This is a genomic window from Maricaulis maris MCS10, assembly GCF_000014745.1.
Classification (GTDB): domain Bacteria; phylum Pseudomonadota; class Alphaproteobacteria; order Caulobacterales; family Maricaulaceae; genus Maricaulis; species Maricaulis maris_A.
Genome location: NC_008347.1, coordinates 168,662 through 284,004, shown reverse-complemented (window position 1 = coordinate 284,004; position 115,343 = coordinate 168,662). Strand labels below are relative to the sequence as shown.

91 protein-coding genes and 2 pseudogenes (1 of these 93 cut by a window edge) are annotated in these 115,343 nt (G+C 58.7%); 30 read left to right on the top strand and 63 right to left on the bottom strand.

What is annotated here, in order from left to right; genetic code table 11:
* Window positions 1-397 precede the first annotated feature (397 nt).
* The 10 genes from MMAR10_RS01295 to MMAR10_RS01250 all read right to left on the bottom strand — a co-directional run bounded on the left by MMAR10_RS01295 (window position 398) and on the right by MMAR10_RS01250 (window position 28,001).
* Window positions 398-13,504 (bottom strand): outer membrane autotransporter, encoded by a 13,107-nt coding sequence (locus tag MMAR10_RS01295; RefSeq protein WP_011642190.1) that lies wholly within the window; start codon window positions 13,502-13,504, stop codon window positions 398-400.
* A 379-nt stretch (window positions 13,505-13,883) separates the two neighbouring features.
* Window positions 13,884-16,136 carry a glycoside hydrolase family 3 N-terminal domain-containing protein gene (locus MMAR10_RS01290; RefSeq protein WP_011642189.1) on the bottom strand — a complete coding sequence of 751 codons (2,253 nt, stop codon included), beginning with the start codon at window positions 16,134-16,136 and terminating at the stop codon, window positions 13,884-13,886.
* 35 nt (window positions 16,137-16,171) lie between these two features.
* Entirely contained in the window at window positions 16,172-17,632 is a 1,461-nt protein-coding gene (locus MMAR10_RS01285) for an MFS transporter (RefSeq protein WP_011642188.1), read from the bottom strand.
* A gap of 42 nt (window positions 17,633-17,674) precedes the next feature.
* The gene (locus MMAR10_RS01280) at window positions 17,675-18,661 is read right to left on the bottom strand and encodes a glycoside hydrolase family 16 protein (protein WP_011642187.1); all 987 of its coding nucleotides are present in this window, start codon (window positions 18,659-18,661) and stop codon (window positions 17,675-17,677) included.
* A 22-nt stretch (window positions 18,662-18,683) separates the two neighbouring features.
* The gene (locus tag MMAR10_RS01275) at window positions 18,684-21,530 is read right to left on the bottom strand and encodes a TonB-dependent receptor (RefSeq protein WP_011642186.1); all 2,847 of its coding nucleotides are present in this window, start codon (window positions 21,528-21,530) and stop codon (window positions 18,684-18,686) included.
* Between the two features lie 141 nt (window positions 21,531-21,671).
* The gene (locus MMAR10_RS01270; RefSeq protein ID WP_011642185.1) at window positions 21,672-22,691 is read right to left on the bottom strand and encodes a LacI family DNA-binding transcriptional regulator; all 1,020 of its coding nucleotides are present in this window, start codon (window positions 22,689-22,691) and stop codon (window positions 21,672-21,674) included.
* A gap of 504 nt (window positions 22,692-23,195) precedes the next feature.
* On the bottom strand, window positions 23,196-23,402 hold the full coding sequence (locus MMAR10_RS01265; protein ID WP_011642184.1) for a YgaP family membrane protein: 207 nt from the start codon (window positions 23,400-23,402) through the stop codon (window positions 23,196-23,198).
* Window positions 23,399-26,671 (bottom strand): efflux RND transporter permease subunit, encoded by a 3,273-nt coding sequence (locus MMAR10_RS01260; RefSeq protein ID WP_011642183.1) that lies wholly within the window; start codon window positions 26,669-26,671, stop codon window positions 23,399-23,401. Before MMAR10_RS01260 ends, MMAR10_RS01265 begins: the two co-directional genes overlap by 4 nt.
* Complete coding sequence (locus tag MMAR10_RS01255; RefSeq protein WP_011642182.1) at window positions 26,668-27,636, bottom strand: efflux RND transporter periplasmic adaptor subunit; 969 nt, start codon at window positions 27,634-27,636, stop codon at window positions 26,668-26,670. The genes MMAR10_RS01260 and MMAR10_RS01255 overlap by 4 nt, the downstream gene beginning before the upstream one ends.
* A gap of 8 nt (window positions 27,637-27,644) precedes the next feature.
* Window positions 27,645-28,001, bottom strand: coding sequence for a rhodanese-like domain-containing protein (locus MMAR10_RS01250; RefSeq protein ID WP_011642181.1), 357 nt, complete (start codon window positions 27,999-28,001; stop codon window positions 27,645-27,647).
* A gap of 85 nt (window positions 28,002-28,086) precedes the next feature.
* On the opposite strand from MMAR10_RS01250, the gene MMAR10_RS01245 reads away from it, so the two are divergent.
* Window positions 28,087-28,419 (top strand): ArsR/SmtB family transcription factor, encoded by a 333-nt coding sequence (locus MMAR10_RS01245; RefSeq protein WP_011642180.1) that lies wholly within the window; start codon window positions 28,087-28,089, stop codon window positions 28,417-28,419.
* A gap of 42 nt (window positions 28,420-28,461) precedes the next feature.
* A complete protein-coding gene (locus MMAR10_RS01240; RefSeq protein WP_011642179.1) occupies window positions 28,462-29,742 on the top strand; it encodes an NAD(P)/FAD-dependent oxidoreductase in 1,281 nt (426 codons plus the stop codon).
* Between the two features lie 166 nt (window positions 29,743-29,908).
* Here the strand turns inward: MMAR10_RS01240 and MMAR10_RS17285 are convergent.
* Together MMAR10_RS17285 and MMAR10_RS01235 are read right to left on the bottom strand one after the other, a co-directional pair.
* Window positions 29,909-30,052: pseudogene (locus tag MMAR10_RS17285) on the bottom strand (IS6 family transposase); the annotation flags it as partial.
* A 261-nt stretch (window positions 30,053-30,313) separates the two neighbouring features.
* Window positions 30,314-31,138, bottom strand: coding sequence for a 2-keto-4-pentenoate hydratase (locus MMAR10_RS01235; protein ID WP_041636680.1), 825 nt, complete (start codon window positions 31,136-31,138; stop codon window positions 30,314-30,316).
* A gap of 211 nt (window positions 31,139-31,349) precedes the next feature.
* Here MMAR10_RS01235 and MMAR10_RS01230 point away from each other — a divergent pair, with 211 nt between their 5' ends.
* Genes MMAR10_RS01230 through MMAR10_RS01215 form a run of 4 tightly spaced genes read left to right on the top strand, consistent with a single transcriptional unit; the run spans window position 31,350 to window position 35,638 of the window.
* Complete coding sequence (locus MMAR10_RS01230) at window positions 31,350-32,846, top strand: hypothetical protein (protein ID WP_011642177.1); 1,497 nt, start codon at window positions 31,350-31,352, stop codon at window positions 32,844-32,846.
* Window positions 32,847-32,876: 30 nt separating this feature from the next.
* Window positions 32,877-33,860, top strand: a complete 984-nt coding sequence (locus MMAR10_RS01225) for a TRAP transporter substrate-binding protein (protein WP_011642176.1) — start codon at window positions 32,877-32,879, stop codon at window positions 33,858-33,860.
* Window positions 33,860-34,354 carry a TRAP transporter small permease gene (locus tag MMAR10_RS01220; protein WP_011642175.1) on the top strand — a complete coding sequence of 165 codons (495 nt, stop codon included), beginning with the start codon at window positions 33,860-33,862 and terminating at the stop codon, window positions 34,352-34,354. Before MMAR10_RS01225 ends, MMAR10_RS01220 begins: the two co-directional genes overlap by 1 nt.
* Before the next feature lie 3 nt (window positions 34,355-34,357).
* Entirely contained in the window at window positions 34,358-35,638 is a 1,281-nt protein-coding gene (locus tag MMAR10_RS01215) for a TRAP transporter large permease (RefSeq protein WP_011642174.1), read from the top strand.
* Window positions 35,639-36,218: 580 nt separating this feature from the next.
* Here MMAR10_RS01215 and kduD read toward each other — a convergent pair.
* The 4 genes from kduD to MMAR10_RS01195 all read right to left on the bottom strand — a co-directional run bounded on the left by kduD (window position 36,219) and on the right by MMAR10_RS01195 (window position 40,290).
* The gene (gene kduD, locus MMAR10_RS01210) at window positions 36,219-36,974 is read right to left on the bottom strand and encodes a 2-dehydro-3-deoxy-D-gluconate 5-dehydrogenase KduD (protein ID WP_011642173.1); all 756 of its coding nucleotides are present in this window, start codon (window positions 36,972-36,974) and stop codon (window positions 36,219-36,221) included.
* A gap of 38 nt (window positions 36,975-37,012) precedes the next feature.
* Window positions 37,013-37,654, bottom strand: a complete 642-nt coding sequence (locus MMAR10_RS01205; RefSeq protein ID WP_011642172.1) for an RpiB/LacA/LacB family sugar-phosphate isomerase — start codon at window positions 37,652-37,654, stop codon at window positions 37,013-37,015.
* Between the two features lie 14 nt (window positions 37,655-37,668).
* Window positions 37,669-39,093 carry a glucuronate isomerase gene (gene uxaC, locus MMAR10_RS01200; protein WP_041637142.1) on the bottom strand — a complete coding sequence of 475 codons (1,425 nt, stop codon included), beginning with the start codon at window positions 39,091-39,093 and terminating at the stop codon, window positions 37,669-37,671.
* Window positions 39,094-39,213: 120 nt separating this feature from the next.
* Window positions 39,214-40,290: a LacI family DNA-binding transcriptional regulator gene (locus MMAR10_RS01195; RefSeq protein ID WP_011642170.1), complete on the bottom strand. Its 1,077-nt coding sequence runs from the start codon at window positions 40,288-40,290 to the stop codon at window positions 39,214-39,216.
* A 161-nt stretch (window positions 40,291-40,451) separates the two neighbouring features.
* On the opposite strand from MMAR10_RS01195, the gene MMAR10_RS01190 reads away from it, so the two are divergent.
* Genes MMAR10_RS01190 through MMAR10_RS01180 form a run of 3 tightly spaced genes read left to right on the top strand, consistent with a single transcriptional unit; the run spans window position 40,452 to window position 44,591 of the window.
* Window positions 40,452-41,963, top strand: a complete 1,512-nt coding sequence (locus MMAR10_RS01190; RefSeq protein ID WP_011642169.1) for a UxaA family hydrolase — start codon at window positions 40,452-40,454, stop codon at window positions 41,961-41,963.
* A 10-nt stretch (window positions 41,964-41,973) separates the two neighbouring features.
* On the top strand, window positions 41,974-43,035 hold the full coding sequence (locus tag MMAR10_RS01185; RefSeq protein WP_011642168.1) for a sugar kinase: 1,062 nt from the start codon (window positions 41,974-41,976) through the stop codon (window positions 43,033-43,035).
* Window positions 43,032-44,591 carry a carboxylesterase/lipase family protein gene (locus MMAR10_RS01180; RefSeq protein WP_011642167.1) on the top strand — a complete coding sequence of 520 codons (1,560 nt, stop codon included), beginning with the start codon at window positions 43,032-43,034 and terminating at the stop codon, window positions 44,589-44,591. Before MMAR10_RS01185 ends, MMAR10_RS01180 begins: the two co-directional genes overlap by 4 nt.
* A 3-nt stretch (window positions 44,592-44,594) precedes the next feature.
* Here MMAR10_RS01180 and MMAR10_RS01175 read toward each other — a convergent pair whose 3' ends face one another.
* Together MMAR10_RS01175 and MMAR10_RS01170 are read right to left on the bottom strand one after the other, a co-directional pair.
* Window positions 44,595-45,569, bottom strand: a complete 975-nt coding sequence (locus MMAR10_RS01175) for an alpha/beta hydrolase (RefSeq protein ID WP_011642166.1) — start codon at window positions 45,567-45,569, stop codon at window positions 44,595-44,597.
* An 80-nt stretch (window positions 45,570-45,649) separates the two neighbouring features.
* The gene (locus tag MMAR10_RS01170) at window positions 45,650-48,406 is read right to left on the bottom strand and encodes a TonB-dependent receptor (protein WP_011642165.1); all 2,757 of its coding nucleotides are present in this window, start codon (window positions 48,404-48,406) and stop codon (window positions 45,650-45,652) included.
* A 163-nt stretch (window positions 48,407-48,569) separates the two neighbouring features.
* Between MMAR10_RS01170 and MMAR10_RS01165 the strand changes: the two genes are divergently transcribed.
* Together MMAR10_RS01165 and MMAR10_RS01160 are read left to right on the top strand one after the other, a co-directional pair.
* Window positions 48,570-48,755 (top strand): hypothetical protein, encoded by a 186-nt coding sequence (locus MMAR10_RS01165; RefSeq protein WP_041636679.1) that lies wholly within the window; start codon window positions 48,570-48,572, stop codon window positions 48,753-48,755.
* Complete coding sequence (locus tag MMAR10_RS01160; RefSeq protein WP_011642164.1) at window positions 48,752-50,164, top strand: mannitol dehydrogenase family protein; 1,413 nt, start codon at window positions 48,752-48,754, stop codon at window positions 50,162-50,164. The genes MMAR10_RS01165 and MMAR10_RS01160 overlap by 4 nt, the downstream gene beginning before the upstream one ends.
* A 104-nt stretch (window positions 50,165-50,268) precedes the next feature.
* Here MMAR10_RS01160 and MMAR10_RS17280 read toward each other — a convergent pair.
* A pseudogene (locus MMAR10_RS17280) lies at window positions 50,269-50,831 on the bottom strand (IS6 family transposase); the annotation flags it as partial.
* 231 nt (window positions 50,832-51,062) lie between these two features.
* On the opposite strand from MMAR10_RS17280, the gene MMAR10_RS01145 reads away from it, so the two are divergent.
* A complete protein-coding gene (locus tag MMAR10_RS01145) occupies window positions 51,063-51,389 on the top strand; it encodes a copper-binding protein (protein ID WP_011642163.1) in 327 nt (108 codons plus the stop codon).
* A gap of 11 nt (window positions 51,390-51,400) precedes the next feature.
* On the opposite strand, the gene MMAR10_RS01140 is transcribed toward MMAR10_RS01145, so the two are convergent.
* Both MMAR10_RS01140 and MMAR10_RS01135 read right to left on the bottom strand, forming a co-directional pair.
* Window positions 51,401-52,057, bottom strand: coding sequence for an acyltransferase family protein (locus MMAR10_RS01140; RefSeq protein WP_324602947.1), 657 nt, complete (start codon window positions 52,055-52,057; stop codon window positions 51,401-51,403).
* A gap of 73 nt (window positions 52,058-52,130) precedes the next feature.
* A complete protein-coding gene (locus MMAR10_RS01135; protein ID WP_011642161.1) occupies window positions 52,131-52,826 on the bottom strand; it encodes an IS6 family transposase in 696 nt (231 codons plus the stop codon).
* Between the two features lie 149 nt (window positions 52,827-52,975).
* On the opposite strand from MMAR10_RS01135, the gene MMAR10_RS01130 reads away from it, so the two are divergent.
* Window positions 52,976-53,191: a hypothetical protein gene (locus tag MMAR10_RS01130; RefSeq protein WP_041636677.1), complete on the top strand. Its 216-nt coding sequence runs from the start codon at window positions 52,976-52,978 to the stop codon at window positions 53,189-53,191.
* A 94-nt stretch (window positions 53,192-53,285) separates the two neighbouring features.
* Here MMAR10_RS01130 and MMAR10_RS01125 read toward each other — a convergent pair whose 3' ends face one another.
* The 3 genes from MMAR10_RS01125 to MMAR10_RS01110 form a co-directional block, all read right to left on the bottom strand.
* Complete coding sequence (locus tag MMAR10_RS01125; RefSeq protein ID WP_190273943.1) at window positions 53,286-54,119, bottom strand: DUF4198 domain-containing protein; 834 nt, start codon at window positions 54,117-54,119, stop codon at window positions 53,286-53,288.
* 568 nt (window positions 54,120-54,687) lie between these two features.
* Window positions 54,688-55,152 (bottom strand): DUF411 domain-containing protein, encoded by a 465-nt coding sequence (locus MMAR10_RS01115; RefSeq protein WP_011642158.1) that lies wholly within the window; start codon window positions 55,150-55,152, stop codon window positions 54,688-54,690.
* A 107-nt stretch (window positions 55,153-55,259) separates the two neighbouring features.
* Window positions 55,260-56,351 carry an acyltransferase family protein gene (locus MMAR10_RS01110; RefSeq protein WP_190273942.1) on the bottom strand — a complete coding sequence of 364 codons (1,092 nt, stop codon included), beginning with the start codon at window positions 56,349-56,351 and terminating at the stop codon, window positions 55,260-55,262.
* Between the two features lie 129 nt (window positions 56,352-56,480).
* Between MMAR10_RS01110 and MMAR10_RS17275 the strand changes: the two genes are divergently transcribed.
* Entirely contained in the window at window positions 56,481-57,152 is a 672-nt protein-coding gene (locus MMAR10_RS17275; protein ID WP_011642156.1) for a helix-turn-helix transcriptional regulator, read from the top strand.
* Window positions 57,153-57,426: 274 nt separating this feature from the next.
* The gene (locus tag MMAR10_RS01105) at window positions 57,427-58,284 is read left to right on the top strand and encodes a sterol desaturase family protein (protein ID WP_041636675.1); all 858 of its coding nucleotides are present in this window, start codon (window positions 57,427-57,429) and stop codon (window positions 58,282-58,284) included.
* A gap of 348 nt (window positions 58,285-58,632) precedes the next feature.
* Here MMAR10_RS01105 and MMAR10_RS01100 read toward each other — a convergent pair whose 3' ends face one another.
* The 4 genes from MMAR10_RS01100 to MMAR10_RS01085 are packed head-to-tail and all read right to left on the bottom strand — an operon-like array spanning window position 58,633 to window position 63,739.
* Window positions 58,633-60,060: a hypothetical protein gene (locus tag MMAR10_RS01100; protein ID WP_011642154.1), complete on the bottom strand. Its 1,428-nt coding sequence runs from the start codon at window positions 60,058-60,060 to the stop codon at window positions 58,633-58,635.
* Complete coding sequence (locus MMAR10_RS01095; protein ID WP_011642153.1) at window positions 60,060-60,866, bottom strand: outer membrane lipoprotein-sorting protein; 807 nt, start codon at window positions 60,864-60,866, stop codon at window positions 60,060-60,062. Before MMAR10_RS01095 ends, MMAR10_RS01100 begins: the two co-directional genes overlap by 1 nt.
* Complete coding sequence (locus MMAR10_RS01090) at window positions 60,863-63,508, bottom strand: efflux RND transporter permease subunit (RefSeq protein ID WP_011642152.1); 2,646 nt, start codon at window positions 63,506-63,508, stop codon at window positions 60,863-60,865. Before MMAR10_RS01090 ends, MMAR10_RS01095 begins: the two co-directional genes overlap by 4 nt.
* Before the next feature lie 27 nt (window positions 63,509-63,535).
* Window positions 63,536-63,739 carry a YgaP family membrane protein gene (locus MMAR10_RS01085; RefSeq protein ID WP_041636674.1) on the bottom strand — a complete coding sequence of 68 codons (204 nt, stop codon included), beginning with the start codon at window positions 63,737-63,739 and terminating at the stop codon, window positions 63,536-63,538.
* A gap of 289 nt (window positions 63,740-64,028) precedes the next feature.
* Here MMAR10_RS01085 and MMAR10_RS01080 point away from each other — a divergent pair, with 289 nt between their 5' ends.
* On the top strand, window positions 64,029-64,298 hold the full coding sequence (locus tag MMAR10_RS01080) for a DUF5676 family membrane protein (protein ID WP_233353850.1): 270 nt from the start codon (window positions 64,029-64,031) through the stop codon (window positions 64,296-64,298).
* Between the two features lie 512 nt (window positions 64,299-64,810).
* Window positions 64,811-65,386, top strand: a complete 576-nt coding sequence (locus MMAR10_RS16600; RefSeq protein WP_011642149.1) for a helix-turn-helix domain-containing protein — start codon at window positions 64,811-64,813, stop codon at window positions 65,384-65,386.
* A gap of 91 nt (window positions 65,387-65,477) precedes the next feature.
* On the opposite strand, the gene MMAR10_RS01075 is transcribed toward MMAR10_RS16600, so the two are convergent.
* From MMAR10_RS01075 to MMAR10_RS17270, 14 genes are all read right to left on the bottom strand, one after another.
* Window positions 65,478-65,792: an ArsR/SmtB family transcription factor gene (locus MMAR10_RS01075; protein WP_011642148.1), complete on the bottom strand. Its 315-nt coding sequence runs from the start codon at window positions 65,790-65,792 to the stop codon at window positions 65,478-65,480.
* A gap of 239 nt (window positions 65,793-66,031) precedes the next feature.
* Window positions 66,032-66,787: a PepSY domain-containing protein gene (locus tag MMAR10_RS01070; protein ID WP_011642147.1), complete on the bottom strand. Its 756-nt coding sequence runs from the start codon at window positions 66,785-66,787 to the stop codon at window positions 66,032-66,034.
* Window positions 66,788-67,088: 301 nt separating this feature from the next.
* On the bottom strand, window positions 67,089-67,436 hold the full coding sequence (locus MMAR10_RS01065; protein WP_011642146.1) for a hypothetical protein: 348 nt from the start codon (window positions 67,434-67,436) through the stop codon (window positions 67,089-67,091).
* A gap of 40 nt (window positions 67,437-67,476) precedes the next feature.
* Window positions 67,477-68,259, bottom strand: a complete 783-nt coding sequence (locus MMAR10_RS01060; protein ID WP_011642145.1) for a copper resistance protein B — start codon at window positions 68,257-68,259, stop codon at window positions 67,477-67,479.
* On the bottom strand, window positions 68,259-70,166 hold the full coding sequence (locus tag MMAR10_RS01055) for a copper resistance system multicopper oxidase (protein WP_150099676.1): 1,908 nt from the start codon (window positions 70,164-70,166) through the stop codon (window positions 68,259-68,261). Before MMAR10_RS01055 ends, MMAR10_RS01060 begins: the two co-directional genes overlap by 1 nt.
* Before the next feature lie 148 nt (window positions 70,167-70,314).
* Window positions 70,315-70,881, bottom strand: a complete 567-nt coding sequence (locus tag MMAR10_RS01050; RefSeq protein ID WP_011642143.1) for an RNA polymerase sigma factor — start codon at window positions 70,879-70,881, stop codon at window positions 70,315-70,317.
* Window positions 70,865-71,299 (bottom strand): periplasmic heavy metal sensor, encoded by a 435-nt coding sequence (locus MMAR10_RS01045; RefSeq protein ID WP_011642142.1) that lies wholly within the window; start codon window positions 71,297-71,299, stop codon window positions 70,865-70,867. Before MMAR10_RS01045 ends, MMAR10_RS01050 begins: the two co-directional genes overlap by 17 nt.
* A complete protein-coding gene (locus tag MMAR10_RS01040) occupies window positions 71,299-71,622 on the bottom strand; it encodes a hypothetical protein (protein WP_041636673.1) in 324 nt (107 codons plus the stop codon). The genes MMAR10_RS01045 and MMAR10_RS01040 overlap by 1 nt, the downstream gene beginning before the upstream one ends.
* Window positions 71,623-71,638: 16 nt before the next feature.
* On the bottom strand, window positions 71,639-72,088 hold the full coding sequence (locus MMAR10_RS01035; RefSeq protein WP_011642141.1) for a nuclear transport factor 2 family protein: 450 nt from the start codon (window positions 72,086-72,088) through the stop codon (window positions 71,639-71,641).
* Window positions 72,085-73,200 carry an acyltransferase family protein gene (locus MMAR10_RS01030; protein WP_011642140.1) on the bottom strand — a complete coding sequence of 372 codons (1,116 nt, stop codon included), beginning with the start codon at window positions 73,198-73,200 and terminating at the stop codon, window positions 72,085-72,087. The genes MMAR10_RS01035 and MMAR10_RS01030 overlap by 4 nt, the downstream gene beginning before the upstream one ends.
* 3 nt (window positions 73,201-73,203) lie before the next feature.
* Window positions 73,204-74,052: a DUF2231 domain-containing protein gene (locus MMAR10_RS16820; protein WP_150099674.1), complete on the bottom strand. Its 849-nt coding sequence runs from the start codon at window positions 74,050-74,052 to the stop codon at window positions 73,204-73,206.
* A 58-nt stretch (window positions 74,053-74,110) separates the two neighbouring features.
* Window positions 74,111-74,803 (bottom strand): formyltransferase family protein, encoded by a 693-nt coding sequence (locus MMAR10_RS16595; protein WP_011642138.1) that lies wholly within the window; start codon window positions 74,801-74,803, stop codon window positions 74,111-74,113.
* Window positions 74,800-75,480, bottom strand: a complete 681-nt coding sequence (locus tag MMAR10_RS01010) for a methyltransferase family protein (protein WP_233353849.1) — start codon at window positions 75,478-75,480, stop codon at window positions 74,800-74,802. The genes MMAR10_RS16595 and MMAR10_RS01010 overlap by 4 nt, the downstream gene beginning before the upstream one ends.
* Window positions 75,461-75,649 carry a DUF2933 domain-containing protein gene (locus tag MMAR10_RS17270; protein ID WP_083759481.1) on the bottom strand — a complete coding sequence of 63 codons (189 nt, stop codon included), beginning with the start codon at window positions 75,647-75,649 and terminating at the stop codon, window positions 75,461-75,463. Before MMAR10_RS17270 ends, MMAR10_RS01010 begins: the two co-directional genes overlap by 20 nt.
* A 166-nt stretch (window positions 75,650-75,815) precedes the next feature.
* Here MMAR10_RS17270 and ftsH point away from each other — a divergent pair, with 166 nt between their 5' ends.
* Genes ftsH through MMAR10_RS00985 form a run of 5 tightly spaced genes read left to right on the top strand, consistent with a single transcriptional unit; the run spans window position 75,816 to window position 82,639 of the window.
* On the top strand, window positions 75,816-77,639 hold the full coding sequence (ftsH, locus tag MMAR10_RS01005; protein WP_011642136.1) for an ATP-dependent zinc metalloprotease FtsH: 1,824 nt from the start codon (window positions 75,816-75,818) through the stop codon (window positions 77,637-77,639).
* A complete protein-coding gene (locus MMAR10_RS01000) occupies window positions 77,624-78,991 on the top strand; it encodes an MBL fold metallo-hydrolase RNA specificity domain-containing protein (protein ID WP_011642135.1) in 1,368 nt (455 codons plus the stop codon). The genes ftsH and MMAR10_RS01000 overlap by 16 nt, the downstream gene beginning before the upstream one ends.
* Window positions 78,988-80,547, top strand: a complete 1,560-nt coding sequence (locus MMAR10_RS00995; protein ID WP_011642134.1) for a thymidine phosphorylase family protein — start codon at window positions 78,988-78,990, stop codon at window positions 80,545-80,547. The genes MMAR10_RS01000 and MMAR10_RS00995 overlap by 4 nt, the downstream gene beginning before the upstream one ends.
* The gene (locus MMAR10_RS00990) at window positions 80,535-81,452 is read left to right on the top strand and encodes a ribose-phosphate pyrophosphokinase (RefSeq protein WP_011642133.1); all 918 of its coding nucleotides are present in this window, start codon (window positions 80,535-80,537) and stop codon (window positions 81,450-81,452) included. The genes MMAR10_RS00995 and MMAR10_RS00990 overlap by 13 nt, the downstream gene beginning before the upstream one ends.
* Window positions 81,452-82,639, top strand: a complete 1,188-nt coding sequence (locus MMAR10_RS00985) for an acetate/propionate family kinase (RefSeq protein WP_011642132.1) — start codon at window positions 81,452-81,454, stop codon at window positions 82,637-82,639. The genes MMAR10_RS00990 and MMAR10_RS00985 overlap by 1 nt, the downstream gene beginning before the upstream one ends.
* A 94-nt stretch (window positions 82,640-82,733) precedes the next feature.
* Here MMAR10_RS00985 and MMAR10_RS00980 read toward each other — a convergent pair whose 3' ends face one another.
* The 15 genes from MMAR10_RS00980 to MMAR10_RS00920 form a co-directional block, all read right to left on the bottom strand.
* Window positions 82,734-83,042, bottom strand: coding sequence for a P-II family nitrogen regulator (locus MMAR10_RS00980; RefSeq protein ID WP_011642131.1), 309 nt, complete (start codon window positions 83,040-83,042; stop codon window positions 82,734-82,736).
* A gap of 62 nt (window positions 83,043-83,104) precedes the next feature.
* Window positions 83,105-85,543 (bottom strand): hypothetical protein, encoded by a 2,439-nt coding sequence (locus MMAR10_RS00975; RefSeq protein ID WP_011642130.1) that lies wholly within the window; start codon window positions 85,541-85,543, stop codon window positions 83,105-83,107.
* On the bottom strand, window positions 85,518-85,850 hold the full coding sequence (locus tag MMAR10_RS17265) for a hypothetical protein (protein WP_418904049.1): 333 nt from the start codon (window positions 85,848-85,850) through the stop codon (window positions 85,518-85,520). The genes MMAR10_RS00975 and MMAR10_RS17265 overlap by 26 nt, the downstream gene beginning before the upstream one ends.
* 13 nt (window positions 85,851-85,863) lie before the next feature.
* Window positions 85,864-86,391, bottom strand: a complete 528-nt coding sequence (gene petA, locus MMAR10_RS16580; RefSeq protein ID WP_011642128.1) for a ubiquinol-cytochrome c reductase iron-sulfur subunit — start codon at window positions 86,389-86,391, stop codon at window positions 85,864-85,866.
* A 106-nt stretch (window positions 86,392-86,497) separates the two neighbouring features.
* Window positions 86,498-87,118 carry a c-type cytochrome gene (locus MMAR10_RS17120; protein WP_233353847.1) on the bottom strand — a complete coding sequence of 207 codons (621 nt, stop codon included), beginning with the start codon at window positions 87,116-87,118 and terminating at the stop codon, window positions 86,498-86,500.
* A gap of 60 nt (window positions 87,119-87,178) precedes the next feature.
* Window positions 87,179-88,474, bottom strand: coding sequence for a phosphate-selective porin O and P (locus tag MMAR10_RS15900; protein WP_011642126.1), 1,296 nt, complete (start codon window positions 88,472-88,474; stop codon window positions 87,179-87,181).
* A gap of 59 nt (window positions 88,475-88,533) precedes the next feature.
* Complete coding sequence (locus tag MMAR10_RS00955) at window positions 88,534-88,989, bottom strand: pseudoazurin (RefSeq protein WP_011642125.1); 456 nt, start codon at window positions 88,987-88,989, stop codon at window positions 88,534-88,536.
* Window positions 88,990-89,128: 139 nt separating this feature from the next.
* Window positions 89,129-90,460, bottom strand: a complete 1,332-nt coding sequence (locus tag MMAR10_RS00950; RefSeq protein WP_011642124.1) for an APC family permease — start codon at window positions 90,458-90,460, stop codon at window positions 89,129-89,131.
* A gap of 25 nt (window positions 90,461-90,485) precedes the next feature.
* Window positions 90,486-92,891: a heavy metal translocating P-type ATPase gene (locus MMAR10_RS00945; RefSeq protein ID WP_011642123.1), complete on the bottom strand. Its 2,406-nt coding sequence runs from the start codon at window positions 92,889-92,891 to the stop codon at window positions 90,486-90,488.
* A 70-nt stretch (window positions 92,892-92,961) separates the two neighbouring features.
* The gene (gene cueR / locus MMAR10_RS00940; RefSeq protein WP_011642122.1) at window positions 92,962-93,372 is read right to left on the bottom strand and encodes a Cu(I)-responsive transcriptional regulator; all 411 of its coding nucleotides are present in this window, start codon (window positions 93,370-93,372) and stop codon (window positions 92,962-92,964) included.
* Window positions 93,369-96,539 carry an efflux RND transporter permease subunit gene (locus tag MMAR10_RS00935; protein ID WP_011642121.1) on the bottom strand — a complete coding sequence of 1,057 codons (3,171 nt, stop codon included), beginning with the start codon at window positions 96,537-96,539 and terminating at the stop codon, window positions 93,369-93,371. The genes cueR and MMAR10_RS00935 overlap by 4 nt, the downstream gene beginning before the upstream one ends.
* Before the next feature lie 2 nt (window positions 96,540-96,541).
* Entirely contained in the window at window positions 96,542-98,071 is a 1,530-nt protein-coding gene (locus tag MMAR10_RS00930; protein ID WP_011642120.1) for an efflux RND transporter periplasmic adaptor subunit, read from the bottom strand.
* Window positions 98,068-99,312 carry a TolC family protein gene (locus tag MMAR10_RS00925; protein ID WP_011642119.1) on the bottom strand — a complete coding sequence of 415 codons (1,245 nt, stop codon included), beginning with the start codon at window positions 99,310-99,312 and terminating at the stop codon, window positions 98,068-98,070. The genes MMAR10_RS00930 and MMAR10_RS00925 overlap by 4 nt, the downstream gene beginning before the upstream one ends.
* A gap of 58 nt (window positions 99,313-99,370) precedes the next feature.
* Entirely contained in the window at window positions 99,371-99,739 is a 369-nt protein-coding gene (locus MMAR10_RS16815) for a hypothetical protein (RefSeq protein WP_150099671.1), read from the bottom strand.
* Between the two features lie 137 nt (window positions 99,740-99,876).
* The gene (locus MMAR10_RS00920; protein WP_150099816.1) at window positions 99,877-100,572 is read right to left on the bottom strand and encodes an IS6 family transposase; all 696 of its coding nucleotides are present in this window, start codon (window positions 100,570-100,572) and stop codon (window positions 99,877-99,879) included.
* Window positions 100,573-100,663: 91 nt separating this feature from the next.
* On the opposite strand from MMAR10_RS00920, the gene MMAR10_RS16575 reads away from it, so the two are divergent.
* The 8 genes from MMAR10_RS16575 to MMAR10_RS00885 all read left to right on the top strand — a co-directional run bounded on the left by MMAR10_RS16575 (window position 100,664) and on the right by MMAR10_RS00885 (window position 109,295).
* Window positions 100,664-100,945: a DUF3489 domain-containing protein gene (locus MMAR10_RS16575; RefSeq protein ID WP_011642117.1), complete on the top strand. Its 282-nt coding sequence runs from the start codon at window positions 100,664-100,666 to the stop codon at window positions 100,943-100,945.
* Window positions 100,946-100,948: 3 nt separating this feature from the next.
* Window positions 100,949-101,365: a DUF2924 domain-containing protein gene (locus MMAR10_RS16570; RefSeq protein WP_011642116.1), complete on the top strand. Its 417-nt coding sequence runs from the start codon at window positions 100,949-100,951 to the stop codon at window positions 101,363-101,365.
* On the top strand, window positions 101,362-102,999 hold the full coding sequence (locus MMAR10_RS00910) for a recombinase family protein (RefSeq protein WP_011642115.1): 1,638 nt from the start codon (window positions 101,362-101,364) through the stop codon (window positions 102,997-102,999). The genes MMAR10_RS16570 and MMAR10_RS00910 overlap by 4 nt, the downstream gene beginning before the upstream one ends.
* Window positions 103,000-103,575: 576 nt before the next feature.
* Complete coding sequence (locus tag MMAR10_RS00905; protein WP_011642114.1) at window positions 103,576-104,985, top strand: 3' terminal RNA ribose 2'-O-methyltransferase Hen1; 1,410 nt, start codon at window positions 103,576-103,578, stop codon at window positions 104,983-104,985.
* Complete coding sequence (locus MMAR10_RS00900; protein WP_011642113.1) at window positions 104,982-105,335, top strand: hypothetical protein; 354 nt, start codon at window positions 104,982-104,984, stop codon at window positions 105,333-105,335. Before MMAR10_RS00905 ends, MMAR10_RS00900 begins: the two co-directional genes overlap by 4 nt.
* Window positions 105,332-106,144 carry a nucleotidyltransferase domain-containing protein gene (locus MMAR10_RS00895; RefSeq protein ID WP_011642112.1) on the top strand — a complete coding sequence of 271 codons (813 nt, stop codon included), beginning with the start codon at window positions 105,332-105,334 and terminating at the stop codon, window positions 106,142-106,144. Before MMAR10_RS00900 ends, MMAR10_RS00895 begins: the two co-directional genes overlap by 4 nt.
* The gene (locus MMAR10_RS00890) at window positions 106,141-106,740 is read left to right on the top strand and encodes an SMI1/KNR4 family protein (protein WP_011642111.1); all 600 of its coding nucleotides are present in this window, start codon (window positions 106,141-106,143) and stop codon (window positions 106,738-106,740) included. The genes MMAR10_RS00895 and MMAR10_RS00890 overlap by 4 nt, the downstream gene beginning before the upstream one ends.
* Window positions 106,737-109,295, top strand: coding sequence for a polynucleotide kinase-phosphatase (locus MMAR10_RS00885; protein ID WP_011642110.1), 2,559 nt, complete (start codon window positions 106,737-106,739; stop codon window positions 109,293-109,295). The genes MMAR10_RS00890 and MMAR10_RS00885 overlap by 4 nt, the downstream gene beginning before the upstream one ends.
* A 254-nt stretch (window positions 109,296-109,549) precedes the next feature.
* Here the strand turns inward: MMAR10_RS00885 and MMAR10_RS00880 are convergent, their stop codons facing one another.
* The 6 genes in view from MMAR10_RS00880 to MMAR10_RS00855 are tightly spaced (at most 35 nt apart) and all read right to left on the bottom strand, a layout consistent with a single transcriptional unit that may run on beyond the window.
* The gene (locus tag MMAR10_RS00880; protein ID WP_041636667.1) at window positions 109,550-110,473 is read right to left on the bottom strand and encodes a hypothetical protein; all 924 of its coding nucleotides are present in this window, start codon (window positions 110,471-110,473) and stop codon (window positions 109,550-109,552) included.
* Window positions 110,473-112,260: an AAA family ATPase gene (locus MMAR10_RS00875; RefSeq protein WP_011642108.1), complete on the bottom strand. Its 1,788-nt coding sequence runs from the start codon at window positions 112,258-112,260 to the stop codon at window positions 110,473-110,475. Before MMAR10_RS00875 ends, MMAR10_RS00880 begins: the two co-directional genes overlap by 1 nt.
* A gap of 9 nt (window positions 112,261-112,269) precedes the next feature.
* On the bottom strand, window positions 112,270-113,187 hold the full coding sequence (locus tag MMAR10_RS00870; protein ID WP_011642107.1) for a DUF5655 domain-containing protein: 918 nt from the start codon (window positions 113,185-113,187) through the stop codon (window positions 112,270-112,272).
* 3 nt (window positions 113,188-113,190) lie between these two features.
* Entirely contained in the window at window positions 113,191-113,673 is a 483-nt protein-coding gene (locus MMAR10_RS00865; protein WP_049755632.1) for a hypothetical protein, read from the bottom strand.
* Window positions 113,674-113,708: 35 nt separating this feature from the next.
* On the bottom strand, window positions 113,709-114,860 hold the full coding sequence (locus MMAR10_RS00860) for a restriction endonuclease subunit S (RefSeq protein WP_011642105.1): 1,152 nt from the start codon (window positions 114,858-114,860) through the stop codon (window positions 113,709-113,711).
* On the bottom strand, window positions 114,857-115,343 hold the final stretch of the coding sequence (locus MMAR10_RS00855; RefSeq protein WP_011642104.1) for a type I restriction-modification system subunit M. 1,040 nt of this gene lie beyond the right edge of the window; the window shows 487 of its 1,527 coding nt (coding positions 1,041-1,527); its start codon lies off the right edge, out of view; its stop codon occupies window positions 114,857-114,859. The genes MMAR10_RS00860 and MMAR10_RS00855 overlap by 4 nt, the downstream gene beginning before the upstream one ends.

Genomic DNA, 115,343 nt, shown 5'->3' with positions numbered 1-115,343 from the left:
AAGCACCGCTTTACCGCCAACCAGGCTGAGTTGCCTCCGCGCCTGTCCCTAGGCTCGTGGAATTCTCAACGCTTTGTTAACCACGCTTCTAACGGCTGGAGAGTTGATTGCAACGCCAAAAGGGCACAATGCGAAGTTATTTGGCGTGGACGCCGCCAAACCAAAGGGGGAGGACGGAATTTGGTGCGAGCTGGTCTCTGGAAGGCAAAGATCGCGCTGCCCGTCATGAAGGTTCGCTTCGATCTCCAAGAGGTGGTGTCAGACTGAAGCGGAGCGGTCTGGAAAAACCTCCGCTGGCGCCCTTGTCCGCAGCGAGCTTGCCCGCCGCCCCCAAAAGCAAGCGGCCGCCCGGATTGTCTCCGGACGGCCGCCTTTCGTACAGGCTAGAGGTCAAGTCCTAGAAGCGAACGCGGAAGTCGATACCGGCGCGCCGGTGCTCGGTCTGCTCACCGAACTCGACATCGTAGCCAATCGACAGGCTGCCCCGTTCGTCACCGACGATCTCAATCCGGGCACCGATCTGGTAGACAACGTCATCGAGCACGGTTCCGATGAGCGCCGGCTCGGCGAGCGGGTTGGCGCCCAGGAAACGCATGGGCAGTTCCAGACTATCCTGCGACATCAACCGTGCGCCGGCTGCCAGCGAAACAACGCCCATCATGTCCTCGGTCTCCCGGAAGATATGGCCCACTGTCAGTTGCGGATTGATGGCCGCAACCAACTCTGTCTCGGAGAGAACCTCTACGCCCAGACCGTCCAGACCGTCCTCAATCAGACCGTCATGATGGAGCGCGGTCAGCGAGGCCGAGACCTGCGGACGGGCAAAGAAACTGCCGTTCCGGAAGCTGTCGCCGATATGTCCACCGATCCGCGCATACCCGGATTCAGGTGTCGAAGTACCGACGCCGGCCTCGAACACGGTTACCACCCGCTCGGTCTCATGCCAGGACCAGCCGCCCGACACCGAGCCCCCGTAATAGGGACCCGTCGCCTGGTTGCGCTCGAAACCAAGACCGACAGAGAAACCCTGACTTTCGGTCATGGCGCGTTGGCCGTCGACGCGGATTGGTGAGGTGTCCTCAAAACTGACACCGGCCGCGACCGACCAGTCATTGCCAAGGCGTCGTTCGAACCCGCCGGTAAAGCGCATCGCCTGCGTTTCGGTGGGCAGGCTCTCAACCGTGGCGTCACTGCTACTCGCGGTCATCTCCAGACGTGACCAGACACAATCGTCCCCGCCGTTTGCGACCGGAGAGCCGCAGTTGAATAGATCATCGGCAAAGCTGTTCGCCGCAGTCAGTTGTCCCCGCATGACCGCCGTGTGGGGCTCGGGATTGAGCTCCGCAAAGACCGCCTCATACGTATCCAGCTGATCATTTTGCAGATTCCCCAAGAACCCAAGCAAGCGACCAAGGCCGGCTGAGCCGCCGGCCTGAAGAGCCGAGTCCATATGACCACCGAGAGCCCGGCCATTGCCATTGAGGCTGGCCAGACCGAAATCGGTATCGATCAGCAGGTGGACGCCCGCCGCATCGGCCGCCACCGAGTAATCGATCGCCAGCGTGTCGCGGAAGGACAAGCCATTATCGACACCGCCCTCACCAGCCGCAAACAGCGTTACCCGATCGGTGTTCTCGAGCCAGATCAGGGTGATGTCACCGGTACCGTCGACCGTCGTCAGTCCGGTCACATTGACCCGGTCCGAAGCATAAGGACCGAAGGCCACGTCAAAGACCATATGGCCATCGGCTGTCTGCTCGAAATGACCATCCAGTTCGACCGTGTTGATGACACGTACGCCGTAAAACAGGTTCGTCGCCGGATCATCCCGATCGTCCAGGTTACCGAACAGCTCACCATTCAGCAGATCGATCGGAGCGTCCGAAGCCGACAATCCCATCAGGAACGTGCCCGAATTGCGGAAGGTTGCGGCATTCATCGGATCTGCTGATGCCAACAAGGCCGACTGCTCCCGCTCACTCGGTGCCGGAATGTCGTCCAAATCGAGAACCGCCATCACCTGGACACCGCCTGGCTTGCCTGCCAGTTCCGTGCCGGGGGCCGGCTCAAATTCCGGACCGGTGGGCGGCAGGGACAGGCCTCTCTCCTGAACCGGACGCTTGCTTCCGCCCGACACGTCAACAGACGCCAACGAGACCATTGCCGGCTGCGAGACCTCCGACAGGTCCGCCTGGACCGGGCGTTTGGTATCCCCTGGATGCTCGGCTACTGACGGGGCTGCCGTCCCAGTCTGCGGCGACGCCGTCAGAGCGGCCTGCAGCGTATGCCTTTCACCCGATACATCTGCGGCAGAGAGCGTGGCCGACTCGGGCCGGGACGCCGCCGCACGGGCCACACCAAGCGAGTTCGGCCCCGCCGGTAGCGCAGCCGGACCAGCACCGCCAAGAACCTGGTCAATGGAGACCAGCGCCGGTGCCGGTGCATCGGAAAGATCGCTTACAACCGGACGCGAAGGCTCGGATGCCAGCGGTCCATCAATCGGGTCAGCTGCATTCGTCCGGTCCTCCGCCCCATTGACCGACACCGGTTCCGCGGCCGTGTCCGCTGGCGGTATGACCGGAAGCTCAGCCGCGGCATCAAAGATCTGGTCCGAGGTTGAAAGCTGAGTTTCGCCCGGGGCATCGCGTAGATCGATTGTGTCGATGGCGATGAAAGTCGAACCGGCCAGGTTGTCGAAGGAGTTGACCCCCGTGCCAAGATCCAGGTTACCGACCACAAGGCCGGTATTGGCCACCGCGTCATTACCCGTGGTCGACCGGACAGCCCAAGTCGACACCGCGGACAAAGACGTCGTCGTCAGCAAGGTATTGTTCGCGCCCCCGTCGATAAAGGCGCCTTGTCCGAGGCCGCTGCCACCGCGCGCGAACTCAAGCAGAGCGATGCTGATGTTACCAGCACCGTCAACGCCGTCACTCTGCGCAAATACGGCAGTCGAACCGAGGCCCGTCGCAAGCAGGGCTCCGTCAACGGTCAATGTGATCTCGCCACCGCTGCCGGCGCCACCGGCCGTGCCGGCAAATACACCATCGACCCAGCCGCCACCGCCGCCAAGGCTCTGCGCAATGATTCCGAATGAACCTTCGCCAACGGTGATGATGTTGCCAGTCTGAGTGAAGCGAATGTTTCCGCCCGCGCCAGAGTTATCCGACATCAGCTGGTACTCAATTTCGCTGGCATTTGTGGTGACGGCACCACCGCCTCCACCGATCGACTGCAGCATCACACCGTGGGAGCGATTGCCCATTGTCTGAACCAGACCGACATGGCTCAACGTGACCGCGCCACCGTCGCCATGCGCGTCGAGCTGACCGCCCAGGGTCACCCCAACCCGGTCAACTCCGGCTATGCGGACATCGCCGCCCCCAGCACCGATTGATTGCAGCACCAGGCCGCTGGCAGCGTCACCGGTGGTGTAGACATCGCCTGCAAGCCCGCTGACAATATCGCCAGATCCAAGGTCAGTGCCGCCAAGACTTCCCAGATTTGGCCGCGCCCGCAGATTGGACTGGTCCACTGCGTCGATCTGGACGTTTGCGACACCGCCGCCGCCGCCAATGCTCTGGATCAGGCTGGCTGCGGAAAAGGCTCCGGTCGTGCTGATTGAACCCGTTTGGGTGCGCGTGACGTCGCCCCCGGTTTCGCCTTGGCCATTGACGGAGCCCAGTGCGAGATCGATCGGGTTGAGCGAGGCTCCGGACGGTGCTGTGACATCAATCGTGCCGCGTCCGCCGCCGCCACCGATCGACTGCAGCAGAAGCGCGGGCGACATGACGCCATTGGTCAGCAAGGCACCGACATGGGCGGATTCAATCGAGCCGCCATGGTTGTTGGTACCGTTCAGCGAGCCGAGAACCAGGCCGAGATCAATGCCCGGGAGAGGTCCCGCAGCCAACTTGCCCTCTTGCTCCTGGGCCGCTACCGGGGCCGCTGAGACCGCTTCAGTTCCGAGGACACCCGCCAAAGTAAGCGTGCCGCCGCCGCCGCCAATAGACTGGGCCATTTCAGCGACGCTATGATCACCAGCCGCGCCGAAAGTGCCATTTCCGGTCTGGGTCACCGAGCCGGGATTCATATCGCCTGAATCCATGGAGCCGAGCCGCACCATGATCAGCGGGTCCGCAGCAGTTCCACCCGGCGAACCGCCGAAAGCATCGGAACCGAACACGCTATCGACAACAGCCGGTCGGCCTGGAAGCGTTGTAATACCCGTCAGGTCAAAGCCCAGCGAGCCACCGCCTCCATTGATGCTCTCCGCCTTGATACCGACGGAGCCTTCGCCAAGCGTCGTGATATCACCGGTATGGTTGACGATGACATCACCGCCCAGTCCGCCATCGCCACCGCCGGTCGCACCCGCTATCGCGGCGATACTGTTGGACATGGCAACCGATGCGACATTGTTGGAGAGGCCGAAGCCCATCTGCGCGCTACCGCCGCCGCCACCAATACTCTGGGCCAAGATACCGTGGGCACCTGCACCGCGCGTCACGATGTGACCGGTGTTGATAACAGAAACCGTATTGGCATCGCCGCCATCACCGCCGGAACCACCGACAGAGATGAAGGGTGAATAGGCATTCGCGATCGACCGTGCGTTCAAGACAGCATTGCCGGAGAAGACGAGGCCGCCATTGCCGCCACCGCCGCCAATCGATTGGGCGAGAATGCCGTGAGCGCCAAACCCGCTGGTGTCGATCCGGCCACCATTATTGACCGTGACCGTACCGGCACTGCTGGCGTCGGCACCGCTGCCGCCCACATTCAGGCCGAGCTGGGCGCTGTCATTGTCACCGCCGAGCGCCGTCAGCGAAATGATGGACGATCCATTGCCGCCGCCGCCGGCGATGCTTTGCGCAAGGATACCGTAGGCCTCACGGCCTCTCGTAACGATGAGTCCGCTATCTGCGGCCGCGGTCGGTGTATTGTTGACCACAACATTCCCGGACACCCCGCCCATGCCGCCAGAGCCGCCGATATTGACGGTGAAACGCCCGCTCATATTGTTGCTGCCGGTCGACCCGACATCGCCGTTCAACAGCAAGCCGCCATCGCCACCGCCACCACCGATGCTGTTGGCACTGATGCCTGCAGACTGGTCGCCTCCGGTATAGATCGCGCCTTCATTCGTAACGGTGACGTCCTGTCCGATCCCGCCTCCGGCACCCTCGCCGCCGACGTTGAACGTGGCATCCATATTGTCGCCACTGCCCTGGATGCGACCGTTAAAGACCATGCCGCCATCGCCGCCACCGCCGCCGATCGACTGCGCGCGAATGCCGTATGAACGTCGCTCCAATGTGCTGATGAGGCCTTGGTTGAGGACCGTTACGATGCCTCCATCAGAGGCATTGCCACCTCTTCCGCCGACATTGACGCCCAAGGTCGATGAACCGTTCTTGGCCGCACCGAGGAATTGCAGGCCTATGGTTGCCGCATAACCACCTGTGCCGCCACCGCCTCCGATGCTTTGTGCCAGGATCCCGTCCGCGGCGACGCCGCCGGTCTGCAGATTTCCGGTCGATATGACATCAACTCTCCCGGCGAAGTTACCGGACCCGCCAGAGCCACCGACGCCAAGGTTCAGCGCGCCCGAACGGCCAATCAGCGTATTGACCGCGACTCCGCCAACGCCGCCACCGCCGCCGAGACTTTGGGCATGGATCGCATGCGACCCGGCGCCGGCCGTCAAGATCGTGCTTGAGGATGTTACCTCGACGTCGCTGGCTTCTGCACCAGAGCCGCCTTCAAGGCCAACAATAAGCTTGCCTCCGTAGGACCTCTGGCTGGTTCCCGCGCCTGACACGCTTGCGGCACCGACTGCGATTGAGCCACTGATGCCACCGCCGCCTCCGATGCTTTGCGCGATGATTCCCCGCGAACGGTCACCCTGAGTGAGAATGGTACCCGCGGAAGTAACCGTGACCGAGCCGCCGAGGCCGCCCGTTCCGCCAGAACGGCCGATGGCAATGTCCAGTTGACGGCTGGAACCCAAACCCATGGCAGTATTCATGGCTGTATTGCCGCCACCACCGCCAATGCTCTGAGCCGTCAATCCATCGGAGTCATCGCCCTCTGTGGCGATCACGCCAGAGTGAGACACCGTCACCGCCCCTGCCCCACCGGCAGCGCCCGTGGCCCCGCCGACAGACAGGTTCAGCGCGCTCGCGCCCTTCACATAACCGAGGCCCAGATTAATATTGGCATTACCGCCGCCGCCGCCAATCGACTGGGCTACCAAGCCGCGACTTTGCGTGCCTGTGGTCAGGATGTTTCCGGCATGGTGAACGTCAACCGTGGACCCAGCGCCCGCGCCAGCACCACTCCCACCAATCACGAATTGTGCCGTGACGGGGTTGTTGTCACCGGGCTTTGCGCCCGAAACGGTCACATTGATTCCGGCATTGCCACCGCCGCCACCGACGCTCTGGGCAATCAACCCGGTCGCATCATCGCCGGCGGTCCAGATCGAACCGGGCGTGGCACCACTGGGAGCAATTTCATCGGTTGTACTTGTCGCTGCTGCGCCAGGGTCGCTGTACCCGCGCACGACCCGGACAGCTCCCGCATCACCGCCAGAACCACCGGAGCCACCAACGCCGACGGCAATCGGTTGCCCCGCGCGAGACAGCGCGGCGGTAACATTCACACCACCGGCTCCGCCGCCGCCGCCCACGCTCTGGACCAGCACGCCGACCGCATTATGGCTGGTCCGCCTCGGATCAAACTCGGGCGTATCATCGTCAATCGGCTCAGACGTCGCCACCGACACATTGCCAGTGCTGTTGAACGTCACATCTCCAGCATTGGCTCCATCGCCACCGGTACCACCAATACCAATCGATGCGGCAAAGCCCTCGCCGTCACCCAGCGCCAGATTGCCCAGAACATTAATGCCGCCATCGCCGCCACCACCGGCAACGCTTTGGACCAGCATGCCGATCGAATCTTCGCCGGTAACTGCGACATTTCCGCTGTAATTTACAGCCACATTGCCACTTCGATTCCCGTCGCCACCGAACCCGCCAAGACCGAAGACGAGGGAGGGATCATCGCTGACGCTCGCAGAACCGGTCGCGTTTATGCCGCCGGATACATTGATGGCACCGAACCCGCCGCCGCCGCCGACACTCTGGGCAAGCAAGCCGCGCGCACGTCGACCGTCGGCGCGAAGGTTAGCGTTGATATCCGCTGTGACCGCGCCACCTAGGCCGCCATCCCCACCAAATCCGCCGATGCCGGCAATCAGATTGCCGGTTGTGGTAATGCCAGCGGATACATTGATCCCCCCGACACCTCCGCCTCCGCCGACAGATTGGACGATTACGGCTGCGCGATCATCGCCAACCCCTTGGGCAAACACGGTATTGTCGGCATTGCCGAAGGTCAGGTGGGCACTGCCAGCGTCACCGCCATCGCCACCGAAGCCACCGATACCGATCGAAACACCGCGCCCGTTATCACCGCCGATGGCCAGTTGCCCGGTGACGTTGACGCCACCGATGCCACCACCGCCGCCTTGGCTTTGAACGACAATACCATGCGATCCGCCGAGGCGACGCCTGCCACCTTCGCCAAGCAGCCCGTAGGAGTCGCCGAAATCTGTGATCAGGACGGGTTCATCATCCGTCGTGATATCGCTGAGCACGCCAGTCGAGATGACACTGCCCTGGATATTGGCGGTTACGTTGCCGGCACTGCCGCCGTCGCCACCGAAACCACCCAGGCCGAAGCCGAGGCTGGCGCCATCGTCAAGGGTAACGGAAATGCCGGCCGACGCGTTGACGCCCCCGGCGCCGCCTCCGCCGCCCAGGCTCTGCGCCAGCACGCCAATCGAGTCGGCACCGCGGGTGATTGTATCGCCGTTCCGCACGAGATTGACATTGCCAGCACTCGACGCTGCATCCCCACCGAAACCACCGACGCCGATAGTGCCGGCAGCTCCATCGGCCAAGCCAAACTGAATTGCTCCGGAGACATTGACACCGCCATTGCCGCCGCCGCCGCCGACACTTTGCGCAATCACGCCTGACGAGCGCAGACCGTGCGTCAAATAGGTGCCGTTTACCGTCGCCACGACATCACCGGACGGTGAGCCATCTCCTCCGAACCCACCGACGCCGATACTCAGAGCGCCCGAATTACTGCTGCCGCCCAGGCTCGCCGCCAGTGTTCCGGTCACATTGACCGCACCGACGCCACCGCCCCCGCCAAGGCTTTGAATCATGGCGCCGAAAGCATCATTGCCAAAGGTGGTGACATTGCCGCTCAGATGGCCCGTCACGCGGTCAGACCGACCGCCATCGCCCCCGAAGCCACCGAGGCCGAAACCGATTGAACCCGTGGTTCCTGCGCTGAGTGCGACCGCTCCCGTCACATTGACGCCACCCGCGCCGCCGCCGCCGCCGACACTTTGCAGCAACGCGCCGTAGGCATCGTCACCCCGCGTGAGAATGCTGCCCGTGAACGTTCCGTCCACCGTGGAAGCCGACCCGCCGCCGCCTGCGAAACCGCCAATACCGACACCCAAGGTTCCGGTGCCGCCGCTCCCGAGACCGACAGAGATGCCTCCGGTGACATTGACGCCCCCGATCCCACCACTGCCGCCAAGGCTCTGGATCGTCAGACCCGATGCGCCGTCTCCCGAGATCGTTGTCGTGGTGCCCGGCGCGAATTGTCCCGTTTGAATATCTGAATTGATGGTGCCAATTACAGCGCCACCATCGCCACCGTCACTACCGAAGCCGCCAACGCCGACAAGGATGTTGCCCGAAAGGCCGGACGTCGTGCCTGAAATGCCGCCAGCGACGTTGACGGCACCATTTCCGCCACCGCCACCGACGCTCTGGATTACGATCGCGCGCGATTCATTGCCCAGGGTGACGACATCTCCGTTGATGCCGGCATCGGCCATGTAGGTGACCGGGACGCCGGGGACAATCGCCAGGTTCGAGTGACCGCCATCGCCACCGGTTCCGCCAATTCCAACTCCGAGATTGCCAGCGAAGCTCGTTCCGAACGCCAGAGAGCCGGCCACATTGAGGCCGCCATTGCCGCCGCCACCACCAAGGCTCTGGACGACAATCGCGCCGGACCGGTCGCCTGCAGTCGTCGCTGCGATCAGCGTATTGTCGTCATCTGCCACACCGGCATTCAGTGCCAGCGTTGCGGTCCAGCCGTTACCGCCGTCACCGCCGGAACCACCGAGGCCGAAACCGAGCGTCCCTGCGCCTGTACTCGCGGCGACAATTCCGCCAGTCACATTGATGCCGCCATTACCGCCGCCGCCGCCGAGGCTTTGGACAAAAATAGCTGTGCTTTCATCACCATGACGGACATCGAACTCGTCGACATACCCCGTATGGGCTGATCCGACGACTGTCAGCGTGACACTTTCACTCGAACCGCCGCCTTCCCCGGAACCGCCGAGGCCGACACCGATCGCGCCGGCAACGGCGCCGCTGAATGCCAGATTGCCTGAGACATTGATGCCGCCATTGCCACCGCCGCCGCCGAGGCTTTGGGCAAAGATGGCCGTGGACTGGTCACCCCGGGTGGCTGCTACGCCGGTGAGGGTCGCATTGACAACGTCGCCGCTGCCGGCGGCTTCGCCCGAACCGCCAAGGCCGACCGCAATTCCGCCGCCGACTGTCCCGCCAATTGCGATATTGCCCGAGACGTTGAAGTTACCGTTGCCGCCGCCGCCACCGACGCTCTGGGCTACAAATCCGTTCGAGAAATCGCCCGAGGTTGCAATACTGCTCGCCGCGGCGATCACTTCACCGCCCGCGCCGCCAAGGCCGCCCGACCCGCCCAGTCCAACCGTAATGCCGCCCGCGGCGACACCGGCAAGCGTGATCGATCCGCTGATATTGAAGCCGCCATTACCACCGCCGCCGCCGACGGACTGGATCAGGGCGCCAGACGCAAAATCGCCGCTGGTGGTTACCAGGCCGCCGATGGTCCCCGTCACAAGGCCGCCACTTCCGCCGTTGCCGCCAGAGCCGCCGAGGCCGACACCGATACCGCCGGCCACCGTGCTGGACAGGCCGATCGGCACCGAAAGATTGAATCCGGCATTGCCGCCGCCGCCACCCACGGACTGAATAACAGCGCCCAGTGAATGATCACCCCGGGTCGAGATCGTCCCGTCGAAAGTTGCATCGACTGAACGGCCAGCGCCACCAGCGCCGCCGTCTCCGCCCAGACCAACCGTGATCGACCCCGACGCGACTCCAGCTGCCGCAACACCAGCCGCGACACTGAAACCACCCGCGCCGCCACCGCCGCCAACCGACTGGGCAATCATGCCGGTTGAGAAGTCACCCAGCGTGGCAATGCTGCCACCAAGATCGACAAACACGCGCTCGGCCGATCCACCTCCGGCGCCATCACCGCCAAGTCCGATGGAAATCGCTCCGGCGGCCGTCTCGCCTGCGGCGCCTGCGAAGGAGATGGCGAATCCACCCGCGCCACCCCCGCCGCCAACAGATTGCGCCAGAAGACCTTCCGAAAACTCGCCGCTGGTGCGGATATTGACGTCACTGCACAGCACCGAACTCGCAGTGCCGGGTTCACAGATCAGCACTTCGCCGCCGTCGCCGCCGCCTGCGCCGTCGCCGCCCAGAGAGATGCTCAAGGCCCCGATATATCCTAGCGCAACCTGGACAGAGAAACCGCCGGCTCCGCCGCCACCGCCGACTGACTGGGCAAACACGCCCCGCGACCGGTCGCCGCTCGTCTCGATAAGCGGGTCAACTTCGACCGGTGCACCGGCCAGAGTAATGGTTCGGCTCTGGAAATTGACCCTTACATCGCCGCCATCGCCGCCAACATCGCCATCGCCGCCCAGCGCAACACCGATGAATGCGCTGACCGAAACAGTGGATCCGCCACTGCCGCCGCCACCGCCGACCGACTCGGCGAAAATGCCATGGGAATCATTCCCGCTCGTCCTCAGATTATTGGCATGATCAACACGTACGTCCCCACCATCACCGCCTGCGGCACCATCTCCACCGATGGTAAAGAAGACGCCCCCGGTCGTGCCGCCATCACCGCCGCCACCGCCGACCGAAGCCGCGTGGATAGCGCTGGATACGTTACCTTCAGTCTCGATAGCACCCGAATTGCGAACATAGACAAGGGCACCATCACTTATAACGGCGTTACCTCCAGGCGCAGCATCGCCGCCAATGGCAATCAGGCCACCCGTATCGCCGCCGCTGCCGCCACCGCCACCGATACTTTGGGCAAAGATACCGCGCGCGCGATCCCCACGAGTATGCAGATTTCCGTGATTTTGGACGTCGACCTCGCCAGCATCCCCGCCGCTACCGCCATCGCCCCCGATGGCGACCAATCCACCTGTCGGAGAACCAGCTCCACCGCCCCCGCCAATGGACTGGGCAAAGACCGCATCCGCGCCAATGCCGTGTGTCGAGATGAGGCTGTAGTTTTCAACATCAACATTGGCCCCGGCATTGCCGGCCCCGCCGCCGCTGCCACCGACAGCGATAAGCCCGCCGGCTGCGTGTGCGGCTCCACCGCCACCACCAATGCTCTGGGCAAAGAGTCCGCGAGCCTCACGGCCGACTGTCGTGATTTCGGCATTGTTGACCACAAGGACATTACCGGCACTTCCGCCGCCGGCACCGTCACCACCCAGCCCGATCAGGCCGGCACCAACAGCACCTGCACCACCGCCGCCACCGATACTCTGGGCAAAAATGCCATAAGCGAACTCGCCCCGCGTGCGGATCTGTGCTCCGGCTTCTGTTTGGACTTCGACATCGCGGCCATCGCCCGCTGCACTGCCATCACCCCCAAGACCGACAAGACCGCCGCCTATGCCTCCATTCCCTCCGCCGCCGCCGATGCTCTGCGCGAAGATCGCGTGGCTGCCACGACCATAAGTGTCGATCCGCCCAGCGCCTTGATGAACAAAAACAAGGGAGCCAAGCGTGACTTCACCGCCTGTTGATCCATCACCACCCAATGCCACCAAGCCGGCAGCGGTTGACCCATCACCGCCGCCGCCGCCAACGCTTTGGGCGCCGACCCCAATTGCGTAGTCACCATGAGTGGTGATGTTGTCAGCGTGGTTGATTGCTGTCGCCGCACCGGAGTCCCCGCCAGCTCCGCCACTATCTCCAAGCGTGACCAGGCCGACACCCAGACCGCCGACGCCGCCGGATCCGCCGACACTCTGGACATACATTCCATGGGCACCAACGCCATGCGTCAGTATATTCCCATAATTCGTGCCGATAGCGTTGTCGGCATTGCCTGCCCAGCTCCCGCCTCCTGGCAATGAAACGAGGCCATAGCTGCCGCCGCCCTCGCCACCCGACCCGCCAACGCTCTGAACCAGAAAACCGATCGCGCCTTCACCCCAGGTTGTCACCTGGCCGTAATTCGTTCCGCTCGCTGTTCCAGCGGTCGTATCATTGCTTCCCCCGGCACCACCGAAGCCAAGAATGATGCCGGCTCCACCCTCACCCGCAGTACCGGATCGGCTAAAGACATGAACACCGTGAGAGTAGGCACCTGTCGGATCACAGGCATTAACAGTTGCCCGTGGTGCACAGGCGGGCTGAGCCAGCGATTCCGGATCTCGCCCCGTGACGACATCCACAAAATTGGTCCCGGTTACATTTCCGCTGCTACCGGCCGCACCGCCTCGACCGGCCACGGTGCCAATGCCGATAGTATAGCCGCCGTCACCACCGGATCCCCCCTGGCTGCCAATAACAACTCCGGCAACGCCGTCGGAGATCACCTCGACCGGGCCATGTGACAAGGCCGCAACCGCTGTGTGAGGGACCAGGACACTGCCGCCAGGCTCGCCATCCCCTGCGGGATAGCTCAGGAAACCGATGCCGCCGCCATTATTGCCATCGGCCCCAGTGCGGCCGCGCGAGACACTATAAAACAGGTTGCTATCCCCAACAGCCGCATTGGGGGCGGTCAGCGTCGTGCCTGCTGGCGAACCTGCACTGACGGGCTCATAGTCCGCACTCGCGTCACGGTAGGTCGTGACGGTCCGATTGGCCCCTCCCACAACCGGGCGCACGACCATGGATGTCGCCAGACCGGTTGTCGGGTTGACGACGACAGAGATCACTTCGACAGCTTCGCCCTGATTGGTCGGGTCCGCGATGGTTGTGCCAATACTGGCGGCCGTCAGTGCGGTCAATGTGGTATAGATGATCAGATAGTTGCTGGTGAGAACCTGACCGCCCTCAGTCGCCTGGATGGTCAAATTCGCATTGGTGTCAGGGTGAACAATGACTCCCCCGGCCTGCCCGAGCGCGTCGCCACTTCCGGCGGCCATCATTGCTCCGGACAGCACTGCGGCAACGCCGAGTTGGCCAAGGCGTGACAGGATGGTTCCCGTGAGGAGGGACCGCTTGTTCAGCGCATCCGCTTTATTCTGCAGATGACGCGCATCGCAGATCGAGTAAGACTGAATTGTCTTGGTCATAGTTTCCCCCACGGGTACAGAATTCGCACATTATTATTCCGCACCCGGTAAACAGCGCCTTAGGAAAACGAAAAACTTTTAAGGACTTAGACGCATTCTATACCTCGACAACTCAGGGTTTCCCGCGATCACTTCGCTGATTGCTTGTTGCGTGCAGGCGAGGCCCTCCAACCAGGGGGTTGGCGCTGTCAGACAGGAGCGGGACGGTCTTGAAAGACTGGACCGCCCTCAACTCAGATCGCGACATGGCGCCATGCAGCCATAGCGACCGAGCCCGGCGCCTTGCCGTCCAGTCAGGTGGGGGTGCGGCGCTCAAGAACGAATTGCTCCGGCGCTACCATCGACAGGGTCGATTGGGGCTCCCGACAGCACCAGACGTTCAGGCCATCGCCGGACTGTCCTGGGTCAGCGTGAATTCGGCTTTGCGGCCAGCGGCGGAGTCACCGCCAATCCAGACGTCAAATTTTCCTGCTTCCGCACCCCGGGTCTGGTCGCGCTTGTAGAACTTCAGATCTTCGACTGTGAGGGAAAAACGGACTTCACGGGTTTCACCGGGTGCGAGGGTCACACGCTGGAATGCCTTCAGTTCGCGCACAGGCCTGGTGACGCTGCCGAAGCGGTCTCGAAGGTAGAGCTGCACGATCTCGTCGCCCTCGACTTCACCCGAGTTTGTGACGTTCACAGCGACGGTCAGCGTTTCGCTCGGCGTGATACGAACCGCACTCAGAGAAAGCTCAGAATAGGCAAATTCGGTGTAGCTGAGGCCGAAACCGAACCGGTAGAGTGGCTCATAGCCGGCATCGAGGTGAAAGGCCGTCATCCCCAGTGAGGTCTGTGCCGCGCCCGAGGCGATGTCGTCAATGAGCACAATCGAGTCCGGCGTTGGCGGTCGACCGGTATTCTTGTGTCCGTAATAGACCGGGATCTGGCCGACCATTTTTGGAAAGCTCACCGGCAATTTTCCTGACGGGCACGCTCGCCCGAACAACAGGTCGGCTATAGCCGCCCCGCCGAGGCTTCCCGGATGCCAAGCGAAGAGAATGGCGTCGAGATCGTCGATGACACTCGTCAAGGTCAGCGGCCTTCCGGCCTGAATCACAGCAATTACAGGCTTGCCGACAGCTTTCAGACGCTTGACCAGGGAGACCTGGGCGCCTGGCAGATCGATATCGGCCCGGCAGTGCGCCTCCCCTGAGAGGATCGCCTCTTCGCCCAGGAACACCACGACCACATCAGCGTTCCGGGCAATCGCCTCCGCCTCGGCGAAGGCTGTCTCATCCAAGCTCCGCGTCGTCGGCATCGCACGGGCATGTGAAACCGACATTCCAGCGTCGGCAGCGAGGCTCTCGATGGCAGCAAGCGGCGTGACACTGCGCTCAGGATCACCGTCAAACACCCAGGTTCCCAATTGTTCGGCCGGTTCATTGGCGAGGGGCCCGATCACTGCGAGATGATCCAGGCACGCCGGGTCCAGAGGGAGGGCCCGGCCCTCGTTTTTCAGAAGAACACAGCTTTGAAGGGCCGCCTCCTTGGCGAGCGAGCGCGAGGTCATACGGGCAGGTTCGTCGGCCAGAACAGGGCGAGAATCGAACAAACCCAGCCGGAACTTCAATCGCAGGACATTGGCGACCATGCGGTCCACGGTTTCCAGCTCGATACGACCGCTCGCAACCAGACCTGCGAGGTGTTGCAGGTAGGCCCCGGCGACCATATCCATATCGACCCCGGCGGATGCCGCCTGGAAAGCCGCCTCGTCACGGGTCTCGGTCAGCCCGTGAACGCATAATTGCTGGATGGCATCCCAGTCACTGACCACCAATCCATCATAGCGCCACTCCTCGCGCAGGACGTCACGCAGGAGAAAGCTGTTAGCTGTTGCCGGCACGCCATCGATATCGCTGAAAGACGTCATCAATGAAGCCACCCCTGCCTCAACCGCGGCCCTGAAGGGCGGGAAGTGAACGTTGCGCAGTTCGTTTTCCGGCAAGTTAGTGGTGTTGTAGTCGCGGCCACTCTCGGACGCGCCATATCCGGCAAAGTGTTTCGCACAAGCTGCCAGACTTGATGGGTCATCAAGCGACGCGCCCTGGAAACCTCGCACCATGGCGGCGCCCAGCACACTGGTCAAAACAGGGTCTTCGCCCAAACACTCTGCAATCCGCCCCCATCTTGGATCACGGCAAACATCGATCATCGGGGCGAACGTCCAGTTGACGCCAACCGTTGAAGCCTCCTCACTGGCCAGGCGCGCGCAGGCTTCAACAAGTTGCGGGTTCCAGCTCGCCGCCTGCCCAATCGGAAGTGGAACAACCGTCTTGAAACCGTGGATCACATCACGGCCGACAAGCAACGGAATACCAAGTCGGCTTTCCTCTCGCGCAATGCGCTGGAGCTCGAGGACAGTATCTCGATCCACCTGATTAATGATCGACCCAACCTGGCCAGCCCGAATGTCATCGCCTAGCAAGTCCAGGACGTTGTCGGCTGACGCTTCCACCTGGTTGAGCTGCCCGATCTTTTCTTCCAGCGACATGCGATCGAGGAGGTCGCGAACCCGGACCTCCACGCGATCCTTGCTGGTCGAAGCGTTGATTTCTTGCACTTTGGCCATCACGGCTTTCTCGTTGTTCATGGCGGAGCGATCCGCCCACTACCCTTTGATCGGATTCACTGAGCGGGCGTCTGGCCCGCGGCGGCGCGGCGAACCTCCAGCTCACGCCGAACGGCCTCTGACTTTTCTCGGGAGACATTGATTGTCGCGACGAGCGCGATCGCCAATACGTACAACAGGATCGGCAGGCCAATATCGTAGACTCGCAACAAGAGAAGCGTCATTTCCGTTTGATCGCCGCCAAGATCGGCATCGAGTCCGGTGCTGGCGAGGAGCCAGGCTCCGCCCATCGAGGCAGCGGTCTGACCGAGCTTGACCACCCACCAGTAAATCGATGCAAACATGCCTTCCCGACGCTGCCCGGTCCGCAGCTCGTCCTGATCGACGATATCCGCCATCATTGAGGGCATGAGCGTAAACAGCGACCCCAGGCCGAAAGCCATGAGTGGGGCGGGCAGCAAAATGAGCCACGGGTGCTCCGGACTGTAGGCAAAAGTCTTGAGGGCATAGCCCAGGATCGCCAGGCCAATTGCTATAATAAAAGTCCGTCTCTGACCAATCTTGGTCGCGAGAAAGGTCACAAAGGCAACGATGAAGAAGTTCGCGAAGGTCGCGACCGTTGCCACCAGCGCGCCCATGCCGGCCGCTGCCTCGGTGTCTCCATTGAACACATAATAGCTCAGCACGAAGTAACCGTACGAAGCGATCAGGATGAACCCGTTGAAGACCAGGAAGGTGACCAGGCAAATTTTCAGGAAGGGAACGAAGCTGAGCGCCTGACCCATGCTGACAAAGAAGCTTCGGATCTCGGTCAGGAAGCCACCCGTGGTCGCGTGACTGGCCTTGCTCTCCTTGATCGCCACCTCAGAAAGGCGTTCCCGCAAGAAGATCGCCGGAATGACGCCCGCGATGATCACTATGATCGCGACCCCGGTTGCGACCCAGCGGGCCCCGGTAATCGGATCGGGGAACCACTCCGATTGCTTGGCAATAAACAACATGTAGGGCGGCAGAAAGAAGGCCAGCTGACCGATGAAGTTCTGCGTACCCATGAGGAGGGTGCGCTGGTCGTAGTCAGGCGTCAGCTCGTATCCCAGGGCCACCCAGGGTGTGGCAAAGATCGTATAGGCCAGGAAGAAGACCAGGGACCCGATCAGATAGTACCAGAAATAGAAGGTCGGGCTCTGTCCATCTGGAAACTGCCACAGAAAGAAAAAGCTGATTCCGACCAGGATCGCACCGACAAAGATGAAGGGGCGCCGTCTTCCCCAACGCGATTTGAAATTGTCGGAAATATACCCGACGATCGGGTCGGTGAGGGCGTCAAAGAAGCGTGGCGCCCCGGTGATGATGCCGAGCATGATCAAGCTGACGCCAAGCTCTTCATAGAGCAGAACGATCATGCCAACGATCGCGCCCGCGAGAAGGTTATTGGCGAACGCGCCAGACCCGTAAGCCAATCTGTGTGCGAAGGATACACGATCCTCCGGTCGAGTCTGGGACTGGATGGCGCTCATGATTGGCTTCCTGTTTCGCTCGTCCGGCTCAGCGCATCAGCGTCAATTGACGCAGGCTTGCGCTGTTTCCAGGTCCTGCGGGCAATCGTAGACCCGCACCCAATCGACGATGAATTGCTGGGGAAAGGCCTCGACCCGCACGCCGCCAACATTGCGCCCCTCGGCCAGATGCCCACCCACTGCGAGATTGAGGATCAAATGGAATCGTTGATCGAAGGGAGCAAAAGGTCGCCCTCGGGCCGCCTCCGACGATGACCGCCAGCGGCGTTGTGTCAGATATCCGTAGGACTCTCCGTCAAGAAACCACTCGATCCGGCCTTCGGACCACTCGACGGCGAAGACATGGAAGTCCTGTTCGCCATTTTCGCTGGGAGGAAGCGTGGTTTCACGGTTCTGGTAGGTATTCTCCGGCCACTCACCCCCGTAGTGAAGCGTCCCGAACACCCGGTTTTCAACGTCGCCCCGACATTCCCTGCATGGCTCACCGAGATTTACAGCCTCAAGGATGTCGATCTCGCCTGACGCCGCCCAGCCGCCATAGACCTCATCGGTCGGCAACATCCAGATCGCTGGCCAGCTTCCCTGCCCCTCGGGCAATTGCGCGCGGACTTCGATCCGTCCGTAGCGCCAATCGCCCTTGTCGCGTGTATTCAATCGCGCCGAGGTGAATGGTTGTGCTGTTGTCGCCTGCCGCTCCTCCGCGGAGGCACCGGCACGAAGATGTGCCGGCAAAGCCGGGCCCCTCGCTTCGCCCAGACGGGCCTCGATGACAAGCTTGCCATCCTCAATCCGGGCGTTCTCTTCAAAGGCGGTATAGCATTGACGTTCGGCATTGCCGCCGCCCCAGCAATCCTGCTCCAGATTCCAGCGCTCGGGATCGATTGAATCGCCATCGAACTCGTCCGCCCAGACCAAGCGCCAGGGACTGTCCGCCGGGCCCGGTGCCTCCTGAGCTGAAACGACCGGTGAAGAAAGGGCGAGGAGGCCCAGGGCGACCAAGCCCCGGGCCAGACCATTGGTCATCGTCATGGCTGTACCTCCTGGCTATCGCCTACCGGCGCCAGCGGAAACGCAGACCATAAGTGCGCGGGCGCGAGAAGAAACGAGTGTTGTCAAACTGGGTGATGACAATCGCCTGCTCCCTTTGCTCGTCCGTGGCATTCTGGACATAGGCTTCGATCCGGAGGTTTTCATTGCCGCCCGGATTGTAGCCGGCACCGGCGTCGACGGTCAGATATCCATCCACGAGATCATTGAGGCGAAGTGGGTCGTCATTCGCAAAATCAAACTCGGGATAAACCTCGCCGTTGAACAGATCCTGATGCTGCTCGGTGCGATAGCCCAATGAGATGATCCAGTCCGCGTCCCCGTGATCGAAGCTCAGGGCCTGACTGATCGAGGTCTGAATACTCCATTCCGGCGTCCGGCGCAGGCGGAAGCCGTCGATCGACTGCGGAATGGCCTGCAAGGGCGCCACATCGGCCTGGAATCGGGAGTCCGCAATCAGCTCCGAGTTCTGGATTCGGGCCACCGGCATCCAGAGCAATGTACCCTTCCATTGCAGGTTATAGGGCAGGTCATAGCCTGCCTCGAACTGGGCACCGTAGATTTCGGCGTCGGAAGCGTTGAAATTGAAATTGACCACGAGGCCCAATGCCGAGCCGGGGGCCGCCGTCGTGTCCAGCGGCACATCAGACGTGTCCAGGATCTGGCCGACAGAAAGCAGGACATTCTGGATCAGGTCAGAGTAGTCATAGTAGAACGCGGAGGCGTTGAAATAGCCGCGCCCATCCGGTGTGTCGAACTCGTTTTTCGAGCCGACCTCATAAACGACGACACTCTCCTCATTGAAGGTCGGAGCGAGTTCAGACGTATCAAACGGCGCCGTTCCGCCGCCGGCCGGATTGATCGTGACGCCGGTTACAGATGGCAGGTTGTCATTGAAGCCGCCGCCATTGTGGCCGGTGCTGACCGAGGCATACAACAGGTTGGTCTCGGTCAGGTCCCACTCACCACGCAGACGCCAATCGACAAAGTCGAACGACGCAAATCCGTTCTGCGGTGCGATCTGGCCAAGGAAAGGAAGCGCGAACGTAAAGATACCGGTTGCGGCGTCATCCCATGGGATGCCGTCCGTCGGCGACGGACAGGTAAAGAAGTCACCGGCGATCGTATCGACACAGACAGGATAGGACGCGATCTGAGTCGGGTTGGCGAGGTCGACGCCGACAAGCGGGCCATTGGCGAAGATGTCATCGACATTGTCGCGGGCACCGAATGTGCGAATGCCGTCCATGTAGAAAGCCAGCGTTTCCGCCTCGGTGACGGTGCCGTCACCATCAATGTCCGGATTCATGATTGTCCGGTCGAAGACGTTGAATTCAAAGCCTTCGGTGCCCACCCGGACACCACCGCAACAGCTATAGCCGGCGCCACCTATGGCGAACCCGTACCGCGCATTGACCCCGGTTCTCGTCTTCTCTTCTTCAGAGTAGCGGACCCCCGCGGTCACCCGGAACGTATCGGTGATCGGGTAGGTTCCGTCCGCATAGACGGCAAACGCTTCGGTTTCGGTCCGCTGGTTGAATTCCAGACCCGAGAAGAAAAGCCCCCGATCGCCAGTTGTTCCCAGGAAGGTCCGCTGGTCTTCCGAGAACGCGAAAACGCCGGCATTCCAGACCGCGCCATTGTCCAGTTCATCGAAGAACCGGATTTCGTGGACCTGGGACACGGAGTCCGTAACCGACTGGAACAACGAGAAATTATCGAAGGCTTCGTCGAGATTGCCGTCGGCCGGGTTGCGGAGGTTGTCGATGACGCCTGGGTAGAAGGGCGAGAGGGGTGTCGCAGCCTTGTAGTCATAAACAAGGTCCCGATGACCGCCGATATATTCGACATTGAACCAGTCTGTTTCGTACTCAAGGTGGGCCCTCAGGCCCCAGTGAACCGTGTCGAGCTCCGGCGACATTGCGCGACCGATAACCGAACGCGGGTCGCTGATTTCGGACGGGGTGAGCCCATTGCCCAACGGGTTGGCGTAATTTGTTCCGGTGTATCCCGTTCCGCCTTCGGACAGATAGTCAGCAGTAAATGTCATGGTCAAACGCGAGGTCGGCTCGACCAGGAAGCTGGCGCGGGCGCCCCAATTGTCAGCGGCTTCCGCTACTTCAACGCCCTCTGAAGACGCGGTCGGGACACTGACGCCCAGGTCGGAACTCGTCGGAGAGGCATTTTCGTAATAGGAGTCATGCGACATCGCGTAACCGGCAAGGCGGAACGCGGCGTTCTGGCTCACCGGTACGTTGATCACCCCCTCGAAGGAGCGCTCGCCATAATTGCCGATGCTCGCCTCGGCAGCCAGGTCAAACACACCCAGGCCCGGCCCCCATGGAATGACGTTGACCGAACCGGCTGTCGCGTTTCGCCCGCGAAGGGTTCCTTGCGGACCGACATTGACCTCGACACGCTGGATGTCAAAGAAGGCCGAACCAAACCCGCTTGGACGCGGAATGTAGATGCCGTCCATATGGGTTGCGGCAGCGGGTTCACCCAGCTCGGTGTTGTTGGTCGAGCCGACACCGCGGATGAAGACTTCGATATTGCCCTGGTTGTTACCGATCTGAAGGCCGGGATAACGTCCGTTGAGGTCAGCAATACTCTGCACCCCCAGCAATTTCATCTCGTCGCCATCGAACGCGGTTGCTGTGCCGGCAAGGTCCTGAAGGCTCTGCTCTCGGCGCTCCACCGTAATAACGATGACGTCCTCAGCTTCGTCTCCGTCGTCACTGACCTGAGCGAAGCTTGACGCCCCCATGGCGCCGGAAAGGCTGACCAAGCTGGCAATCGCGACGCGCGATGTCGAGCCAAGAAACGCCTTCTTGAATCCAAGATTGAACATGAATATCTCCCCTAAAAGCGCCCCGTTATCGGTTTTATGGCGACGAATTGAGGTCAGACTTCGCTAAATGTCCAACCTTGTCAATCAAAATGTCCAACCTTGTCATTTCGCGGCATAACCGGCTCCGATTGCTTTTCAGTGCTAGTCCGCCAGTGCGGCTGTCGACTGCCTGACTTTCAGGGCGTGATCGATCGTGACCTTTTCGGCAGCCTGGCCGGCATCTCCGGGCGGCCCGACCTCGGTCAGCAAGCGCACCGATTCACGGGCCATTTGTGCATAGGGCTGCGCGACTGTTGTCAGGGGAGGCCACATGGTGGTCGCGATCGCAACATCGTCAAAGCCCACAACGGAGAGATCATCCGGAACCCGCAAGCCCAGGCTGTTTGCCGCAAAACAAACCGCCGCGGCCATCTCGTCATTCGCCGCGAAAATGGCGGTAGGCCGGTCCGGCCCCGTCAGGATTTGGCGCGCGCACTCGAGAGCGGGCTTGAAGCGGAACAGACCTGGCCGGATCCAATCCGGACGCAACGCCCCGTCTCCAACCGCCCGCATCGCGTCCTCAAACCCCTCGCGCCGCAATCGCGTGGCAGCATGGTCAGACGGTCCGGTTATGTGAGCTATGCGGCGGTGACCTAATCCCAGCAAATGCTCGGTGATCTCGCGCGCGGCGCGGCGATCGTCCATGCAAACAGCGTGTGCGACAGCAACCGCCCGGGATGGTGACACCAGCACGAACGAGGCACCCTGCTCGATCAACCGGTCATGGAGGGCCGTTGATCCGCAAAGGGGCGGCACAAGAATCATTTTTTCGATCGAGGTGCGGTTCAAAAACTGGGTCAGTTGCTCATCCCAGTTGTCCTCCTCCTCCCGAAAGAGGCCCGCAGTCAGAAAGTATCCTGCGTCATTGCACGCCTGAAGGGCGGCATGATGAAGCCGGGACTGGAAACCGCTGCTCGGATCCCCGAACAGCATGCCAATCGCATTGGACTTGCCTTTGCGCAGTTCACGAGCAGCCGAGCTCGGTCGGTAGTCCAGCTCGCTCATCGCGGCCCGGACCTTTTCGATTGTGGTCGCCCGAACAGAGGTACTGCCATTGAGGACGCGGGATACGGTCTTGATCGAGACCCCGGCCAGATCAGCCACATCGAAGATTGTTGCCATATCAAAGCTTCACTGATTGCGCGGACGCTCATCCGCCTCAAGATGAGTTTCTCGGTCCAACAATCGTTCAGTGCTGCCCAAGGCGCAATGAGAACGTGCTGTCCGACCGGATGCGCCGGCTCGTCACGTGCCAGGGAAAGGGGTTTCGCCATTCAGTCCTGACGGACGCCTCGCCCAGGAGCCATTGCTGGGCAATCCCGTACCCGCCTCCCAAGCTCGCCTCAGTCTCCGCAAAGGTTACATCACGCCCAAATCGCCAAGACGCCCGGTCTCGATGCAGGAAAACTCCGTGAAGGCGCGTAATCACCACGGGAATTGCGCGACGCCGGTTTATGTAACCATTTCAGGAAGACATTTGGCGGTGGACCAAATTTGGTGCGATCGGGTCTCGGGTGCACTCTTGGAGCATTGTCGCTGGGCGGCGGTTTGAGCCACACCGTCCAAGCGCCGGGATCAGATGCACTTGCTACTGCCGGGAGTTTTCCGCTGGCGCGGGCAATTGTGTCAACGATACTCGCCTGTGCCCTCCTTCAAACCCAGCGCCCGCAACACCATCGCCGCCGGGCAGAACCCGGTGAAGCTGGTCTGGATCAGATTGAGACCGACAAACCCGGTGAGCAGGAGCCACCAGGGGCTTACCTGCCAGGCAAGAATGGCGGACAGGATCACCATGGATCCGGCGAACAGCATGACGGCGCGTCCGAGTGTCATGACGCATCTCCTTCTAGGCTAACGGACTCGGTTTCAGGAAGATGGGCGGCATCGCCGTCCTTGAAGATCACGTAGATCGCCGGAATGACGAGCACGGTGAGCAAGGTGGAGGAGGCCAGCCCGAACAGGAGCGAAATGGCCAGCCCCTGGAAGATCGGATCACCGAGGATGACCGAGGCCCCGATCATGGCGGCGATAGCGGTGAGCAGGATCGGCTTGAAACGGATCGCGCCGGCCCGCAGCAGGGTTTCGCGCAAGGGCTCGCCAACCTCCGCACCATGGCGGATGAAGTCCACCAGCAGGATGGAGTTGCGCACAATGATCCCCGCCAAGGCGATAAATCCGATCATCGAGGTCGCGGTGAAGGCGGCGTCGAACAGCCAATGGCCGAGGATGATGCCGATGAAGGTGAGCGGGATCGGCGTGAGGATGATCAGGGGCACCCGGAAGGAGCCGAACTGCGCCACGACGAGAACATAGATGGCGAGAATGGCGACACCAAAGGCAGCCCCCATATCGCGGAAGGTCACATAGGTGATCTCCCACTCGCCGTCCCAAAGGAGGGTCGCCGTGTCATCACTGTCCGGCTGGCCATACATCCGGATTTCCGGCTGCGGCACCGCCTCGCTCCAATTGCGTTCAGCAAGCGCGTCCTCGACTGCGAACATGCCATAGATCGGCGCCTCGAAATCGCCGGCCAGCTCGGCCATCACCATTTCGGCATAGCGGCCGTCACGACGGAAGATCGGGTGTGAGCCCATCTCCTCGCTGACCGAGACGACATCGCCCAGTTCGACCACACCGCGATCGCCCGGCAGGACATTGGCCGGCACCGGTGTCGAGGCCAGGCGTTCTGACCAGCTCAGCGCCTCGCGCGGCAGACCAACGCGAATCTCGATCGGGTCGCGACCCTCGCCGCGATGCGAATAGCCGACCGGCACGCCCTCGGTCAGGGCCAGGATGGTGTCATAGACATCGCTCTGGAGGACCCGGAAATACTCGAGGCTGTCCTGATCGATCTGCAGCCGCAGACGGGGCCGGGGTTGACCGAAGCTGTCGTCAATATCGGTGACATAGGGCACGGACTGGAAGGCCGCCCGAACCTCTTGCGCGACAGCGCGGCGGGTCTCGGCGTCCGGGCCGTAAATCTCTGCCAGCAAGGTGGCGATGACCGGCGGACCCGGCGGGATCTCGGCGATCCGGATGGTGGCACCATCCGGCAGCTCCAGCCCGGCCAGCAATTCCCGCGCTTCCAGCGCGATCTCGTGCGAAGACCGGTCGCGATGATGCTTGGCTTCCAGATTGACCTGGAGATCGCCCAGCTCGGGTCGCTCACGCAGATAGTAGTGGCGCACCAGCCCGTTGAAATTGAACGGGGCCGACGTACCGGAATAGAGCTGGATCGAATGCGCCTCCGGCAGCGCGGCGAGGCGCTGGGCGGCGGCCATCAGGACACGTTCCGTGCGCTCCAGAGTGGCGCCTTCAGGCAGGTCCACAATGACCTGGAATTCCGACTTGTTGTCGAACGGCAGCAATTTCACCGTGACCGTGCGGGTCGCGAACAGGGTCATGGACGCCACAGTCAGGACACCGACCACCAGAAGCAGGACCCAGGCCGAGCGGCGGCTGGCAACAATCGGCGTCGCGACACGGCGGTAGAGCCGGCCGAGCAAGCCCTCGCTCTCGCCATGATGCCCGCCCTCCGCCGGCTTGGCGTCTCCGCCGGACTTGGCCCGACCGGCGACCAGCATCATCAGCCAGGGCGTCAGGATCATCGCCACGAAGAAGGAGAATATCATCGCCGCCGAGGCATTGACCGGGATCGGCGCCATATAGGGGCCCATCAGCCCTGACACGAACAGCATGGGCAGAAGGGCGGCGACCACGGTCAGGGTGGCGACGATGGTCGGATTGCCCACCTCAGCCACTGCCTCGACCGCCGCACGCAGGCGCGGTCGCCCGTCGCGCATGGCCCAGTGTCGGGCAATATTCTCGATCACCACAATGGCGTCATCGACCAGGATACCGATCGAGAAGATCAGCGCGAACAGCGAGACCCTGTTGATTGTGTAGCCCATCAGATTGGAGGCAAACAGGGTCAGAAGGATGGTCGTCGGAATAACGATGAAGACCACAATACCCTCGCGCCAGCCGATCACGAAGGTGACGAGAAGCACGATGGAAACCGTCGCCAGACCGAGATGGAAGAGCAGCTCATTGGCCTTCTCGTTCGCGGTCTCGCCGTAATTGCGTGTCACCTCGACCTGGATGTCGTCCGGCAGCAGCGTGCCGCGCAGCAAGTCCAGTCGTTCGAGAATGCGCTCGGAGACCACGACCGCATTGGCCCCCTCGCGCTTGGCGATGGCCAGGGTGACGGCCGGCAGGGCGGTCCAGTCACTGTCATGATCGGTCCGGGTCAGCGTGAAGGCGCGGGCATTGGCCGGCTCAGCGCCGGTGATGACATCCGCGACATCGCGCACGTAGACCGGCCGGCCATCGCGCGAGGTCAGCAGGAGAAGCCCTATATCGCGCTGGCCCTGCAGGGTCTGGCCGGCAGCCACAGACACCGTGCGGTCGAGCGCGGTCATCTGTCCGGCCGGGAAGGACTGGTTCGCCTCGGCAACCCGCCCGGCCAATTGTTGCAGCGTCACGCCATATTGCGACAGGCGCTCGGGATCGGGCTCGATCCGGATCTGGTCGGCACGGCCGCCAACCAGATAGGTCAGGCCGACCTCCTCGACACTTGTCAGGGCGGCGCGCAATTCCTCACCCAGCGTGTGCAAAGCGCGGTCATCCCAGCGCTCGGCCCGATCGGGTCGCGGCGACAGGGTCAGCGCGACAATGGCGACATCATTGATGCCGCGCGCCACGATGAGCGGCTCGGGAATACCGTGCGGGATGCGGTCCATATTGGCGCGGATGCGCTCATGGACACGCAGGATGGCGGCGTCGCGGTCTGTTCCGACATCAAAGCGGGCGGTGACCAGAACGCTGTCATCTTCGGTCTGGGAATAGACATGCTCGACCGCATCGATGGAGCGGATGACGGCTTCCAGCGGCTCGGTCACCAGCTCGACCGCATCAGCAGCGCGCAAGCCGTCGGCGCGCACCATGATATCGACCATGGGCACGGAAATCTGCGGCTCCTCCTCACGCGGGATCACCATCAGCGCGATCAAGCCGACAGCCAGCGAAGCCAGCAGGAGCAAGGGGGTCAGGGGCGACCGGATGAAGGCCTGGGTGAGATGGCCCGAAATACCGAGTTTCATGGCTGCACCAAGAGGTCGCCGACCGACAGGCCGCTGAGGATTTCAATGCCGCCCGGATGCGTTTCACCGCGCAGGACCGCGACATCGCGTTCGCCCTCCGGGGTATCGAGACGGACATAGTCGGTGCCGTAACGGGTAACGATCAGACCAGCCGGGACCAGCAGCGCGTCGCGCTCATCGACCGACACATAGACCCGGACCCGCTCACCGACGAAGAAGCTTCCGAGCCCCTCCACCACTGCGTCGGCGACGACCCGTCCCTCGGCAATCCGCGGGTAGACCTGGCGGATCTGGCCGCTTTGCGCCACGGCATCCCCGAGGGCGGCCGCATCGACTTCGACCGTATCACCAACCTCGATGGACCGGGCATGACGCTCCGGCAGTCGCAGGCGCAGGAGATAGAGCTCCGAGGCGATCACGGCGAGCGGCTCGCCGGGAAGCACCACACTGCCAGCGGTGACGTCAACCGACAGGACCCGGCCACTCGATGGCGCCAGCACATCACCTTCGCGGGCCTGCTGGACCAGCACATCGCGCCCGCGGCGAGCGGCATCAAGCTGGTTGGCCAACACATTGACCTGGGTTTCGGCCTCGTCCAGCCGCGCTTGCGGGAAAATGCCCCGGGCGAACAGGTCTTCAGCCCGCTCCAGATCGATCCGTGCTTGCGCGAGCTGGGAATTGAGCGCCGCCGCGGCGGCATTGGCAGAGCCGATCTGCGGCGCCAGTTGATCATTGATGACGACGGCGAGCACGTCGCCAGCCTCAACCGCATCGCCCTCATCGACCCGCAATTCGCCGATCGTGCCGCCAATCCGGGCCCGCGCCCGCACCGTGTCGACACTTTCGACCGTTGCGAATACCGCCTTGCGGTCCGCCACTCGGCTCAGGGTCACTTCATGAGGGACAGTGTCCTGGGCCGACGCCGGGGCGGCCAGAAGGAGAGACAGGATCAGGGCGCGCAACATGGGAGACCTCAAACAGCCTGGGGATCGATGACCTGGCCGGTAGCCGGGTCGATGCGAACGGTGGGCAGGCCAGCCGATTTCCAGGCCATCAGACCACCGCGGACATGGGCGGTGATATTCACACCGGCCGCCTGGCACCGCTTCAGCGCATCCATCGACCGCTTGCCGGAGCCGCAGTGCAGCACCACGTCGCGACTGACGTCAACGGGAAGCCGTTGCGGATCGAAGGTGGACAATGGGTGCAGGCTGGCCCCGTGCAAACGCTCGGTGGCGAACTCGCCCGGCTCGCGCACATCAATGACAACAGCCTTGTCGTCCGCAATGGCGGCGGACACGTCCTGCGGTTCCAGTTCTCGTAGTGTCATCACTCTCTCCCGTCGGGTTGTGAAGCATGATTGACATCTAATTTAGTTATATCTACTTTAGTGTCAACTAATGAAATGAGTGACCATGCCCGATACGAATTCTTCCCCGCTGCACGAGCTGCAGCAGCAGGCTGGCGAAGCCGCATCCCTCCTGAAATTGCTGGCGAATGAGCGGCGACTGCTCATCCTCTGTCATCTCGTTGGCGGCGAAGCGACTGTGAGCGAGCTTCGGGAGGTCGCCGGGTTATCGCAATCAGCCGCGTCCCAGCACCTCGCCAAGATGCGCGCGGACGGTCTGGTGGAAGGCCGCAAGACCGGTCTTCAGGTCCACTACTCCATCGCCGATCCGCGCCTTGTCGGCATTCTGTCCCATCTCAAGGCCCAATTCTGCACCGCGGCCGAGGCTTTCGACCGCTAACTCACTCCGCATCCCGAAACAGGCGGAGATCAGGGAGGTATCATGGCTCATATCGTTGTACTCGGCGCCGGCCTGGGCGGCGTGCCCATGGCTCTGGAAGCCCGCCGCGAACTCGGTCGCGATCACAAGATCACCGTTGTGTCGGACAAGGACACATTCCACTTCACACCGTCCAACCCCTGGGTCGCGGTCAACTGGCGCAAGGCCGAGCAGATCAAGGTCGATCTGGCCCCCATGTTCGCCAAAAAGGGCATCGAATTCGTCCACGCCGCCGCGACCGAGGTCCGGCCGGAGGCCAATCAGATCGCGCTCGAGAATGGTGAAACGCTCACCTATGACTATCTGGTGATCGCCACCGGCCCCGAGCTCGCCTTTGACGAAATCGAGGGTTTGGGACCGCATGGCGGCTTCACCCAGTCCGTCTGCCATGTCGACCATGCCGATGACGCCAGCGGCGTCTGGGACAACTTCGTCGAGAACCCGGCCCCGATCGTGGTCGGCGCTGTCCAGGGCGCCTCATGTTTTGGCCCGGCCTATGAATTCGCGATGATCCTGGAAACCGACCTTCGCAAGCGCAAGATCCGCGACCAGGTGCCGATGACCTTCGTTACCTCGGAACCCTATATCGGCCATCTCGGCCTTGACGGGGTTGGCGACACCAAGGGGTTGCTGGAAAGCGAGCTCCGCAACCGGCACATCAAATGGATCACATCGGCCCGCGTCACCAAGGTCGAGGACGGGGTGATGCATGTCGAGGAAGTCAATGAAGACGGCACGGTCAAGAAGACCCATGAATTGCCCTTCGGCTATTCCATGATGCTGCCGGCCTTCCGCGGCATTCCGGCTGTCCGGGGCGTTGAAGGCCTGGTCAATCCGCGCGGCTTCGTGCTGATCGACGAACACCAGCGCAATCCCGCCCATGCCAATATCTTTTCGGTCGGTGTCTGCGTCGCCATTCCGCCGATGGACACGTATGCGGTCCCTGTCGGCGTGCCCAAGACCGGCTTCATGATCGAGTCGATGGTGATGGCCGCCGCGCGCAATATCCGCGACGAGCTGGACGGCAAGGAAGCGCGCCATGTGGCGACCTGGAATGCGGTCTGCCTGGCCGATTTCGGCGATGGGGGGGTCGCCTTTGTCGCCATGCCGCAAATTCCGCCGCGCAATGTCAATTGGTCTGCGGAGGGCGGTTGGGTCCATCTCGGCAAGATCGCCTTCGAGAAGTACTTCCTCGGCAAGATCCGCTCGGGCCAGGCCGAACCCTTCTATGAGCGTGCCCTGTTTGAGATGATGGGCGTGCACAAGCTCAAACCCGACACCTGACCTGCCGCGACTGACGCGGACAGCCGACACAGCAACGGCGAGCCGGTTACCAGGCTCGCCGTTTTTTTGTTAGGTCTGTGCCAAGCGGACCTGTTCGGCACAGTCAATCTCGTCGCAATTTACCGCGTCGGCCGTGAATTCCAGCCACAGCGCGTCAGGAGGCCAAAACCGTCTCGTGAGTGGTGTCGATACCCCGCTCATGGAGCAGATCTTCAACATTTCGCAATGAAGGCGGGCACCGGACATACATCATCACCGCAAGGCGGATGATCTCGGGCGACGTTCTGAAATATCGGAACGGATTACGCATCGGAGAACGCTACGAAATCACGATGACGCGCTCAGGCCGCGTTTTATCTGACACTGCCAGTGGGCTATATCGCGCCCGGATCGCCCAATCCTCCCGGTCTCCATGCAGGGAAAATTCCGCGAAGGCACGGAACCACCGCGGGAATTGCGCGGTGCCATTTCATTTAAATATTTCAAGAAGATATGTGGCGGCTCCAAAAGACAGATGCGGAGCGGACTCGTTTGTCCGACGGCCAGGCCAGTGGTGTGCGCACCATCCGGTTCAACCCGCGCTAAGCCTGGCTCGGCCCCAGCCGGGTTCGAGTGCGGTCAGTGTCAGGTCGATCTCGCCCCAAGGGCCAAAATCGACGCGGCTGTTGTCGGCGGCATGGGCTTCGTGAACCCCGGTGACCGCCCCGGTTGAAATATGACTACCCGCTTCCAGAGCTATGCCGCGCGTCTGCATCAATCGTAGTGTGAATTCCAGCGCTCCAATCGGGCCACCCGGCAGAGATGCGGCCGTAGTCGCTCCGACCCGGGTCCCGTTGATGGTTACTGACGCGGGCATGTCCGACCAGGAGCGTGACTGCCAGTCAGTGACCTCCGGCCCAACGATCAGACCGAAATTATTGCCGAAATCGGTCACAACGCAGATTGGACCGAGTTCATTGATACCCGGAAAGGGGCTCGACGCGATCTCAACACCCACGTGCAGCTTTCCGGCAACACGGCGTGCCAGTTCGGGCGTAATTTCCGTACCCACAGGCACCGCCTCAGCGAGTACGAAAATGAACTCGGCCTCGATCGCGGCAAAGCCATCGGCGAAAACCGGCATCGTATGGACCTCACCATCAACATGCCCGCGGATCAGATCTGAAAAGATCGGACCTACCAGTCGTTCGGCTCCGACCGAGCCGCGAAACGCCGGCGGGACCAGGCCGATTTTCCAGCCTCCAACAACATCCGGCCAACGGGCGATCGACACGTCCTGGACGGCATAGCCTTCCGCGAGCGTCGCCGGAAGTTTGCCTGGATAGGCACTCAATCCGAGCGCGGCTTGGCGCGCGTCGACAAAGGCCGCGGAAATGTTTTTCTGGTTTGGCGTCAAGTCGATTTTCCCTGATTTTTCTCGCCTTGTCGGCCGGCGAGTTACTCTGACGAAGGGGCTTGCGCCACTCTCGATATTGGTTACGGTTCCCAACAAGGAAACCGGTGTCATTTTTCACGGTATTCCCTCAAGATCAAGCCGCAAGCAACAATCTGCGGCACGAAATGACGGCGCTCTCGGATAAATCCGGACTGCCGGGGAGGAGACAGACATGATCAGAAGCGCTTTGCTCGTTGGCGTTTGCGCCATGGCCACTGGTTGCGGTCACATTGGCGACCTGACGTCAAATTTTTCTGCTTCGGCGGCGCCTGAAACGGCCGTTTCCGACCAGATCGCCTTTCCCGGTGCGGACGGGTTTGGCCGTTTCAGCCGCGGCGGTCGTGGCGGCGATGTCTACACGGTGACCCATCTGGGCGACGCCGGTCCGGGCTCGTTGCGCGAAGGCGTCGAGGCCGACGGCCCACGAACGATTGTCTTCGCCGTCTCCGGGACGATCCAGCTGGAAAGCCCGCTGCGGATCCTGAACGACCACATCACCATTGCCGGCCAATCGGCTCCCGGTGCCGGCATCGCCCTGCGCGACTATCCGCTCCAGGTCCACGCCAACCACGTCATCATCCGCTACATCCGCTCCCGCATTGGCGGCGAGAGCCATGTCGAAGATGATGCCATCTCGATTGTTGGCGGGTCGGACATCATTCTCGACCATGTCTCGACCAGCTGGGCGATTGACGAGACCCTGTCCTCATCGCAGAGCTATCGCGGAACGCCGGGCCAGAAACACCTGACCAATCTGACCGTGCAGTGGTCAATCATGGCCGAAGGCCTCTACCAGGCCGGCCACGAGAAGGGCGACCGCGCCTATGGCAGCCTGATCCGCGGAAACAATGGCGCCCGCTATTCCTGGCATCACAATCTTTGGGCCAACCATAATTCGCGCATGCCGCGCATCGGCAATTATGCGACGCCATTCGCGGATCCGGACGGCCTCTTCCTCGATTTCCGCAACAATGTTTTCTACAATTGGGGCCATGGTGCCGAGACCGATTTCTGGGACTGGGTGCCGGCGAGTGCCGATTTTGACCCGTCGACCCAGATGGGCCTCAACCAGGATCCGCTCTATGGCCGCGAGAACACGGATTACCACCATGCTGCCGGAACCGATCTCGATCCGGCCTCAGTCGCCCGCTACAACTTCATCAACAATGCCTATGTCCAGGGACCGCAGACGCTGGGACCGGTCATTTTCTACATGCGCAACACCACAGGGCGCGCCCATTTCTCGGGCAATACGATGGACCACGAACTGCGTGACCAGCGTCCGATGTTGCGCTCTGCGGCCCATGATCTGAGCTGGGTTGACGAGCCTTATGAGGCTGACTTTATCCGCACTGACAGCGCCGACGAGGCCTATGCAGCCGTGCTGGAGGACGTTGGGGCGTCGCTCTGGCGGGATTCCGCCGACCAACGCATCATCGATGACGTGATCAACGGGACCGGGCAGATCATTTCATCCGAAGCAGAGGTCGGCGGCTGGCCCGACCTGCCCTCCGAGGCACCGCGCACCGATAGCGATGGGGATGGCATGCCGGACGCGTGGGAAAACGCGCGGGGCCTCGACCCTCACGATCGGGAAGACGGCTCGCGCGACAATGATGGCAACGGCTATACTGAACTTGAGGACTGGCTGAACGGACTCGTCGAGTAGCCGCAACGGACCTGACCCTGGGGAGGGATCATGATCAATCGCAGACACCTCATCGCGACGGGGGCCGCTGCCGCTGTGGCCGGTTGTGGGCAAGCCGACCGGCCCCTCTATTCCGCCGACGCCCATGTCGCCGACTATCCGACGGTCCAGGGCGTTGAAGCCATGGCCCGCATGGTCGAGGAACGGACCGGCGGACGCCAGCGCGTGAAGATTTTCGCCGGCGCCCAGCTGGGGTCCGAACGCGATACGCTGGAACTGACCGTGTTCGGCGCGCTCGACCTCAACCGGGTCAACCTGGCACCGCTCAATTCGATCGCCAATGAGACGATCGTGCCCAGCCTGCCCTTCCTGTTCAGTTCGATCGACCACATGCGCGCCTCGCTGGATGGCGCGCCTGGCCAGACAATCCTCGATGCGCTGCGTCCACACGGCCTGGTCGGCCTGTGCTTCTACGACAGTGGCGCCCGCAGCTTTTACAACACCCGTCACCCCATCAACGAGCCGGATGATATTCGCGGCATGAAGATCCGGGTGCAGAACTCCGATCTTTATGTCGGCATGGTCGAGGCGCTGGGCGCCAATCCGACGCCCATGGCTCTGGGCGAAGTCTATCAGGGCCTGGTCCAGGGCGTGATCGATGGCGCTGAAAACAACTGGCCGTCCTATGAATCGGCCAGACATTTCGAGGCGGCGCAGTACTACAGCCTCACCCGGCATGTCATGGCGCCGGAAATCCTGGTGATGTCGAAACACCGCTGGGATCGCCTGTCCGGTGAAGACCAGGCGATTTTCCAGCAAGCCGCGCGGGACAGCGTACCGGTCATGCGTGAGCTCTGGGATGCCCGTGTTGCCGATTCCCGTGAACGGGTGCTGGCATCCGGTGTCGAGGCCAATGAGATCGGCGACATCGCAGCCTTCTCCAACCTTATGGAAGGCGTCTGGGACCGTTTCGTGGTCACCGATGTCCAACGCCGCCTGGTCGAGGACATCCGAAATCTGGGGGGAGCGGCCTGATGCGTGTTTTTGCCAATCTTCTCAGCTTCGCCAGCCGCTCATTGCTGATGCTCGGTGGTATCGGCTTGGCCGTTATGACGCTGATCATCGGCTGGCAGGTGTTCGCCCGCTATGTACTCAATGCCAGCCCGTCCTGGTCGGAACAGGCCTCACTTGTCCTGATGATCTGGTTTGTCAGCTTCGCCGCCGCGGCCGGGGTCAAGGAAGGCTTCCACATCCGGATTTCCGCCTTCGCCGACAGCCTGCCCGGCCGATGGCCGAACCGGCTGCAGCTTGTGTCCCACCTCATCGTCGCCCTGGTTGGCGCGGCCATGGCTTTCTGGGGCGGTGAACTCATCATGAGGACCTGGGAGCACACCATTCCGACGCTCGGGATCTCACGCGGCTTTGCCTATCTGCCACTGCCGATCAGCGGCGTATTGATCGCCCTGTTCGCGCTGGAGAACTTTCTTGAACAACTCAATCCGGCTATCGCCGGCGACGCGGAGTCCTGAACCATGGAATTATCAGTTCTCCTCGGCGTCCTCGTTTTCCTGTTGATCATTGGCGTTCCGGTTGCCTTTTCACTGCTTGGCGCGACCCTGGTCACCTTCTTCATGATGGACATGCCGGCCATCGCCGTCTTCCAGCGCATGGCGGGCGGGATGAGCATTTTCTCGCTGATGGCCATCCCCTTCTTCGTCTTCGCCGGCGAGCTCATGCACCGGTCCGGCATAGCCGAGCGCCTTGTGCGTGTCGCCGAAGCGGCTTTCGGACGTTCCCGCGGCGGCCTGGGGCAGGTGGATGTCGGCGCCTCGATGCTGTTCGGGGCGGTCTCGGGTTCGGCTATCGCCAGCGTGTCGGCCATGGGTTCAACCTTGATGCCAATGATGCGCGAGCGTGGCTATGACGCCGATTATGCCGTCAATGTGACCTCGACCTCGGCCGTGTGTGGCCTGTTGATCCCGCCCTCGCACAACATGATCATCTATGCGGCCGCAGCCGGTGTCGGCGTGTCGATCGGCGAGCTTTTCGTCGGCGGGATTGTGCCCGGGATCCTGACCGGCGCGACCTTGATGGTCGCGGCCTGGCTGGTTGCCGTGAAGCGGGGTTATCCCAAGGGCGAGTTCCCGGGCTGGATGGCCTTCCTGCGCGCCTTCATCATGGCTCTGCCCGGCCTGTTTACCGCCATCATCATCGTCGGCGGTGTCCTGGGCGGCCTGTTCACGGCGACCGAATCCTCAGCCGTCGCCGTCCTTTACACGGTCGCCGTCGCTGCCCTGCTCTACCGCTCGATGGGCCCGCGGGCCTTCCTTGATGCCGCCATCCAGGCCGTGAAGACAACAGCCATGGTCCTGTTGATCATTGGCTCCGCCTCTGGCTTCGGCTGGATGCTGGCCCTGCTGGAAGCCCCTACGCAACTGGCCAACCTGATCACCACGGTGACCGACAATCCGATCCTGATCCTGCTGATCATCAATCTGATACTGCTCGTGCTGGGCACCTTCATGGACATGTCACCGCTGATCGTGATCACCACGCCCATTTTCCTGCCCATCGTGGTCGGACTGGGCATGGATCCCGTCCAGTTCGGTGTCATCATGATGCTGAATCTTGGTATTGGACTGGTCACCCCGCCAGTCGGATCAGTCCTCTTCGTTGGCGCCGCCATCGGCAAGGTGAAGGTCGAGGAAACCGTCAAGACGATCTGGCCCTTCTATGGCGCCCTCTTCGTCGCCCTGATGGTGGTGACCTATGTGCCATCGGTGACCATGGGCTTGGTCAATCTGATGCGGTAGGACACACCTTCTCGACTTCGCACGCAAAATGCGCCGAAGGATGGGAGGGAGCGGGATGTCAGCCGGAGCCGATAAAGCGCTGTTTTAATTACGGTAGGCTTCGACAAGCATCCCGCTCGCGGAGTTTTCCCGGACGCTCTCGCCCCCGATTCCAATGCGCCAGGTACTGAGGGTCGGTCGTTTAGTGCCCCTGGACCTGATCGCACGCCCTGCCGGAGCTTTGGGGTGTCACATCCAAAGCGCGGACAGGCTCCGCTCGTTCCCGGGCACAAGTGACTGAGCTCGCGCCTCCCGTCCCGAAAACCAAGGGCAGTGTCCCATGGCGGATAAGGGGGGAGGATAAGTTTCCTGGATTTTATGCTGGCGCGCACTTTCCCTCTCCCTTGGGAGAGGGTCAGGGTGAGGGGTAAATCCCGGTGAGTGCAGGTGTTCCCCCCCTCATCCGGCCTCCGGCCACCTTCTCCCAAGGGAGAAGGAAAGCGGTGCGCAGCGGGGATAAGGTCTGAGTTCAGGCGGGCTTTCCGCAAAAAAAAGCCGACCCCGAAGGGCCGGCCGGAGGGAAGGTTCGGGAGTTGTTGGACTAGCGGGCGAGCCAGCCACCATCGACGGCCAGTACCGTGCCGTGGACGTAGTCAGCCGCCGCGGATGACAGGAAGACGGCGGCGCCGCCAATATCCGACGGGTCGCCCCAGCGCCCGGCCGGGATACGGCCGAGAATCTGTTCGTTACGGTCAGGATCAGCCTGCAGGGCAGCCGTGTTGTTGGTGGCGAAATAGCCGGGTGCGATGGCATTCACATTGATGCCTTTTGCGGCCCACTCATTGGCCAGAAGCTTGGTCAGGCCGGCAATCGCACTCTTGGAGGAGGTATAGGACGCCACCCGGATACCGCCCTGGAAGGACAGCATGGAGGCAATATTGATGATCTTGCCACTGCCTTGAGCCACCATACGCTTCGCCGCCGCCTGGCACAGGAAGAAGGCCGACTTGATATTGACATCCATGACGCTGTCCCAGTCATCCTGGGTGAAATCGAGCGCGTCATTGCGTTTGATGATGCCGGCATTGTTGACCAGGATATCGATCCGGCCGGCCTGCTCGACCGTCGTGGCCACCACACCCTCAACACAGGACGGATCAGAAAAGTCGGCCTTGATTTCGTAGAATTTCCGGCCGGCGGATTCGACCGCTTCGCCGGTTTCGGCCGCACTGGAGCGACCGGCCACGACAATGTCGGCTCCTGCCTGGGCCAGGGCGATGGCCATTGCCTGACCCAGCCCGGTATTGCCGCCGGTCACCAGCGCAACCTTGCCGTCGAGGTTGAATGAAAGGCTCATGGATCTCTCCGTTTCGGACTCGTTGGCCAGGCCAGCGCCTAGGACGCCAGCACGGTGCGGATATAAGCGGCGATCGCCTCGTCCTGACAATTGGCGAAGAAATACTCCTGGAAGCGCTCACCAGCGATCGCGGCCTTCAACAGGTCCTGGTCGACGGATTTGAGCACGGTCAGCATGTCGTGGCATGAGGCAGCTTTGAGCTCCGCCACAATGCCGCGATTCTTGGCCATGACGGCGGCGCGCTCCTTGGGATAGCCGGCGCCGCGCTCGTTTTCGAACAGCTTGCGGAAGCAATCCTGCAGATTGAGCTCGGCAGCCCAGCCAAAGCCCTTGGCAAAGGGCATAGAGATCGCATTGCCGTCATTGATCTGGCCGAACAGGAAGGCGTCAGTCGGATCGACGACGAGGCCACAGAATACACCCGGCATGGCGTTACAGGCGAGGTTGGATCCGACGCCGGTGCCGCAACCGGTGACCACAAAGTCAGCCGCCTTCGAATTGAGAAGGAGGCCGGCCAGCAGGCCATTCATCGGATAGGTGAGCGAGGCTTTGTCCTCGGGCGTGTACATGCCGTAGTGGTGCACCTGATGGCCCAGCGGCTCTGCCACGGAGGTCAGGGCGTCCTGGACGATTCCGCTCTTGGCGGCCTGGCTGTTTTCGATGATGAGCGCGATTTTCATGGCGTTGTCCTGTTTCAGTTTTGTGCGTCGAGCTTGTAGGCGCGTTTCGCCAGATTGTAGGCGAGGTCGCGGGCGGTTTCGTGGGCCTCGTCAAGACCGAGCCGGTGCTCGGCGACCAGACGGGCGAGAAAGGCGCAGTCCACCCGACGCGCCACATCGTGACGGGCCGGGATGGACAGGAAGGCACGGGTGTCATCGTTGAAGCCGACCGTGTTGTAGAAGCCGGCGGTCTCGGTGGTCTGCTCGCGAAAGCGCATCATGCCTTCCGGACTGTCGTGGAACCACCAGGCCGGGCCCAGCTTGAGGGCGGGATAATGACCGGCCAGCGGCGCCAGTTCGCGCGCATAGCTCGTCTCGTCGAGCGTGAAGACGATGCAGCCGAAGTCGGGCTCATTGCCAAAACGGTTGAGCAGCGGGCGCAAGGCCTCGACATAGTCGGTCCGGGTCGGGATATCGGCCCCCTTGTCGCGACCATGCGAAGCGAAAAGCGGGCTGTTGTGATTGCGGAACGAGCCGGGATGTATCTGCATGACCAGACCGTCCTCCAGGCTCATCGCTGCCATTTCGGTCAGCATCTGGGCGCGGAAGAGCTCGGCGTCGCCGTCCCTTTGCTTTTGGCTGACGATGCGATCAAACAGGGCCTCTGCCTCACCGCGATCGAGATCAGCGGTGCGGGCTGTCGGATGGCCATGGTCGGTCGAGGTTGCTCCGGCGGCCATAAAATCGACCCGGCGCTGGCGATGAGCCGCGAGATAGCCGTCCCAACGAGAAACATCCTCGCCGGTGATGTCCCCAAAGGCTTCCAACGAGGCATGGAAATCCTCATGGTCGGCATCGATCACACAATCGGGCCGATAGGCTGTGATGACCCTGCCGGACCAGTCCGAAGCGGCAATGCTGTGGTGATGATCAAGCGTGTCGACCGGCGATTCCGTGGTGGCGATCAGTTCGATATTGAACCGGTCGTACAGGGCGCGGGGCCGAAAGTCCGGCCTCTTGAGGGCGGCATCAATAGTGTCATAGGCCGCATCAGCCGTATTCCCGTCCAGACGGTCCTCGACACCGAAGACCTTGACCAGGACATGGCTCAGCCAGATCGAGGATGGTGTGCCACGGAAGAGGTGGAAGTTTTCGGCAAACAGGCGCCAGGCCGCCCGCGGATCCGTGGCCGGCACGCCGTTCCGGTCCGGGATTGCCAGATCGGCCAGCCGGATGCCCTGGCTGTAGAGCATGCGGAACACATAATGATCCGGGGCCAGCAACAAAGCTGTCGGGTTCTCGAAGGCTTCATTCGAGGCAAACCAGCGCGGGTCAGTGTGTCCGTGCGGAGAAATGATGGGCAGGTCACGCACCGAGGCATGCAGTTCCCGGGCAATACCGCGAACGGCCGCCTCGGCGGGAAACAATCGATCCTCATGGAAAAAAGACGGCGTTGGCATCGACTGGAGCGACCTGTCATTGGCGGATTGGTCGGCAAAGGTAACCGGTGTCATTGAGAACTGCAACCAGAGTTGAGCCGGCGAAATCAGTCGGTTTTATCGCTTGGTATCCAGTCGACGTCAGATTGGGGGCGCGGTGGTGTCCCGGATCACAAGACTGGGCAGGGCGCGCGGGTCCTCACGCTCGACCTCGACCGCCGGCACGGGATTGATCAGCTTGGTCGAGGCCCGCCGGCCGATCTCGCGCGTCGGCGTGTGCACCGTTGTCAGGCGCGGCCACAAGCGCTCGGCGAGCTGGAAATTGTCATAGCCCACGACCGAAAGCGCATCGGGAACCCGGATATCAAGAGTCCTGGCAGCCTGCAGGACACCGGCGGCCATTTCATCATTGGCCGCAAAGATGGCTGTCGGACTCTTTGGTCGCTGCAGCAGGTCCAGGGCGCACTCAAAGCCCGACTCGAAGGTGTAGGCCCCGGAAGCAACCAGATCCTCGTCCAGGGTCAGACCTCGTTCCACCAAAGCCTCCTCCAGTCCGCGACGCCGCTCGTGCGAAGAACGGAAGCTGTCGCGACCGGAAATGAATCCGATCCGCGTGTGCCCCAGGCCGGCCAGGTGCCGCCCGGCGGCCGCGCCGCCGAGATGGTCATGCGAGACGATCATGTGCTCCGGCTCATCGAGCGAGACCGAGGCGATACGAATGAACTCGCAACCGATCTGGCGCAGGATAGGCGGCACGCGTTCATCCTCGGATACGGACGGGGTCAGGATCACGCCGTACAGCTTCTGGCGCTCGACGAAGTTTCGGACGTCGACGAGGAAGGTTTCACTGGCCCGGTCGCACGGGTGCACAACCAGCTCAAATCCGGTTCCGCGCATGCCGTCGAGCAGGCCCTGCTGCATGTTGACGACATATTGCGGGTTCGGGTTGTCGTAGATCATGCCGATCAGGAAAGAGCGCCGGAAGGCCAATCCACGCGCCTGCGGATCCGGCGCGTAGCCGATCTCATGCATGACACGCAGGATTTCCTCACGCGTGTTCTCCTTGACCGCCGGGGACTTGTTGATGACCCGCGACACCGTTTTCTTGGAGACGCCGGTCAGCCGAGCCACATCATTGATCGTCGGTCGTCGATCCACGAACTCGTCGCGAAGGCTTTTTTCGCCCTTCGGCTCGGCCGGTTTTTCGCCGTCGGTCATCTGCGCCATCCCCTGGCGGCCACTATTCCACCGAATGTCCACTACAGGACATCTCCTTGCTTGTCATGCACTTCAGCGATGTTTTCACCGGCCATGAAGTTTTCCCTTTCCGCAAAAAATGACACCGGTTACCATTGAGACCAGCAAGGGTGAGAGACATCATGAGTGTCGCCGAGAAAATAGCCGCCGCAAAAGGCCTGGTCGTCCATCCCGACGACCGGGTGGGCGTCGCAATTGCAGCCTTGCCGGCCGGCAGGCGCCCCGGACCGGACATGCCGTGCCTGGTCGACGACATTCCGCTTGGCCACAAATTCGCGCTGACGGCCATCGAAGCGGGCAGCCCGGTCATCAAGTACGGTGCCGTCATCGGTCGGGCCCGCCACGACATCGCCGCCGGCGCCCATGTCCACAGCCATAACCTGGACACAACGCTGAGCGGCGAAGTGCGATACGCCCAGACGGGCGTCACGCCCGAAGCCAGGCGCGACCCGCCAGCCGCAGCCGACACGTTCATGGGCTATCGCCGCTTTGACGGGCGCGTTGGGATCCGGAATGAAATCTGGGTGATCGCCATGGTGGGCTGCGTCAATCGCACCGTCGAACGCATTGCCCGCATGGCCGCCAACCAGGTCCGCGGTCAGGTTGATGGCGTCCATGCCATAACCCATCCCTTTGGTTGCTCGCAGCTTGGCGATGACCTCGCCAACACCCGCGCCATCCTGGCCGGCCTTGCCCAGAACCCGAATGCCGGTGGCGTCTTGCTCGTCGGCCTGGGATGTGAGTCCAACCAGTATCGTGCCCTGCTTGACGCCATGCCGGACGCCGACCCGCTGCGCGTCCGCGCCTTTGCCTGCCAGGACGCCGGCGACGAGCTGGACGCCGGCATCTCGGCTGTCGTGGAGATCGCCAACCATATGGCAACCGAGGACCGTCGTGAGCCCTGCCCCGTTTCTGACCTTGTCATCGGCCTGAAATGCGGAGGCTCGGACGCCTTCTCCGGTCTCACCGCCAATCCGCTGCTCGGGCGCATCACGGACAGGCTGGACAGTGCCGGTGGCAGCACCATCCTGACCGAGGTGCCCGAAATGTTCGGCGCCGAGCACATCCTGATGGAGCGAGCGGTCTCCAGCGAAGTCCACGGCGCGATCGGCGCGATGATGAACCGCTTCAAACGCTACTTCATCGGCCATGGCGAAGCGGTGCATGCCAACCCCTCACCGGGCAATATCGAGGGCGGGATCACCACGCTCGAGGAGAAGTCTCTGGGCGGGGTTCAAAAAGCCGGCAGCGCACCGGTGACCGACGTTCTTGGCTATGGCGACCGTTTGCGCCGCGCCGGCCTGAGCTTGCTTGAAGCGCCCGGAAATGACGCCGTCTCGACCACAGCGATGGCTGCAGCCGGAGCCACTCTCATCCTGTTCACGACAGGTCGGGGTACGCCGCTGGGCACCATGGTACCCACGTTAAAACTTGCGACCCGGTCGGACCTGGCCGAGCGCAAGCCGAACTGGATCGATTTCGATGCCGGTCCAATCCTCGACGGCGAGCCGATCGATGCGGCCACAGATCGCCTGTGGCACGCCATCCTCGACGTCGCCGGCGGCAAGCGCGCCCGCAACGAACTCTATGATGAACGCCAGATCGCCCTGTGGAAGGGCGGCGTAACGCTCTGACGCGGACCCCATGACCCACAGCTTCCTGCCCATCAAACCCGCCGGATCAACGCGCTGGGACATCGCCGCTCTCGGTGAAGTCATGTTGCGCCTCGACCCGGGCGAGGGTCGCGTCCGCAATACCCGCCAGTTCCAGGTCTGGGAGGGGGGCGGCGAGTACAATCTGGCCCGCGCCGCCAGCAAGTGCTTCGGCCTGTCGTCGACCATTGTCACGGCCCTTCCCAGGAATGATGTCGGCTGGTTGGTCGAGGACTGCATCAGCCAGGGCGGCGTCGACACCTCGCACATTCTGTGGCGGGATTTCGATGGCATTGGACGGGAAAGCCGGGTCGGTCTCAATTTTGTCGAGCGCGGCTTCGGGCTCCGTTCCGCACGCGGGGTTTCCGATCGTGGTCACAGCGCCGCCTCCGGCATCAGGCCGGGCGAGGTCGACTGGGACAAGGTGTTCGGGACACAAGGCGTGCGCTGGTTCCACACCGGCGGCATCTTTGCAGCGCTGAGCGAGACCACCGCCGAGGTGACTGTCGAGGCCATCAGGGCCGCCCGTGCGCATGGCGCGGTCGTCTCCTTTGATCTCAATTACCGGGCCTCGCTGTGGGCCTCACGGGGTGGCTCCGCGGCGGCCCGCGATCTCAATCGCGCGATCGCGCCCCATGTCGACGTCTTGTTCGGGGCCGAGGGTCTCGGCAGCGCCCCGTCGGGTGGCGACCCACGCGCCGCAATCGAGAGCGCCGTCGCCGATTTTCCCAATCTGCGCGTGGTGGCCACTACCTGCCGCACCGCCCATTCCGCCAACACCAATGACTGGTCGGCCATCCTCCATGCCGACGGTGCATTCCATGCCTCGCGCGAGCGGCCCGGATTGGACATTCTCGACCGTGTGGGCGGCGGCGATGCCTTTGCTTCAGGGGTCTGCTGGGCCTTGATGGCCGGAAAGACACCCGCCGAGGCGGTCGAATACGGTGCCGCGCACGGTGCCCTCGCCATGACAACGCCGGGCGACGCCTCGATGGCGCGCCTGGACGAGATCGAACGGGCGATCCACGACAATGATGCAGGAGTGATCCGATGAGCCCTCACCTCAACCGACGCACCCTCCTGGCCGCCGCCGGTGCCGCGGGCAGCGTATTGGCAACCGGCTCGGGTTATGCCCAGCGCAGCGACCCTGTGGTCACCACCACCAACGGACCGGTACGCGGCACGATCGAGGACGGTATCAACCGCTTCCTGGGCGTACGCTATGGTGCCGACACCGCCCGCACACGCTTTCGAGCGCCGGCCCGTCCGGATGCCTGGACCGACACGCTCGACGCAACCGGCTATGGCAGCGCCTCGCCGCAGGGCCGCAATGAAGCCAACCAGTCGGAAGATTGCCTCTTCCTGAATGTGTGGACGCCCGGCCTGGAAGGCGATGCGGCTCGACCGGTGATGGTTTATTTCCACGGCGGCGCCTATGCGGCGGGATCCGGCTCCTCACCGCTCTATGACGGCACACGGCTGTGCCAGCGCGGCGATGTGGTGGTGGTGACGGTCAATCATCGGCTCAACGCCTTTGGCTATCTCTACCTGCAACGCCTGCTCGGGCCGGATTTTGCGTCCTCGGGCAATGCCGGTCAGCTGGATCTTGTGCTGGCATTGGAATGGGTGCGCGACAATGCCGCCCGCTTTGGCGGCGATCCGGGCCGTGTCATGGTGTTCGGCCAGTCCGGCGGCGGCGCCAAGATCGCCAGCCTGATGGCCACCCCGGTCGCCGACGGCCTGTTCCACAGCGCCGCCACCATGAGCGGCCAGCAGGTCACCGCGTCCGGTCCGGCCAATGCGACCGCCCGGGCCCGCGCCTATCTGGCCGGTTTGGGCCTGGACGACGCGCACGCCCATGATGTGCTCGACCTGCCGATGGAGGCACTGGTCGAGGGATTGGGCGTCGATGATCCGGTGCTGCCCTATGGCCGCGTCTATTTCGGCCCGGTGCGCGATGATGTCGTCCTGCCCCGCCACCCCTTCTACCCGGACGTGGCCCCGCAATCGCGCCACATCCCGATGATCATCGGCAATACCCGTGACGAGACCCGCGCCTTCCTGCGCGGCCCGCAATACGAAAACCTCGACTGGGATGACCTGCAGGAATTGCTGATCCCGAACATGCGGGTGGATATCCGGCCGGAAACGGTGATTGCCCGCTATCGCGAACTCTATCCTGAGCGTTCGGCGGAGGAGATTTTCTACGCCGCAACCACCGCCGCCCGCTCCTGGCGCGGCGCGGTCATTGAAGCCGAGGAACGGGCCAAGGTCGACACACCGACCTGGGTCTACCAGCTCGACTTCGGCAATCCCTACGCCCCGCACACTTTCGACATTCCGCTGGTCTTCGACAATACGGCTGTCGAAGGCGCCTTGCCCGGCAATGGCGAGACGGCCCGCAACATGGCGGCGCTGATGAGCGAAGCCTTCATTGCCCTCGCCCGCACCGGCACGCCGCACCATGCCGCCCTGCCGGACTGGTCGCGCTATACGCTGCCAAACCGCGAGACGATGATCTTTGACTGGCCGCCGCGGATGGAGAATGACCCGCGCGGTGCCGAGCGGGAACTGTTTGCCAGCGTACCCTACGTCCAACCGGGAACCTGACGGCTAGTCGGTCAGGAAACCACCACGCGCCATCCAGGCCAGCACCAAGTCCGGCCAGGCGCCGACAGGCAAGCCTTCGGCGAAGCGGATGCCGAAACCGTGCCCGCCTTCAGCGAACACATGCATTTCGACCGGTACGCCAAGTGCACGATTGGCAGCAAACACGTCGAGTGAATTCTCGACCGGCACCGCCACATCGTCCATGGCATGGAGCAGAAAAAGGGGCGGAGCGTCGGACCGGGCTGCTGCAACCAGATCATGAACTGCCACGGTGGCGGCATCCGGTTGAGCGCCGATCAACCGGTCCCGCGATCCCGCATGGACGGCCGGCCCACTCATTCGGGTGACCGGATAGACCAACACGGCAAAATCCGGGCGCGCCGAGATTTCATCGACGTCATCGCGCTGGGCGTGAACACCGGCATCAAAGCGGGTCGCCAGCGTTCCCGCCAGATGGCCGCCAGCCGAGAATCCAATGACACCAACCCGCTCCGGATCGATGTTCGGGTCAACGGCGCCATACCGGATCAAGCGCAGGGCCCTTTGGGCATCCTGCAATGGAACATTATGCCCCTGCTCATGCCCTTCAGCGGGCAAACGGTAGAGCAGGATAAACACGGTCACGCCGGCCCGATTGAACCGCTCCGCGCTCTCGATCCCCTCCTTGTCGATCACCACACGCTGATAGCCGCCCCCCGGTAGCATGAGCAGCGCTGCGCCGTTCGGATGTTCAGGCTGGAAGACAAGCAAGCGTGGTCGCGTGATGCCGACGGCATAGCGGTCGCGAATTCGATCGGGCGTCCCGGATCGCTCTATGATCAGCTCTTCGAGGCAGGATTCTATCTCAGCAGTGCCTGGCGCGCTCTGGTGTCCCCAGATGACAAACTGTGCTTCCGGCTCCCGATGTTGCGCGGCTGCGGATGGACCAACAAAAGCCACCGAGATCACGGCCAGCGCCGAAAACAACCATTTCCCCATTCCAACCTCCGCCGCAAACAACAAGGCCCGGCGCAGTCGAAACTGCGCCGGGCCGTACTGAGTTCGGATACTCCCGCCGATCAGAAAGTGGCGCGAATACCAAACAGGAACTCGGTTCCTGTGTGGTGATAGACGTTCGGCAGACTGCCGACATCATAGATCTGCTGCTCGAATTCGTCGGTCAGATTGATCGCCTCGAAGGTGAGATCGATCATGTCATTGACCATGTAGGACGAGGCAAAGTCGAGGTTGAAGCTGGAGTCCACGCCCCGCTCGTCCCGGCCCGTGCTCGAGCTTGCCCGTCGCGTGACATAGGCATCACGATAGGCCGAAGAGATCCGTGCCGAGAACCGCTCATTCTCATAGTAGAGAGTGGCGTTGTAGGCATTCGGCGAGAAGCCGATGATTTCGTCACTGTCAACATAGGTGTAGTTGCCCTGGAAGCCGAAGTTGTGGAACGGCTCTGGCAGGAAGGTGAAGGGCTGTTGGTAGGCCACTTCGAAGCCCTGAACAGAGGCACTGCCACCATTTGAGACTTGGCTGATCTCGACAAGCGGGTCACCACCGGCCTGGATCAGGTTGAACAGCGGGCTCGACGCCGGCGGAAGGTTGGCGGGCAGACCAGACTGGCTGTACGCAACTTCGACCGACTGGGAGGAAGTGAAGAAGCTCGACACATCCTTGTAGAAGAGGCTGACAGCGAAGAGGGCTTCGTTGTCGAAATACCACTCGAACGACGCGTCATAGGTGGTCGCACGATAAGGGTCGAGACCCGGGTTGCCCGCATTGTAACGGAAGGGAGGTCCATTGAAACTGTCCAACGAGCCGCCAGGCGTTAGATTACCCAGGGACGGACGCGCCATTACCTTGGCAACACCGAAGCGGACCAGGAAGTCCTCCGACATCTCGAAGGTCAGGTTGAGCGAGGGAAGTGTGTCTTCATAGCTTCGCTCGACGGTGACTTCCGTACCGCTGACCAGACCGGTCGCCGAGGTCGTCGTCTCGACATAGCGGATGCCGACATCACCGCGCACCGGGATATCACCAAGCTGGGCGTTGAAGTCGGCCTGGAAGAAGGCACCAAGGTCTTCCTCACTCACCGCGCGCTGATTGCCCGACCGGACCGTGCCCGGAATATTGTAGATACCGGCGGCGGTCGCAGCGGCCTGAACGTTCGGAACAATCCACGCCGTGTCATTTCCAACGGGCATGCCCAGATCATTGCCAAAGCCGGTCAAGGTCGTGAACAGACCCGAAGTGATCGGCAAACCGGTTGCACCGGCTGGGCAGGAAACACCCGGGAGGGCGCAAACGATTGACCCGTTCGTGCTTTCGCGACGCGCTTCACGGCTCTCGAAATCATACTGCTTGAAGTTCAACCCACCGGACAATGTCCAGGTTTCGTTGGCATCGAATTCAAGGCTGGCCGAGAAGGTATCGAAGCTGTTGCTCACCGATTGCGGGCGATCACGGACTTCGGTGAAGGCGAACTGGCTGGGATCCGTCACGTCGAGAGATCCGAAGTCGATGGCCGGCGTATTGATGTTGTCGCGGAAATCGTAGGAATAGCCAGTCACATCACCAACCGCATCAAACAAGATCGTTGTCTGCACAGGATTGTTGAAATCGGACGTCACCGTGCCGGCGAGGAAGTTGCCGCGCAGCCGATCAGAGAAGTCGTGATCGACATTCAACGTGAGCTGCGTGAACTCGGTCGACAGTTCATCATACCGGCCTTCTGAGCGGATCGGGTGTGTCCCGTTCGCATTGGCGCTGATATCGAACGTGCCCGAGTCCATGATGTTCAGGCCGGTGTCGAGCGTCACTGTATTGACGTCGATCTGACCTTCCTGGCTGCGGAAAAAGACTTCGAGGAAGTTTTCCGTTCGGGTCGCATCGAAGCTGGAGTACAGCGCGTCGAGTGACACCGTCGTGCTTTCGCTCGGTCGGAACTGCAGCCCGCCGGTGATCCCGAGACGTTCCTGCTCATTGGTCAGACGACCATAGCGCGGAATACGCGGGTGATAGACTCGGGAGTTGGTGTCGATGCTGGCACAGTCCGGACCGGCCGGGCACGTGGCGCCGTTGACGGAACGGAAATTGCCATCCTGCCAGCGAACGGTCGAGAAGCCCTCTTCAATGATTGTGCGGTCCGAGAAGGCGATCGAAAGATTGGCACCGAAAGTCTCGTCGGGATTGACCCACGACATCAGGCCGGCCATGCGCGGGCTCGTTTCCTCGGACAGGCTGTTATAGCCAAGCTGACCGGAGAACGCGGCAGTCAGACCCTCACCATAGTCGAACGGGCGCGCAGTGCGCAGGTCGACGGTGGCACCGAGTGAACCCTCCTCCATCGACGCCGACGTCGTCTTGGTGACGCGGATCTGGTTGAAGAGGTCAGATGCGAATGTATTGAAGTCGAAACCACGACCACGGTTGGAACCGCCCGAAGCATCCGATCCACCTGTGGTGGACAGGGCTTCCATCCCGTTGATGCGAACGCGGGTGAAATCAGCGCCAAGACCACGAACCGTAATCTGACGCCCCTCACCGGCGACACGATTGATCGAGATGCCTGGAATGCGCTGGATTGATTCAGCCAGGTTCAGATCCGGAAAAGCCGCAATATCTTCCGCGACGATCGCATCGACCACACCGTTTGAATCGCGTTTCACATCCAGCGCCTGAGCCAAGCTGCTCCGGAACCCCTGGACAACAATCACATCATTGTCTTGCGCCTGCGCGGCAGAGCCTAGCGCTGTCCCGAGCACCAGGCTGGCGGTGGCACAACCCGCCAGAAGGCGCAGCTTGCCCGTCGGCATATTTGAACGTCTCATCATTTCCTCCCCGCAGCGGCCGTTTTACGGTCCGCGTGTGATATTTCGACCCCGAAGCAATGCCAGGCGACTCGCTATGACACCGGTAGCATTTTTGTCTCGATCGATCCAGTTCCAATGAACGCTGAAACTGAACACGACCGGACCAGTTTGGATCGGGGTCATGCTGCACAACAATGACACCGGTGGCAATTTCTTTTTCAAACTTTCCTTGCTGCACCGCAACACCACACATCGCCCGCAAGTCCACATCGGCGCACATGCAAGCTGCCTCGCCGTGTCCGGACCCATTGCGGGCCGCCAAGCATTGGTTATGTTAACGCAGGTAACCGGTGTCATTTCTCAATGAAACTCAACCATTCCACACTCGACCATCTACCATCCCTCGTGCGGCGGCCCGACTATGTTCCGTCGCAACAGGCTTGCGGCATCGTTCACCTGGGAGTTGGCGCATTCCATCGCGCCCATCAGGCGGTTTACACCGATGCTGCGATGAATGCTGGAGAACGCAACTGGCGCATCCTGGGCGTTTCATTGCGCACCCGCTCCGTCCACGACCAGCTCATTCCCCAGGACGGCCTGTACTCGGTCAGCACGAAAAGCGAGGCCGCCCCGGAAGTTCGGGTGATTGGCGCGATCGCCAATGTCCTGGTCGCGCCGGAAAACCCCGCGGCCGTCGTCGCCGCGCTCGCCTCAGCCGCCACACGGGTTGTCACGCTGACAGTGACCGAGAAAGCCTACCACCAATCCACCGGTGGTGGGCTCGACATGAACGCTCCGGCTGTCGCGGCCGACCTCTCCCATCGGGGCCCGACAACAATATATGGCTATCTTGCCGCCGGCCTTCGCGGGCGTTGGAGAGAGTCCGCTGGCGGTCTCACCCTGTTGAGCTGCGATAACATGGCAAACAATGGCAAGAGCCTCGCCCGCTCGCTCAACGACTTCCTGGAGCTGTACGATCCGGCACTCGCGGACTGGACGCGACACAATTGCAGCTTCCCGTCATCCATGGTCGACAGGATCGTGCCGGCGACCACGGATGCAGACCGCAGAGCGCTAAGCGAGACATCCGGCGTGGAGGATTCCGGTGCCGTATTCACCGAACCGTTCAGCCAATGGATCATCGAGGACAGCTTCGTCGAGTCCCGGCCAGGATGGGAGCAGCATGGCGCCCAGCTGGTCAATGATGTCGCGCCCTACGAGACGGCCAAACTACGCATGCTCAATGGTGCCCACTCCGCGCTTGCCTATCTCGGACTGGCAAGGGGCCTGAGTCTCGTGTCCGAGGCGATTGCTGACCCGCAGGTGGGCCGCCTCGCCAGCCGCCTGATGCGAGAGGAGGCCGCCACCAGCTTCAACCCGGCACCTGGTCAGGACCTGCGTCACTACGCCGACGAGCTGGAAGCCCGCTTTTCCAATCCGGCGCTGCCCCATCGCCTGATCCAGATCGCAATGGACGGATCACAAAAAATCCCGCAACGCTGGCTCGACACCTTGTCAGCCCGCCAGGAGACAGGACGCGACTGCCCAGCCATCCTGCAGGCGCTGGCCAGCTGGATCCTGTATGTGCGCGGCACGTCAGGTGAAGTCGATGACCCGATGCGAGATCAACTGGCTCGCACATGGCAAAGCGCCGGGCACACGGGAATCGCAAGCGCCCTGTTCGGCGAAAGCGGACTCTTCCGCGAACACTGGTCTGCCAGCGAGACCGCAATCGAGCACTTAAACACCCATATACGTGAAAGCGCGGAAACATAGCGGAGTTTGCGCGGTGCTGGTTTGTCTTACTATTTCCAAAAGATATGTGGCGGTGGTGTCAGACAAACGCCAACCAGTCTCCAGATTCGACCTTCACCCGTAACTCAGGGGGCGAGTTGGCGCCATTCAACTAGAGCCGAGGATCGGTTCGCCTTGAATGCGTCTCTGCGGTTTATGTGGCGTTCGTAATTAAGTGGTTGTAGACGGAGGACCGGGCTGAGATGAATTTCTGGAGCACCTCAAAGCTGCGAAACTTGCCCATCGCTCTCTCTTCTCGGCTGAAGAGCAGGTGCGAGTTTTCCGTCCGGTTGTTGAGCCAGCGGCCAGTGTCCGGGCGGCCAACATCGCCGATTTCTTTCCTCGCTGCCCAATAGGAGCGTAGCCGGTTGGTCACGACGACATCGGGAATGCCCTATCGCTTCATCGCTTTGCGCAAATTTTCAATGCTGCCGTGCGATCCCGGCGCTTGCTGACAAAGGCCGCCAGAACTTCACCTTTGTGGTCGACCACGCGCCAGAGGTCATGTAGCGCCTTTGATTGCGACGAAATCCGCTTCGATATGCCACGCCCAATTCGAGAATTTCTGACTGACCACCCGCCGCTTGCGGATCTGTGCCGAGAACATCGGGCCGAACACATTCCACCAGAACCGCACAGACTCCTGAGTGGCGGCTTGAGATTGCGAAACGGGCCCTTGCCCATTCCGTAAATCTGCCAGCTGGCCGACTAATGGCGAGCCTCCTCCGAGAGTGCTCCGCTACGGATTACACGTCGAAAAAGACAACGAAATCCGGAAAGCCCGCTCAAGCCGTGTTCAGTTTAACATGACCTACGTGAGGGGCGACGCCAGTTGGCGCGTAATGCTGCCGTCCCTTCGTCAACCCGGAAAAGAGACCCCATGATCACGCTTATTGCCGCGTCTGCCCTGTTTTTCACCACAGTCGACCACCATGATCAGCCTGGCCACGATGGAAACCATCACGCGCAAACCGAGGCCAGCTCAACGGTTGCAGCGGAAGTGCGGACAGCAGACGCTGATGGGCGCACTGCTGTCGTCAGTCATGAAGCTCTCACCGAGCTGGGCATGTCGGCCATGACGATGCGCTTCTCTGTAGCTGAGACCGTGGATTTCGATCTCTTCCGGCCAGGTGCACACCTGATGATTACCGTCGTGAATACGGCGGACGGGTTCCAGATCGCTGACGCCGAATTATCACACCACTGACCATGCCGGCCTCAGGGGGATGGCCGCATCCCCTTGAAAGCCAGCTCCAACCAGCGGCCCAATCCAGCCTTGCCCGCCAAGCTGGGCTTCTCGATCCAGGACCAGGACGCGGCGGAAATCAAAAGCGTAACGGGAATTGAATAAATGGCGACCTCCAGCGGGTCCGCCGCTGGATACCAGTACAGCACCACCTGCATGACCGGATAATGCCAGATATAAATACCATAGGACCAGTCGGGCAGGCGGGCGCCGGTCGGCCAGCGCCCCAGCCCTGCAAAGGCGACCGCAAACAATATGGACGCCAGTGTGAGGTTGAGAAATACCTCTGCCAAGGGATGACTGCCCAACGCAATCCAGACCGGCAATACAATTAGGGTCGGCCAAGGAAGAACCGGAATCTTTTCACGCCAAACATGAACCAGCATGCCCAGAGTGAACGCCGACGCCAGACGCAGGCCGCTCTCGATCATGGCCGGCGCATCGGGCCAGAAGGACCGGACGACCAAATAAGCGGCGGTCACTCCGACAAAAAGGAAAAGTTTAGCGCCCCGCCCCCAAGGCAGCGGAGAGAAGAAAATCAGCGCAGCACCGGCATAGGCCAGCACCTCATAGCGCAAGGTCCAGAGAGTCGCCGAGAACTCGCCCGCCCAAGGATTTTCCGAAAAGATGCCTGCGGGACCCTGGCTCGGGTGGTGTCAGACTAAAGCGAACCGGTCTCGAATGTCACGGATCGCGCCCCGATCAAGCCGCGAGTTGACGCCATTCGGCCAGGGCGGCAGAACGGTTTTCCTTGAAGATTTCTCGACGGCTCAAATGGCGTTCGTGGCTGAAATGATTGTGGACCGAAGAGTGGGTTGAAACGAATTTCTGCAGAGTCTCGAAACTTCGAAATTTGCCCATCACCCGCTCGCGGCGCCGGAAGGGTACATGCGAGTTTTCGGCTCGGTTATTGAGCCACCTCCCCGTCTCTTGGCGACGGCTCATTCCAAGCTCGCGAAACGCGGATTTATAGGACTGCAACTTGTCGGTAACGATCGCCTCGGGACGGCCGTATCGCTTAATCGCCTTGCGCAGAAATCTCAACGCTGCCTTGCGATCACGGCGCTTCGTCACATACGCTTCGAGCACTTCACCTTCGTGATCAACAGCCCGCCAGAGATAATGAAGCTCACCATTGATCTTCACGAAAACCTCGTCGAGGTGCCAGGCCCAGTTCGAGTAAGAGCCATTCGCCACGCGGCGTTTGCGGATCGAACTGGCGAACAGCGGGCCGAACCGGTTCCACCAAAAACGCACGGTTTCGTGGGTGATATCGATGCCCCGTTCGTGAAGCAGATCTTCCACGTTTCGAAGCGAGAGCGGAAAGCGGATGTACATCATCACCGCAAGGCGGATAATCTCTGGCGAGGTTTTGAAATATTTGAACGGGTTACGCATCGGCGGAGGCTACAAAACCGCTACTTCGCGCTCAAGCCGAAGTTTGTCTGACAATGCCGACCGGAAGGAGCGCGCTGATTGGCTATGCCGAAGCGAATAGGAGTTTCCGCGACCAACAACTGCTGTCCGGTGATCGGTAGCATCGTCGAATGATCGTATCCGAGATGAATGTGACCAGTGTGGTGGCTGTCCTCGCTCTTCGCACCCTCATGCTCGTGGCCATCCTCGTGATGGTTGAAGCCAACTCGTTCAATATGAGCGCCTTCGTCTTCCGCGAAAGCCAAGATGAGACCAAAAGCGTCATGATCATCGTTTTCATGTTGGTCGATGGCGTGCGAATCCATTGGGCTGGAAAGCCCAATTAGCACCGTCAGAATTATTGCACACCATAAACGCATAGGGCCTGATCACCAGAAATCGATATTTCTCACTCATAGCTTTCAGTTCGTCGGTGCCGAGTCAACTCGTCGGAATTAAAACGGTCAGCGTGGCCTGATCACTATGATAAACGCCTGACGGCTCGTCAGGTGCCGTAATCCAAATAGCCGACAGCAAGACAACGCCGGAAAATGATGGGTCCACGCGAACGACGCCCCGCTCGTCAGTGACAGCAGCGGTGTGCTCACCCCTATCCGAATAGATTGTTACGCGCTGGTTTGCGACCGCTTCGCCATGCCGAACCAATGCGAAGGACCGTGCTTCATCTGCAACACCAACAAACTCTAGAGCTTGGCCGAGCGGGGTTTGACGCGCTTCTTGGCCACGCTCGCACGTATCGACGCACAAAAACACTTTCGTGTGCTTGGAGTAGCTCCGGTTCAGGGGCGGTGATCCAGGCAAGTCTTCGAAGGCCTGTCGCACGGCGAGTTCGGCGTCGATCTCATCAAAATAGGCTGCCGCACCTTCCGGACTGATTTCGCCAGAGCGAGGATGGGTGCTCATGGCGACAACCGAAAAACCGCTTTCCGCGGCTTCAAACGACACGGTCAGAGCCGTCTGCCCTTCCTCGAACGCGACGTTTTGGACCTGCGTGTTTGCTACAAGGACGGACGTGAACGAAATACGATCCAGTGTTGGGCCATATTCGATGTTTGGGAACTCTAGTGCGCTTGTCAGTTCCACTTCGACGGTATCGCCGGATCCCCAGAGGTGACGTTCGGAAGCTAGAAATGTCTTGTGTGCAAATGCCGGCGCACCGAACAGCAATGCTGAGAGCGCACTAGCCGCCCACAAACGACCGCGATTTGTCGCGGTTCTACTGGAGTTTCGGTGTTTTGATGCGTGCAATTCCATATTCGTGCTCTCCATACTTAATCGCCGCAACGTAATCGTCGAAGACAATCGCTCCGAACTTCTTTGCGGATCTAGTGCTGATTTGGTCGTGAGGCGTTCATTCGCTTCTTGGGTAATTGGACGATTAGGCGTGATGATGGATTAGCTTTCGCACATGGTCACGCAAGGGTTCGGATCAACTCAATCAGGCGCCGTCGGACATCGCGGCGCGAAATGGAAGAAAATGCCTTTGCCAACTCCAGACCATCTGGACTGGCAATAAACTCGTATACGGTGTCGTTGACACTGATCGGGGAACAGCCTTCTGGGTCACCGTCCAAGCCGTCAAAGAAATACGCGACCTCCACCTGAAGAACGCGAGCTGCGTTGAAAAGGCGGCTCGCGCCGAGGCGATTGGTGCCGCGCTCATACTATTGAATTTGCTGAAAAGTGACACCAAGCTGGCCGCCCAAATCAGATTGGCTCAAGTCAAGAATACTCCGACGAAGGCGCAGCCGAGCGCCTACATGTTTGTCGATAGAGGTTGCACCCCTCATGATTTTTCTTCCCCTCGACGCGGTCAGGCCGATTACAATTGCTGCTGGCTGTACCGGGCGAAGGCTTCAAGTTGGCCGTCGCCAAAAGCCCAGACATCATAAGCCTCTCTATAGCCATCAACTTCCATACCGGGGGACCCGGCCGGCATGCCTGGAACCGCCAAACCAACAATTTGAGGGCGTTGCTCTAGAAGTCGACGGATATCTTGAGCGGGAACGTGTCCCTCTATGACGAAGTCGTTCACAATCGCGGTGTGGCAAGACCACATTTCTTGGGGCACATTGTAGCGCGTCTTAATCGCGGTCACGTCTGCCAAATTGCGAGCCTGAACCGAAAAACCAGCCGCTTCTAGATGGTCGATCCATGCGTTGCAGCATCCACATGTCCGCGATTTGTAAACCACGATTGAGTTGTCCGCGAAGACAGCCGGAGCAGCGATAGAAGCGAGCCCTATCGCGCCAATGGATTGAAGTAGAAGACTGCGGCGGTCGATCATCTTTTTCTCCGTCGGCTAACCTTGACTACAATCGCAAGGCTCCATCCAAAATAATTACGCTCGAAACTCCCGATACCCTCATCTATCGGCAACGCTTCCAAAAAGTGTCACGGATCGGCGGATGACAGGCGCTTTGTTTTGCGCCCAAACATCGCCCGCAGCCCCTCTCCAGCGCGGCCTTTCAACCGGAGACTCGGCTTTTCGATAAACGACCATGACAAGGCTGCGATCAAAAATGAAACCGGCAAGGAGATGGCGCCGATGAGAAGAGGGTCGGCTTCTAAGTTAAAGTACAAAACGGCCTGCATGATTGGATAGTGCCAAATGTAAATCCCATAGGACCAGTCGGGAATTTTCGACCAGGTCGGTAGCCCCCCCATTCTGGCAAATGCAAACCAGAAAATTATTGCTCCTAAAGCGATGTTTAGCAGCGGCTCAGCCCAAGGGGCGTCACCCGCCAACAGCCAAAGCGGCAGCGCTACGAGCGCCGGCCAGGGCACGACGGGAACCGAGTGCCGCCAGCCGTGTACGACCATGCCCAAGGTAAAGGCCGCGGACAGGCGCGCTGAACTCATGATGAGGGCCGGAGCATCACTCCAAAGCAGGCTTAGCGCCAAGTATGCGCTCGCTGTCACCACGAAAAGGACGAGGTGCGTGTGCTTGTTCCAGGGAATTGGCGAAAAGAAAATGATCGCGGCGGCGACATAGGCGATCATCTCGTATCGAAGAGTCCACAGCGTGGCTGAGAATTCGCCGGCCCAAGGCAATTGAGTAAAAATTCCAGCCGGGCCTTGCGAGGTGTCCAGAAAACCAAGTACCTGGACCGGAAACATCCACGTTTGTCCGCTAGCCCAATATTCCGCCATCGTCATCTCGGTGAAGTATGGCCCAAAGATGAATACAGCAGCTAAGGACAGGAAAACCAGTGCGGGCAAGATCCGCAGCGCGCGAGACGCTGTATAGGTAAAAATATCTGCCCGTCGCTCGAGGCTGTCCGCTATCAAAAACCCGCTCAGGATAAAGAAAGCATTGACCGCCGCATAGCTGAGCGACCACCCATTCACCGCCAGAGGAGGGGGTGGGAGCGGGCCTTGGGTAACAATGATCGCATGCTCCACCAATACCGCTGTAGCAAGCACGAAACGGATGGGAGTGAGTCTGTTGTCTCGCCCTGAATAGGCTTGACCGATTGTTTTCACCGTTTGAATGTCGCCCCTCCTCCGGTCGCCTCTTGTGATTACGCGACAAAGGGACGCTTCCCTCAAAGTTAGTTCCCAGAACCAACCAAACGATTAAATCCGACTGTTTTACTCAAGTTATTTTGCGCCATGCACGCTCCTAAGCAACATAATTGGACTGGTCACCTGCGTATTGAGCTGGGATGGGCGCACTACCGGGGGCCGATCGGCGACAGCAGACGACATGCGCACTACGCGACCCAATTGGTATTCTCTCAGAGGGTTGCGATCTTGGGGCCAGATGGAGAGAGACTATCGTCAGCAGCCAGCGTCAGGGCAATTCCGAGCGGTGTACCGCACCAAATACAATCAGCGTCAGCGATAAACGATCTCATCTTCCTGGAGCCTAGCGTGTTAGCCGGTGTCTGGACTCAGCTCGAGGAAACGCATGGGCACATCACGGCTGAGAGTGTCGTTGGACAGCTTGAGCGACGACCCGGGGCCAGGTTGCCGGCTCGGTTCCGATCAATATTAGAGTGTCCTGATGCTGCGCTGCCGCCGGGATTTTCTGCGCGAGATGCATCCGAACGCCTTGGGATTTCCCGAGCGCATTTTTCTCATCTGTTTCGTCGAGACATGGGCTTGCCGTTTCGCCAGTGGGTGCTTTGGACGCGGCTCAACCAATCTGTGCGCCGTGTTTTGAGCGGAGAAGATCATACACAAGCAGCCCTCTCGGCGGGCTTCTCCGACTCGGCGCATTTAGCGAGAACGATGAGGCGGATGTTTGGTATTTCGTTGAGTGCGCTACGCCCTACCCGTTGAGCGATCATCAACCCACTTGGTATTTAGATCGGCGTCTAATTGGTCTTTCAGGTGGGTTGTGTAGAGAGCGCCCGTACGCACAAAACGGTGCGAACTATACGAACTTCACCGGTTCCGTGCCGGGCTGGCGATTCAGATTAGCTGGCCCACAAAAATGTTTGAGGGCGAAAACGACCTGCAAAAACACCGGGCGCGTACTGACAATCCGCGAAACGTTCAAGCTCGAAGGTGATGGATCTGCTTTATTGCCGCGTCACGCAGATTGAGCAGAGCAATGAACAAAGTCGCCTTTGAATGGATTTTTCGACTGGGACTCGTCCCTGTGATTTTGATTGGCGGAAACGCTTTAGCGATCATCGCTGTGGAGAATGGCTCAAGTCACATCTGGCTCGCCGTGCTCATCCTCGGCGCCGTCCTTCTCTCATTTACGGCAGAAAAGATTATTCCATACAATCCGGACTGGAATCTCAGCCATGACGACCGTCTCCGTGACATCGCTCACTTTCTAGTCAATGAAAGCGCAAACTTCTCACTGGTATTCGCGTTGCCGTTCCTTGTTGAAGCAATTCCAAATTTTGGCATTTGGCCAGAGGCTTGGCCGCTTTGGGCTCAGCTCTTGTTTGCGATAGGAATTGTCGATTGTGGGATAACATTGGCCCATTTCGCCAGCCACCGGATCGACTGGCTATGGCGCTTTCATGCGGTTCATCACAGCGTGAAACGGATGTACGGCTTCAATGGATTAATGAAGCACCCCGTCCACCAATTGATTGAAGGTCTTTGTGGCTTTACTCCCCTCGTCTTGTTGGGAATGCCCCAACAAATCGCCTGGTTGCTGATTGTCGCAATCGCGTTGCAGCTGATCTTGCAGCATTCAAATGCCGATGTGCGAGTCGGACCGCTCAAATACATCCTGGCATTGGCGCCGGCCCATCGTTTTCATCACCTAAATTCTAGTCGTGAGGGAGATGTCAATTTTGGACTGTTCACGATGGTTTGGGATTGGATTTTGGGGACAGCCTCATTCGACCCGAGCCGAACGTTTTCATCAGCGGATCTGGGAATTGAAAACGATGAGGATTATCCGGCCGATTATGGTGCTCAGATATTGGCTCCGTTCCGTCGCCGATAGTACACGAGCGTTAGGTAGCTCGCGCATCGACGCGTTCAGAATTGCTGGCCGGTAGGAAGAGCAGTGAAAATTCGAGGGAAACCTGTATGGGGAGCGTAATCGGTCTTTATGCGCCAAACACCGGCGCCATAAAGACCTGTGGGCGATGACTTTGAGGCCGATGCGATTCATCCAAGCTGTTTGTGGGCACTGCGGTTGGGAGACCGTGTTTACAACCCATCGCCCCGACGTGAAGAGCTCTAGTCGACCGTCAAAGTCCGGCCGAAAAATTGTCGCAGCGTGCAGCCATTGCGGCAGCCGGAAGGACATCAATCACACCTTGGTAGTCGCGCAAGGCAGCGATCCCACTTAGGTAGCGAAGGATCGTCGCACGCCGACGTAGATATTCGAATTGTCTCGAAACTGGCTGAAAAATCCATCATCGCGAGGCCCTGCGAACGCGTTGACGCCGCCATCAATACGCCAAATATCGTTGAGCTTGAACTGCGCGGTCGCCCGAAGATACAGGTCGTCCTGATTTGGGCTCCAAAATGCGATGGCGCTGAGCGTCAAATTCTGGTTCGCAGCCAGTTGGGTAATGCGGGCGCTCACTAAGTGTCGCGTCTCGTCCTCTGATCGCGTTGGCGCAGATTGATTATTAGCCCAGCTGTCAAATTGCATGCGCCGTTCCTGGTAGTACTGCACGCCAATCATCCTGTTCGAGCCGGCCTCGCGCTCGAAACCCACCAACCACCTAAGTTGACTATTGGGTATTTGGGGAGAGCGACCGGCTTCGTCATTCAGGCTGTCATAATAGGCGACTTCAGCAGAAGCGATTCCACCGAGCACTGGACCTCGCGCGCTTGCGCCATAGACACTCAGTTCGGGGAATATTGGTATGCTCGATGCGCTTTGGCCGGCTGGACTTTTCCAAAAGCCGCGATACGCATATCCGGCAAGCTCAAACGCGCCGAGTTGCCGGTAAACGCGCACCGCCATCTCATCGTCTTGAAACCATCGATCAGGGATTGTTGGAGTTATGACGGCGTTGGGGCCAACGATCGCGTCCAAATTGGGATTGTAGTAGCTAAGGCGCTCACCCGTGAAAAAACGATCCGGATCGAACTGAGGCACGTAGATGACGTCAATGTTGATGACATTGAAGAATAATGACGCGCGCACCACGTCCGAAGGCGCTTTGAGGTATTCCTCATCGCGCCCGTTAAAAAACGAAACATAATCTTTCGGGAATAGATCATTGAGGAAAATGAGGTCGCCCGTCCCCCACGTCAGGGTCTGACGGCCAAGCTTCAGATCCAAATTCCCAGCCGGTCGCAGTAATATATTGGCTTCTCGGATATCGACGAAGCCTTCGCCGGCATTGAGGTCGATAGATCTACTATCGACTAAATCGTCCAGAATTAGATCAACGGCAAACGACATCGTACTGTCGGCCGTTGACCAATCACCGCGCACCTGCCCGCGAAGCTCATGCAATAATGTCGTGCCATGATTGGGATTGGTTCTAAAGCGCGAACCAACTCTCCAATCGACAAACCCGGTAAGACCGGTGATTAAGCCTTGCGTAGAGATCTCGCTATCAATCTCGTTTGCGCTCGATTGACCGATTTCATCACTACCAAACAAACCCGAGGGCAGTTCGGGGGGATCGGTGTCGTCGGGGGCGTCTTGTTGTGAGGGCGACAAGCCTGTTGGCAACGACGGTAGCTGCGCCTCTGCCCCGCCAAGCAGAACAAGAAAAACCGTCACGCAAAGGATCACAGCGATATGTCGCATTATTGCTGCCCCAAGAGCGCTCGAGGTGGATTACGAAGATAGCGCTCTTGAAAGACGCCTTCCGGCAAGTCGATATCGTACGAAACATCTTCGAACCGCAAAAGCGTTCTACCGCCGGTCCGCGAGTCTACAATTTCAGAGGCGATGACTGTGGGGTATCCATCATGCGTTTCGACTTCGAGCGCATTATAGGATCGATAAACAGTGTCATCGGCATCGTAATAGTCGATACGGACCGGAACAAAACTCTCTCGGTGGATATAGGAGCGGTAGCGAACGAACTCTGCAGCACCTGGGTCTCTAGGGCGGCTTTCGACGACAAAATAAAGATCCGTTGTCTCGACCAATTCATGGTCATCTTCCACCGGCGAGCGACCGGAGATATCTTCATAAAAAAAGTGCGAACCGACGAAACTGGTACGCTCATCCGACGCTGCAATGCGACGCACAAGATCCAATGCGGGTAAGTAGAGCCACCGATCATCATCGCTTTGTGTGTTCTTCCACACCAAGAACGAAGTCCCATTTACGTCGGCCGGCCGAGAAAACAGCACAAAGAATTTTTGATCGCCATTGTCTTCGTTGCCGACATCAGTTCGCAAAATTGTAAATTCCCGGATGCGGTCACGGTCCTGCGAATCCACGATCGTCATTCGCGCGCGAGCTCGCCCATTTTCACCTTGATAGTAGGCTTGAGCGCTGGCGTTGTGGACGATGGTTTCCACATCTATTTCCTGTGCGGCTGCGGCTGTCGGAACACCGAGGATCGCTGCGCCGGCTATCAATATTTTGGTCAACGCGTTCATGCGGGACCTCCTGTGTCAGGGTTCGAAGCGGTGTGTTTAAACAGCCTGGCTTGGAAGAGCGTGATAAGCGCGGGCAACCCCAAGAGTGAGGCTAGTCCGGCAGATACCAAGATTGCGGAGATGAACACGCCAACAATTTGATAGGGAACGAGCGGGGAGAGAAGAAGTGGTAAAAAACCGGCGCCGATGACAATAACGTTGCGTACGATGGCGCGCGCCGGTTCACCAAAAGCAAGGCGAGCCGTTTCAGTCCAATCTCCTACGTCATCATATATCTGACGACTGCGAACCGCAAAATGGATCGCATAGTCGACCGCCAAACCTAGACTCAACGAAGACAGGACAGCGATCGGCATATCGTAGTCTTTGCCAACCAATCCAATCACGCCATAGATCAGCGCGATCGTAACGGTCAACGGGATCATGCTCAGCACGCCCCAGGCGAATGACCGAAACAAAGCGGTCATCAAGATCAATACCGCCGCAAATCCACCTAGCAGCGCATAGGCCATGCCGGTGACCATTTTTTCCTGCCAGATAACGTTGATGTAAGTGAGCCCGAACCATTCATGATCAACCGCAAGCGGCGGGGGGTTGTCCTCGAGGTAGTGATCAACCGCGCGCAGAACAGCCGTCATGTCCTGATTGTCACCGCTGGTAAGTTGCACCCAGACATTGGCACGCCGATAGTCTGGCGTGACGAGTCGAAAGAGGTCTTGAGGCCGGTGGCTGTTCTGGAAAGAAAGTAGTGTTTGAGCGATGGCTCGTTGGGTGTCGGGCACGCGATAGGCTTGTGGATCGCTCTCGAAGAGCTCGCGATGGATCGTTTTAACAATATCTGGAAGGGCAATTGTGTTTCCGACCTGGTCGAGATCGGTCAGGTGAGCCTGCAGGCCTTCTAGATAGGTCAGCATTTCTGGGCGTTTGAACACGTCAGCTGTACTGCGTGTCTGCGCAATGACCAGGGCTATGTCGTCCCACGCTAGCCAATTTGCTCCAGGTTCAGCGGCACGCCTGTCAGCGAGCGCTGCGAGCGTGTCAAGAAAGCCAGTAAAGGATGAAGCCTCCGACCGAGCCGATGGAAGTTGGGCTGCAAATGCCGCCGCTTCTGGTCCGGGCAATGCGGCGAGCCGCTCAAGAACATCTTCGCGCGCCGCAGCAGCGGTTAACTCGCTCGACGGTGCAAGCGTTAGGTAAGCCATATAGGTGCCTCCAAAGCGCGCATTAAGCGCCCGGTCGGCGACCCGAATATCATGATCTTCCGCGAACCATTTGACCGGATTGTCATTAATTTCAATCCGGCTCAATCCGACGATCGCTACACCGATCGCAAGGATGAAAATCACTGCCACACGCCATGATCGGCGCACGACGAAGCGGCCCAAGGGTTGCAGCATACGGTCGAGAAAGGATGTGCTGCCGACCGTCTTTTCGTTTGTTTGAGGACCGGCATTGCCGAATTTCGCAAAAGCCCGTTCAGGCATACACATGATGTAGGCGGGGATAAGAGTGACCGTGAAAAGCCACGCCAAAAACACGCCGAAAGCGACGAACAGACCAAAAACCTGAACCGGGGGGATTGGCGTCAACGCAAGTGAGAGAAAACCGGCGCATGTGGTCAGGGTTGTGAACAACATAGGTCGCCAGAGCTCTGACATGACCACGTTGAGCGTCTTCCTTCGATTCTTGATATGCGGATATCGGTCATAAAAATCTGAGAGGATGTGCACCGCATCAAGTACCGCGATTGGCATCACGAAAATCGGGATCATCGAGCTCATAATGTGCACGGTCTGCCCTGTTGCGATCAGCAGACCCATCGCACCGACAACTGACACCATCGCGACGACCATCGGTGCCAGAACAAGGCTCAGATTGCGAAAAAAGAGCCACATCAAAACAAGAATAAGCACCATCGCCGCAGGTGCGGAAATGGCCATTTGCTTAAACATCTCCACGCCGAATTGATCCTGGGCGATCGGTAGGCCGGTGATATGAAACTCGGCAGGACTCGAAGCAGCTTCAATGTGTTCGCGAAGCCGAGATGCCACCCGGTAGCTATCGTTCTTTTCTCGAATAGGGATGTAGAGCGCCATAGCGCGGCCATCACCAGAAACCAGTGTGTCAGATAGTGTGGGGATGCTCAGCGCGCGATCTCGAACTGCTATTGCTTCAGCATCATTAGCTGGTGCCTCCGCCATCAACCAATCGAAGCGCACTGCGCCAAGACCCGCCTGTTCGACAACATCAACTCGGTTTGGGGCTAAGATCTCCGAGGCGATAACGCCTTCTGGTGCGCTTTCGTTACCCCATCGGATGGTTTCGGCGAATCGGGCTAGCTCGAGAACATCGCCGAGCGTCTGTGCGTTGAAAACGCCGTTGGGATGCGTCTCCTCAACCACGCCGACCACTATGAAATCATAGAGGCCGAACTCCGCCATCATCTCATTGTGAAAGGCTCGAACAGGCTCGTCTTCGGCCAACATATTTTCTGGGTCGGTGTCGATGCGCAAACCATTGAGCGTTGGAACATCAAACACGCTCGGAACAGCAACCAACACAATCCAGAAAACACTCAATAGACCAGCCAGCCAAAGCACGAACCGGGGGCGACGAATGGCGGCATCAGTAATGGCAGTCATAAGTGACACGCTTTCAGTTTGGGGAGTTTAGTGGAAGGCCGCGCCCGGCTTCATTCCAGCCCACCGAAGAATTTTCGCGAGCGGGCAAAAGCCCGAAAACGAAGCTTGGAACATGTTCACACCAACAAATGCGGTAAACGCGAACCAAAACGGATGCACCCAAAGGCCGAGTCCTAGACTGGCAATGACGAAGATGCCGGCGAAGCGAAACACCCATTGATCGATAGCCATGACGGCTCCATATTGCGCAATATTATGTGCATATAAACGCAAATATGCAATATTGCAAATGACGTGTTTCTCGGCACCCCATTTCTTCTAGCGCGCCCATTGGGCACGACTGGTGGAGCCGAACACCAAGAGTGATGCGCAAGGGACTTACGACGACCGCTCTCTTACCCCTCAATCTAATCGGCTAGACGCTGGCCGGATCGAATAGCGACTGCCAAGGGGTCACTTTTTCTGAGGGGAGGGGCTGAGCGCTGCGTAATCGAATTGTTACGACCGGGAGGAAATAGAAATGGACAAGTCCCCCCCCCTTGCGATGGTCCGCGTCATTCCTCTCGGTCTAACGCTCTCGAGTTTTCTGCTCGTCACATATGTGCTTTGCATCCTGTTCGGCCTTCTCGTACCGGACATCTTTCGGATGCATGAGGCGTGGGCCCCGCTCCTCCCCGGGTTTGAGTGGCTCACGCCTCAAGGCGTGCTCTTTGGCGCCATCGGCGCTTATGGATACGGTTGGTATATCGCCGTGCTCATCGTGCCGATCAGCCGAATATTCAATCGATAATCAGAACGTGCCATCGGCGCATTCAATTCAGAGATCTTTCCCAAAAATTCGATGACCTGGTTTTCACCGCGGGAGGCACCGGGGACCTGGCTCGTTAATCCAGGTCAAGGATTTGAGAGTTTCATTGCGCCCTGGACGGTGCGGCCTAGCAGTCACGGCGAAGTAACGGGATAGGTCGTTACCATTATTGAGCGCTTCTTCCGCATCGACAGCCCCGATTTCGACCGGCGAGGAGGGACGACTGCCGCGTCATACACGAGTTGAAGCGCGGATCGCGGCGCCAAACGGACAATAGGCTTGCATTCATCTAATACTGCCCGGCAACGATGGCGATGATCGACCTGAATGAGGTAGTCAAATTCTGGATCCACGCGAGCTCGTTCTCATATACATGTGGTCCGCGCCACTGCAGCTGCATGAGGGGAACAGCCGACACCAGCGTAAACGCCTTGCTCTGATCAAAAAGCCCACAGTGTGTTGGTTCGCGGAGTCTGATATGAGAAAGGCAGGCTATGCTGACGCCAAATTCGAATGGTGAAAGACAAACGCTCTGGGCGGACCGGCTTAGAAATTACCGCATTCGAAAAAACTGCACACAATCGACATTGGCAGCGTCCCTGGGTGTTACCCAGCCACAAGTTTCGCGATGGGAAAGCGCCGGCAGCTTCCCCAGTTCATCGATGCAAGCGAAAATAATCCGAACCCTCGAGTTGATCGACGAACTGGAACCTTGGCACGACGTAGTCTCATTTCTTGCGCGCACGGCGGCTATTGGGCTGGGCGTAACAAATGATGGATGTATCCGGTGTGTCTCTTTGGGGTTTCAAGAAGCCTCGGGCATTCGCGCCCATGCTCTCCTAGATCGATCTGTGTTGGATGTTTTTGATGGTGATCTCGTGGACGATTATCGAAATCTCGACGCGAGCGGAGCGTTTAAGTATGGATTTCTAGCAACGCATCGCGAAAGCGTAGTTGTTATTCGTCCACAAGAGGCAAGCCGAAGATTTCAAATTCGGGCTGATCACTGGTCAACACACGACAGGGACGGAAAAGTGATGTGGGCATGTCTGGGCGCTCTGAAGTTTTAGATATTGCCGCCAGCATCATCGGCACGCACCAAGAACGGTTCAAAACGTGCAAGATTTGGGTCGGAGGATATTGTTCCTGATCTGGGAACGTTCATTGGTGCTCGGACGGCGGTGTGCAATAGGTCGCATATAATGAGTTCATCAGGGAGCGTATTTCTTCGCTCGCGAGCGAGTAGTAGACGGTTTGTCCGTCACGGCGAGTTCTGACCAAACCCTTGTTCCTCAATATCGCTAATTGCTGTGACATGGCCTGGGCGCGCATATTGAGGCTGCCTGCAAGTTCGCCGACCGAGCGCTCGCATTCCATCATCGCACACAACGCTAATAGACGATTGGCATGTGCGAGCGTTTTCATAACGTCAGCCACTTTTTCGGCGACGGGTTTCATATCTGCGAAGTTCGTCATGTATGTCTACACTTAAGCGCTGTTATCACAATGGCGTGCGTTGGGGAGAATAGCGTCCCACGGCGAAGCCATAGTTTCATTCCCCCTCAAACACTCAGTGGTACTCAGCCGCTTAGTCACGCCCAATTAGGCCAAGTCTGACGCACTTCCAAGCGGCCGAATTCAACCAACCATTGGTTTCGCGCTGGCGTCACAATTGATCCGGTCCCTGCGCGACATTATCAATCGGCTCCACGTCGCTATGATTGCGTAGACTGAGGGGTAGAGCGTTTCAGCTTGCGCTTTGCCATCTCAACACGAACCAGCCTTTGCATTCGAATAATAAGAAGAACAAAGCCGGCCAAAACCGATATGAGCGCCAGCACCGCGAAAGCTTGAAGGTGGAAGGTGTTAAAATCTTCCCGCTCCTCATAGTCCATGATGTGGAGCATCCAGAAGAAATCGAAAAAGCGCCATCGATCGTTTCTGCGCGCTGTAACCAGGCCGGTGTCTGGTGAAACGTAAATTCGCGTGCCTTCCCCATCGGCGAAGCTGATCCGCCACGCTGAACCGGGCCGGCGATATTCCCAGGTCGGTTCAGCGAAAAACTCTACGACTTCGATTTGCGGGTCACCGGCATAGTCGCTTAGGGCGACTGCAACCGCAGTTTCTTCAGAGATCGGAGTTATACGCTCGCCGGTGCGCGCGTCCACGAGGGAACTGGACCCGTCCAAGCGGAAAACATTGTAGACAGGCTGATCTTGCCAAGTCTGAAGGCGAACTTCCAAAACGCCCTCATCAAGTTCCAAAACGTCGATCGCCGATTGCGGCGATATTAAATTCGCCGGCTGGATCGCGAAGGGAGCTGATACGGCTATGTTATGTTCGCCGCGCACGCTTTCTATAGACAAGACGGTCATTACGACGCCGCCCGCGACCCACAATATGATCTGGATCCCGACGATCAAAGCAATCCATTTGTGAACTCGGATCGTCCACCGCAAAAAACTTGTCATGATTTTGTCCCTTCGAGCGAGCGCTATCCTGCACTGCCTAAGTCATGGCAATCCGCGATGACATATCCAATCGGATTGTTGTTGCGATCAGGCCAGTTTGGTAGCGGTTCTTGTGTCTCGGAGGGCTCCGTTGAGCAAGTCGGCACAAAAACCAATATCCACACTGATTCCGACCGATTTCGCGTCGCGCCGCACCGAACGAAGGTCGATGGCGGCGGAGTGTTTCGGACGCATATTCATTGTTATAGCGTCGGGATTAGACGGAGAGCCCTAGTCTCTCCGTCTAAGCCATCCGCTCAAATCAATGCCGGTGACCGGTATCGGCCGTTTGATGATCGTGACCTTGAGCGGCTTGATCTTCGTCCTGACCGTGACCATGCATTGATTGCATCATTTCGTGGCATTGCTGCATGCGTGTACGCTTGGCTTCGTCCATGTTTTCCATCATCGCTCGGCGAGATGCCTCGTCGTGATGGTCCGAACTGTCGCCCATCATCTCGTCGTGCATCGCCTGGCACTCTTCCATCGTCGGCATTTGCGACGCGGCATCGTGGTCGTGACCACCATGACTATGATCCTGGGCAAAAGCAGATCCGCCGACCAGGGCGAGACTCACCGCGCCGAGACTTACAACCAGCATTTTTTTCATGTCATTCTCCTTAATCTACCAAGTGGGGAGTGCCCCACACTCAAAACCAAATTCGCAACCCCGCTACCAAAGCGGTGTCTTCCGTACGGCCGCCGGCCGCTGTCACATAGTCGGCCGTACTGCCGAAACTGCGTGACCATTCCACGCCAAGATAAGGTGCAAACTCTCTGCGCAGCTCATAACGCAACCGCAGCCCGATCTCGGCATTGTTCAAACCACTTCCGATTTCCAACTCTGGAATGTCCTCTGCCGACCAGCTGATCTCGGCGCGCGGTTGAAGAATGAGCCTTTGTGTTAGCAAGAGCTCATATTCCGTCTCGAGCTGCCCCGTTAGCTCACCCTCATCGCTGAGAAACACAGCGCCATCGACCTCGAACCAATAAGGGGCGAGGCCTTGGATACCTAAAACGGCATGAGTACGCATTGGGTCCGGTTCAAAGTCCTGGCGGATACCCGCTTGGAAGTCGAAGTACGGCGTGATCGCCCGACTAAATAGAACCTGGAGCTCAGCCTCCTCAAAAGCGCCGGCTTCAAGCTCGTATTCGGCTTCGCTTTTCACCCAAACGCGATTGATGCGGCCACCATACCAGGCATTTACATCCCAGAGCGCTATTTCTTCATCATCCCGGCGCGATTGATACTCCAATCGATCGGTTTGCAAGAAAAATAGACGTTGGCCTCCAGCGCCCTCGCGCAATGCTTCGCGAGCGGCTTCCATTTCTGCCGGCGGATAATAGGCGTCAGCTTGGTTTTGCGCCTTCGCGAGCGGGGTCAGTGAAAACAACATAAGTAAAGAGGCAGCAACTCCCAGCAGAGGTCTCATCAATGATCTCCATGCGGGTTATGACCTTGGTGCTGGCCGTTTTGAGGATCATGCATTGAATGTCCCGTTTCTTCTGGGAGGACTGAAACCACTTGGAACATGCCAGCGTGCATGTGGTAGAGAAGATGACAGTGGAAGGCCCAATCACCGACGTCTTCGGGGGTGACGTCCACAGAGAGTTTTTCACCGGGCTTAACGGTGATGGTGTGTTTACGCGGTTTGTGGGCGCTTTCGCCGTTTACGACATCGAAAAACATACCGTGAAGATGGATCGGATGCGGCATCATAGTGTCGTTGACCATCGTCAAGCGTACGCGTTCGCCTTGGTAAAACTGGATGGGATCGACCACTTCACTCCAGCGGCGCCCGTCAAACGACCACATATAGCGTTCCATATTGGAAGTGAGATGAACCTCGACTTCTCGCCCCGGCGGACGGGTATCCGGATTTCGTTCAAGACTTTTTAGATCGGTGTAAACCAGCACCCGATGATCAACATCGGTAAGCCCCGCGCCCGGTTCACCAAGCCTTGATGTCGGTTGCATCGCGACATTCGCAACGCCCGGGCCCCGCGGGTGGTCGTGGCGTTGCTGTCCACTTATTGGCATCGGTGACATGTGGGTCTCATTAACCGGTTGAGCGTCATGACCCATCGACGCATGATCCATGTGGCCAGAGTGGCCGCTGGTATTCGGTGAACCTGACGATGGTGTGTGACCCATCGCAGCATGATCGGCGCTCGGCGACGAAGGCCTACCGTGGTCCATACCTTCATGTCCCATAGCGCCGTGGTCCATGCCCATGTCTTGCATCGTCAGGGTTGGTCGCGGCCGAAGCGGCGGTACTGCTGCCACCATACCGGTGCGCGGTGCCAAAGTTGCGCGGGCGAACCCGCTACGATCGATCGACTCGCACATCAGCGTGTAGGCACGATCGTCCTGCGGCTGCACGATGACATCGTAAGTTTCAGCGACTCCAATCTGGAATTCGTCTATCTCAACAGGTTGAACATTCAGGCCGTCCGCTTGAACGATTGTCATCGGCAGATCTGGGAAGCGCACGTTGAAGATCGTCATCGCCGAAGCGTTGATGAAGCGCAATCGCACGCGCTCTCCAGGTGTAAAGAGACCCGTCCAATTGTCCGCGGGACCATGACCATTGACGAGATATTCAAGTGTGGCGGCCGTGACGTCGGATATGTCGGTCGGACTCATGCGCATCTGACCCCACATGGTGCGATCGCGGAGCGCGGAAAGCAGTCCATTTTGACGGGACGACTCAACGAAATCTGACAGTGTGCGTTGTTGGAAGTTGTAAGTGTCGCTCATTTTCATGAGCTTCTCGAAAACACGATGAGGCCCCTCGAACGTATAGTCGGAGAGGACGACAACATATTCGCGGTCATAGGCCACTGGATCCGGTCGAGCCGGTTCAATGATAATTGGCCCGTAATGGCCCATTTGTTCCTGAAGTCCAGAATGGCTGTGATACCAGTAGGTGCCCGCCTGTCGGATCGGAAAGCGATAGGTGAATGTCTCACCTGGGCGGATACCCGGAAACGTCACACCGGGCACACCGTCCATCTGAAACGGCAATAACAGTCCGTGCCAATGGATAGATGTGTCTTCACTGAGCGTATTATGAACACGCAAAGTGATCTCATCGCCTTCACGCCACCGAAGTAACGGGGCGGGCAATTGATCATTGACTGTGATCGCATCTCCCGCCTGCCCGTCAATCAGTGCATTCGCGTGACCAATCGTGAGGTCGAAAATTTGACCGGACAGCGCTCTCAAGCCATTAAGATTTGCAGCGCCAGCGGATTGTGCCCAAGCTGGTAGTAGGCCGGTCGTCGCGGCGCCGCCTACCGCTGCAGACGCGCCCAAAAACAATCGCCGAGATATCATTCGCATTATCCTCCACCTGCATCAGATGCGCAGGGCGTTTGTACCCGGAAGTGCCGGATCTAGGGAATCCGTGGCGGGGACAAAGCGCACGCACACCCGGGCACAAACCTCTTCGTTGGTAGGTTTACGTAAGCCGCGGGCACATCCCTCACGTGGAAAAATGCTCTTTGAGCAGCTTGCGCGCCCGATAAATCCGCACCTCAACCGCCTTCTCAGACACGCCCATGATTTCACCGATCTGAGCCAAAGGCAGGTCATCCACAACGGAAAGCAATAACGGTGTGCGCAGCCCCTCGGGCATTTTGCTGATGACGTCCTGCGCTCTGGATAATTCGCCCGAGCTCAAAGCAGTGGCTTCCGGATCCGGTGCCTCTGCTACGAAATCGTCTCGTTCACTCTCAAGACCAACCCAATTTAGAGTTTTTCGGCGACGATGGTGGTCGCGGGCCTTATTCCGCGCGATGACAAAAAGCCAGGCGAGAAATGGGCGACCCAAATCGAACCGGTGAAGATTTTTGAAAACAGCCACGAAGGTGTCCTGCGCGACATCATGGGCGTCATCTGAATTGCGAATATGGCCCATCAAAAACCGTAAGACGGTTCCTTGATGTTTGTCCATCAGGCGATTGAACGCGGCATGGCTTCCTGCTTGCGCGTCAAGAGCCAGGCGAGCATCTTCACGCTCGCTATCCGTCAACTCATTCGGTTTCGGCATGAAAGGCCTGCGCAAGCCTCAGATCAAACTCTTGCACTTGATCGGGGTCGAGTTCGGCACGCATGGATAGGATGTGATTGAGGGTCTCCATCTGTAGCCCCCCCATAGCCGTATGAAAATCCTCAGCAGCCCGCGCCACATCGTCCGAAAGCGCCTGATCGCGCAAAAGCGCTGCGCCAATTTCGCGCCGCGCTTCCTCCATTTCCGCTTCATAGCTCTCGCGGACGATTGCGAACGCGGTCTCAAGGCTTTCAATAGCCACCTCTTGCTGAGACGACAAATGAAGTTCGTCATGCACGATCGCATGAAGATTCGTGGCCGCGTGATCGCTGTCGTCAAAGACAGCGATGCCCAACCAAACACCGAGGAAGCCGCCTACAACGCCAAGAACGGAGGCGACGATGCCGGCGCGCAGCATCAATGCTTATCCTTAGATGGCGCGATCATCGCGACAATCGAGTAGGATGAATTGGTATCAAATATGGCCAGATCATCATGGGGGTCCGACTGCGCCATTGCCGCACCCGACAAGCCGCCCACTACTAACGCTAAAGCCGCTGGTGCCGAGCGCAACGCGACCGCAGGCATTAAAGGTCGCAAAGCGTTGCGAACTCGATCAACCCAGCTTTCGCGAGTGTCAATTTTTGCCCAGACCGCATCGCGAAAGGCTCTTTGGTCCATCTCCGGCGGCCGCGAGACCGCCTCTAGCAGTTTATCAAGCTCTCGGTCTTTCATAGTCATACTCCTTTCACTCCCCTTAAGAGGTGTGTAGATGCCGGATTTTCCAGCCGTCATCGGACCGCACCAACAAAGCAGTCCCGTGCGCATCGCGCTCACGGGCCTCGCCTCGCACTTCGTACTCCATACGAATATCGAAGGTTGCGAATGCAAGTGTCTCATCGACTTCGATGGTGTAGTTGGACCAATCATAAACATGAAAGGTCACGTGCTCAGCGGCAAATTCCGGTGCCAGATGATGATCGCGATAATTAGCCCAGCCAACGTCCTGGCCCGAGCCTTCAAAAATCGTAAACTCGGTTCCAGCCTGCAGGACATAATTCTCCGCAATGGCAACGTTTTCTTGCGCCAGACCACCGGAATAGCCTTCCAGGACTTCCATGATGTCTTCATTATCGTCCGCCCAAGCGTTCGAAGTGACGGCTAGGGTCATTGCAATCGCGAGCGATGCGGCTGAAAATTTCTTCATAGTCGTTTCCCCTCAATCGAAGATTTAGTTGGTGTTTTCAAAAGGCGGTCGCCCAAGGCGCGAATGCCGGTGCGTGCGGGTTTTTCAATGATTTGGTAAGTAACAGCCGATGCCCCAATCATGATCACCAGCAACGCAGCAAACAGGCTTGTCGACATTGTTTCATCGATCACACCCAAGACATCTTGAAGCAGATTGAATGACACCATGAAGAACGGCACGTGGATCATGTAAATGGCGTAGGAGACATCTCCAAGATACACGAAAAAGCCATGGTTGGTTTTCGTCACGGCGCGACGATCGAGCTCTGCGAGTAAGAAGATCAACGGTGCGCCCAACAGCGCAAGAACACGGTCGTCGACTGCGATATGTGAGCCAAACAGGTAAAGGGCCACAACAACCGCCAAGCTAGCCCTAGCTATCGGTTTAGGCAGCTGCCACTTCTGGCCGAGGCGATACAGCCCTACCCCAATGAGGAATTCTGGGATTATCCGGATGACACCATACCGTTCCGTCGCCATCGGTAACGTCTCGCCAAAGAAACGCAGGTGGACCTGATCGAGTACAAAAAATAGCGCCACAGCTAAGGTAAGCAGGATCAAAGGACGGTTTTTTAGCGCAACAGCCACCATGAGATAAGCTGGGAAAGCGAGATAGGCGAACCACTCCGCACTGATCGACCAAGAGGGCCCGTTCCATCCAAAATTCGGAGCAAAGCCCCAAGCATGCACCATCAAGAGATGAGCTGGCAGATCTTGCAGCGGGAAGCGGTCTTGCTCAAACGGGACGCCTAATTGCGCGGCACCGATCGCGACAAGGCCCAAAAAAGCGAGGGTAGCAATATGAAGCGGATAAATGCGCGCAAATCGTGCGATGATGAAGCGGCCGAAATTAAATCGGCCCTCTTCGCGGGCTGCCACATAGACGTGAGTGAGCACGAATCCTGAGAGAATAAAAAACAGATCCACACCAAACCGACCCATAGCGAATATCTGCGAGGTCGCATCAATGTCGATCACCCAGGGCTCTCGCCAATGGTAAAACACGACCCATAACGCCGCGAAAAAGCGCATGCGAGTCAGGCTAGGAAGGTTTTGTGGGTAGGTCTTCACGCACTAACCTCCCATCAAATGCCGAAGGCCGCCATGCGCCAATGACCCGCCCAAAAAGCCGTTTAGGGCTACGGCCGCGGCCGTGCCGAAAAGGCTAATGTTGAGAACCATAGAGGGTACGGCACTAGGGTTTCGCCGACGCCACTCGACAGCCGCCGCAACGGCGAAGAGGCCCAACGCCAACGCGGATCCGAGCCAGCGGTGTGTTAACATCACGCCAGCTTCACCGCTTGCCATCGGTCCGGCGTGCGCCCAACCGAAAAACCCGGCGACCAATCCACCAAACGCTCCGGTCCAAACCAGGAAGCGGACAATGTCGGAATAGGCCTGCTCATCGCGCGCTATATTCAACGCCTGTGCAAACGCCGCGGCGAGGATGAGCGCGATCGGAAAATGCACAGCGACGGCATGAAACACGCCGAGTTTAGCGAGCGCGCGTTCGAACGGCGTTTTCGGCCCATCATCACCCCAATGGCTATGCCCTTCGGATTGAGCGGATGCGTCGCCATGATGGTCATCTCCGCTAGCGCATGGATCGAGCATTCCGTCCTCGCTAGTGCCATGATCGTGCGCTTGGGCAGCGCTTTCGGCGTCGGTGTGATAGGGCGCGGATTCATCATGAGCGTGATCGGATTGCTCGGACATCGATGATGGCGCCGGTGCATGATCATGAGACGGCGTGTTCGGATCATCGTGATGATCCGTTTGCTCAACGTTTTCCGGAGCGGTTTCCGTTTCTTGAGAGGCCGCTACTGGCTCATGCTCGGCAGGGGGGTGGGCAAAAGCGCTCGAACTATCCAAACCAATAATGAACAACCCAATCAGGCCAATAATAGCAATTCGAAAAGACACGCGATGAACTCCCATCAGATGTGATGTGGGAGAATTACGCGTCAAACCGCCGCACCCCTCAAAAAAGCAACATATCAGTTTGGAATGCCAAGAGATCCGAATCGTGATGCCGTTCAGAGAGCCGTGGGGCGATGACATCTTCTGCGCACGCGCGGACCAATCGATCCTGATCAGCGGGCAACAACCCGGCAGGCTGCATACACAGTCGATGAAAATCCGCGTTCGTCCGTTTAATCCCGGACCAGTGCACTGGTAGGCGCGGCAAATCGTTATCATTTACAGCGCAATGGGTACCCAAAACGGAAAATAGATTCACTGCGTGGGCATAGGTGCGGTCAGCAAGATCGCCGCGAACGGGTAATGAAGGCATATCGAAGGTGTCTAGCAGTACGATTGGACCCTCATCGACGCGTTCTTTCATTTCATGCGCTGTTACGCCGTAGCGCTGCGCTTCATTCCATATTGCGAAGCTTTCTGGATGAGAGCCCGGATATTCCGGAGGCCCGGGATGGATATTGTAGGGCGTCAACACGAGCTGTTCGAGGATTGGTTTAGGGACGATTAGGTCCGTGAGGAAAGCAATGAGACGCACATGTCCAGATCGTCGATCTACTTCGCTGCTCAACGACTCCAACGTATCGCAAAAAACCACCTCCAATGCTGGGTTTTGCCGCCTCAAAAATATTTCAAAATGTGGTTTTTCTTGTTCGTTAGTGAGCAGAATAACCGATCGATTTTGTTGCACGCTCATGACGGCCTGGTTGGCGTCGACAGGGATGGAACAAACCGAGGAACACGCGCCGCGTAGCGATCAAAATCCTCACCGTGCGCGGCTCGGGTTTCTTGCTCTTCAATCAAGGCAAGCCGAACGTACATCCATATGAGGACAGGGTACATGACCAGTGTGAGCAGTGTTGGCCATTGAAAGAGAAAGCCGGTCAAAATGAGCACGAAGCCAATGTATTGAGGATGGCGAACACGAGCGTAGGGGCCAGTTTGCGCTAATTCACCACTCGATTGAGCGGTGTAAAGGACACGCCAGGCGCTCGCGATCAGCCAAAAGCCGCCACCAATAAATAGGGCGCTTATGAGGTGAAAGGGACCGAAATGCGGATTGCCTTGCCACCCAAAGAGCATTTCGGGTAGATGGCCCGCTTCATGACTGAACCAATTGATCTCGGGATAGGCCGATTGAAGCCAACCAGACAGGGCGTAAAGCGTGAGGGGAAAGCCATACATTTCGGTGAAAAGCGCGATCAAAAAGGCGCTAAATGCTCCAAAAGACCGCCAATCGCGCCAAGAGCGCGGCCTCGAGAAGCTCGCAGCGAACAAAATAAAAACGGCTGAATTCAGCGCGACCAGAGACCAAAGACCATAATCCGACTGCGTCATCGTGTTTGTCTCTACTTTAGTGGCGATGATGACCATGCATGAGCCCGTGCCCGAATACGCACAGCGCGAGCAGTCCAAGCAAAACCCAATCGCTGGTGATATGGGCGCGGTGTTCAAAGAGCAGCAAGAAACCGCCAACAGCAGCAAAAAGGCCTAGCGCCAGCCAAGCCAGACGCGGCGGGGATTTCGGCGAGGGTTCAGTCATTGATCAAGCTCGCAGGTGTCGTTGAACGTCCATAAATCACTCTGTTTACGCCTGGCGGGAGTCTTTCCCTCACGAAACGCTCGCCATTGCTCGAACTCGCAACAGGTTAGTCGGTAACGCGAGGGGTCGCGAAAATTCGTGCGTAAGCAGGATGGAGGAGGGCCCGATGGACCGACGTATATCTCTTCATACTTGGTACGCGGTGTTTGTAATATTTGCCGTTTTGATGCTGCAAGCTTGGCTCGGTCAGGCCAATCATCAAGAAGCCGTACCATTTAGCGAGTTCATCTCGGCGCTGGAAAATGGCGAGCTGTCTGACGTTGAAATTAGCGGACAAGTCATCCGCGGAACACGCGTAAGCGGAACCGCCGATCTGCCTCAACATATCGTAGCGACGATTGTAGAGCCCGCCTTGGCGCAAACCTTGTCGCAATATGATGTGACCTATTCCGCACGCGCGCAAAGCGGTATCGCTAACGCTCTAGTCTCCTGGTTTTTACCGATGGTCTTTTTCCTGGCCGTCTGGATGTTATTTATCCGACGCATCGCCAATCACGGCGGCATGGGTGGCAATGCTGTTTCAATCGGACAATCCAAAGCCAAGGTCTATGTTGAAGCCGATACACGGGTGACCTTCGCCGATGTTGCCGGCGTCGAGGAAGCCAAGGCTGAACTCAAGGAAATTGTGGCGTTTCTTAAAGACCCGCAAGGCTATGGGCGATTGGGGGCTCGAATGCCAAAGGGGATTTTGCTAGTAGGCCCGCCGGGTACAGGCAAAACCCTTTTTGCACGTGCGATGGCGGGCGAGGCTAGTGTCCCATTTTTTTCGATAAGCGGTTCGGAGTTCGTGGAGATGTTCGTTGGCGTCGGCGCCGCGCGAGTTCGCGACCTGTTTGAAAAAGCGCGTGAAAAGGCCCCGGCGATCATATTCATTGACGAGCTTGATGCCCTGGGCCGGGCTCGTGGCGCCTATCCGGGTCTGGGCGGGCACGATGAGAAGGAGCAAACGCTCAATCAACTCCTCTCCGAGCTCGATGGTTTTGACCCTAGCCGCGGCTTGGTCCTTTTAGCCGCGACCAATCGGCCGGAAGTTCTAGATCCCGCGCTTCTTCGCGCCGGCCGGTTTGACCGACAGGTCCTTGTGGACCGTCCTGACAAATCTGGGCGTATCGCAATCCTTCAAGTGCATACGCATCGTATTGAAATCGAAGACGATACAGATCTCGATGAGATCGCCGCTCTCACGCCAGGCTTTAGCGGCGCAGACTTGGCCAATCTGGTCAATGAAGCCGCGCTTTTAGCTACACGGCGCGATGCCCAAGCAGTCAGCCTCATCGACTTCGTGGCTGCGATCGAGCGCATTGTGGCCGGGCTAGAAAAGAAAAATCGTCTCCTAAATCCCATCGAACGAAAAACCGTTGCCTATCACGAGTTGGGCCATGCGCTCGTCGCTATGGCGCTTAAGAACACTGACCCGGTTCAAAAAGTCTCAATTATTCCCCGAGGGATCGGCTCATTGGGCTACACAATCCAACGACCAACTGAAGATCGGTTTTTGATGTCCAAAGCCGAGTTAGAGGCGAAAATGGCCGTCCTCCTAGCCGGGCGTGCCGCCGAACAAATGGTGTTCGACGAAGTCTCCACGGGCGCCGCCGATGATTTACAAAAAGCCTCCCAGATCGCCCGCGCCATGGCGACGCGATATGGCATGGTTGAGGATATCGGCCAGGTCGCGCTGGAAAAGGAAGATCATGCCTTCCTAGGAACGCGTACAGAAGGGCAAATCTCTCACTACAGTGAGGCCACTGCCCAAAAGATCGATGATGCCGTTCAAGCTGCGATCGCTCACGCATTCGAACGTGCAACTCAGATCTTGTCCAGTCATCGAGAGGCGCTTGACGACGCTGCCCTGATCCTCCTCGAAAAAGAAACGCTGACCGGACAAGAATTGGCCCGGATTACAGGAGCGCTCACATGGAAATCAGCTTGAGGTTCTTAGGCGCGGCAGGAACAGTGACCGGATCCAAATACCGCCTCGATCTTGGAACGCACAAATGGTTGATTGATTGCGGGCTCTTCCAAGGTCATCGGTCGTTAAGAGAGAGAAATTGGCGACATCCGGCGATCAATCCGTCGGAACTAAGAGGGGTGCTTCTCACCCACGCTCATATCGATCATTCCGGCTACCTACCCGTTTTGACAAAATCCGGTTTTGCTGGACCGGTGTATGCGACACGAGCAACAGTCGACCTCTGTCGTATCCTACTACCGGATAGTGGGTTCTTGCAGGAAAAAGATGCGGAGTTTGCGAATAGACACGGCACGTCTCGCCATCGCCCGGCCAAGCCACTTTACACCCGTGCAGATGCCGAAGATGCCCTAGCATTATTCAAGGGTTTGGACTTTGGCGATTTTCAAGAACTCGGCCACGGCTTCGCGGCCAGGTTTCATCCTGCTGGCCATATCCTTGGCGCAGCTGTCATCGAGCTGGACCTACCCAATGGAAAAACAGCAGTCTTCTCCGGCGATCTAGGGCGACCCAATAGTGCGACGATGTTGAGGCCAGAAACCGTCACCCACGCGGATTATCTAATCGTTGAGTCTACGTACGGAAACCGAAAACACAAAGACATTGAGGTTGAAGATCTCCTCGCCGAGATCGTGTCGATAACCGCCAAGCGTGGCGGCACGATTATTGTGCCTGCCTTTGCGGTTGGGCGCGCTCAATCTCTGCTCTACCACCTCAGTCAGCTCAAGCGCGACAAACGCATACCGGATCTGCCAATTTTCTTGGACAGTCCGATGGCCATCAATGCCAGCGAGCTTTTTTGCGAGCATATTGACGGGCATCGCCTTAGCGCGGCCGAGTGCCGCCAAGCCTGTGATGTCGCGACCTATGTGCGCTCGACAGAAGATTCAAAAGCCCTGACCACCAACCGGATGCCCAAAATCATCATCTCCGCGAGTGGAATGGCGACCGGCGGGCGTGTCGTACATCACATCAAGAACTACGTGTCAGACCCTCGAAATGCACTTTTGTTCACAGGCTTTCAGGCTGCAGGCACGCGAGGACGCGCGATCGTGGATGGCGCACAGAGCGTTAAAATCCACGGGCAAAACCTGCCCGTTCGAGCAAGCGTTCATAATCTCGATTCGCTCTCTGCTCACGCCGATGCTGATGAAATCATCGCATGGTTGAGCCAGTTTGGATCTGCGCCGGAGATGACCTTCATCACACATGGTGAACCTGTCGCAACGGCGTCGCTGAAAGCTCGTATCGAGCAAGAATTGAGCTGGCCGTGCCACGCGCCCGTGCTGGATGAGAAGGTCGAGTTGTCATGACGAAAATGATTGACATCAGTGCAATGCCGGCAGAGTTGAGCGAGAAAAACACGCTCACAGCTCGAAGGTTAGGGATCGATACGCATGAGCACGCCGTTATCTATATGCGTGCCGACTGTCACATTTGCCGAGCGGAAGGGTTCAATAACCACGCGCGTATAAAGGTAAGCGGTCCGTCAAACAAAGCGATCATTGCGACCCTAAATCTGGTTGTAACCGATCTGTTGTCGCCGGGTCAGATCGGTCTGTCTGAAACCGCTTGGCTAAGATTGCAATTGAACGAGGGCGACCCAGTTCGACTTATTCACCCTGCGCCGCTTTTGTCATTGAGCGCTGTTAGAGCCAAGATTTTTGGCGAGCCGTTGGACCAGAATAATCTGGACGCAATCGTCGGAGACATCGCAGCAGGCCGGTTTTCTGATATTCATCTTTCTGCATTTCTCACCGCCAGTGCTGCCCACGAACAGAGCTTCGAGGAAATCCGTGATCTCACACTCTCGATGGTCAATGTCGGCCAGCGTTTAGACTGGGGACGCGCACCGATCGTGGACAAGCATTGCGTTGGCGGGTTACCGGGCAATCGCACGACACCAATTGTTGTCGCTATCTGCGTGGCCGCTGGCTTGACCATGCCCAAAACATCCTCGCGGGCGATTACGTCACCAGCGGGCACCGCCGATACAATGGAGACTCTCGCGCCGGTAGAGCTTGATGTTTCGGCCATGCGGCGCGTCGTTGAGACGGTGGGCGGATGTATCGTTTGGGGTGGTGCGGTTGCGTTGAGCCCCGTGGACGACACCTTGATCCGAATAGAACGCGCGCTCGACATCGACAGCGATGGCCAGTTAGTCGCCTCGGTCTTGTCGAAGAAAATCGCGGCGGGCGCTACTCATTTGGTGATCGATATGCCCGTCGGCCCGACCGCCAAAGTGCGAACTGAAGAAGCGGCAGCAAGACTAGAGGGGCTCTTCGCGCGCGTAGGCTCCAATCTTGGTCTCAACTTGAAGATTATGCGGACGGATGGCTCGCAACCGGTTGGACGTGGTATTGGGCCGGCATTGGAGGCGTGGGATGTGCTGGCCGTTCTCAACAATGAGGGACACAACGTTCCAGACCTAACCGTTCAAGCGACTCTGCTTGCCGGCGAGCTTCTAGAAATGGGCCAGGCAGCGCCGGCAGGCCGTGGAGCAGAGCTCGCGACCGAACTATTGGTCAATGGCAGGGCATGGCGTGCATTTGAAGCAATATGCGAAGCCCAGGGCGGGTTTCGTGAGCCGCCGACGGCGCCTCACTATCAAGTCATTCAATCACCGCGCGATGGTGTCGTCGGACGGATCGATAATCGACGACTCGCCAAGGCGGCTAAGCTGGCGGGTGCGCCAGCGTCGAAGGCCGCCGGCATCGTGTTGCACGCGAAACTGGGAAGCCAAATGGTTAAAGGACAACCGCTTTACTCGCTGCATTCCCAGTCACTCGGTGAACTCTCTTACGCTCACGACTACCTCGCGAGCCAACCTGAAATCATCGAGATCGAGGAAGAACAATGCCCCCGCTAGTATTTGCGTTTGATGACAGCGCTCAAATTGCCCGCCGCATCGCAGAGGAATTGTCAGCGGAAACCGGCCATCTCTTCTCAAAGGCCTTCCCGGATGACGAGACTTATCTACGGTTCGACACGCCAGTAGCAAACCGCGAAGTGGTCTTAGTTTGCAGCCTGGATCGACCGGACAAGAAATTCCTACCGCTCGTCTTCGCGGCGGCAACGGCCAGAGAACTCGGGGCGCGCCGTGTCGTGCTGATCGCACCATACTTAGCCTATATGCGTCAGGATAACCGGTTTCAGCCAGGCGAGGCGGTCTCTTCTACCTATTTCGCGAAAAGCCTGAGCGCGTGGTTTGACGGCCTTGTCACAATTGACCCGCATCTTCACCGCTACCACGATTTATCGGAGGTTTACGACATCCCCAACCGCGTGCTCCACGCTGCCGATACGATCGCGGCATGGATCGCCGAGCACGTTCCCGGAGCCTTAATTGTCGGACCCGACAGCGAGAGCGAACAATGGGTGAGTGCTGTAGCCCAAACCGCGGGTGTGCCGTTCACCGTCCTGCACAAAACCCGCCACGGTGATCGTGATGTCGAGATTTCCCTACCCAAAGTCGAGGTATGGCAAGATCGTATTCCTATTTTGGTTGATGATATCATTTCTACCGCCCGCACGATGATCGAGACGGTTGGTAATCTTCAAAAGGCAGGCCTGCCGCCACCAGTTTGTATCGGGGTTCACGCTATTTTTGCCGACGACGCGTTCCTGGCACTTCATGAGGCAGGGGCCCGGCACATCCTTACTTGTGACACTGTCCGCCACCCAACAAACGAAATCTCCGTTGCGCCTTTGGTTGCCGCAGGGTGTAGCGATTTACTGGTCGAACTTTCGTCGAACGCGGACGCACCCAAATAATGCGTGTTTTGACGATCAATTGCGGTTCCTCGAGCGTTCGCCTCGCCGTCCATGATGTGGTTGGAAATCGGGTAACCGAACGCGTAAGGATCTCATGCGGGAAGATTGGCCACAACGAAGCGCGCATAAAGTTCCGAGCGAAAGATGCCAATACGGCAGAAAACTGGCGATACAAACTGGAAACGCACCATCAGGCCGTTCACCACCTTCTCTACCTGTTAGACAGCGAGCATTGGCTCGACGACGTTGAGGTGGTCGGACACAGATTCGTCCATGATGGCGGGTTTTTTAGCCAACCTGTGTTGATCGGGCCAACGGCACGCTCGCAGCTCGAGCGTGCCGCCCGCTTTGCGCCTCTACATATGCCCGCCAGTCTCGAGGCGCTCGATGCGGCCGCCGTCCGCCTGGGCAAGTTGCCGCAATATGCCGTGTTCGATACCCATTTTCATCATAACTTGCCGGACCTCGCCCAAGACACAGGATTGCCCAGAGATTTCGTGTCGCATCCAGTAAGGCGCTACGGTTTTCACGGCCTGTCCTGCGAATATGTTTTGGATTGGTTTCAGTCCCAGGGGCCAGAGCAATTGCCTTCACGGCTTATCGTCGCGCATTTGGGGTCAGGAGCCTCCGCCACAGCCATTCTCAACGGTCAAAGCGTGGACACGACTATGGGGCTAACGCCCGTCTCCGGTCTACCGATGGCGACCCGGTCCGGCGACATTGATTTTGGCGCCGCGCTCTATGTTGCGGAGAATTTAGACATGACCGTCTGCGCGCTTCGAAAATTGCTCAATGAGAATGCTGGATTGAGCGGACTTTCGGGTCTGTCTGGCGATATGCATGAACTCATCGAGCGCGTCGCCGAACAGCCTTCAGCACGCGATGCGGTAGACTACTTTTGTTATCATACCGCGAAGCACATCGCCGGCTTGACCGTGCCGTTAGGTGGGCTGGACGGAATAGTGTTTACAGGGGGTATCGGTGCCGGCAGCACAGAGATTCGGGAGCGTATTTGCCAGCGACTTACTCATTTCGGGCTCGACATGCGCAATTTAAAAAAATCGGGGAACAAAGCTCCGCATCTCGAAGGCGCTAAGGGCACAAAAGTTTTTGCAGTTCGGTGCGATGAGAACGCGGTGATTGCGCGGCATGTGAGTGGCCTGCGCTCTACGTTACCCAATATTTGATATCTTAAAACAAAGCCTTGAGGCGCCGCGATCGGGACCGCACCTCTCGATGCAACCACACTCTTTTGTTTGACAGGTTCAGTCTCGCGGTGCGCTACGCCGTTTGGTCAGAAAGGTGATAAAACCCGTCAACGGGCGATACGGCTAGGATGCCCCCGTCCTCCGCGGCAGGTCCCATAACATCACGTATAGCATCCACCACATCTGCAACGTGTTCTTCAGCGAGAAAAAGCTGAAGCCGAGCCTTCGTCGTCATTAAATCGCGTTGATAGAAATTCTTGTACGCGCCATACCCTTTCGTGTGCGAAACACTCAGGCCGGGCACACTTAATCGGCGTAGCCGTTCCTCTACAGGTTCGACCATCTCTGGGCTGATAATTGCTGTCAGGTTCTTCATTGCCATCGGAGATCTCCGTGAAAGACATGCTCATGGAGATTACGCGCCGGCGCCTCCCATCCCTTAAACTACTTCCAAAACTCCATTGTCGGTGCCCGAACGCCGCGAACGATTTCAAGCTCGGCTTTTGAAAGGCACGTCTCAACTCGTTTTCCACTTACATGACATGCCCGTTCTACGATGTGCGCCCAGGTCATGCCGTTGGCAAACAACATCCCGCTAACATCGAACGTGCCACCGCGGTTCCGAAATCCGAGAAAAGCGGATCGGCGCGCTCCAGTATCGAGCGGCCTTAAACATCCCGACATCGCCTCAGCGCGGGTATGAACCGCAAAGACACGAGCCTGAGCGTGAGGAGGAAATAGCTCTTCGACCAGGGCTTGGGATACGCAAGCCTCCGCCTCGATCTCATCTCTGGGGAAGCGGAAACGTCCCGGTTCAGCGATATAGACAATGCTATGGGACATACCAGAGCGCTCCAGGCGCTCAGCCGCTTTGAGCGTTTGTTCCAGTTGATATGCGCCGATCGCTGCTAAAATAAGAGATTCTTGCCCCGAGCCGCTCACACGGATCGCGCCGTCGGCGCACAAACGCTCCGCTTCTTGTCGCGAAAAAACCGAAGACACAGCCCGCTTCGGGCACACGATATTCCAAAACTCGCCACGTGATTTGTAAACCGCGTCGATCATGGCGAGAGCACTATTCCAATCAGCGGGAAATTGGACACGACAAGTATCTGACATTTCGCCCAAGAGCGCTTCTGAGAGTGTGGTGTCTTGATGGGAAAGCTCGTTTTTTCCGTTCTCCCACGTGTGCGAAGACGTGATCAGCGGCATGCTGAGCCAGAAGCGAGATTTGCCGGACTCTTTTAAATGGCGCGTGAAAATCAGATCCTGACGAATAGCCCCAAGCATTTTCACCGCGAACGCTTCATAGGAGACAGCGAGCGATATCCCACCCTTATTTGCCAGGGCTGCACATATAACAGCCTCCTCATTCAAGGCTGTGATCACGCCTCCATCAACGGCTTCAGCGATACCTGGCTCAGGCGCGGTCACACGGTGCTTGAGCAGATCCAATGTGGCGTTCATTCGATTGGACCGCATTTCGTCCGGATTACCGACCCGGATGCGTACATCTTTGTTTAGGGCAAACAGCTCTGCGGCATACGCATCGATCGCCTCCATAGGAGATGAGGGCTTGTTGGTCCGGTCCCAGCGTGGATTCGGATACCTAGGTTCAATCGGTTCGCGCGCTACCATCGGGTGGTCACGTTCTTTAGGGCGCGCCACCTCCTTGTGATTGTTGAGCGCGTTTGCAGCGGCGTTTAGCTCTTCAAGTGGGACGTACAATTTTCGAGCCGCTGTATTGAATAACTCGCGAGCGGTCTCGTCGTCGCGTGGATTTGCGCCCAAAGGCAGATTATGCGCTCGATTAGTTCCGGCTCCGGGAAACCCGAAGCCTTTGACAGTCTCGGCAACACCATAGTGAAGGGGTACAGGGTATTCGGCCTCACCCCGCTTGATCGCCTCCGAGCAGGCACTTAAACGCGACTCGATTTGCAAGACTCCCCAAGCGAATGATGCGGGATCTCGGCCATCCAAACTGATCGGGTCAAAGCCGTTTAGTTTTAAGTGCTCCGCAAACCAATCTGTTCCTCCGTCCTGGGCCATACTCGAGCGTTGATCGATCCGTCGGCCATTCGCAATCATAATCGGGGCGACCAAGCCGGTATCTTCTGCCCGCCACCATCGAGGCGCCCAATCAGAACCGCGTTGCTCTTCAAACGCCCCGTCGCTTAAGAAGGCAACGAGCTTTTCGTCGGGCAGAGGCATGTGGGGATAAAGCAATTCAGCAAAGCCTAAATATCCGCCCTCAATCATCCCACCCGCTGTCGTGGCATTGACATGACTTCCAAGCGGCGACAAGGGGCGCCCATCGGCCCCAATCTCACAGGAATAGAAGTCTGTCACGAGTTTGGAGAGCTGTTCGTCACTGAGACCGTAGTGGCTGGCTTGAGCCTCGGAAAGATTGTTGACAAGCACGTTGACCGCATCAATCGCTGCAACGCAGTGCCCCTGCCCCATTACCCAAGACCGGGTCTCACCGGACAACGAGTTTGCGAGAAGGTATCCGGTGTAAGCGGGCACCATATTAAGCGCGCCGCCGGTGTGGCCTTCCGGATTGGACTTAAACTCCTGGGAATCGAGAGGGCGGCCGTCGAGGTACACGCTCTGCGCATAGGTCATGTGAGCGACCAACCACATTCCTGCGCTTGATATCATGTCGGCGGCCCGGAAGAGCGCGAAAACGTCGGTACGAGATCCGTATCGGCCCGTCGCGACCAGCTCATCTGCGAGCGCGTGCACACGGCACTGTGTCGCCGGTTCGTGCTCGATTACCCCATACCCCGCTGCCCATTGCGCGAAATCTGCATCATGGGTCCGAAAGTCCCGAGCGCGAGCTTCGACGTGATGACGTTTATGAATTGTGCGCTGGGCGTTCATATTGACCTCGTCTTTGATGAGATTGATTAGCTGTGCAAGTGAGAGCTGTCGCTTCGTTCGCGGTCGAAAAATATCCGACACGGGATGCATCGACCGGGCGGCGATGCTCATCGATAAGCGGACACGGAACTTGCGACAGGATAAGGCGCATGAGATCGAGCCCTGCTCTAGGTTTGTCGTCCGCGTTCGCAACCAACCAAGGCGAGTGTTCGCGCGCGTAGCGGGCGAGCGTGTCATTTCGCGCCTGAGCGTAGTCGGGCCAGATTTCGAGCGCGCTCAGCGCAGTGCGGTGTTCTCGCCGAACCATGGTCATCACGATCTCAATCTCCGATGCGGATACGCAACGGCGCCGTAAACTGATATGGTGGAATTTCTAGGTTTGTTGGTGCCGGACCACGTCGAACACGGCCAGAAACGTCGTATACCGAGCCGTGACAGGGGCAATACCAACCACCAAACCGGCCACGATTATCGCCAGCGGACTGACCAAGAGGTACACATCCCAAATGTGTGCAGACACCGATTACGACCAGCCACTCCTCATCTTTAACTCGGTCGGCATCAATTTCAGGGTCGATCAGATTGGGATCATCGTCATCTGCGCGCGCAAGGGCCAAAGTTTGAGGCGTGCGTCGCTCGATGAAGACGGGGCGCTCCCGCCAAGCCACAGTTACGCGTTCACCCGGTTCTAGTGCTGACACGTCTACTTCCGTAGTGCCGGCTGCGAGCGTATCCGCTGCCGGATTGAAGCTGTCGAGAAATGGCCAAGCTGACAACCCGATTCCAACCACGGTACCGCCGGTTGCTGCGATATAAATGAAGTCTCGGCGCGTTTTTTGTTCGGCCATATTAACCTCCGTAATTTGCGGGAGGAGGTGCGGGGCCCGCACTTGCGCGCCCCGCTCTTACATTGGTGATCGTGAAGATGAAAACCCTTCAGCCAATGTACGTCACTCACTCCACCTCCTCCGGGGCCGGGGCCTCCAGCAGGGATCTGAGGTAGACCAAGGTGTCCGCCATATCCTGATCGGTCAGATCCGGATTGCCGCCCATTGAGGGCATTGCCATGAAGGAGCCCTGGCTTTGAAAGCCATTGATCATGCGCTCTAAGAGAACCTCATCAGACTGTGCGAGGCGCCCGTCCGGACCAGAAAGAGACGGCATGCCCTCAAACGCGCCACCACCGCTCTCGCCGTGACACGCGATGCAAGTTTGCTCGTAGACGTCCTGTCCATTCGCAAGATCGGCACGGGACAAGTCATAACCGAAACTCGTCGGTATCGAGAGATCGTTCTCCGGCTCGGTCAGGCTTGCCGAACTCGACATCAAGAAGGCGCGAATATCTTCGGCAACATCCTGAGGAATGTTCGCTCTCACTCGCATGTGCGTCACCGAGACATCCCACAGATCTGGCGTAAGTTCTCCAGGCGATCGGATATTATGACACCGACCGCAAGTGTCGACCCACGCTTGCGCGCCGCGTCCAACCTGATCAGCTGAAAAATCGTAACGGCTCTCCGACTGAGGCGCCGGCATTTCTGCCGTGTCCTCCTGAGCGACGACAGCAGCGGTCACGAAGACCGCTGCTACGCCGAGCAATAGTTCCGCTCGTACCATTTAAAAATCCCTCCTTGATTAGAAGCCATACGAGAATTGAAGCAGTACGCGTGTCTCCTCCTGTACGTCGTCATCATGTCTGGCTGTAAATTCGCGTTGCTGAACAACACCGCGGGTGACGATGGATGGCGCGAGCCAATAGTTCACACCGACATCCCAGCGCTGCTCCGCAGCCTCTTCAGCCAACTCGTCGAGGCCCTCTACTTCGTACTCGCCATAGCGCATGGTCGGTTCGACGCGTCCGAGCCAAGGTTGCTCAGCCGTGCCGGAAAGACGGTAGGCGGCTTGGACATACCAAGCCGTGCTTTCTAGCTCCGGCAGGGTCGCGATTCCCTCCGCGCCTTCAAACCCGGTATTGATCGGGTCACGAGTTGAGTTGAGGTATTCGGCTCGTAGATCCCAGGCGCCACCGGTGTAAGCGACGTCAAAGCCCCACAACGCCACATCAGCGTCAGAGAGCTCCAGCCCGTGATCGTCTTCCTCGGTTTCCGAACCGAGTTTGTCGAACGGCTTGGCATCAGCGTGACCGCCCTCTTCTTCTTCGGCCTCGACACCGGACACCCGTCCACTCAGGAACGAAGCACCAATTTCAAGTCCGGGCATCGGCAAGAAACCCACACGGCCCGAAATCGCCTTGTCGTCATTGTCGTCGGTATTGAAGGCCTCCAATGCGAGGCCCCCTTCGTGACTAACGCGGGGACCGTTGCCGAGCGCGACTGAATAGGTCAAAAGCCCCGGCTCGAGATTGAAGCCACCGCGAACCATTACACCCATGTCAGAGCCGGGTTGTACGCCGTCATGACCAAAGCCCGCCGGCGCATCCGCCATCCGATTAATCCAGGATGGGTGGAGGCGTTCTTGGAACTGGCCTACAGGGCTCAGGAATTGACCTAGAACCACCACCGCGTTGGGGTGAGCCAAGATGTTGGCCTGCGCGTATTCGAGTGTAAATTCAGTGCCCTCGTCTGTGTTCTCAATCTCGGCTTCCGCTTCGAACAGGATCAAATCCTGATATTGGAAATGGAAGGCAGGATTAAATCGAACGCGGGTGAATTGCGATGAGCTATCGCCGCCGTCCTGATCGGTGAAAACGAAAGACGCATCAGCATAGCCCGCCAAATGCCATGACGTTTCCGCAGACCGGTCTGCGCCCGAGAGGATTGGAAGATAGCCCTGGCCACTGGCGGTTCGCTCCGCAGCTGATGCATCCTGCCCGAAGGCCTGTGTTGCAGCGCCCACGAGCAGGAAGCTCGCAATGCCCAAATTGAGGACCCAACGGGCCGGTTGGTAGGAAAGTGTTTTAGTCCGAGTCATGTGTCCCTCACTTGCGGCCAGGAGGGCTGGAAGGCCCTCCTGGCGGCCTTTCCATCGTGTTATTGAGTAGCATCGAGTTGGTCGAAAAGTGCGCTCATACGCCGACGCGCCAAACCTGGATGCCGGGCAGCGCGGGCGGCCTCGCCGTTGACGACTTCGCCATCGCCGACTTCGATCAAGACGATCATGCCGGCAGCATAGTGAGGCGCGCACTTGATGCCGTAGAGGCCTTCTTCGTCAAAGGTTACGGTCACGGCCTGGTTGAGTGCGCCTCGAAATGGTTCCGCACCCTCAGGCAACATGCTGGAAATCGTTTCCGCATTGTGGCTCGGATTTGTTGGCAGGAAGGTGACCGTGTCACCGGGTTGGAGTTCGAGGAAAGCCGGCTCAAACACCATGGCGCCTTCAGCGCCACGATTGAGCATATGGACCTCGTAATCTTCAGCCCAAGCTGCACCCGCTCCGGTTAGTCCCATTACGCCGGCAAGGACGGCAGCGTACGCAATCTTTTTCATAACTAGCCCCTGTATTGGCTTTGCAAATTGTTCGTTCAATACAGGGATTACGGATTGGAAAGGTTTGGCCCTCATCGATCGGGCGTGGCAGGTTGACGCACACTCAGTCGGTGTAGGAAAATTTATCGAATTCAATAAACTATTGGTGATCGTGTCCAGTAGATTGTTCGCTAGGGTTCTTATTTCGACGTGGGCGAAGGTAAAAGCTCTCAAACAAGAACACAGCGGCGATCACGAGTGTCGCAATGCCAACAATCGCCGGATCTCGCTCCAACTTCAAAACCGTCAAACCAAGAAGAATTATGAGATCAAAAGCGATCGCGGCGACCAAAATAACGCGGTTGGCCCCGACTCGTTTTCTCAAATGCCGTAGCACGCCAAAATGCACGGCCAGATCCATAACCAAATAAAGCATCGCACCAAGTGCAGCGATCCGCGAGAGATCAAAAAGCACTGTCAACACTGCAGCCAAAGCGACAGTGTAAACCAGCATGTGAGTTTGAATTCGACCAGGCATTCCAAAATGGCTGTGCGGGATCAATTGCATGTCCGTGAGCATGCCAAGCATGCGAGAAACCGCAAAAACACTTGCTACGAGTCCGGATGCGGTCGCTAGCATGGCCAGCAAAATTGTTACGATGCGCCCCGTATCGCCAAATGTCGGACGAGCCGCCTCGGCCAAGGCAAAATCTTTCGCCGCCACTATCATGTCGATCGGCAAACTGGATCCGACAGCCAAAGCCACGAAGACATATACAATCACGCAGATCACGATCGACCAGATGATCGCCCGACCAACATTGCGATGAGGATTTACGATCTCCGAACCGCTATTGGTGATCGTTGTGAAGCCCTTGAAAGCAAGGACCCCCAAGGCCAAGGCGGCCAGAAAGCTTACTGATGTAACCCCGGCGGGAGCGGGCATTTCATGAGGCGTCAAACTTTGCGCAGCCCAAAAGCCAGCGAAGGCCAAAGCGGCGATCCCAACCACCTTTACGAGCGCGAGAAAGACCGAAAAGAAACTAACATAGCGATTGCCGGATAAATTGATTGCAAAGGCCAAAATGATTAGCCCCACACCCAACACGGGAACGATGAAGGCGTGATCGGACCAGCCAAATAACTGAGCAGTATAGGTACCAAAAGTCCGCGCGACGAGGCTCTCATTGATGACCATCGAAAACGCCATCAACAATCCAGCCGTCGCCGTTGCGGCTGACCGTCCGTAGGCCTTTTCGAGGAACATCGCGATCCCACCAGCCGAGGGGAAGGCATTGGCAAGCTTTACATAGGAGTAGGCGCTAAAACCGGTGGCAATCGCGGCGAGCACGAACACCCAAACAAATGCGCTTCCGGCCAGTTCCGCGATCTGGCCGGTTAGCGCAAAGATGCCGGCGCCGATCATGACGCCGGTACCCATGGCGACCGCGCCTAGCAAGCTGAGTGAGTTTTTCTTGTAACTCTTGTCCATTTTCGCCCTCCGGCCGATTGGATGATTAAAGCTTGACCGACCGCAGTCGAAGCGAATTGGAAATCACGGAGACTGATGAAAGGCTCATCGCCGCCGCCGCAAAGATTGGCGAGATCAAAACACCCAAAACCGGATAGAGTATTCCCGCGGCAACCGGCACGCCCGCGGCGTTATAAATGAGGGCGAAAAACAGGTTCTGCTTGATATTGCGCATGGTCGCGGTTGCAAGGCGCCGGGCTCGGACAATTCCATTGAGATCACCCTTTACAAGCGTAAAGCCCGCGCTCTCGATTGCGACGTCGGCGCCCGTTCCCATGGCAATGCCAACATCAGCTTGCGCCAAGGCAGGAGCATCGTTCACGCCATCGCCCGCCATGGCCACGCGGCGGCCTTGCTTTTGATAGTCTTGAATTATCCGGGCTTTGTCCTCCGGCAGAACATCGGCTCGAATTTCATCGATGCCTAAGCGCGCGGCAACAGCGCGCGCCGTCTTGGCGTTATCACCGGTCGCCATCACGATCTTAAAGCCGAGTTTGTGAAGCGCTTTTAGCGCCTGCGGCGTGGTTTCCTTAACCGGGTCGGCAACGCACACAAGACCCACGACAACGGCATTGATCACAATAAACATCACGGTCTCGCCGTTTTCACGGCGTTCATCGGCTAGCTCACCGAGCTTTTCCGCGCTCAGGGACAGTTCGTCGAGTAGGCGCGCATTGCCGAGCGACACAGCGTGGCCGTCCACACGGCCGATCACGCCCTTGCCAGTAATGGCCTCAAAGGCTTCGGTCTTGGAAAGCTCCAGTCCCCTCGCCTCTGCACCATCAACGATGGCTTCAGCCAGCGGGTGTTCCGACCCGCGTTCAAGACTAGCGGCCAGGCGTAGTATCTCGTCCTCCGTGTGGCCTTCATTTGCAATGACAGCGACGAGTTTGGGCTTGCCCTCGGTGAGCGTGCCGGTCTTATCGACAATCAGTGTGTCGACCTTCGCGAAACGCTCAAGCGCTTCGGCGTTTTTAATCAGTACGCCAGCCTGCGCGCCACGGCCCGTAGCCGTCATAATTGACATCGGGGTGGCAAGACCCAACGCACAGGGGCAGGCAATGATCAAGACCGCGACCGCGGATACCAGAGCATACGCCATCGCCGGAGGTGGACCCCAAATCGACCAAGACACGAAAGAAATGATTGCGATCAGGATGACGGCGGGCACAAATCGACCAGAGATCACATCAGCGAGTTTTTGGATGGGTGCGCGGCTTCGCTGGGCGTTGGCAACCATCTCGACGATCTGGCTTAGCATCGTATCTGCACCGACGCGCTTGGCTTCAATGATCAAACTACCCGTGCCATTGATAGTGGCACCGGTGACAGCGTCTCCGGGGGTTTTTTCTACCGGGACCGGTTCGCCAGAAATCATGGATTCATCAACCGACGAGCGGCCGTCAACGACCTCTCCGTCAACCGGAACTTTTTCGCCTGGACGAACGCGCAGACGGTCTCCAACCACGACGTCCTCGAGCGGGATTTCTTCTTCACTTTCGTCAGGCCGAATGACGCGAGCTGTTTTCGCAGCCAAATCGAGCAGCGCGCGAATGGCCGAGCCCGTGCGTTCCCGAGCGCTCAATTCCATCAGTTGACCTAAGAGTACGAGGACGACAATCACAGCGCCCGCCTCAAAATAGACGCCGACATGTCCGCTTTCATCCCTGAAACCCTCGGGGAAAACACTCGGTGCGATGACCGCGACAACGGAGAAGATGTAGGCCGCGCCAACCCCCATCCCGATGAGGGTAAACATGTTGAGATTTCGCGAGATGACAGATTTGGCGCCGCGCTCGAAAAACGGCCACCCCGCCCAAAGAATGACGGGTGTTGCCAGAACCAGCTCGGCCCATCCGGCGATCCCTTCACCAATGGCGTCACGCATAAAGCCTAGGCCGACGAACGGGCCCATAGACAATAGGAGCAAGGGCAGTGTTAGGACGGCGCCAATCCAGAACCGTCGCCGAAAATCAACCAATTCGGGGTTTGGCCCTTCCTCGCCGGTGGGCACGCCCATCGGCTCCAGCGCCATGCCACAAATTGGACAATCGCCCGGTTCATCTTCGACAATTTCCGGATGCATCGGGCAAGTATATTGAGTGCCCTCTGGCATGTTTTCGTAGGATTGCTTGTGTGCTCCGGAGAGATAATGGCCCGGGTCAACGACAAATTTGTCATGGCAAGAGACCGAGCAGAAATGATAGGTCGCTCCCTCATGATCAGCCGTCGGCTTGTTAGCGTTTGGATCGACGTCCATGCCGCAAACCGGATCCTTCACGCTTACTCCGTGGTGGTCATGATGGGCATGGCCTTGAGCGCCGCCGCAACACGTGTGGGCGGGCGCCTCGCCTTTACAGCAAGAACCAGATTCTTTGTCTGAGGTTGTCATACGGGTCTCCATAGACGAAATTTCGACGCATGATCCGGCTTCCAGTCACTGGAAGGTCAATACCGTTTATTCACCCCTCATCAGGCATTGCCATAAAGCGCTGAGCTAAACCTTCCACGATGGGGCAATCGGGCCGGTCATCGCCGTTGCACCCACTGATCAAACGACGCAATTCGCGCCGCATAGCCAAAAGTTCACGGAGCTTGACGTCCAATATCTTGAGCTGTGCCTGGGCGATTGATTTTACCTGGGCGCTTGAACGTGAAGGGTCTTCGTAAAGAGATAGGAGGCGACGGCACTCCTCCAGAGAAAAACCAAGGGAGCGGGCATTGGCTATAAACGCGAGCTTTTGAATATCGCGCTCTTCAAAGACGCGATATCCGTTTGCGGCCCGGGCAGGCGAAACTAGGCCAACCTCCTCGTAATAGCGGAGGGTCTTGGACGGAAGGCCGGTTAGTTTCGCTGCCTGGTTCACATTCATTCAGCAGGCGCTCCCTCAATCTGAGTATCATCCGGTTCTGGCTTGCTGGTTGTTAGGACAGCCCTTTGCCAAAGCAGGAAGGCAGCAGGAATTACCAAGAGCGTCAGGATCGTCGCACTCGTCATTCCGCCAACCATAGGCGCTGCAATTCGGCGCATGACCTCCGAGCCCGTTCCCGTACCGAACATAATCGGCAAGAGGCCGGCGACGATCACCGCCACGGTCATCATAATGGGCCGCACACGCATAACCGCGCCTTCAACGATGGCTTCTCTTAAGTCCATAACCGTCATGGCACGGCCTTCATCTCGCGCTAGCGCCTTTCGTCGAGCAAGGGCCTGTTCGAGATACACAATCATCAAAACGCCGATTTCGACGGCAACGCCGGCTAACGCAATGAACCCGACACCGACGGCCACGGACATGTTGTAGCCGAGTAGATCAAGCAGCCACAGTCCGCCAACGAGCGATAGCGGCAAGGTGACCATGATTAGGAGAACTGGGATGAGTCGCCCGAAGTTGAAGAAGAGCAGCAAAACAATGATCACGAGAGTGACTGGAACCACGATACTTAGCTTGGCCTTCGCTCGCTCCATGTACTCATACTGGCCCGACCAGCTGATCGAATATCCCGCCGGCAAATCAATATGCTCCTGGACCGCAGCCTGTGCATCGGCCACATAACTGCCAATATCAACATCGGCAATATCGACATAAATCCAACCGTTTAGGCGGGCATTTTCGCTGCGAATGACGCCAGGGCCGCTAGACACATCAATTGTCGCGATCCGCGACAACGGAATTTGTGCGCCGGACGGCGTGACAATGGGGAGAGATCTGAGTTCATCGATGGACCCGCGGTAGTCGCGCGGATATCGCAAATTGACTGGATATCGTTCTAGCCCCTCAACGCTCTCCGTTATGGTCATTCCGCCGATTGCGGTGCGAACAACATCGTGTACGTCGGCAACATTGAGACCGAAACGCGCCGCTTCAAGACGATCAACATCGATATCCACAAACCGCCCACCGGTTACGCGTTCAGCGTATACAGAAGCGGTCCCCGGGACAGTCTCGATTACGCCCTCGATCTGTTCCCCAATCTCCGCGATCACATCAAGATCCGGACCGGCAACCTTGATCCCAACAGGGGTCTTAATACCGGTCGCTAGCATGTCGATGCGGTTGCGGATCGGCATGATCCACACATCTGTGAGCGATGGCACGTCGACCAGCTGGTCAAGTTCGGCGCGTATGTCATCCATCGTTATACCGGGGCGCCATTCGTCGCGCGGGCGGAGCTGGATCGTCGTCTCAATCATCGTCAAGGGAGCTGGATCAGTCGCTGTATCTGCCCGTCCTGCCTTGCCATACACGGTGAGGACTTCAGGCACCGTCGCAATGAGCCGGTTGGTTTGTTGAACCACTTCGGCGATCTTACCCACGGAAACCGCCGGATATGCGCTGGGCATGTATAGCAAGTCCCCCTCGTCCAGGTCCGGCATGAATTCGCTGCCCATGCGCGATAGCGGCACAGCCGCACTGGCCATAACAAGGACAGCCATGCCGACCATGACCCAAGGACGTGCCAATACAACGTTAATAAAGGGGCGATACGCCGCCATCAAAACTCGATTGATCGGGTTCTTGTGCTCAGGCGTAATCTTGCCGCGAATGAAGAAGCCCATTAGCACCGGAACCAGCGTAACCGAGAGCCCCGCCGCGGCGGCCATCGCATAGGTTTTGGTGAACGCCAATGGATGGAAGAGACGTCCCTCTTGTGCCTCCAAGGCAAAGATAGGCACGAAGCTGAACGTGATGATCAGGAGGGAGAAGAAGAGCGCTGGTCCAACCTCCACCGATGCTTCAGCCACAATCCGCCATCGGTTTTCCGGCGTTATCTCCTCTTTTTCGATATGTTTGTGTAAGTTCTCGATCATCACGATGGCCGCGTCGACCATGGCGCCAATCGCAATCGCAATTCCGCCCAATGACATGATGTTGGCGTTGATCCCTTGCGCGTTCATGATGATGAAGGCTGCCAGCACGCCCAGCGGCAAGCTGAGCACGATCACGAGCGATGAGCGCAGGTGGAAGAGAAAGATCGCGCAGATCAGCGCAACGACAAGGAATTCCTCGATGAGCTTTTCTTGCAGGGAGTGCACGGCGCGCTCGATCAAACCGGCGCGATTATAGGTGGTGACAATCTCAACACCCTCAGGCAGAGATTCTTCAAGCTCGTGAATGCGTTCTTCAACACGTTCGATTGTAGCCAGCGCGTTCTCGCCATAACGCATGATGATGACGCCGCCCACCGCTTCGCCCTCACCATTGAGTTCACCGATGCCGCGCCTCAGCTCAGGACCGATTTGAATGTCGGCGACATCCGATAGCAAGATGGGCGTACCGTTCTCAGTCACGCTCACCGGGATAGCCTCGAGATCCTCGATGCCTTGGATATAGCCAGACGCTCGGACCATGTATTCCGCTTCGGCCATTTCTATGACGCGACCGCCGGTCTCCTGATTGCCGCGTTGTATCGCCATGCGAAGGTGAGAAAGTGGAATATTGTAAGCTCGCAAACGGTCGGGATCGGCGACAACCTGGTATTGCCGCACCATTCCGCCGATTGTCGCGACTTCGGAAACGCCCTCAATCGTTTGAAGCTCGAATTTGAGGAACCAGTCTTGTAGCGAACGCAGCTCGGACAGGTCGTGCTGACCGGTACGGTCTACAAGCGCATATTGATAAATCCAACCAACCCCGGTTGCATCAGGGCCCAAGGCTGGAGATGCCCCCTCTGGCAGGGTGGGGGCGACCTGAGAGAGATATTCCAAGACGCGCGACCGCGCCCAGTATAGGTCGGTCCCATCCTCGAAGATGATGTAAACATAACTGTCGTTGAAGAAAGAATAGCCTCGAACGGTTACCGCGCCCGGGACCGCCAACATCGCGGTTGTCAGTGGGTAGGTGACCTGATCTTCAACGACTTGGGGCGCCTGTCCAGGATAGGTCGTTTTGATGATGACCTGAACATCGGACAGGTCGGGGATGGCATCAAGCGGCGTGCGGCTAAGCGAGAAGGCTCCAAATACAGCCAACAAGACCGCCATGATGAGGACGATTAGACGATTGCCGATCGACCAGCGGATGATTGAAGCAATCATGATCAGTGACCCCCATGTCCGGCGTGATCGCCCTGCTCAGGTTCACTCGGGGTCGGCGACATATCCATATCCCGTGCCATTATGGCGGATATGCGCCACTCGCCTTCTTCATTGCGTTGAAGTTCGAAAGTGACGGCTTGCCCAACGGTGAAATCACTCAGATCGACACCCTCCAGTGCCAAAAATGACATGGACATGGCGGGCCAGCCCAGTTCATCGATCGGGTCATGCTCAAGGTCGATCATTCCGTGGCCGGCCATCAGGCTAACGATGACACCCTGTCCTTGTGCTTGGTCCAGTTGAATGCCGGCGTCTTCATCGACTGCTCCAGGTGGGCTCATCCGCAATGCAGCGCCCTGAAGGCTGGCTTCAGAATCGATCAAAAATTGACTGGAAACGACGATGCGTTCGCCTTCGGCGAGCCCGGCAAGGATCTCAATCCGCCCATCTGATTCCATCCCGGTTTCAACTCGTGCAGGCCGGTATCGCCCCTCTCCTTCAGCAATAATTACGCGGTCTGATTGGCCGCCCCGGATGACAGCTTCGCGTGGAATGGTCAAAGCCTGTACATGAGGTTCAGTATCGATGGCGACATTGACGTAGGTCTCTGGGCGCAACGCGCCATCAGCGTTCGACGAGCGGATGCGAACAGGTACGCTACGGCTTTGCGGATCAACGGTTGGATAAACGTATTCGACCTCACCATGCCAAGTTCGGCTCGGATCCGACGTCGATCGGATATGAACATCTTGACCCGGTGAAACCATGAGGGCGTCGTCTTCAAACACATCCACGAGGATCCATACCGATGAAAGGTCGGAAATCGTCATGAGTTGTGTCCCCGGGCGCACATGGGATCCTTCGCGCACGGCAACAGCGATCACCACGCCATCCTGACCGGCCCGCACTTCGACGAGTTCACCGGCATTTCCGGTTCGGGCGATGCGGCTGATTTGATCGCGCGTTACACCAAGGGCCATCAATCGTGATCGCGAAGCGGACGTTAACGTGTCTCGGCCGATCCGGAGCGCTTGCAGATATTCTGCTTGAGCGGTTGCGATCTCCGGCGAGTACATGCGGAAAAGCAAATCGCCGGCACTAACGACATCCCCGACTGCTGCAACGGGCAGTACTTCAATCCAACCTTCCGCGCGCACATCAACTACGGACGTTTGGTCTTCATCAGGTCGCACATATCCAACGCTTGAAACGGTGTGATAAAAATCTGCGCGGGCAACCTGCGCTGTGCGAACGCCGATATTGTTCTCAACAGCTGGCGAAATCAAAACCGCGCCATCGGGGTCGGCTTCTTCACCCTCATAGACGGGAATCAGATCCATACCCATCGGTGATTTTCCCGGGGTGTCGCTTCTAAAACTTGGATCCATCGGCGCCTGCCAATAGAGAACGCGGGGCTCCGTACTATCGCTACTGCCGGAACCATCTGCGTTTAAAAATGATGCGGAGAAAAAGCCGACGGTAAGGCCGGCGCCGACAAGCGCTGCGCCAAGCAAATAAGATTTGAGGGTCATTGGACTTCTCCAACCAGGTAGAGGATGCGAGCTTGGCTCTGCAGCGCATCAATATTTAAGCGAACAAAAGCGAGTTCTGCGTCTAGAAGAGCGAGCTCGGCGCGAACCAGTTCAGCGAAGTCTGCCTGCTCGTTCTCATAGGCGATGAGAACGGCCGTGGCCGTCTGGCGAGCCCGTTCAAGAACGTCTTCATCGAAAAGAATGCGCTCTTCGCTAAGGCGGACATAGCGTGAGAACTCTCGTTCCAGCTGCCGGTTCATTTCGAGCAAGGTTGCTTGACGACTGAGTAGGTCTGCTGCCTCTTCCTGGCGTGCCGCCGCTACACCCTCATCTTGTCGGCGGCGACTAAATAGCGGCACTTCGACTGTAACAGCAACGCTAGCGGTATCGGATCGGGTATCCCGCAAACCATAACCCGCTTCGACGGCCCAGCCTGGGCGATATTGTTGAAGTGCCAGATCGACTTCCCGTCCGCGCGCTTCGACCTGCGCGTCCAACATGCGCACCATGGGGTGGCTGACGAGCCTCGACTGCGCGGATTCAATTTCTTGCGGCATAGCTGGCAGGACTGGAAGCTGTGGGGTGAGTGGTTGACGAGCAGCATCGGGCGTCACAAAGCGCTCCAAGTTTGCTTGTGCCATTTCCAACTGCCGCTCGATCTGGATCAGACGCGTGTCAAGAATAGACGTTTCCAAATCGATCCGGATAACGTCGTGACTATTGCGGCGGCCCGTTGCAAAGCTCGCGGTTGCGATCTCGCCAAGCTGCGTGATCGACGTCTGGCTTTGTCGCGTCAACGCGTCCGCCCGCTGCCAGTAATATGTTTCCAGCCAAGCTTCGCGAACGGACAACCGAATGCGTGCCTGTTCGAGGTCGCCGCCTTCGCGCGCGCTGGTTGCTTGGGCTCGGCGGCGTAGCCGGTTTAGTTCGCGGGTCTCGCCGCGCGGAAACATTTGTCGCACGCCAATTTGGGCCTGCGTCATGGCCTCACGGTTCAGGTCGAAATCGCTCAGTGGAACGTTTGCCAATCCCACGCGCATCATCGGATCTGGCAGCGCATTTTCGGACTCGCCGCGATGTTCAAGTGCTTGCGCTCGCGCTTGCCAGACCTGAACGGAAGCATCTTCAGCCTGTTCAGCGATCATTACGGCTTCTGCCAAGCTCAGAGGCGTTTGCTCAATTGCGTCTTGTGAAAGCGCTGACAGCGATATCGCGAGCGCTGCGCCAATAAATCCAGTCATGTCTATCTCCAGTCATCGTCCTACGAGGTCGTCTTGCCCGCGATTGCGGCACGCTGCCTCATTGGCGTGGTGGCTGTTTGGGAACGGGATGTGTCGTTGCGCGAAATCGATCATGTGTCGTTTGCGCATTCGTTTGTGAGGGAGATAGCTGCGCGACCTGACCGTCGGCGCGATTTATCGAGACGGAAGAAAAAGTGTGGTGCACCGTGCAACGTGCGTTGTCGCAGGCCTCGCAAATTCCAATGTCGCCCAGCCCACCGGCGGTGTGCAGCGAACCGGTCTTCTCGCAACACGTTGCACTGGAAATAGTGTGGCAATCGCGGGCATTTTGCGCGTCGATTGGCAACATAGCGCCAGAAGCTCCCACAAGAGAAAGCGCTAAAAGCAGCACCACGAGCGCGATTATGTTGGGGAATTTCAGATACATTTTGTCCCTAGGCGAAGTGCCTCTGGCGAGGCTTTTCGAGGTAATTACGCAGCTCGCCCCAGTATCCCTCACAGCATGCCGAATGGTGGTGTCAGACAAAAACGGATCGGTCTCAAAAGACCGGGTTTGAGCCTAACTCAGGCCGCGAGTTGACGCCATTCGGCCAGGGCGGCGGATCGGTTCTCCTTGAATTCTTCGCGGCGGTAGAAATGGCGTTCGAGATTGAAGTGATTGTGGATGGACGATTGGAAAGCGGCAAATTTCTGAAGACTTCGCATCGACCTGAACCGCGACATGACTTTCTCTCGCCGCCGTAGCGGTTGATGCGAGTTTTCGGCCCGATTGTTGAGCCATCTCCCCGTCTCCTGGCAGTCCTTATTTCCGATTTCGCGCATCGCGGCTTTGTAGGAAGGGAGCTTGTCGGTGACGATCGCCTCGGGACGGCCATACCGCTTCATCGCTTTGCGCAAAAACTTCAACGCTGCCTTGCGATCACGGCGTTTCGTGACGTACGCCTCAAGCACCTCGCCCTCGTGATCGACCGCGCGCCAAAGATAGTGAAGCTCCCCGTTGATACGGACGAAAACCTCATCCAAATGCCAGGCCCAGTTCGAGTAGAAGCGGTTTTCGACCCGCCGTTTGCGGATCGATTTAGCGAAGAGTGGACCGAACCGGTTCCACCAAAAGCGTACCGTCTCATGCGTTATGTCGATGCCGCGCTCGTGGAGCAGATCCTCGACGTTGCGAAGAGAGAGCGGGAACCGGACATACATCATCACCGTAAGGCGGATGATCTCTGGCGAAGTTTTGAAATACTTGAACGGGTTACGCATCATACGAGGCTATGAAACCGACGCCCCACGCTCAAGCCCAAGTTCCTCTGACACTGCTGGATCAACCGCCTCCCACAACACGGAGGCTTCAATGCCAACCACATCTATCCCAGCAGACCAAGTCCTCGCCCCGGGGAAAACCCAGACGCGCAAGACTGGGTATCGTACCGGCACCAAGAAGGCGCGCCTTCTTGACCTCCTCGCACCGGCAAAGGGCGTGACCGTCGATCACCTCGCCGCAACGCTTGGATGGCTTCCGCATACGACACGGGCTGCCCTGACCGGTTTGAAGAAAGACGGCGTCGTCATCGAGAAGTTGCCACCCCTCAAAGACACCAACCATAGCCGCTACCGGCTCGCGCGAGAGGGCTAGAAGATGACAGCTCAAGCGATCGAAGCACTCAAAGACATGTCGCACGCCGAACTCTGCCCTCTCTGGATCGACACCTACAAAACGCAGCCCCCCAAGCGCCTGAGCGCCACCCTCATGCGACGCATCCTTGCTCACCAAATACAGGCAGATGCGAAGCGGCGATTTCCCAAACGAGATCAGAAGAGGCTCATGAAGCTCGCGCGAGGAGGCGCCCGGCCGAGTGCTCCCGGCCTCGTCGCCGGCGGGCGGCTCATCCGCGAATGGAATGGGGTCGCGCATGAGGTAGAGGTTCTCGAGAAAGGCTTCTCCTGGCGCGGTAAGACCTACCGTTCTCTTTCCGCGATCGCGCAAGCCATTACCGGCACGCGATGGTCTGGACCGCGCTTCTTCGGCATCTCGACACGGGAGGCGTCAGCATGAGTGAGACCACGCTTCGCTGCGCTATCTACACCCGCAAATCCTCAGAAGAGGGATTGGATCAGGACTTCAACTCGCTCGATGCCCAGCGCGAAGCCTGCGAGGCTTACATCGCCTCTCAGCGCCATGAGGGCTGGAAACAACTCGCCGAGCATTATGACGATGGCGGCATATCCGGCGGTACGCTTGAGCGCCCTGCACTGCAGCGTTTGCTTGCAGACATCGATGCAGGCCGGATTGACCTGGTCGTCGTTTACAAAGTCGACCGGCTGACACGGTCACTTCCAGATTTTGCCAAGCTTATCGAACGCCTCGATGCCGCAGGTGCCTCCTTCGTCTCCGTCACCCAATCATTCAACACCTCGACCTCTATGGGCCGCCTTACCCTGAATGTCTTGCTCTCCTTCGCTCAGTTTGAACGGGAAGTGACTGCGGAACGCATCCAAGACAAGCTTGCGCAATCCAAAGCGAAGGGCCTCTGGATGGGCGGCTATATCCCACTGGGTTACACACCCAACGGACGCACGCTGGATATCGTTCCCGATGAGGCGCAAACCGTACGGAGAATCTTCAATCTGTACGATGAACTGGGATGCCTCCGGCTGGTCGAACAGGCTGCCGTACGGGAAGGCCTTCGCACGAAAACCCGAGAGGCGAACGACCCGAAAATGCGAGGCGGCAAGTCCTTCTCACGCGGGCGCATTCAAAACCTGCTCCGCAATCCGCTCTACATCGGGAAGATCCGGCACAAGGACATCATCCACGAAGGCCAGCATAGCGGGATCGTTGATGACGAGGTTTTCAAAAGGGTTCAGGAAAAACTCGACGCCGCATCACGTCGGGCGGACAAACGAAGGGCAGGCAATCCTGGAAAGATAGTTAGCCTGCTGGCTGGCAAGGTCTTTGACGATCAAGGCCGACGCCTGACTCCCTCGCACACCTCGCGAGGTTCAAGACGTTTTAGATATTACGTGTCACGCGATCTGATCAGGAAATCGGGAAACACGAATGTGGACGGGCTACGCCTGCCGGCCAAGACGCTCGAAGACGCCGTTGCCGCATGCCTGAGCAAGTATCTCTCTGAATGCCAGGGCGAACTCTCTGCAGGACAGAACACGTCAGTCACTGAAATATCAAAACGGACGAACACGCTCGAAGCGCTGGCAAAATCCGATCAGGAAACACGGCTGGCTACCATCCAGAAGGTCGTGATTGAGCCCGGTAAACTCACGATTACCGCTGAGCTCGTTAGGTCCGATGGAGATGCTCGCGCTGATGAGGAACTTGTGACCTTTGTGGCTCCATTCACTCACAGAAGACGCGGCGTTGAAACCAAGCTCATTCTTTCCGACCAAGCGCCCACGCCGGATGCCAATCTTCAAAAGAACCTCGGCCGCGCCCTCGCCTGGCTCGAAGACATCCATGCTGGCGTCCGAATGGAAGAGATCGCAGAAAGAGAAAACCTCTCCTCCCGGTTCATCCGTGATCGCCTTCAGATGGCCTTCCTATCACCGAAGATCATGGACGCGATACTTAAAGGCACGCAGCCCGCTCACCTGACCAGCAACACTTTCGTGCGCGCCGATATTCCGCTCGACTGGTCAGACCAGGAGGCTCTCTTCGGGTTCACGAACTAGCGGGAAATCAAATTTCCTGATCGAGCATTTTCCTCCCTCTTCTCGCCTGAAAATTCCCTGCACAGAATTTCGAATTCCCTGTTCCGTTGAGCAGGGAATTTCTCATTTTGTCACGTAAATACAGAGACCTGGAGGCGCTCCGGATCAATCCGGAGAAGCGTATTGGTTCAAAATCCCTGTTTTTCCGCCACCATCAGGGAAATCTACAGTACTCGGACCACCGAACATGGCGGTTTGAGACTTTCGGGGTTTTCGGGGGTATTGGGGTGCGTTGGGCGCGTCTCAGTTCCAGACACGGCTTCGCAAGCCCCGGAAACTTGGGGAAGAAATTGCCAGTTCATGGAAAGAGACGAGACCTGCCGGTCTGAGTGGCGGTGAGGGTGGGATTTAGGGAACATCTGCAACAGCATATAAGTTATTGTTTTTATTGTCCAAAAAATCCTCATCGGAACAGTAAATAGGAACGTTTTATAGGAACATTTCCGCCGCATTTGCGAAGGCTCTGATTTCATTGAGAAACTGACAACCCTGCCTACGAGGATTGAGCTCCTGCGCCCTTGGTTTAAAACCAGCGCCATGCTCTTGAAGATTGCAACAACGCACCAGCCCGCTACGGACCTTGGCTTCCTGCTTCGGAAGAACCCGGCGAATGTTCACCGGGCAGACCTTCCGTTTGGCAAGTCGGTCTTTTTCTATCCTGAGACCTCCGCTGAACGTTGCGAGGCTGCCCTTCTCCTGGAAGTCGACCCGATCCAGCTTGTCCGCGGTCGCAAGACAGCCAAGGGCGACGGCATGCTGGCGCATTACGTCAATGATCGGCCTTATGCGGCCTCCTCATTCCTGAGTGTTGCGATCAGCCGCGTCCTGCGTGACGCGATGGCCGGACGTGCCAAAGAACGTGAAGACCTCGCAGCGACCGCCATTCCGCTAGAGCTGGAAATCACTCCCCTGCCTTGCAAGGGAAATGATGAAATCGTCCATCGCTTGTTCGAACCATTGGGTTACGAGATCGAGACCCATACGGCGCTCCTTGATGAGGCCTATCCGGACTGGGGGGAAAGCCCCTATCGCACCGTCCGCCTGAAGGCCACAAAGCGCCTCGCTGACGCGTTGACACATCTCTATGTCCTGATCCCGGTTCTGGATAATGCCAAGCACTACTGGGTCGGCAGTGATGAGGTCGAAAAACTGATCGACAAGGCGGGCGACTGGCTGCAATCCCACCCGGAACGCGACCTCATTGCCAATCGCTACCTGCGCAAACGCCAGTTCGCCCAGGACGCCCTGACACTGCTGGATGAAAAATTCGGGATTGCCGAGGACGAGACCGAAGAGCCGGAACAGGCGGCGGGCGAGGAAGCCCTGGAAAAGCCCATGCGCCTGAATGATCTGCGCTACGAAGCCGTAACGGCTGCGCTGCTCAAAACCGGTGCCCGTCGGGTGTGCGATCTAGGCAGTGGTGAAGGCAAGCTCCTGCGTCGGCTGATGCAGGAGAAATCCATCGAATACGTGCAGGGCGTCGAGGTCTCGACACCCGAGCTGGAGAAATCCGAGCGCAAGCTCAAGCTGGAACGCATGTCGCCGTCCCAGCGCGCCCGCATCGACATCGTGCGCGGCTCTCTCGTTTACGAGGACGAACGGCTCAACGGGTTTGATGCCATCACCTTGGTCGAAGTGATCGAGCACGTCGATGCCGAGCGCCTGGACGCTCTGGAGCGTGTTGTCTTTGCCAAGGCCCGTCCCGGCGCGGTGCTCGTCTCCACGCCCAATATCGAGTTCAACCAGACCTTTGAAAACCTGGAGGCCGGACGCCTGCGCCATGCGGATCACCGCTTCGAATGGACGCGCGCGGAGTTCGAAGCGTGGGCGCAAGGCGTCTGCGAGCGACAGGGTTATGAGGTCGCGTTCGAGGGCATTGGCGAGGCACACAACGAGTTCGGGTACCCGACGCAAATGGCCGTGTTCACCCGGGGAGCGACGGAATGAACAGCCCGGTCACCAGAAAGGTTGAGGAGCAGCTCGGCCTGATAATTGATGACGCGGCTCGCTCTTGGCTGAGCGAGCGGCTCATCGAGCCGCGTACAACCACGCTGCATTGGGAGTATGGGAAGGACGAAGCGTTCCCAGCCTGGATTGTCGGAGAAGTTGGGACGGCGGGCGGTCGCAAGATTGTCATCGCCTATTGCGAAGGCGGACACGGTGCCCTCGGCGCTCCTTGGGGCCTTATCTTCGCCGATGATGAGTATTTTGGAATGGATTGTTCCTGGTACGAGGACCTGGCCACGCTTGTTCGCGACGAGCGACCTTCGGAAGTAACCGGGGGAGCGGCATTGTGACCACCATCGCGTTCAACCCGTCCATTTCCCCGGCGATGCACGACACCATCCTCAACCAGCTCCGGCAGATCGAGACGCGGGAGAACGTACGCATCCTGTTCGCCATAGAGAGCGGCAGCCGGGCCTGGGGTTTTCCCTCGCCGGATAGCGATTATGACGCTCGCTTTGTCTACGCCCGTCCGCGCGACTGGTATCTCTCGCTTGAACCGGGCCGGGACGTAATCGAGTTGCCCATTGATGGCGACCTCGACATCAATGGCTGGGACATCAAGAAGGCACTGAACCTGCTCTTGAAGCCTAACCCAGTCCTGCTGGAATGGCTGTCGAGCCCGATCCGCTACATGTGGGATGAAACGACCTGCGCACGTCTGAAAGGCTTTGCCGAACGCGTCGCCCACGGCCCGGCTTGCGTGCACCACTATTTCAATCTTGGTGAAAGCCTGCTGAATAGGCACATCGCGCCGAAGGATCAGGTAAACCTGAAGAAGTATTTCTACATTGTCCGCCCGGCGATGGCGCTGCGCTGGGTGCGCATGCATGCGGACATCATCCCGCCGATGAACTTCCAGGAATTGCTGGCCGGTATCGATGTGTCCGCTGAACTGACGGATGCGTTGAACGAACTCCTGATCGCCAAAAGCCAATCAAAAGAGGTAGGTCTAGCGCCACGCGTTGGGGTGATCGACGCTTTTATCGAGGCCGAGTTCGACTGGGCACGCGAGGTGAGCAAGGGGCTGAAGTCTGAGCGCAGGAACCTGCGCGACGAGGCGGATGGCCTGTTTCGCGATATCGTGGAGGGCAGTGGATGATCACGCTCTCCCAGGACCTGTTTGACGAGCTGAACGCGCATCAGCATACCGGAAACAGGCAAGCACCCAAGTACGGCGTCAAAGGTGTATCAAACCATGAACTTGACGCCATTGAGCGTGATTTGGGGTTCGACCTTCCGCCGGACCTTCGTTTTCTGCTGACCCATGTTCAGGACCCCGGAGGTGTTTTCTTTCCGTGGGCCGAGTTCACATTGGCGAGTTACAAAGCGTCGATTGAGCGTGTTTACAGCGGTATCCACTTTGACATCGAACACAACAAGATTTGGCTCTCCCGTTGGGGGCAGCGCCCTTCCTCGTTGGCTGAAGCGAAAGCAATTGCCGATGCGGACATGAAAACCTGGCCCCGCCTCGTTCCAGTTTCGGGACATCGATATCTCCCCGTCGATCCATGCCTAGACAGAAACCCTGTCTTCTCGATCTGGCAAACCGACATCATCTACTATGGGGCAGATTTGGCAGACTACCTCGTGAGAGAGTTTGTATCCGGGCCAGGTGAGCGACCATTCCCGAACCTAAAACGCCGCATTCCTGTTTGGAGCGACTTCGTCGAGTCTACGGACGGATTTTTTGCATGAGAGGCCGCACCTCCATCTCCATTCCCGAGTTTTGCCTCATCCTCCTGATCGGTCCGTCCGGTTCGGGAAAGTCGACCTTCGCACGCAAGCATTTCAAGGAAACCGAGATTGTTTCCTCGGATACCTGCCGCGCTCTGCTGGCCGATGACGAGACGGATCAGTCCGTGACCAAGGACGCGTTCGAGTTGGTCGAGTTCATTGCGGAAAAGCGCCTCACCGCGCGCCGCCTGACGGTTATCGACGCCACCAATGTGAAGCCCGAGGATCGCGCGCGATTTGTAGCGCTGGCCCGGAAATACCACGCGCTGCCCGTTGCCCTGGCCTTCTTCATCGACGAGAAAATCTGCCGCGCGCGCAATCAGCAACGCGAGAACCGCAGCTTTGGCTCGCACGTCGTGCGCAATCATCTCAAGGCCATGAAACGTGGCTTCAAGGGTCTGCAGAAGCGCGAGGGCGTGCGCAATGTTCACGTCTTCGACACGCCGGAGGAGATGGACGCGCTGGCAGCCATCGAGCGCATGCCGCTCTGGCCGGACAAGCGGTCAGAGAGTGGCCCATTCGACATCATCGGCGACATCCATGGTTGCGCCGGTGAGCTGGAAAGCCTGCTGGAAGAGCTCGGCTACACCATCGCTCGCGACGGCGAACCGGGACTGCGCAGCTATGAGGTGACACCGCCAGAGGGCCGCCGCGCCATCTTCGTCGGCGACCTCGTCGACCGCGGCCCGCGTTCGCCCGATGTGCTGCGTCTCGTCAAAGGTATGGTCGAGGCGGGTACGGCTTTTTGCGTCATCGGCAATCACGAAAACAAGCTGGTCCGCAAGCTGAATGGTCGCAATGTCCAGCTGACCCACGGCCTGGCCGAGACAGTGGAACAATTCGAGGCTCAGCCGGAGGGTTTTGCCGAAGAGATGCGCGTCTGGCTGGATGGTCTGATCAGCCACTATGTCTTCGACGAGGGCAAATTGGTCGTCGCGCATGCGGGCTTGAGCGAAGACATGCACAACCGTGCCAGCGGCAAGGTGCGCAGCTTTGCCATGTATGGCGATACGACCGGTGAAATCGACGAATTCGGCTTGCCCGTTCGTGCGGACTGGGCCGCGAATTATCGCGGACGCGCCAAGGTCGTCTACGGTCACACGCCGACGCCCGAGGCTGAATGGGTCAACGGAACCATCTGTATCGACACGGGCTGTGTCTTCGGCGGCAAGCTGACGGCTTTGCGCTGGCCGGAACAAGAGATTGTCGACGTCCCGGCCGAGCAGGTCTGGTGTGAACCCGTCAAGCCACTGGTTAAGGTCGCTACGGCCGCTGACCCGACCGCCATCCGGCTGGACGATGTCCTCGGAAAACGCTCTATCGAGACCGGCACGAACGGTCTGGTGACAATCTCCGAAGCGCATTCCGCAGGTGCATTAGAGACGATGAGCCGTTTCGCCGTAGACCCTCGCTGGCTGATCTATCTGCCGCCCACAATGTCGCCGGTCGAGACCTGTCAGAAAGAGGGTTGGCTTGAGCGGCCGGAGGAAGCCTTCGATTTCTATCGATCGCGAGGCGTCGACGCCGTCGTTTGCGAAGAAAAGCATATGGGCTCTCGCGCCGTGGCCGTCATCTGCCGTGACGAGGACGCAGCCGAGACACACTTCAAGTCGTCCAGCCGGACCGGCGTGATCTATACCCGGACGGGGCGGCCGTTCTTCTCCGCCGAGCAAGAACGCCAGGTCACCGCGCGGATGCGCGATGCCATCACAAAGGCGGGTTGGTGGGACAAGTTCGACGCGAGCTGGTTCTGTCTCGACATGGAAATTTTGCCTTGGTCGACCAAGGCTCAAAGCCTGATCGAGCATCAATACGCCCGCGTGGGCAGCGCCGGTCTCTTGGGCCTCATAGCTGCGCAGTCCGTGCTGGAGAAGGCTCTGGAACGCGGCGTTGATCTGTCCGGGGAGGCGAAGGCTAACGCAGAACGCCTCGAGGCGATCAAAGGGTTCGGAGACGCCTACCGGCAATATGTCTGGCCGGTAGAGGGCCTGGACGATCTCAAGATCGCACCTTTCCATATTCTCGCCAGTGATGGCCATGTCCACACCGACAAACCGCACAGCTGGCACATGGAAACTCTGGCGGAGCTGGCAAACCAGAACGATCCGCTTCTGATGAGCACCCGCTGGCGCTCGGTCGACCTGTCCGACGCTTCCGCTTGTGAGGCAGCGGCGCAATGGTGGGACGATATGACGGCGAAGGGCGGCGAAGGCATGGTCGTCAAACCGTCGACCTTCATCGCTCGCGGCAAGAAGGGGCTCATCCAGCCCGCCGTCAAAGTGCGGGGTAAGGAATACCTCCGCATCATTTACGGCCCCGACTATGACGCCCCAGCGCATCTCGAACGATTGCGGGAGCGCGGGCTCGGCCGGAAGAGATCACTCGCCTTGCGTGAATTCAGCTTGGGCCTGGAGGCACTCGACCGCTTCACCCAGCACGCACCGCTAGCGCGGGTGCACGAGTGCGTCTTTGGTGTTCTGGCCCTGGAGACAGAGCCGGTTGATCCGCGGCTTTAGACGCGATCGGAACACTTATTATGGCTCCACAGAGCTGCGACAGCTAACCCTCGGGAACATCTACAAAATCCGCACCCCCGAACTTGCGGGTGGGATTTGATGACCATGGTTTTACCCCGTGTAAGACATTGAAATTGTTACACAGGGAGCAGCGGGGTCAATTGGAATAGGAATTGTTATAGGAACGATATCGGAACAAGTCCGGCCGCGCACGTTATGTATTCGAAATTAGACCAATCCGGCCCAGAGACCGTTCAGGCTTGATCACTTTCCACTATCACCGGACCGAAGACCAAATCGAAAGCTCCGTTCGCTGGATCGAGGTCGGCCAAGTGAGACGCCACATCTGCGGGAGCTAGCAACCCGATTTGAACCTGCTCATGCGCTCCAATGACTTCGAAACCTGCTCCGACCACTACTCCCCCTGCGTCGGTCAAGAAGAAGCGGTCGTGGAAATCCTCGCCACCCTGGCGTTCGGACCACTCATAAATCTCCAACTTGTAGCCAGCGGGAAGAATGCCTTTGCACCACCCGCTAGCGTGCGAAACAACGAAGCTTTCAGGAGGACGTGTATCGTGGGTTCGCCAGTGCAGCTCCAAGGTCACATTTTCAAGACCGTTCGCTGCGAGCAATCCCAACAATTCACGAATGGTTGAGCGGTGGTCCTGTCCTTTCAGGTTTCGCAAATCGAGATAAGGGTCCACCAGGACGAACCTGTTTCCTGCCATGGCTATCGGGGCCAATTTCTCAGCAATAGCCGCAGCGGTCCTCGGAACTCGACAGGTCGGCGCACACGCGAACAGCTCGTGCCCTTCATCGACGTTCTCGCTCGCTACCCAGGCCGCCACCCCTGGGTCGGCCTCTTCAGCAATAATTGCTTGAAATGGACGAGCCGTGTGCTCTGCGACCACATTATCTGACCATCCAATATTGGGGTCATAGTTCCGATAGCTGAAAAATAGTTTGTCGGACTTGGCTCGACCCAACAGAATTTCGATGCGCTTCTTCTCGACTTCTGGGCGACCAGCAACGGCTTGATACGCTAATCGAAGCCATCGCCGCTCTGGAAACTTGGAGATGTACCTCCCGCGATCCAGTCCGAAGAGCGCGAAGAGGTGCTGGAGCTCAGCAACCTCTCGCCGGGTAATTTCGGGGTCCACCGCATATTCATAGAGCATCAGAAAAGCTCCTCCGCCCGTTCTTCAAAGAAGCCTTTGGGCCAGCGATCTATGAATTCCCCATCGCTATCGATCCGCAGACGCTTGAAACGTACCGCCTCATCTGTCGCCTCTACGTAGATGACGGACAGTTCCTCAGGCCGCAGTGAGTGACCACATGGAGGAATGTCGCCCTCCGAGGCCTCTCGAATGCGCCGCAGGAGGCGCAACATCAGATGCTCGCTGTGCGTTTCGACGAGTAGAGTTGTGCTGCCCGTATCGAGATCAGCATTGGCTGCAGCAGAAATGAAGAGGTCACCCAACCCAACCTGCACGGCCGGATGAATGTGAAGCTCAGGCTGTTCGATAGCCAGGATGCTTTCATAGTCATCGAGGCACGCGACAACGACCGGCACGAGTTGAGACACCCCCACCCCAACGTCCGCAGGCGCGACCACAACACCCGCCTTCAGATCGCGAAGCGACAATTCGGTACGAACCGCGAGATCCTGGTAGAGCTCCTGAAGAAGACCCAGATCATCTTCGGTCAACCCGCGCTCAAACAACGCGGATATAGCCCCTGGAACCGGCACTTCCCGATAGTGCAAACGCTCGACCTGACAGCCAATGTTCAACCGATCACTGTCTGCCAACCAAGCATTTGTTTCGCGCAGCAACCGTTCCGAGCCTGGTTGTGCCAAGCGATCCCAAGCGGCCAATCCCGAAGCCCACCGGCCTTCATCGGGTGAGGCTTTTGGCGAGAACGAACGTGAAGGGATGTCCCGAAGCGGCCCCACATACCTCGTCGCCTTAAGATGTGCCCTTAAAATCCGCAACGGCCCTCGAACTAGCTCATCGAGCGTTTCTTCGAGCGCGTCTCGGCGGCGGGCCTCTCCGATTAGCTCGCGCTTCACTTCTTCCTGGGCGGACTTGGTCAAACGTTGCACCGCAGCGCCGCTTGAGTGCTTATCCTGTACCTCGCTCTCATCCACCTCCGTAAGCGCGATGTCCAAATCTCGATCCAAATCCGGAAGCGCACCAAAGGGGGTCCAGGCTGCGACGCGGAATTCACTGCCCGCGAGTGGCGATGTTTCCATCGAGAGGTCGGCTGAAAGCTCCCAGACCTCGCTTCCCAGTGGGGATGAGAATGGGTCCTCAGGTGCCTCACTTGGATCCGAGGCGAGCCCATCAAGCTCCTCTTCGTCGAGTTCATCATCCAGGTCGATGAACTGCTGGAACAGAGGGTGTTTGAAGTTAAAACCGGTGAGAATAGCGCGACCTCGATCCGGCTTGCTTTCAATCGATAGGGTGCGCTCACCGTCCATCTCAAAGCTGATGCGGTCAACGTAGGGAGCGTCGTGCGCGTCACTCCAACTGACACTGAACTCGACGGCGACGGTCTCAACAACGCCGCGATCCTTAAGGTCCGAATTTTCGCCGATCAGGTATCGAATAGGCAGGGCGGCGAAGCGATCATCAATGAGAAACTCGCCGGTGTTTAGTTCCAGGTACTCGTTGACCTCACCTTCGTTGAGCGAGCCCACCAGCTTGATCTGTATCGCCCGGTCCAGCTCATGCCGGTGCACGAGCGAAGTGAACCCTCCTAGGTCAATGAGCCCGCCCGCGATGGTTTCATCCGGGTCCGGGTTCTGGCGCTCCAATATCTCCCGGACGTAATGAAGCGCCTGCAGGACGGTACTCTTGCCGGCGCTGTTCGGCCCGAACAGGAGCGTGATGGGCGCGAGGTCGATCACCTGGCGTTTGCCGATGCCCTTGAAGTTTTCGATCTCTATTCGTGTCAGTCGCATCTAAACCCCTCACGCGCTCTCATAGCTGCGTTCGACCAGCGGTTTGGCTTTTTCCAGATCATCCGCGGAGCGCAACGTCACCTCCAGATCGCCGGTCCCGTAATGACCGATCTTGCGGACATCGCGGGTGAACCCGTCCTCTAGCTGGACGCTGTCCGGATCGATTTTCAGATAAACCAGGATCACGCCGGACCGGTTGCGCAGCTCGACACAGGCGAAATTCTTGATGCGCTTGAAGGCCAGATAGTATTTCAGCGTCTTCAGCTGGACGTCGTCACCGAGATTGAACAGGTGCTCTTTCAGCGCCTCGAAACGGTCCGTGAGTGCCTGGTCAGCGTCTCCCAGGTATTCGGTGACCGTCTTGTATTGGGCGCCACCGCCCGACGAGGAGAGAGCGCCTGTAGCCGCTCCATTGCCCGTCGCCGACACCGCATTGACCTGCTCCAGCATCAACAAGTCCTCGCCAAAGCGGACATAGCGGATCAGCTCGATATTGTGGTTCATCTGCTTGATGGCGTGTTCGTCATACCGGCTGAAATCACCGGCGATGCAGATAAGCCGCGGCGCTGTCCACTCGACGCTTTGCGCCGCCTCCTGCCCGAACGCCTTGAGCACCAGCATCTCGAAGTCACCGCGATGAGTGACCAGCCAATCGAGGTAGAAGAGGCCCTGATTGATGACGTTGGCGTTGGTGGCGTGCTTGTACTCAATGATCACGGGGCAGCCGTTTTCATCGATCCCGAGTGTGTCCATCCGCCCGCCATGCTCGCGCCCGGTCGAGAATTCCGACGCCAGGAAGCGCACGCCCAGAAAGGTCTCCAGATTACGCTCGATCAGGTCCTGAAGGGATTTTTCCAGCGCGGCGGATGAGCCTTCGATCTCACAGACCGACGGCCCGTCCAGGCGGAAGAGTTTCAGATCGCTCATCGGTCAGGTCACTCCATCGTCCAGGTCGGTGAGTTTGGGGAAATGCCCCGCGAAGGCGTCCCGCACATCTGCCCACAAGGCGGCGTTGACCGGTTTCTTCGAGTGCACGATATTCAGGACCTGGTAGCCCGACGTGTGAAGCGCATCACGGAGCTGCTTTTCCAGACCCGCGAGCGTGTCGCGGATCGGCTTGTGATGCTTCATGCGTTCATTGCGATCCGCACCGGCCTCGGCGCTGACCTCAGGGAAGATCGGACCGAAAGAAACGAGGTCGAACGCCTCGCAGGCCTCCGGCTCTACTTCGTTTTCCAGGAGGAGACGGCGCAGACTATTGCTGGCCTTCGCGAAGCCCAGATGCTGGCCCATGCGCGTATAGGGAGCAGTAGCGTGCGGGCTAGAGCTGTCGCCGGTCCGGCCGACATACAGCATCTCGCCCCCAGGCGTGCGCACCCGCCAGACATAGAGCCAGAAGCCGCGCTGAAGCATCGGCCCTGGCAGGGTGAGAGTATGAACCGCCGGGCTCACAATTCGCCCCGGAATGCGCGCTGGGAGAGGGAGGCGAAAAGGTGCGCTGAGCTATCCCACGCCGACCGCAGCTTCTCCCGCAATTTCGCGGACCGCTCATAGATGTTGTCGAAACGCTCCAGATCGACAGGTGTCGGGACAACAATCCTTAATGGCCCCACGTCTTTCTTGTTCAATTGGGGCACGGTACTCCCGCTTGATATCGTCACCAAGTCCAGGAGTTCAAACCAGTTTCGAAGGTAGCGAAACGAAATTGAGGAGCCAGATTTGGGTGCGACCCCCATTAGGTTAGGGTCTAGAACAGCGGGGCGGCTAAGAACGCGCTTCTTATTGGTTGATATAGCCCCTCCCCTCTTGGGAAAAACAATTGATCCAGCGGGTGCAACCATACTGGCGCGCAATTTTTCGTTTGGTGGCACCCAAAGCTTTGATGAAACAATTTGAGTTTCATTCCCCTCTGAATTGAGGTCTGAAACCTTCAAAAGTAGACACCCACGGTCTTGTCCTCTGAATTCCTCGCCTCTTGGCAGAGAGTTTCCGGCAAACAAATCGCACTCTGTGTCGATCGTGCTGATACTACCGTGCGGCTCCGGCGCAAGCGGATCACCAAACATCTCTAAGAAGGTCGATTTCAGGAAGTCGTCGGCGAGGGCGAGGGCCTCTTCGCGCTTGCGGCGGATCGCATCCGCCTTGTCCAGGATCGCCGCGATCCGGCGTTGTTCATCCAAATCAATGCGCGGAATAGCGAGCTGTTCGAGCTTAGACTTGTCCACGTGAGGGATGGTCGCGCCTCGCGCTTGAGCCTGATCGTTAAGCTGTCGAAATTTTCCTTGGAGCAGGCGACCAACAAATGCAGCATCCCATTGGCCGTGATCTGAAAAGCGAATGCGGGCAACAGTGCTCCCAATTGCGCCGCTGAGCCCATAACCAACCGTACCCGCATTTGCTCCGTCCCAAACAATACAAAGGTCGTCTGGGCCGACGTCTACCGCGCTAGGATCTTTTGCGTATTTCGTGGGCGCTACCCCTCTTACCTCGTCAATCTGGATATACGGGAGCGCGCCGGCAGCTGCGGCAGAAAGAACTTCCTGCGCCTTCCGGCCTTTACGGAGTTTGACAATATCGCCGAGCGCAATTGTGGGGCTCATCCCAGCATCTCCTCCAGAGCTGCCAGGTCTTGATCGATCTCCGCATTCAGCGCCTTCATCCGGCCGAGAATATCCTTTGGCGGATCGTATTCTTCCTCCTCATAGACCCGCTCCTTGTAGCGGCTGAGGGATAGGTCGTAATTCGCCTCCCGGATCTCAGTGGCCGGGACAAAGAAGGCCTTGCAGGTCCGGTCCGTGTCCTTGGCCGGGTCCCGCGCCTTCCAGCGCGCCAAGCAATCCGGCAAATCGTCTTCATCGGGTCGCGGATCGCGCTTGTCGTCCAGCGAGAAACCGTCCCCTTCGACATCGTAGAAAAACACGTCCCGCGTTTCCCCGCCCTTCGAGAAGACCAGGATGCCGGTCGACACGCCCGCATAGGGTTTGAACACGCCGCTGGGGAGCGAGATGACGGCTTCCAGCTGGTTCTGGTCGATCAGCTTCTTACGGAGCGCTGTGTGGGCCGTGGACGAGCCGAACAACACA

Excerpts from the sequence above, each read along its gene's own strand:
- MMAR10_RS16600 (WP_011642149.1), top strand. The coding sequence starts at position 64,811 with ATGCTGACGCCAAATTCGAATGGTGAAAGACAAACGCTCTGGGCGGAC.
- MMAR10_RS16570 (WP_011642116.1), top strand. The coding sequence starts at position 100,949 with ATGACAGCTCAAGCGATCGAAGCACTCAAAGACATGTCGCACGCCGAA.
- MMAR10_RS01040 (WP_041636673.1), bottom strand. The coding sequence starts at position 71,622 with ATGACTATGAAAGACCGAGAGCTTGATAAACTGCTAGAGGCGGTCTCG.
- MMAR10_RS01265 (WP_011642184.1), bottom strand. The coding sequence starts at position 23,402 with ATGACACTCGGACGCGCCGTCATGCTGTTCGCCGGATCCATGGTGATC.
- MMAR10_RS01095 (WP_011642153.1), bottom strand. The coding sequence starts at position 60,866 with ATGAACGCGTTGACCAAAATATTGATAGCCGGCGCAGCGATCCTCGGT.
- MMAR10_RS16595 (WP_011642138.1), bottom strand. The coding sequence starts at position 74,803 with ATGAGCGTGCAACAAAATCGATCGGTTATTCTGCTCACTAACGAACAA.
- MMAR10_RS01145 (WP_011642163.1), top strand. The coding sequence starts at position 51,063 with ATGATCACGCTTATTGCCGCGTCTGCCCTGTTTTTCACCACAGTCGAC.
- MMAR10_RS15900 (WP_011642126.1), bottom strand. The coding sequence starts at position 88,474 with ATGACTCGGACTAAAACACTTTCCTACCAACCGGCCCGTTGGGTCCTC.
- MMAR10_RS00950 (WP_011642124.1), bottom strand. The coding sequence starts at position 90,460 with ATGGACAAGAGTTACAAGAAAAACTCACTCAGCTTGCTAGGCGCGGTC.
- MMAR10_RS01250 (WP_011642181.1), bottom strand. The coding sequence starts at position 28,001 with ATGACACTACGAGAACTGGAACCGCAGGACGTGTCCGCCGCCATTGCG.
- MMAR10_RS01050 (WP_011642143.1), bottom strand. The coding sequence starts at position 70,881 with ATGCCGAAACCGAATGAGTTGACGGATAGCGAGCGTGAAGATGCTCGC.
- MMAR10_RS01260 (WP_011642183.1), bottom strand. The coding sequence starts at position 26,671 with ATGAAACTCGGTATTTCGGGCCATCTCACCCAGGCCTTCATCCGGTCG.
- MMAR10_RS00980 (WP_011642131.1), bottom strand. The coding sequence starts at position 83,042 with ATGGCAATGAAGAACCTGACAGCAATTATCAGCCCAGAGATGGTCGAA.
- MMAR10_RS01285 (WP_011642188.1), bottom strand. The coding sequence starts at position 17,632 with ATGAGCGCCATCCAGTCCCAGACTCGACCGGAGGATCGTGTATCCTTC.
- MMAR10_RS01280 (WP_011642187.1), bottom strand. The coding sequence starts at position 18,661 with ATGACGATGACCAATGGTCTGGCCCGGGGCTTGGTCGCCCTGGGCCTC.
- MMAR10_RS01230 (WP_011642177.1), top strand. The coding sequence starts at position 31,350 with ATGATCAGAAGCGCTTTGCTCGTTGGCGTTTGCGCCATGGCCACTGGT.
- MMAR10_RS01080 (WP_233353850.1), top strand. The coding sequence starts at position 64,029 with ATGGACAAGTCCCCCCCCCTTGCGATGGTCCGCGTCATTCCTCTCGGT.
- MMAR10_RS00910 (WP_011642115.1), top strand. The coding sequence starts at position 101,362 with ATGAGTGAGACCACGCTTCGCTGCGCTATCTACACCCGCAAATCCTCA.
- MMAR10_RS00995 (WP_011642134.1), top strand. The coding sequence starts at position 78,988 with ATGACGAAAATGATTGACATCAGTGCAATGCCGGCAGAGTTGAGCGAG.
- MMAR10_RS00900 (WP_011642113.1), top strand. The coding sequence starts at position 104,982 with ATGAACAGCCCGGTCACCAGAAAGGTTGAGGAGCAGCTCGGCCTGATA.
- MMAR10_RS01245 (WP_011642180.1), top strand. The coding sequence starts at position 28,087 with ATGCCCGATACGAATTCTTCCCCGCTGCACGAGCTGCAGCAGCAGGCT.
- uxaC (WP_041637142.1), bottom strand. The coding sequence starts at position 39,093 with ATGCCAACGCCGTCTTTTTTCCATGAGGATCGATTGTTTCCCGCCGAG.
- MMAR10_RS01130 (WP_041636677.1), top strand. The coding sequence starts at position 52,976 with ATGATCGTATCCGAGATGAATGTGACCAGTGTGGTGGCTGTCCTCGCT.
- petA (WP_011642128.1), bottom strand. The coding sequence starts at position 86,391 with ATGGCCGAACAAAAAACGCGCCGAGACTTCATTTATATCGCAGCAACC.
- MMAR10_RS01295 (WP_011642190.1), bottom strand. The coding sequence starts at position 13,504 with ATGACCAAGACAATTCAGTCTTACTCGATCTGCGATGCGCGTCATCTG.
- MMAR10_RS01165 (WP_041636679.1), top strand. The coding sequence starts at position 48,570 with ATGCTGCACAACAATGACACCGGTGGCAATTTCTTTTTCAAACTTTCC.
- MMAR10_RS16815 (WP_150099671.1), bottom strand. The coding sequence starts at position 99,739 with ATGTATCTGAAATTCCCCAACATAATCGCGCTCGTGGTGCTGCTTTTA.
- MMAR10_RS00925 (WP_011642119.1), bottom strand. The coding sequence starts at position 99,312 with ATGACTGGATTTATTGGCGCAGCGCTCGCGATATCGCTGTCAGCGCTT.
- MMAR10_RS00985 (WP_011642132.1), top strand. The coding sequence starts at position 81,452 with ATGCGTGTTTTGACGATCAATTGCGGTTCCTCGAGCGTTCGCCTCGCC.
- MMAR10_RS01195 (WP_011642170.1), bottom strand. The coding sequence starts at position 40,290 with ATGACCGACGGCGAAAAACCGGCCGAGCCGAAGGGCGAAAAAAGCCTT.
- MMAR10_RS01220 (WP_011642175.1), top strand. The coding sequence starts at position 33,860 with ATGCGTGTTTTTGCCAATCTTCTCAGCTTCGCCAGCCGCTCATTGCTG.
- MMAR10_RS01075 (WP_011642148.1), bottom strand. The coding sequence starts at position 65,792 with ATGACGAACTTCGCAGATATGAAACCCGTCGCCGAAAAAGTGGCTGAC.
- ftsH (WP_011642136.1), top strand. The coding sequence starts at position 75,816 with ATGGACCGACGTATATCTCTTCATACTTGGTACGCGGTGTTTGTAATA.
- MMAR10_RS01035 (WP_011642141.1), bottom strand. The coding sequence starts at position 72,088 with ATGAAGAAATTTTCAGCCGCATCGCTCGCGATTGCAATGACCCTAGCC.
- MMAR10_RS01060 (WP_011642145.1), bottom strand. The coding sequence starts at position 68,259 with ATGAGACCTCTGCTGGGAGTTGCTGCCTCTTTACTTATGTTGTTTTCA.
- MMAR10_RS00945 (WP_011642123.1), bottom strand. The coding sequence starts at position 92,891 with ATGACAACCTCAGACAAAGAATCTGGTTCTTGCTGTAAAGGCGAGGCG.
- MMAR10_RS01170 (WP_011642165.1), bottom strand. The coding sequence starts at position 48,406 with ATGAGACGTTCAAATATGCCGACGGGCAAGCTGCGCCTTCTGGCGGGT.
- MMAR10_RS01180 (WP_011642167.1), top strand. The coding sequence starts at position 43,032 with ATGAGCCCTCACCTCAACCGACGCACCCTCCTGGCCGCCGCCGGTGCC.
- MMAR10_RS01000 (WP_011642135.1), top strand. The coding sequence starts at position 77,624 with ATGGAAATCAGCTTGAGGTTCTTAGGCGCGGCAGGAACAGTGACCGGA.
- MMAR10_RS01135 (WP_011642161.1), bottom strand. The coding sequence starts at position 52,826 with ATGCGTAACCCGTTCAAATATTTCAAAACCTCGCCAGAGATTATCCGC.
- MMAR10_RS01125 (WP_190273943.1), bottom strand. The coding sequence starts at position 54,119 with ATGGAATTGCACGCATCAAAACACCGAAACTCCAGTAGAACCGCGACA.
- MMAR10_RS00880 (WP_041636667.1), bottom strand. The coding sequence starts at position 110,473 with ATGCTCTATGAATATGCGGTGGACCCCGAAATTACCCGGCGAGAGGTT.
- MMAR10_RS00975 (WP_011642130.1), bottom strand. The coding sequence starts at position 85,543 with ATGAACGCCCAGCGCACAATTCATAAACGTCATCACGTCGAAGCTCGC.
- MMAR10_RS01185 (WP_011642168.1), top strand. The coding sequence starts at position 41,974 with ATGACCCACAGCTTCCTGCCCATCAAACCCGCCGGATCAACGCGCTGG.
- MMAR10_RS17275 (WP_011642156.1), top strand. The coding sequence starts at position 56,481 with ATGCACGCTCCTAAGCAACATAATTGGACTGGTCACCTGCGTATTGAG.
- MMAR10_RS01085 (WP_041636674.1), bottom strand. The coding sequence starts at position 63,739 with ATGGCTATCGATCAATGGGTGTTTCGCTTCGCCGGCATCTTCGTCATT.
- MMAR10_RS01160 (WP_011642164.1), top strand. The coding sequence starts at position 48,752 with ATGAAACTCAACCATTCCACACTCGACCATCTACCATCCCTCGTGCGG.
- MMAR10_RS01010 (WP_233353849.1), bottom strand. The coding sequence starts at position 75,480 with ATGGTCATCATCGCCACTAAAGTAGAGACAAACACGATGACGCAGTCG.
- MMAR10_RS01290 (WP_011642189.1), bottom strand. The coding sequence starts at position 16,136 with ATGAACAACGAGAAAGCCGTGATGGCCAAAGTGCAAGAAATCAACGCT.
- MMAR10_RS16575 (WP_011642117.1), top strand. The coding sequence starts at position 100,664 with ATGCCAACCACATCTATCCCAGCAGACCAAGTCCTCGCCCCGGGGAAA.
- cueR (WP_011642122.1), bottom strand. The coding sequence starts at position 93,372 with ATGAATGTGAACCAGGCAGCGAAACTAACCGGCCTTCCGTCCAAGACC.
- kduD (WP_011642173.1), bottom strand. The coding sequence starts at position 36,974 with ATGAGCCTTTCATTCAACCTCGACGGCAAGGTTGCGCTGGTGACCGGC.
- MMAR10_RS00905 (WP_011642114.1), top strand. The coding sequence starts at position 103,576 with ATGCTCTTGAAGATTGCAACAACGCACCAGCCCGCTACGGACCTTGGC.
- MMAR10_RS01115 (WP_011642158.1), bottom strand. The coding sequence starts at position 55,152 with ATGATCGACCGCCGCAGTCTTCTACTTCAATCCATTGGCGCGATAGGG.
- MMAR10_RS00865 (WP_049755632.1), bottom strand. The coding sequence starts at position 113,673 with ATGCTTCAGCGCGGCTTCTGGCTCTATGTCTGGCGGGTGCGCACGCCT.
- MMAR10_RS00860 (WP_011642105.1), bottom strand. The coding sequence starts at position 114,860 with ATGAGCCCCACAATTGCGCTCGGCGATATTGTCAAACTCCGTAAAGGC.
- MMAR10_RS01065 (WP_011642146.1), bottom strand. The coding sequence starts at position 67,436 with ATGAAAAAAATGCTGGTTGTAAGTCTCGGCGCGGTGAGTCTCGCCCTG.
- MMAR10_RS01215 (WP_011642174.1), top strand. The coding sequence starts at position 34,358 with ATGGAATTATCAGTTCTCCTCGGCGTCCTCGTTTTCCTGTTGATCATT.
- MMAR10_RS01255 (WP_011642182.1), bottom strand. The coding sequence starts at position 27,636 with ATGTTGCGCGCCCTGATCCTGTCTCTCCTTCTGGCCGCCCCGGCGTCG.
- MMAR10_RS00885 (WP_011642110.1), top strand. The coding sequence starts at position 106,737 with ATGAGAGGCCGCACCTCCATCTCCATTCCCGAGTTTTGCCTCATCCTC.
- MMAR10_RS17270 (WP_083759481.1), bottom strand. The coding sequence starts at position 75,649 with ATGACTGAACCCTCGCCGAAATCCCCGCCGCGTCTGGCTTGGCTGGCG.
- MMAR10_RS00920 (WP_150099816.1), bottom strand. The coding sequence starts at position 100,572 with ATGCGTAACCCGTTCAAGTATTTCAAAACTTCGCCAGAGATCATCCGC.
- MMAR10_RS17265 (WP_418904049.1), bottom strand. The coding sequence starts at position 85,850 with ATGGTTCGGCGAGAACACCGCACTGCGCTGAGCGCGCTCGAAATCTGG.
- MMAR10_RS01190 (WP_011642169.1), top strand. The coding sequence starts at position 40,452 with ATGAGTGTCGCCGAGAAAATAGCCGCCGCAAAAGGCCTGGTCGTCCAT.
- MMAR10_RS00890 (WP_011642111.1), top strand. The coding sequence starts at position 106,141 with ATGATCACGCTCTCCCAGGACCTGTTTGACGAGCTGAACGCGCATCAG.
- MMAR10_RS00875 (WP_011642108.1), bottom strand. The coding sequence starts at position 112,260 with ATGCGACTGACACGAATAGAGATCGAAAACTTCAAGGGCATCGGCAAA.
- MMAR10_RS00870 (WP_011642107.1), bottom strand. The coding sequence starts at position 113,187 with ATGAGCGATCTGAAACTCTTCCGCCTGGACGGGCCGTCGGTCTGTGAG.
- MMAR10_RS00955 (WP_011642125.1), bottom strand. The coding sequence starts at position 88,989 with ATGAAAAAGATTGCGTACGCTGCCGTCCTTGCCGGCGTAATGGGACTA.
- MMAR10_RS01275 (WP_011642186.1), bottom strand. The coding sequence starts at position 21,530 with ATGTTCAATCTTGGATTCAAGAAGGCGTTTCTTGGCTCGACATCGCGC.
- MMAR10_RS00990 (WP_011642133.1), top strand. The coding sequence starts at position 80,535 with ATGCCCCCGCTAGTATTTGCGTTTGATGACAGCGCTCAAATTGCCCGC.
- MMAR10_RS01205 (WP_011642172.1), bottom strand. The coding sequence starts at position 37,654 with ATGAAAATCGCGCTCATCATCGAAAACAGCCAGGCCGCCAAGAGCGGA.
- MMAR10_RS01070 (WP_011642147.1), bottom strand. The coding sequence starts at position 66,787 with ATGACAAGTTTTTTGCGGTGGACGATCCGAGTTCACAAATGGATTGCT.
- MMAR10_RS01270 (WP_011642185.1), bottom strand. The coding sequence starts at position 22,691 with ATGGCAACAATCTTCGATGTGGCTGATCTGGCCGGGGTCTCGATCAAG.
- MMAR10_RS00935 (WP_011642121.1), bottom strand. The coding sequence starts at position 96,539 with ATGATTGCTTCAATCATCCGCTGGTCGATCGGCAATCGTCTAATCGTC.
- MMAR10_RS01100 (WP_011642154.1), bottom strand. The coding sequence starts at position 60,060 with ATGCGACATATCGCTGTGATCCTTTGCGTGACGGTTTTTCTTGTTCTG.
- MMAR10_RS01105 (WP_041636675.1), top strand. The coding sequence starts at position 57,427 with ATGAACAAAGTCGCCTTTGAATGGATTTTTCGACTGGGACTCGTCCCT.
- MMAR10_RS00930 (WP_011642120.1), bottom strand. The coding sequence starts at position 98,071 with ATGACCCTCAAATCTTATTTGCTTGGCGCAGCGCTTGTCGGCGCCGGC.
- MMAR10_RS01225 (WP_011642176.1), top strand. The coding sequence starts at position 32,877 with ATGATCAATCGCAGACACCTCATCGCGACGGGGGCCGCTGCCGCTGTG.
- MMAR10_RS01055 (WP_150099676.1), bottom strand. The coding sequence starts at position 70,166 with ATGATATCTCGGCGATTGTTTTTGGGCGCGTCTGCAGCGGTAGGCGGC.
- MMAR10_RS01240 (WP_011642179.1), top strand. The coding sequence starts at position 28,462 with ATGGCTCATATCGTTGTACTCGGCGCCGGCCTGGGCGGCGTGCCCATG.
- MMAR10_RS01045 (WP_011642142.1), bottom strand. The coding sequence starts at position 71,299 with ATGCTGCGCGCCGGCATCGTCGCCTCCGTTCTTGGCGTTGTAGGCGGC.
- MMAR10_RS01175 (WP_011642166.1), bottom strand. The coding sequence starts at position 45,569 with ATGGGGAAATGGTTGTTTTCGGCGCTGGCCGTGATCTCGGTGGCTTTT.
- MMAR10_RS01090 (WP_011642152.1), bottom strand. The coding sequence starts at position 63,508 with ATGACTGCCATTACTGATGCCGCCATTCGTCGCCCCCGGTTCGTGCTT.